The sequence below is a fragment of the Micromonospora sp. NPDC048040 genome (assembly GCF_055587185.1).
This window is the reverse complement of record NZ_JBVJGT010000013.1, coordinates 55376-161899: the sequence shown is the minus strand read 5'-3', so window position 1 is coordinate 161899 and position 106524 is coordinate 55376. Positions and strand designations below refer to the sequence as shown.

92 protein-coding genes, 1 tRNA gene and 2 pseudogenes are annotated in these 106524 nt (G+C 74.7%); 41 read left to right on the top strand and 54 right to left on the bottom strand.

The genetic code is table 11. The features are described 5' to 3' along the window. The 3 genes from ACZ6O2_RS16165 to lysS all read right to left on the bottom strand — a co-directional run. Positions 1-1367: Clp protease N-terminal domain-containing protein (locus ACZ6O2_RS16165; protein ID WP_466023362.1), on the bottom strand; the 1367-nt coding region annotated here is incomplete at its 3' end. A 460-nt stretch (positions 1368-1827) separates the two neighbouring features. Further along, positions 1828-2178 (bottom strand): histone-like nucleoid-structuring protein Lsr2, encoded by a 351-nt coding sequence (locus ACZ6O2_RS16160; RefSeq protein WP_342672168.1) that lies wholly within the window; start codon positions 2176-2178, stop codon positions 1828-1830. A 110-nt stretch (positions 2179-2288) separates the two neighbouring features. Beyond that, positions 2289-3797 carry a lysine--tRNA ligase gene (gene lysS / locus ACZ6O2_RS16155; protein ID WP_466023357.1) on the bottom strand — a complete coding sequence of 503 codons (1509 nt, stop codon included), beginning with the start codon at positions 3795-3797 and terminating at the stop codon, positions 2289-2291. A gap of 91 nt (positions 3798-3888) precedes the next feature. On the opposite strand from lysS, the gene ACZ6O2_RS16150 reads away from it, so the two are divergent. Beyond that, on the top strand, positions 3889-4629 hold the full coding sequence (locus tag ACZ6O2_RS16150; protein WP_466023356.1) for a class I SAM-dependent methyltransferase: 741 nt from the start codon (positions 3889-3891) through the stop codon (positions 4627-4629). 53 nt (positions 4630-4682) lie between these two features. Here the strand turns inward: ACZ6O2_RS16150 and ACZ6O2_RS16145 are convergent, their stop codons facing one another. The 7 genes from ACZ6O2_RS16145 to ACZ6O2_RS16115 form a co-directional block, all read right to left on the bottom strand. Then, complete coding sequence (locus tag ACZ6O2_RS16145) at positions 4683-5441, bottom strand: type III pantothenate kinase (protein WP_350709398.1); 759 nt, start codon at positions 5439-5441, stop codon at positions 4683-4685. A gap of 32 nt (positions 5442-5473) precedes the next feature. After that, positions 5474-6370 (bottom strand): carboxylating nicotinate-nucleotide diphosphorylase, encoded by an 897-nt coding sequence (gene nadC, locus ACZ6O2_RS16140; RefSeq protein ID WP_350709400.1) that lies wholly within the window; start codon positions 6368-6370, stop codon positions 5474-5476. Continuing rightward, positions 6367-8061: an L-aspartate oxidase gene (locus ACZ6O2_RS16135; RefSeq protein WP_466023355.1), complete on the bottom strand. Its 1695-nt coding sequence runs from the start codon at positions 8059-8061 to the stop codon at positions 6367-6369. The genes nadC and ACZ6O2_RS16135 overlap by 4 nt, the downstream gene beginning before the upstream one ends. 89 nt (positions 8062-8150) lie before the next feature. After that, complete coding sequence (locus ACZ6O2_RS16130; RefSeq protein WP_466023354.1) at positions 8151-9044, bottom strand: septum formation family protein; 894 nt, start codon at positions 9042-9044, stop codon at positions 8151-8153. A gap of 167 nt (positions 9045-9211) precedes the next feature. Continuing rightward, a complete protein-coding gene (gene panD, locus ACZ6O2_RS16125; RefSeq protein WP_466023353.1) occupies positions 9212-9634 on the bottom strand; it encodes an aspartate 1-decarboxylase in 423 nt (140 codons plus the stop codon). A 34-nt stretch (positions 9635-9668) separates the two neighbouring features. Continuing rightward, complete coding sequence (panC, locus tag ACZ6O2_RS16120) at positions 9669-10517, bottom strand: pantoate--beta-alanine ligase (protein ID WP_350709408.1); 849 nt, start codon at positions 10515-10517, stop codon at positions 9669-9671. 29 nt (positions 10518-10546) lie between these two features. Further along, the gene (locus tag ACZ6O2_RS16115) at positions 10547-11524 is read right to left on the bottom strand and encodes a Rossmann-like and DUF2520 domain-containing protein (RefSeq protein WP_466023352.1); all 978 of its coding nucleotides are present in this window, start codon (positions 11522-11524) and stop codon (positions 10547-10549) included. A gap of 153 nt (positions 11525-11677) precedes the next feature. Here ACZ6O2_RS16115 and ACZ6O2_RS16110 point away from each other — a divergent pair, with 153 nt between their 5' ends. The 3 genes from ACZ6O2_RS16110 to ACZ6O2_RS16100 are packed head-to-tail and all read left to right on the top strand — an operon-like array spanning position 11678 to position 14425. Next, on the top strand, positions 11678-11989 hold the full coding sequence (locus tag ACZ6O2_RS16110; RefSeq protein WP_466023351.1) for a hypothetical protein: 312 nt from the start codon (positions 11678-11680) through the stop codon (positions 11987-11989). A 4-nt stretch (positions 11990-11993) separates the two neighbouring features. Continuing rightward, positions 11994-13241: an SAM-dependent methyltransferase gene (locus ACZ6O2_RS16105; protein WP_466023350.1), complete on the top strand. Its 1248-nt coding sequence runs from the start codon at positions 11994-11996 to the stop codon at positions 13239-13241. Continuing rightward, a complete protein-coding gene (locus tag ACZ6O2_RS16100; protein ID WP_466023349.1) occupies positions 13238-14425 on the top strand; it encodes an NADH-quinone oxidoreductase subunit D in 1188 nt (395 codons plus the stop codon). Before ACZ6O2_RS16105 ends, ACZ6O2_RS16100 begins: the two co-directional genes overlap by 4 nt. A gap of 16 nt (positions 14426-14441) precedes the next feature. Here ACZ6O2_RS16100 and ACZ6O2_RS16095 read toward each other — a convergent pair whose 3' ends face one another. From ACZ6O2_RS16095 to ACZ6O2_RS16080, 4 genes are all read right to left on the bottom strand, one after another. Next, a complete protein-coding gene (locus ACZ6O2_RS16095; RefSeq protein WP_466023348.1) occupies positions 14442-16118 on the bottom strand; it encodes a hypothetical protein in 1677 nt (558 codons plus the stop codon). A gap of 114 nt (positions 16119-16232) precedes the next feature. Then, the gene (locus tag ACZ6O2_RS16090) at positions 16233-17237 is read right to left on the bottom strand and encodes a glycine betaine ABC transporter substrate-binding protein (protein WP_466023347.1); all 1005 of its coding nucleotides are present in this window, start codon (positions 17235-17237) and stop codon (positions 16233-16235) included. A gap of 349 nt (positions 17238-17586) precedes the next feature. Next, on the bottom strand, positions 17587-18309 hold the full coding sequence (locus ACZ6O2_RS16085; RefSeq protein WP_350709421.1) for an ABC transporter permease: 723 nt from the start codon (positions 18307-18309) through the stop codon (positions 17587-17589). A 55-nt stretch (positions 18310-18364) separates the two neighbouring features. Next, complete coding sequence (locus ACZ6O2_RS16080; protein ID WP_350709423.1) at positions 18365-19051, bottom strand: ABC transporter permease; 687 nt, start codon at positions 19049-19051, stop codon at positions 18365-18367. Positions 19052-19053: 2 nt separating this feature from the next. Between ACZ6O2_RS16080 and ACZ6O2_RS16075 the strand changes: the two genes are divergently transcribed. Continuing rightward, a complete protein-coding gene (locus ACZ6O2_RS16075; RefSeq protein WP_350709425.1) occupies positions 19054-20055 on the top strand; it encodes an ABC transporter ATP-binding protein in 1002 nt (333 codons plus the stop codon). 84 nt (positions 20056-20139) lie between these two features. On the opposite strand, the gene ACZ6O2_RS16070 is transcribed toward ACZ6O2_RS16075, so the two are convergent. The 7 genes from ACZ6O2_RS16070 to folP all read right to left on the bottom strand — a co-directional run bounded on the left by ACZ6O2_RS16070 (position 20140) and on the right by folP (position 24807). Further along, complete coding sequence (locus ACZ6O2_RS16070; RefSeq protein WP_350709426.1) at positions 20140-20637, bottom strand: hypothetical protein; 498 nt, start codon at positions 20635-20637, stop codon at positions 20140-20142. 60 nt (positions 20638-20697) lie between these two features. Then, positions 20698-21012: a hypothetical protein gene (locus ACZ6O2_RS16065; protein WP_466023346.1), complete on the bottom strand. Its 315-nt coding sequence runs from the start codon at positions 21010-21012 to the stop codon at positions 20698-20700. A gap of 96 nt (positions 21013-21108) precedes the next feature. Continuing rightward, positions 21109-22323, bottom strand: a complete 1215-nt coding sequence (locus ACZ6O2_RS16060; protein WP_466023345.1) for an ABC transporter permease — start codon at positions 22321-22323, stop codon at positions 21109-21111. A gap of 118 nt (positions 22324-22441) precedes the next feature. Next, positions 22442-22984 (bottom strand): DUF3180 domain-containing protein, encoded by a 543-nt coding sequence (locus ACZ6O2_RS16055; protein ID WP_350709431.1) that lies wholly within the window; start codon positions 22982-22984, stop codon positions 22442-22444. Positions 22985-23003: 19 nt separating this feature from the next. Then, positions 23004-23528, bottom strand: coding sequence for a 2-amino-4-hydroxy-6-hydroxymethyldihydropteridine diphosphokinase (gene folK / locus ACZ6O2_RS16050; RefSeq protein ID WP_350709433.1), 525 nt, complete (start codon positions 23526-23528; stop codon positions 23004-23006). Next, positions 23525-23890: a dihydroneopterin aldolase gene (folB, locus tag ACZ6O2_RS16045; protein WP_350709435.1), complete on the bottom strand. Its 366-nt coding sequence runs from the start codon at positions 23888-23890 to the stop codon at positions 23525-23527. Before folB ends, folK begins: the two co-directional genes overlap by 4 nt. Then, positions 23887-24807: a dihydropteroate synthase gene (gene folP, locus ACZ6O2_RS16040; protein WP_466023344.1), complete on the bottom strand. Its 921-nt coding sequence runs from the start codon at positions 24805-24807 to the stop codon at positions 23887-23889. The genes folB and folP overlap by 4 nt, the downstream gene beginning before the upstream one ends. A gap of 343 nt (positions 24808-25150) precedes the next feature. On the opposite strand from folP, the gene ACZ6O2_RS16035 reads away from it, so the two are divergent. Genes ACZ6O2_RS16035 through ACZ6O2_RS16005 form a run of 7 tightly spaced genes read left to right on the top strand, consistent with a single transcriptional unit; the run spans position 25151 to position 33570 of the window. Continuing rightward, the gene (locus tag ACZ6O2_RS16035; RefSeq protein WP_091101477.1) at positions 25151-25465 is read left to right on the top strand and encodes a hypothetical protein; all 315 of its coding nucleotides are present in this window, start codon (positions 25151-25153) and stop codon (positions 25463-25465) included. Between the two features lie 13 nt (positions 25466-25478). Beyond that, positions 25479-25841, top strand: a complete 363-nt coding sequence (locus tag ACZ6O2_RS16030; RefSeq protein ID WP_088976442.1) for a hypothetical protein — start codon at positions 25479-25481, stop codon at positions 25839-25841. Between the two features lie 49 nt (positions 25842-25890). Then, a complete protein-coding gene (locus ACZ6O2_RS16025; RefSeq protein WP_466023343.1) occupies positions 25891-29286 on the top strand; it encodes an ATP-binding protein in 3396 nt (1131 codons plus the stop codon). Between the two features lies 1 nt (position 29287). Beyond that, on the top strand, positions 29288-31234 hold the full coding sequence (locus tag ACZ6O2_RS16020) for an MFS transporter (RefSeq protein WP_466023342.1): 1947 nt from the start codon (positions 29288-29290) through the stop codon (positions 31232-31234). Then, positions 31231-31788 (top strand): hypothetical protein, encoded by a 558-nt coding sequence (locus tag ACZ6O2_RS16015; RefSeq protein WP_466023341.1) that lies wholly within the window; start codon positions 31231-31233, stop codon positions 31786-31788. Before ACZ6O2_RS16020 ends, ACZ6O2_RS16015 begins: the two co-directional genes overlap by 4 nt. Further along, a complete protein-coding gene (locus tag ACZ6O2_RS16010) occupies positions 31785-32954 on the top strand; it encodes a M23 family metallopeptidase (RefSeq protein WP_466023340.1) in 1170 nt (389 codons plus the stop codon). The genes ACZ6O2_RS16015 and ACZ6O2_RS16010 overlap by 4 nt, the downstream gene beginning before the upstream one ends. Before the next feature lie 13 nt (positions 32955-32967). Further along, positions 32968-33570 carry a hypothetical protein gene (locus ACZ6O2_RS16005; protein ID WP_466023339.1) on the top strand — a complete coding sequence of 201 codons (603 nt, stop codon included), beginning with the start codon at positions 32968-32970 and terminating at the stop codon, positions 33568-33570. Positions 33571-33574: 4 nt separating this feature from the next. On the opposite strand, the gene ACZ6O2_RS16000 is transcribed toward ACZ6O2_RS16005, so the two are convergent. After that, the gene (locus tag ACZ6O2_RS16000) at positions 33575-34138 is read right to left on the bottom strand and encodes a hypothetical protein (RefSeq protein WP_466023361.1); all 564 of its coding nucleotides are present in this window, start codon (positions 34136-34138) and stop codon (positions 33575-33577) included. Between the two features lie 195 nt (positions 34139-34333). On the opposite strand from ACZ6O2_RS16000, the gene ACZ6O2_RS15995 reads away from it, so the two are divergent. Beyond that, on the top strand, positions 34334-36892 hold the full coding sequence (locus ACZ6O2_RS15995) for an FtsK/SpoIIIE domain-containing protein (protein ID WP_466023338.1): 2559 nt from the start codon (positions 34334-34336) through the stop codon (positions 36890-36892). Further along, the gene (locus ACZ6O2_RS15990) at positions 36889-37650 is read left to right on the top strand and encodes a hypothetical protein (RefSeq protein WP_466023337.1); all 762 of its coding nucleotides are present in this window, start codon (positions 36889-36891) and stop codon (positions 37648-37650) included. Before ACZ6O2_RS15995 ends, ACZ6O2_RS15990 begins: the two co-directional genes overlap by 4 nt. 229 nt (positions 37651-37879) lie before the next feature. Here ACZ6O2_RS15990 and folE read toward each other — a convergent pair whose 3' ends face one another. From folE to ACZ6O2_RS15970, 4 genes are all read right to left on the bottom strand, one after another. Then, positions 37880-38539: a GTP cyclohydrolase I FolE gene (folE, locus tag ACZ6O2_RS15985; RefSeq protein WP_350709631.1), complete on the bottom strand. Its 660-nt coding sequence runs from the start codon at positions 38537-38539 to the stop codon at positions 37880-37882. Positions 38540-38577: 38 nt separating this feature from the next. Continuing rightward, a complete protein-coding gene (gene ftsH / locus ACZ6O2_RS15980) occupies positions 38578-40602 on the bottom strand; it encodes an ATP-dependent zinc metalloprotease FtsH (RefSeq protein ID WP_350709450.1) in 2025 nt (674 codons plus the stop codon). A gap of 429 nt (positions 40603-41031) precedes the next feature. Next, a complete protein-coding gene (gene hpt, locus ACZ6O2_RS15975) occupies positions 41032-41607 on the bottom strand; it encodes a hypoxanthine phosphoribosyltransferase (RefSeq protein WP_350686506.1) in 576 nt (191 codons plus the stop codon). Positions 41608-41707: 100 nt separating this feature from the next. After that, positions 41708-41845, bottom strand: a complete 138-nt coding sequence (locus tag ACZ6O2_RS15970) for a hypothetical protein (protein WP_466023336.1) — start codon at positions 41843-41845, stop codon at positions 41708-41710. Between the two features lie 150 nt (positions 41846-41995). Here ACZ6O2_RS15970 and ACZ6O2_RS15965 point away from each other — a divergent pair, with 150 nt between their 5' ends. Beyond that, entirely contained in the window at positions 41996-42955 is a 960-nt protein-coding gene (locus ACZ6O2_RS15965; RefSeq protein WP_466023335.1) for a GlxA family transcriptional regulator, read from the top strand. A gap of 69 nt (positions 42956-43024) precedes the next feature. Here the strand turns inward: ACZ6O2_RS15965 and ACZ6O2_RS15960 are convergent, their stop codons facing one another. The 4 genes from ACZ6O2_RS15960 to dacB form a co-directional block, all read right to left on the bottom strand. Then, positions 43025-44668 (bottom strand): gamma-glutamyltransferase family protein, encoded by a 1644-nt coding sequence (locus ACZ6O2_RS15960; RefSeq protein ID WP_466023334.1) that lies wholly within the window; start codon positions 44666-44668, stop codon positions 43025-43027. 94 nt (positions 44669-44762) lie between these two features. After that, the gene (gene tilS, locus ACZ6O2_RS15955; RefSeq protein WP_466023333.1) at positions 44763-45755 is read right to left on the bottom strand and encodes a tRNA lysidine(34) synthetase TilS; all 993 of its coding nucleotides are present in this window, start codon (positions 45753-45755) and stop codon (positions 44763-44765) included. Between the two features lie 9 nt (positions 45756-45764). Then, a complete protein-coding gene (locus ACZ6O2_RS15950) occupies positions 45765-46835 on the bottom strand; it encodes a zinc-dependent metalloprotease (RefSeq protein ID WP_350709459.1) in 1071 nt (356 codons plus the stop codon). 83 nt (positions 46836-46918) lie between these two features. Beyond that, entirely contained in the window at positions 46919-48346 is a 1428-nt protein-coding gene (gene dacB, locus ACZ6O2_RS15945; protein WP_466023360.1) for a D-alanyl-D-alanine carboxypeptidase/D-alanyl-D-alanine endopeptidase, read from the bottom strand. Between the two features lie 441 nt (positions 48347-48787). Between dacB and ACZ6O2_RS15940 the strand changes: the two genes are divergently transcribed. Further along, a complete protein-coding gene (locus ACZ6O2_RS15940; protein WP_091107853.1) occupies positions 48788-49294 on the top strand; it encodes an inorganic diphosphatase in 507 nt (168 codons plus the stop codon). Between the two features lie 37 nt (positions 49295-49331). Here the strand turns inward: ACZ6O2_RS15940 and eccD are convergent, their stop codons facing one another. Continuing rightward, positions 49332-50732: a type VII secretion integral membrane protein EccD gene (gene eccD, locus ACZ6O2_RS15935; RefSeq protein ID WP_466023332.1), complete on the bottom strand. Its 1401-nt coding sequence runs from the start codon at positions 50730-50732 to the stop codon at positions 49332-49334. Between the two features lie 101 nt (positions 50733-50833). Here eccD and eccCa point away from each other — a divergent pair, with 101 nt between their 5' ends. The 3 genes and pseudogenes from eccCa to ACZ6O2_RS15920 form a co-directional block, all read left to right on the top strand. Further along, complete coding sequence (gene eccCa / locus ACZ6O2_RS15930) at positions 50834-54793, top strand: type VII secretion protein EccCa (RefSeq protein ID WP_466023331.1); 3960 nt, start codon at positions 50834-50836, stop codon at positions 54791-54793. 88 nt (positions 54794-54881) lie between these two features. Then, positions 54882-56264: a type VII secretion-associated serine protease mycosin gene (gene mycP / locus ACZ6O2_RS15925; protein ID WP_466023330.1), complete on the top strand. Its 1383-nt coding sequence runs from the start codon at positions 54882-54884 to the stop codon at positions 56262-56264. Positions 56265-56402: 138 nt separating this feature from the next. Continuing rightward, positions 56403-57140, top strand: a pseudogene (locus tag ACZ6O2_RS15920) (phosphatase PAP2 family protein); the annotation flags it as partial. A gap of 226 nt (positions 57141-57366) precedes the next feature. Here the strand turns inward: ACZ6O2_RS15920 and ACZ6O2_RS15915 are convergent. The 6 genes from ACZ6O2_RS15915 to ACZ6O2_RS15890 form a co-directional block, all read right to left on the bottom strand. Then, the gene (locus ACZ6O2_RS15915; RefSeq protein WP_350709467.1) at positions 57367-58545 is read right to left on the bottom strand and encodes a MarP family serine protease; all 1179 of its coding nucleotides are present in this window, start codon (positions 58543-58545) and stop codon (positions 57367-57369) included. Positions 58546-58608: 63 nt separating this feature from the next. Continuing rightward, the gene (locus tag ACZ6O2_RS15910) at positions 58609-59301 is read right to left on the bottom strand and encodes an NUDIX hydrolase (protein WP_350709469.1); all 693 of its coding nucleotides are present in this window, start codon (positions 59299-59301) and stop codon (positions 58609-58611) included. A gap of 64 nt (positions 59302-59365) precedes the next feature. After that, a complete protein-coding gene (locus ACZ6O2_RS15905; protein ID WP_466023359.1) occupies positions 59366-59992 on the bottom strand; it encodes a TlpA family protein disulfide reductase in 627 nt (208 codons plus the stop codon). A gap of 106 nt (positions 59993-60098) precedes the next feature. Further along, entirely contained in the window at positions 60099-60887 is a 789-nt protein-coding gene (gene nth / locus ACZ6O2_RS15900; protein ID WP_350709471.1) for an endonuclease III, read from the bottom strand. A 61-nt stretch (positions 60888-60948) separates the two neighbouring features. Next, a complete protein-coding gene (locus tag ACZ6O2_RS15895; protein WP_350709473.1) occupies positions 60949-62103 on the bottom strand; it encodes a CapA family protein in 1155 nt (384 codons plus the stop codon). 56 nt (positions 62104-62159) lie between these two features. Further along, entirely contained in the window at positions 62160-62822 is a 663-nt protein-coding gene (locus ACZ6O2_RS15890) for an adenosylcobinamide amidohydrolase (protein WP_350709475.1), read from the bottom strand. 217 nt (positions 62823-63039) lie between these two features. Here ACZ6O2_RS15890 and ACZ6O2_RS15885 point away from each other — a divergent pair, with 217 nt between their 5' ends. The 9 genes and pseudogenes from ACZ6O2_RS15885 (at position 63040) to ACZ6O2_RS15845 (ending at position 74499) form a co-directional block, all read left to right on the top strand. Next, complete coding sequence (locus ACZ6O2_RS15885; RefSeq protein ID WP_089003062.1) at positions 63040-63717, top strand: Crp/Fnr family transcriptional regulator; 678 nt, start codon at positions 63040-63042, stop codon at positions 63715-63717. Positions 63718-63967: 250 nt separating this feature from the next. Further along, complete coding sequence (locus ACZ6O2_RS15880) at positions 63968-64711, top strand: metallophosphoesterase family protein (protein WP_466023329.1); 744 nt, start codon at positions 63968-63970, stop codon at positions 64709-64711. Positions 64712-65073: 362 nt separating this feature from the next. Then, positions 65074-65679: a TetR/AcrR family transcriptional regulator gene (locus ACZ6O2_RS15875; protein ID WP_466023328.1), complete on the top strand. Its 606-nt coding sequence runs from the start codon at positions 65074-65076 to the stop codon at positions 65677-65679. Between the two features lie 38 nt (positions 65680-65717). Then, positions 65718-66494, top strand: a pseudogene (locus ACZ6O2_RS15870) (TIGR03084 family metal-binding protein); the annotation flags it as partial. 128 nt (positions 66495-66622) lie between these two features. Then, a complete protein-coding gene (locus ACZ6O2_RS15865; protein ID WP_466023327.1) occupies positions 66623-68401 on the top strand; it encodes an acyclic terpene utilization AtuA family protein in 1779 nt (592 codons plus the stop codon). Then, the gene (locus ACZ6O2_RS15860) at positions 68398-69537 is read left to right on the top strand and encodes an acyl-CoA dehydrogenase family protein (protein WP_350709483.1); all 1140 of its coding nucleotides are present in this window, start codon (positions 68398-68400) and stop codon (positions 69535-69537) included. Before ACZ6O2_RS15865 ends, ACZ6O2_RS15860 begins: the two co-directional genes overlap by 4 nt. Positions 69538-69651: 114 nt before the next feature. Further along, positions 69652-71253, top strand: coding sequence for an acyl-CoA carboxylase subunit beta (locus ACZ6O2_RS15855; protein WP_466023326.1), 1602 nt, complete (start codon positions 69652-69654; stop codon positions 71251-71253). A 71-nt stretch (positions 71254-71324) separates the two neighbouring features. Continuing rightward, the gene (locus ACZ6O2_RS15850; RefSeq protein ID WP_466023325.1) at positions 71325-73292 is read left to right on the top strand and encodes an acetyl/propionyl/methylcrotonyl-CoA carboxylase subunit alpha; all 1968 of its coding nucleotides are present in this window, start codon (positions 71325-71327) and stop codon (positions 73290-73292) included. Positions 73293-73308: 16 nt separating this feature from the next. Then, positions 73309-74499: an acyl-CoA dehydrogenase family protein gene (locus ACZ6O2_RS15845; RefSeq protein ID WP_466023324.1), complete on the top strand. Its 1191-nt coding sequence runs from the start codon at positions 73309-73311 to the stop codon at positions 74497-74499. A 54-nt stretch (positions 74500-74553) separates the two neighbouring features. Here ACZ6O2_RS15845 and ACZ6O2_RS15840 read toward each other — a convergent pair whose 3' ends face one another. Both ACZ6O2_RS15840 and ACZ6O2_RS15835 read right to left on the bottom strand, forming a co-directional pair. Next, positions 74554-76362 (bottom strand): alpha/beta hydrolase, encoded by a 1809-nt coding sequence (locus ACZ6O2_RS15840; protein WP_466023323.1) that lies wholly within the window; start codon positions 76360-76362, stop codon positions 74554-74556. A gap of 231 nt (positions 76363-76593) precedes the next feature. Further along, the gene (locus ACZ6O2_RS15835; protein ID WP_466023322.1) at positions 76594-77031 is read right to left on the bottom strand and encodes a hypothetical protein; all 438 of its coding nucleotides are present in this window, start codon (positions 77029-77031) and stop codon (positions 76594-76596) included. Between the two features lie 99 nt (positions 77032-77130). On the opposite strand from ACZ6O2_RS15835, the gene ACZ6O2_RS15830 reads away from it, so the two are divergent. After that, on the top strand, positions 77131-77475 hold the full coding sequence (locus tag ACZ6O2_RS15830) for a hypothetical protein (RefSeq protein WP_350709495.1): 345 nt from the start codon (positions 77131-77133) through the stop codon (positions 77473-77475). On the opposite strand, the gene ACZ6O2_RS15825 is transcribed toward ACZ6O2_RS15830, so the two are convergent. From ACZ6O2_RS15825 to ACZ6O2_RS15795, 7 genes are all read right to left on the bottom strand, one after another. Then, complete coding sequence (locus tag ACZ6O2_RS15825) at positions 77452-78945, bottom strand: serine/threonine-protein kinase (RefSeq protein ID WP_350709497.1); 1494 nt, start codon at positions 78943-78945, stop codon at positions 77452-77454. The genes ACZ6O2_RS15830 and ACZ6O2_RS15825 overlap by 24 nt on opposite strands. A 32-nt stretch (positions 78946-78977) precedes the next feature. Then, positions 78978-79448, bottom strand: a complete 471-nt coding sequence (locus ACZ6O2_RS15820; RefSeq protein WP_466023321.1) for a hypothetical protein — start codon at positions 79446-79448, stop codon at positions 78978-78980. 138 nt (positions 79449-79586) lie between these two features. Beyond that, entirely contained in the window at positions 79587-83174 is a 3588-nt protein-coding gene (locus ACZ6O2_RS15815) for an adenylate/guanylate cyclase domain-containing protein (RefSeq protein ID WP_350709500.1), read from the bottom strand. Continuing rightward, positions 83171-83998, bottom strand: coding sequence for an MBL fold metallo-hydrolase (locus ACZ6O2_RS15810; protein ID WP_350709502.1), 828 nt, complete (start codon positions 83996-83998; stop codon positions 83171-83173). Before ACZ6O2_RS15810 ends, ACZ6O2_RS15815 begins: the two co-directional genes overlap by 4 nt. Positions 83999-84117: 119 nt before the next feature. Continuing rightward, positions 84118-84579: a RidA family protein gene (locus tag ACZ6O2_RS15805; RefSeq protein WP_350709504.1), complete on the bottom strand. Its 462-nt coding sequence runs from the start codon at positions 84577-84579 to the stop codon at positions 84118-84120. Positions 84580-84584: 5 nt separating this feature from the next. Beyond that, on the bottom strand, positions 84585-84740 hold the full coding sequence (locus ACZ6O2_RS15800) for a DUF4177 domain-containing protein (protein ID WP_013736319.1): 156 nt from the start codon (positions 84738-84740) through the stop codon (positions 84585-84587). 46 nt (positions 84741-84786) lie between these two features. After that, entirely contained in the window at positions 84787-85275 is a 489-nt protein-coding gene (locus tag ACZ6O2_RS15795; protein ID WP_350709637.1) for a hypothetical protein, read from the bottom strand. Positions 85276-85588: 313 nt separating this feature from the next. On the opposite strand from ACZ6O2_RS15795, the gene ACZ6O2_RS15790 reads away from it, so the two are divergent. Genes ACZ6O2_RS15790 through bagB form a run of 3 tightly spaced genes read left to right on the top strand, consistent with a single transcriptional unit; the run spans position 85589 to position 88476 of the window. Beyond that, complete coding sequence (locus tag ACZ6O2_RS15790; protein ID WP_466023320.1) at positions 85589-86266, top strand: Rv0361 family membrane protein; 678 nt, start codon at positions 85589-85591, stop codon at positions 86264-86266. Between the two features lie 26 nt (positions 86267-86292). After that, the gene (bagA, locus tag ACZ6O2_RS15785) at positions 86293-87270 is read left to right on the top strand and encodes an ATPase BagA (RefSeq protein ID WP_466023319.1); all 978 of its coding nucleotides are present in this window, start codon (positions 86293-86295) and stop codon (positions 87268-87270) included. 54 nt (positions 87271-87324) lie between these two features. Further along, complete coding sequence (gene bagB, locus ACZ6O2_RS15780) at positions 87325-88476, top strand: ArsA family ATPase (protein ID WP_350709510.1); 1152 nt, start codon at positions 87325-87327, stop codon at positions 88474-88476. A 6-nt stretch (positions 88477-88482) separates the two neighbouring features. On the opposite strand, the gene ACZ6O2_RS15775 is transcribed toward bagB, so the two are convergent. Then, the gene (locus ACZ6O2_RS15775; RefSeq protein WP_319460489.1) at positions 88483-88803 is read right to left on the bottom strand and encodes a WhiB family transcriptional regulator; all 321 of its coding nucleotides are present in this window, start codon (positions 88801-88803) and stop codon (positions 88483-88485) included. Between the two features lie 404 nt (positions 88804-89207). On the opposite strand from ACZ6O2_RS15775, the gene ACZ6O2_RS15770 reads away from it, so the two are divergent. Then, a complete protein-coding gene (locus tag ACZ6O2_RS15770; protein ID WP_466023318.1) occupies positions 89208-91634 on the top strand; it encodes a penicillin-binding protein in 2427 nt (808 codons plus the stop codon). 239 nt (positions 91635-91873) lie between these two features. On the opposite strand, the gene ACZ6O2_RS15765 is transcribed toward ACZ6O2_RS15770, so the two are convergent. Both ACZ6O2_RS15765 and ACZ6O2_RS15760 read right to left on the bottom strand, forming a co-directional pair. Continuing rightward, entirely contained in the window at positions 91874-92116 is a 243-nt protein-coding gene (locus ACZ6O2_RS15765; protein ID WP_466023317.1) for a peptidoglycan-binding domain-containing protein, read from the bottom strand. Positions 92117-92559: 443 nt separating this feature from the next. After that, positions 92560-93015, bottom strand: coding sequence for a GatB/YqeY domain-containing protein (locus ACZ6O2_RS15760; RefSeq protein ID WP_357696069.1), 456 nt, complete (start codon positions 93013-93015; stop codon positions 92560-92562). A 25-nt stretch (positions 93016-93040) separates the two neighbouring features. Here ACZ6O2_RS15760 and ACZ6O2_RS15755 point away from each other — a divergent pair, with 25 nt between their 5' ends. Together ACZ6O2_RS15755 and ACZ6O2_RS15750 are read left to right on the top strand one after the other, a co-directional pair. Further along, positions 93041-93934, top strand: a complete 894-nt coding sequence (locus ACZ6O2_RS15755; RefSeq protein WP_466023316.1) for a metallophosphoesterase — start codon at positions 93041-93043, stop codon at positions 93932-93934. Positions 93935-94097: 163 nt separating this feature from the next. Next, positions 94098-94174: transfer RNA gene (locus ACZ6O2_RS15750), tRNA-Pro, on the top strand. A 105-nt stretch (positions 94175-94279) separates the two neighbouring features. On the opposite strand, the gene ACZ6O2_RS15745 is transcribed toward ACZ6O2_RS15750, so the two are convergent. After that, complete coding sequence (locus ACZ6O2_RS15745) at positions 94280-94753, bottom strand: hypothetical protein (RefSeq protein WP_350709516.1); 474 nt, start codon at positions 94751-94753, stop codon at positions 94280-94282. A gap of 162 nt (positions 94754-94915) precedes the next feature. Here ACZ6O2_RS15745 and ACZ6O2_RS15740 point away from each other — a divergent pair, with 162 nt between their 5' ends. Then, positions 94916-96199: an MFS transporter gene (locus ACZ6O2_RS15740; protein ID WP_466023315.1), complete on the top strand. Its 1284-nt coding sequence runs from the start codon at positions 94916-94918 to the stop codon at positions 96197-96199. 70 nt (positions 96200-96269) lie between these two features. Here the strand turns inward: ACZ6O2_RS15740 and ACZ6O2_RS15735 are convergent, their stop codons facing one another. After that, positions 96270-97982 carry a bifunctional metallophosphatase/5'-nucleotidase gene (locus ACZ6O2_RS15735; RefSeq protein ID WP_466023314.1) on the bottom strand — a complete coding sequence of 571 codons (1713 nt, stop codon included), beginning with the start codon at positions 97980-97982 and terminating at the stop codon, positions 96270-96272. Positions 97983-98292: 310 nt separating this feature from the next. On the opposite strand from ACZ6O2_RS15735, the gene ACZ6O2_RS15730 reads away from it, so the two are divergent. Together ACZ6O2_RS15730 and ACZ6O2_RS15725 are read left to right on the top strand one after the other, a co-directional pair. Next, a complete protein-coding gene (locus ACZ6O2_RS15730; RefSeq protein ID WP_466023313.1) occupies positions 98293-99087 on the top strand; it encodes an alpha/beta fold hydrolase in 795 nt (264 codons plus the stop codon). Between the two features lie 90 nt (positions 99088-99177). After that, the gene (locus ACZ6O2_RS15725) at positions 99178-99807 is read left to right on the top strand and encodes a hypothetical protein (protein ID WP_466023312.1); all 630 of its coding nucleotides are present in this window, start codon (positions 99178-99180) and stop codon (positions 99805-99807) included. 83 nt (positions 99808-99890) lie between these two features. On the opposite strand, the gene ACZ6O2_RS15720 is transcribed toward ACZ6O2_RS15725, so the two are convergent. Next, positions 99891-100673: a phosphodiesterase gene (locus ACZ6O2_RS15720; RefSeq protein WP_350709528.1), complete on the bottom strand. Its 783-nt coding sequence runs from the start codon at positions 100671-100673 to the stop codon at positions 99891-99893. 217 nt (positions 100674-100890) lie between these two features. Here ACZ6O2_RS15720 and ACZ6O2_RS15715 point away from each other — a divergent pair, with 217 nt between their 5' ends. Then, positions 100891-102312, top strand: a complete 1422-nt coding sequence (locus ACZ6O2_RS15715) for a GGDEF domain-containing protein (RefSeq protein WP_350709530.1) — start codon at positions 100891-100893, stop codon at positions 102310-102312. 9 nt (positions 102313-102321) lie between these two features. On the opposite strand, the gene ACZ6O2_RS15710 is transcribed toward ACZ6O2_RS15715, so the two are convergent. Next, complete coding sequence (locus tag ACZ6O2_RS15710) at positions 102322-103383, bottom strand: aspartate-semialdehyde dehydrogenase (RefSeq protein WP_357456386.1); 1062 nt, start codon at positions 103381-103383, stop codon at positions 102322-102324. Positions 103384-103388: 5 nt separating this feature from the next. After that, entirely contained in the window at positions 103389-104654 is a 1266-nt protein-coding gene (locus ACZ6O2_RS15705; RefSeq protein WP_350709534.1) for an aspartate kinase, read from the bottom strand. 223 nt (positions 104655-104877) lie between these two features. On the opposite strand from ACZ6O2_RS15705, the gene ACZ6O2_RS15700 reads away from it, so the two are divergent. After that, positions 104878-105762 carry a hypothetical protein gene (locus ACZ6O2_RS15700; protein WP_466023311.1) on the top strand — a complete coding sequence of 295 codons (885 nt, stop codon included), beginning with the start codon at positions 104878-104880 and terminating at the stop codon, positions 105760-105762. An 85-nt stretch (positions 105763-105847) separates the two neighbouring features. Next, positions 105848-106399 carry a nitroreductase family protein gene (locus ACZ6O2_RS15695; protein WP_466023310.1) on the top strand — a complete coding sequence of 184 codons (552 nt, stop codon included), beginning with the start codon at positions 105848-105850 and terminating at the stop codon, positions 106397-106399. The last annotated feature ends 125 nt before the right edge of the window (positions 106400-106524 follow it).

Here is a 106524-nt window from a genome sequence, read left to right as displayed (position 1 = left end):
CCCAGCAGCTGCTTCTCCTTGTCGCGCAGCTGCGCGGCCCGCTCGAAGTCCTGCGCGTCGATCGCGGACTCCTTGTCGCGGCGCACCTGCGCGATGCGCTCGTCGAAGTCCCGCAGGTCCGGCGGCGCGGTCATCCGACGGATCCGCATCCGCGCACCCGCCTCGTCGATCAGGTCGATCGCCTTGTCCGGCAGGAACCGGTCAGAGATGTACCGGTCGGCCAGCGTCGCCGCCGCCACCAGAGCGGCGTCGGTGATCGAGACGCGGTGGTGCGCCTCGTAACGGTCCCGCAGACCCTTGAGGATCTCGATGGTGTGCGCCAGCGACGGCTCACCCACCTGGATCGGCTGGAAACGACGCTCCAACGCGGCGTCCTTCTCCAGATGCTTACGGTACTCGTCGAGGGTGGTCGCGCCGATCGTCTGCAGCTCACCACGCGCCAGCATCGGCTTCAGGATGCTCGCGGCGTCGATCGCGCCTTCCGCGGCGCCGGCGCCGACGAGGGTGTGGATCTCGTCGATGAACAGGATGATGTCGCCGCGCGTGCGGATCTCCTTGAGCACCTTCTTCAGGCGCTCCTCGAAGTCACCCCGGTAACGAGAACCAGCCACCAGAGCACCCAGGTCGAGGGTGTAGAGCTGCTTGTCCTTCAGCGTCTCCGGCACCTCACCCTTGATGATCTTCTGGGACAGACCCTCCACCACGGCGGTCTTACCGACGCCGGGCTCACCGATCAGAACCGGGTTGTTCTTCGTGCGGCGGGACAGCACCTGCATGACCCGCTCGATTTCCTTCTCCCGCCCGATCACCGGGTCCAGCTTGCCCTCACGGGCGGCCTGGGTCAGGTTCCGACCGAACTGGTCCAGCACGAGGCTGGTCGACGGCGCGGCCTCACCCGGCGCGGCGCCCGCCGCGGCCGGCTCCTTGCCCTGGTAACCCGAGAGAAGCTGGATCACCTGCTGACGGACCCGGTTCAGGTCCGCACCCAGCTTCACCAGGACCTGGGCGGCGACGCCCTCACCCTCACGGATCAGGCCCAGCAGGATGTGCTCCGTGCCGATGTAGTTGTGCCCGAGCTGCAGCGCCTCACGCAGCGACAGCTCCAACACCTTCTTGGCCCGCGGCGTGAACGGGATGTGCCCGCTCGGCGCCTGCTGGCCCTGGCCGATGATCTCCTCGACCTGCTGACGCACACCCTCCAGGGAGATACCAAGACTCTCCAGAGCCTTGGCAGCCACGCCCTCACCCTCATGGATCAGACCCAGCAGGATGTGCTCCGTACCGATGTAGTTGTGGTTGAGCATCCGGGCCTCTTCCTGGGCCAGGACGACAACCCGTCGCGCTCGGTCGGTGAACCGCTCGAACATGCCCTCGTGCTCCTCACGTGCCGTGCGCACTCGATCTTGATGGTCAAGAAGTCGTGGCGGGGCCGGTGCGCGGACGTCCGGGACGGGCGTCCGTGCCTACTTACTCTATCGCCGCAGACCGACTCCGCTGAGGTCGTGTGTCCCCGCCGGAGGCCGCGTACGCGTCGTTTTACTCAACCGTCCGCGCTCAGGGGGTGTTCCGCGACCCCCGCCTGTACGCGCAGAGCGAAATTCGGCCACCGCCCGGACCGCGTCCGCAGGCCGGTGCCGGCGCCGACGCGGCCCCGAACCCGGGCCGCCGGGGAGTCGTCCACAGGCTGTGGACAAATTCTCCACCGGCTGTGGACAACCTCCGTCGGGGCGGAATTCTTCCCGGCCCGGGCGCACCCGTGGGCGGATACGGCGACGCCGGCCCGGAGTCGTGCTCCGGCCCGGCGTCTGTCGCCCGTCGGCGGTCGGGTCAGTGACCGGCCTTGGAGTGGTACTCGTCGACGATCTCCTGCGGGATCCGGCCCCGGTCGGAGATGTCCTTGCCGGCCTTCTTGGCCCAGGCCCGGATCGCCTTGTTCTGCTCCCGGTCGGCGGTGGCGCCGCCCCGGCCGCGCGCGGCCCGGCCGCCCACGACGACACCGCCCCGGCCCACCTTGGTGCCGTGGGCGATGTAGGGAGCGAATACGTCACGCAATTTCTCGGCGTTCGAGCTCGACAGGTCGATCTCGTACTGAACGCCGTCGAGCGCGAACTTGACGGTCTCGTCAGCGTCCCCGCCGTCCAGGTCATCGACCAGCTTATGAATGATCTGCTTGGCCACGTCCCACATTCCTTTCGAGCAGGGTGCTCCTGCAAACTTGAGAGCACAATAACCCGTGCGACGCTTGTCGCGTCAATAGGATGCGGTAACGACCCGGTGCGAGTACGCGACTACTCCGGCCGCACCAGGGGGAAGAGGATGGTTTCCCGAATTCCCAGGCCCGTCAGCGCCATCAAGAGCCGGTCGATTCCCATTCCCATACCCCCGGCCGGCGGCATTCCGTACTCCATCGCCCGGAGGAAGTCCTCGTCCAGCCGCATCGCCTCGTCGTCGCCGCGGGCCGCGAGCTGCGCCTGGGCCAGCAGCCGCTCCCGCTGCACCACCGGGTCCACCAGCTCCGAGTACGCCGTCCCCAGCTCGAACCCGAGCACGTAGAGGTCCCACTTCTCGGCCAGTCCCGGCTCGCTGCGGTGCGCCCGGGTGAGCGGGCTGGTCTCCTCCGGGTAGTCGCGGACGAAGGTGGGTGCCTGGAGGCCGGGGACGACCAGTTCCTCGAACAGTTCCTCGGCGAGCTTGCCCGGCCCCCACTTCGGGTCGACCGCCAATCCGACCTTGTCGGCGTACTCGACGAGGCGGGCGTGCTCGGTGCGTACCGTGACCTCCTCGCCGAGCGCCTCGGAAAGCACCCCGAAGAGGGTCACCGAGCGCCACTCCCCGCCCAGATCGAACTCCCGGCCGTCGGCGTGGGTGACCACGGTCGAGCCGGCGACCGCGATCGCCGCCTGCTGCACGAGATTGCGGGTCAGCTCCGCCATCGTGTCGTAGTCGCCGTACGCCTGGTATGCCTCGAGCATCGCGAACTCCGGGGAGTGCGAGGAGTCGATGCCCTCATTACGGAAGTTGCGGTTGATCTCGAAGACCCGGTCGACGCCGCCGACGACGGCCCGCTTGAGAAACAGTTCCGGCGCGATTCGCAGATACAGATCGGTGCTCAGCGCATTGCTGTGGGTCACGAATGGCCGGGCCGCCGCGCCGCCGTGCAGCAACTGCAGCATCGGGGTCTCCACCTCGATGAAGTCCCGGTCGTGCAGCGAGTCGCGCAGGCTGCGGACGGTCGCGGCCCGGGTGCGTACCATCTGGCGCGCCTGCGGCCGGACGATCAGGTCGACGTAGCGCTGCCGGACCCGCGCCTCCTCGCTCAGCGGCTTGTGCGCCACCGGCAGCGGGCGCAACGCCTTCGCCGTGACCGCCCACTCGTCGGCCAACACGGACAGCTCGCCCCGGCGGCTGGTGATCACCTCGCCGGTCACCCCGACGTGGTCGCCGAGGTCGACGAGGCGCTTCCAGTCGTCCAGCCGCTCGGCGCCGACCCGGTCCAGCGAGAGCATCGCCTGCAACTCGGTGCCGTCGCCGTCCCTGAGGGTGGCGAAGCAGAGCTTGCCGGTGTTGCGTACGAAGATCACCCGGCCGGTGACCGAGGCACGGTCGCCGGTGGCGGTGTCGGTGGGCAGCTCGGCGTACCTCTCGCGGATCTCGGCCAGCGTGCTGGTCCGGGGGAATCCGACCGGGTACGGCTCGACGCCCTCGGCGAGCATCCGGTCCCGCTTCTCCCGGCGGACCTTCATCTGCTCGGGAAGGTCGTCGGCGGGATCGACTGGCACGGGAGTCTGCTCGGTCACGGCACGCTTCCTCAGAAGGAGATTTCGGGCGGGGTCAGGCCCCGAGCGTACTCAAGGCGCCAGGGAGGCGTTACGGGATAACCTGCCCGCCATGACCGACCCCACTCACGCCCTGTCGTTCGGTGCGGCGGCGGGCGAATACGACCGGTTCCGGCCCCGCTATCCCGACGAGGCGGTGCGCTGGGCGCTCGACGGGCTGGACGCGCCCGCCCGCGTCGTCGAGCTGGGCGCCGGGACCGGCATCCTCACCCGCGGGGTGCTCGCCCTCGGACACGAGGTGGTGCCCGTCGAGCCGGACCCCGGGATGCGGGCCCGCCTGGACGCCGTCACCCCGGGCACCACGGCCGTGGCGGGCAGCGCCGAGTCGGTGCCGCTGCCGGACGGCGCGGCCGACGTGGTGCTGGCGGGGCAGGCGTACCACTGGTTCGACCGGGAGCGGGCGCACGCCGAGATCGCCCGGCTGCTCCGGCCCGGCGGCGTTTTCGCGCCGATCTGGAACCTGCGGGACGAGCGGACCGGCTGGGTGGCGGAGCTGACGAAGATCGCCCGGATGGGCGGCAGCGCCGACGACCTGGCCAGCCGCGTCGGCGACTTCGGGCCGGCGTTCGCGCCGGCCGAGCAGGCCGTTTTCGCGCACCGCACCACGCTCACCCCGGACGAGCTGGTCGGCATGGTCCGGACCCGCTCGTACTACCTGACGGCCGACCCGGAACGGCGGCGGGACCTCGACCGGGAACTGCGCGACCTGCTGGACACCCACCCCGACCTGGCCGGGCGGGAGCGCTTCGACCTGCCGTACCGCGCGCTCGTCTGCCGCGCCCGGCGGCGCTGAGGCCGGCGGCGGCGCCCGGCCCCGGCGGCGGCCCGGGACCGGGGCCGGCGGGGTCAGACGTTGCGGTCGTAGACCATCCGCAGGCCGATCAGGGTGATCATCGGCTCGTGGTGGGTGATCGTGCGGCACTCGTTGATCACCAGGCCGGCGAGCCCGCCGGTGGCGATGACGGCCCGCACCTCGCCCAGCTCCTCGGTCATCCGCTCGACGATCCGGTCGACCTGACCGGCGAAGCCGAAGTAGAGGCCGGACTGGAGGCACTCGACGGTGTTCTTGCCGATCACCGAGCGGGGCCGGGTGGCCTCCACCTTGCGTAGCTGGGCGGCTCGGGCGGCGAGCGCGTCGAAGGAGATCTCGATGCCCGGCGCGAAGGCGCCGCCGAGGAACTCGCCCCGGTCGCTGATCACGTCGAAGTTGGTCGTGGTGCCGAAGTCCACCACGATCGACGGCCCGCCGTAGAGGGTGTACGCGGCCAGGGTGTTCACCACCCGGTCGGCGCCCACCTCCTTCGGGTTGTCGATGGCGAGCTGCACACCGGTGCGCACCCCGGGCTCGACGATCACGCTCGGCAGGTCGGCGTAGTAGCGGGACAGCATGGTGCGCAGCGAGCGCAGCGCGGCCGGCACGGTGGAGCAGGCCGCCACGCCGGTGATCTCGACGGCGTCCCCGGCGAGCAGGCCCCGGAACTTCAGGCCCAGCTCGTCCGCCGTCGACCGCGCATCGGTCTTGATCCGCCAGGAGTGCACCAGCTTGTCGCCGTCGAAGGTCGCCAGCACGGTGTTGGTGTTTCCGATGTCGATGCAGAGCAGCACGATCGCAGCCTAGACAACGGCCTGCCGCCGGTTCACTCGGTGCGCAGGTCCATGGCGATGTCGAGGATCGGCGAGGAGTGGGTCAGTGCCCCGACCGACAGGAAGTCGACGCCGGTCGCCGCGTAGCGCGCCGCGACGTCGAGGGTCAGCCCGCCGGTCGCCTCCAGCTCCGCCCGGTCCCCCACGGCGGCAACCACCTCGGTGAGCATCTCCGGGGTCATGTTGTCCAGCAGCAGGAATTCCGCTCCGGCCTCGACGGCCTCCACCGCCTCGGCGAGCGTGTCCACCTCGACCTGCACCGGCACGTCCGGGAAGGTCTCCCGGACCCGGCGGAAGGCCGCCGTGATGCCGCCCGCCGCCAGCTTGTGGTTGTCCTTGATCATGGCGACGTCGTGCAGGCCCATCCGCTTGTTCGTGCCGCCGCCGGCGCGGACCGCGTACTTCTCCAGGACACGCAGGCCCGGGGTGGTCTTGCGGGTGTCCAGCACCATCGCCTTGGTGCCGGCCAGCGCGTCCGCCCAGGCCCGGGTGTGGGTGGCCACCCCGGACATCCGGCAGAGCAGGTTCAGCGCCGTCCGCTCGGCGGTGAGCAGCAGCCGGGTCGGGCCGGTCACCGTGGCCAGCACGTCGCCGCGCGCCACCCGCGCGCCGTCGTGGGCCACCAGCGACACCTCGACCGTACGGCCGGCGCCGGTCACCTCGCCGACCAGCTCGAACACGGCCGCCGCCACGGCCAGCCCGGCCACCACGCCGTCGGCGCGGGCCACCAGGTCGGCCGTGTCGGTCTGCCCCGCGGGGATGGTAGCGACGCTCGTGACGTCGAGGAAGTCGGGCCCCAGGTCCTCGGCCAGCGCGTTCCCGACCACCCGCCGCACCTGCGCCGGGTCCAGGCCGGCGTCCCGCAACGCCCGCTCCGTCGACTCCGTCATCGAATCCCCTCCCACTGAGACGTCAACCGGCCCTGCGCCCCGACCGCGCCGACGAGGTGGCCGAGCCACCGCTCGTCGGCCGTCGGGAAGTCCTCCCGCCAGTGGCAGCCCCGGGTCTCCCGGCGGGCGTACGCGGCGGCGACCAGCGCCGACGCCACGGTGATCAGGTTCGTCGCCTCCCAGTCGGCCGTCCGCGGCCGGCCCCGGCCCCCGCCGAGCCCGGTCAGCGCGTCGGCGGTCCCCGCGAGGGTCTGCGCCGAGCGGAGCACGCCCGCGCCCCGGGTCATCGCCCGTTGCAGGGTCGGCGTCGCCTCGGCCGGCACCACCCAGCCCTCGCCGCCGACCCAGGCGCCGGTCGACGCCGGCTGGGCCTGCTCCGGCAGCCCGACGGCGACGTCCTCGGCGATCCGCCGGGAGAACACCAGCCCCTCCAGCAGGGAGTTGCTGGCCAGCCGGTTCGCGCCGTGCACGCCCGTGCAGGCGACCTCGCCGCAGGCGTACAGGCCGGGGATGGAGGTGCGGCCGCGCAGGTCGGTGCGGACGCCGCCGGAGGCGTAGTGGGCGGCCGGGGCCACCGGGATCAGGTCGGCCGCCGGGTCGACCCCGATGGCCAGGCAGGACGCGACGATGGTCGGGAAGCGCCGGGCCAGGAAGTCGCCGCCCAGGTGCCGGGCGTCGAGGAAGACGTGGTCCGCGCCGGTGGCCAGCAGCACCCGGTGGATGCCCTTGGCCACCACGTCCCGGGGCGCCAGCTCGGCCAGCTCGTGCTGCCCGACCATGAACCGCTTGCCGTCGCCGTCGACCAGGTGGGCGCCCTCGCCGCGCAGGGCCTCGGAGACGAGCGGCTGCTGGGCGTGCCCGGCGCCCGGCACGCCAGCGCCGGCCGGGGTGATCAGCGCGGTCGGATGGAACTGGACGAACTCCACGTCGGTGACCGCCGCGCCGGCGCGCATCGCCAGCGCCACCCCGTCCCCGGTCGACACGGCCGGGTTGGTGGTGGCCGCGTAGATCTGGCCCATCCCGCCGGTGGCCAGGACGACCGCCCGGGCCAGGATGGCGCCCACCCCGTCCTCGCTGCCCTCGCCGAGCACGTGCAGGGTGATGCCGCAGGCCGCGCCGAGCCCGCCCGGGCCGTCGCCGGGCGCGCGCAGCAGGTCCAGCACCAGGGCGTGCTCGACCAGCCGGATCCACGGGTCGCGGCGGACGGCGGCGTGCAGGGCCCGCTGGACCTCGGCCCCGGTGGCGTCGCCGCCGGCGTGCACGATCCGATCCGCCCGGTGCCCGCCCTCGCGGGTGAGCATCAGCGAGCCGTCCGGGTTGCGGTCGAACTCCGCCCCGATCCGCATCAGCTCGCGCAACCGGGTCGGGCCCTCCTCGACCAGCACCCGCACCGCCGCCGGGTCGCAGAGCCCGACGCCGGCGATCTCCGTGTCGGAGGCGTGCGCGGCCGGGGTGTCGTGCGGGTCGAGCACGGCGGCGATGCCGCCCTGCGCCCAGCGGGTCGAACCCTCGTCGATGTTGACCTTCGTGACCACGGTGACGTGCAGGCCCGCCTCCCGCAGGTGCAGCGCGGCGGTGAGCCCCGCCACCCCGGAGCCGACCACGATCACGTCGGTGGTCTCCACCCAGCCGGGCGCGGGGGCGGCCAGCAGTCGGGGCAGCGCCGGCAGGTCCACGGTCGGAAGGTCCATGCCCACAGTCAACCCGAAGGGCCCTCGCGGGGGGCGGCGGGGGCGGGACGAGTGGTTTGGACCATCGCGTCCGGTGGCCGGGAGGGTGCCTACCTCGTCCGGACCGGCAGGGCGGCCGGGCCCGCGCCCCTCAGGGAGCCGGTCACCGTACGGTCGTCGAGCCACAGGTAGCAGCGGACGCCGCGGTCGCCGACGCGCCAGCGCCCCGCCCCCGGCGGTCGCACCACCACCCCGCTGCGGAAGCGCAGGTCCGCGTCGTCGGGCACCCCCACGTAGCGGCCCAGCACAGAGCGGCAGCCGGCGTAGAGCGGGGCCCAGTCGGCGGGCCGGGTCGGGTACGGGCGGTCCGGCGCCCGCCACACCCCGACGAACTCGGCGTCGTGCCGGGTGGCGCAGTCGACGGGGAGCAGCGTCCGCACCGCCCCGCCGCCGGCCCGGGTCTGCTCGCAACCGAGCCGCAGCGGCGACGGCCCGCGCAGCGCGTCCCGCAGGCTGCCGGAGCGGGTGACCACCGTGGCGGCGGCCTCGACGGTGCTCACCTCGGTCAGGTCGCACCGGTACCAGCGGGAGCCGGCCGCCCAGCCGGGCCCGGACGGCAGGGCCACGGCCAGCCGGAGCCGCCCGGCCCGCCAGTCGTCGCCGACGTGCCCGGTGACGCGCGCGTCGCAGTCGGCGAACGCGCCCCGCAGCTCGGCCGAGCCGCCCGGTGGCGGGGTGGCCCGCTCGGCCGGGAAGGCGCCCACGTGCACGGTCTCGACCCGGTGCGGCGCGGCGCAGTCCACCGGCGCGTACGCCGCCAGGGTCACCACGTCGGTGAAGTCGGCGGCCTGGCAGACGCCGGCGGCCGGGGTGAACGGGCCGGGCGCGGGCAGGGCCGCCCAGTCGTCGGCCAGGTCACCGTCCAGCCCGGCGGAGCCGGCGCAGCCGACCAGGAGTACTACCGCGCTCACGGCGGCGAGCAGGGTGGTCATCGAACGGCGCATCGCGGCCTCCCCCAGCCACCGCGTCTCTTCGACGGGCACCCAGACTACCCACCGCCGCCCTCCGGTGACAGACCGCGCTCGCGCTCCCATTCACCCCGTACGCCGCGCACCCGCGGTCACCGCCCCGACAAACGGGACTTGTGGCGGCAGAAGGCGAGCGGGGCGGGTCAGACGGCGGCGTAGGGGTTGGGGACGGGGGCGCCGGCGGTGCCGGGGGCGGCGGTGGTGGGATCCGTGTTCAGCTCGACGATCCGGTTGTCGGCGTCGACGTGCACGACCCTCGGCCGAAAGGCCCGGGACTCGGCGTCGTCCATCTGCCCGTACGAGATGAGGATGACCAGGTCGCCCGGGTGCACCAGGTGGGCGGCGGCACCGTTGATGCCGATCACGCCGCTGCCCCGCTCGCCCGGGATCACGTACGTCTCCAACCGGGCCCCGTTGGTGATGTCCACGATCGCCACCTGCTCGCCCGGGAGCAGGTCGGCGGCGTCGAGCAGGTCCTCGTCGATGGTGACCGAACCGACGTAGTGCAGGTCGGCCTGGGTCACCGTGGCCCGGTGGATCTTCGACTTGAGCATGGTGCGCAGCATCGGGATGCCTTTCGGGAAGTGGTGGGGGCCGGATTCAGGAACGGGGGGCGAGCCGGATCGCCGCGTTGTCGATCAGCCGGGTGCCGCCGACCCAGGCGGCGACGAGCAGCCGTGCCGGACCGGACACCGGCCCCGGCTCCAGGTCCGGGTCGGTGAGCACCAGGTAGTCGAGCCGCGCGCCGGGCGTACCGGCGCCGAAGGCGGCGTGCGCGGCGGCGAGCACGGCCCCCGCGTCACCGCCCGCGTCGGCGGCCTCGGCACCGGCCCGCAGCGCCGCCGACAGGCTCAACGCGGTCTCCCGCTCGGCCGGGGAGAGGTAGCGGTTGCGGCTGGACAGGGCGAGCCCGTCGGGCTCCCGCACGGTGGGCACGCCGACCACCTCGACCGGCACGTCGAGATCCCGGGCCATCCGCCGCACCAGGGTGAGCTGCTGGTAGTCCTTCTCCCCGAAGAACGCCAGGTCGGGGCGGGTGAGCTGAAGCAGCTTCAACACCACCGTCAGCACCCCGTGGAAGAACCCGGGGCGGCTCTGCCCCTCCAGGTCCTCGCCGAGCGGACCCGGGTCGACCCGGACGCGGGGCTGGCCGTCCGGGTACATGTCCGCCACCGACGGGGCGAACACCACGTCGGCGCCCGCCCGCCGACAGATCTCCAGGTCGGCGTCGAGGGTGCGCGGGTAACGGTCGAAGTCCTCGTTCGGCCCGAACTGGAGCGGGTTGACGAAGATCGTGACGAGCACGTGGTCGGCCCGCTCCCGGGCCGCCCGCAGCAGCGTCTCGTGCCCGGAGTGCAGGGCGCCCATGGTCATCACGACGCCGACGGTGCCCTTGAGCCCGTCCCGCGCCGCAGCCAGCTCGGCGCGGGTGTGCACCAACTCCGTCACGCGGTCCCCTCCGTCCATCGTCGGCCCGTTCACGCGGCGACCTCCCGCCGGGTCCCGGCCAGCACGCCGAGCAGCGACTCCGCGTCGACCGGGCGGAGCCGGCCGGCGGCGATGGCCCGGTCGGCCGTACGCCGGGCCAGGGCCAGGTAGGGCGCGACCGACTCGGGTGCGGTGGCGGCGAGCCGGGCCAGGTGCCGCTCGACCGTGCCGGCGTCGCCCCGGGACACCGGCCCGGTCAGCGCGTCGTCGCCGAGGCGCAACGCGTTCTCCAGGGCGGCCCGCAGCAGCGGGGCGAGCACCTTCTCCGGCTGGGCCACCCCGGCGTCGCGCAGCCGGTCGGCCGCCTCGTTGACCAGGGTCACCAGGTGGTTGGCGCCGTGCGCCAGCGCCGCGTGGTAGAGCGGCCGGTCGGCCTCGCCGACCCACTCCGGCACGCCACCGAGGTCGGCGACCAGCCGGGCCGCCAGGGGGCGCAGCTCCGCCGGGGCCGTCACGCCGTACGAGATGCCGGCCAGCCGGGCGAGGTCGTCCGGCGTACCGGTGAAGGTCATGGCGGGGTGCAGGGCGAGCGGCCGGGCACCCGCCGCGGCGGCGGGGGCGAGCACGGCCAACCCGTGCGCGCCGGAGACGTGCGCCACGACCTGGCCGGGACGCAGCGCGCCGCTGTCGGCCAGGTCGGCGACGACCCCGGCGAGCGCGTCGTCCGGCACGGCGAGCAGCAGCAGGTCGGTGGCCGCGCGGGCCACGGCGGCGGCGGAGCGGCGGGGCACCCGGGGCAGCAGCAGCGCCAGCCGGGCCTGCGAGGCGCCGGAGCCGCCGGAGGCGGCGGCCACCCGGTGGCCGGCGGCGACGAGCGCGGCGCCCAGCGCCGCGCCGACCCGGCCGGCGCCGACGACGCCGACGGTGAGCGTGCGCGGGAAGGAGAGCGGGGCGCCGGATGTGGCGCCGCCCGACGGTACGGCGGCCGTAGGCGGGGTGGCCGCCTGCGGGCGCAGCGGTGCGCTCATGGCAACGATCCAGTCCTCGGAGGGGGTACCGGTCGATCGCAAGTATGCGCCGCCGCGACGGAGCCGAAACAGGGTCTGTGAAAACCTTCACCGGGCGGTGCGCGGGGGCGTTCCCGGCGGCGTGGGCGGCCGGCTGCGGCTACAGTGCCGCCTGTGACGGAGCGGGTCGTGGTGGACGAGGTCGGCATCCGGACGGAGGACGACCGGCACAGCTTCGGCTGGCCCTGGGCCGAGATCCAACACGTCTCGGTCGCCGCGCTGCCCCCCGCGGAGCACCGGTTCCTGTACTTCGAGGTCACCCATGTGTCGGGCGAGTTCATGGAGGTCGGCGAGACGGTCGACGGGTTCCGGGAGGCGGTGGCCGTCATCTCCGCCCGCGCCGGGCGGGCGGCCCCCGACCTCGACGCGCTCCGACCGTCCGACCCCGTGCTGGAGATCTGGTCGCCCCTGCGGGACGAGGGATGAGCTGATGCTGGTCCGCTGGCGGGACGCCATGGACCGGGCGCTCTACGGGCCGGGCGGGTTCTTCGTCGCCGGCTCCGGCCCGGCCGACCACTTCCGCACCAGTGTGCACGCGTCCCCCGCCTTCGCCGCCGCGCTGCTGCGGCTCGTCGAGCAGGTCGACGCCGCCCTCGGCCACCCCGCTGTCCTCTCCGTCGTCGACGTGGGAGCGGGTCGGGGTGAGTTGCTGCGCGCGCTCTCCGCCGCCCTGGGGGTTGCCGGGGAGCCCGCCCGCTCCGGGCGGTCAGGCTTGATCCCTCCGCGGGCGGGCTCCCCGGCAACCCCGACTCCCTCGGCCGCCGCCCGGCCCTCGCTCCCGTCCGGCCCGTCGCCCGCCGGTCCCGCCCCGTCCGCGCCGGTTGCGCTCGCTCGACGGGTACGCCTCACCGCCGTCGAGAAGGCGCCCCGACCGGCCGACCTGCCGGACGGGATCGACTGGCTGGACGAGATCCCCGACGGGATCACCGGGCTGCTGGTGGCCACCGAGTGGCTGGACAACGTGCCGCTCGACGTGGCGGTGCACACCGCCGACGGCTGGCGCTACCTGCTGGTCGACCCGGCCAGCGGAGCGGAGACCGTGGGTAACCCGGTAAACCCCGCCGACGCCGACTGGCTGGCCCGGTGGTGGCCGGCGCCGGGGGCCGGCGCGGACGGGATCGGCCCGACCGGGTCAGGGTTCCGGGCGGCCCGACCCGCGGAGGGCTCAAGCCTGACCGCCCGGAGCGGGTCGGGCCGCCCGGAACCCCCCACCGGCGTGCGAGCAGAGATCGGCCGGACCCGCGACGACGCCTGGGCCGAGGCGGTGGGAAAGCTCGACCGGGGGCTGGCGTTGGCCGTGGACTACGGGCACCTCAGGGACGACCGACCGGTCGACGGGAGCCTGACCGGGTACCGGGGCGGGCGGCAGGTGCCGCCGGTGCCCGACGGGACCAGCGACGTCACCGCACACGTCGCCGTCGACTCCGTCGCCTCCGCCGGTGGGCGGGTCGCCCGGTGCGCGTACGACCTGGTGTCGCAGCGGGCGGCGCTGCGGGCGCTCGGGGCCGACGGCGGGCGACCGGCGCTGAGCCTGGCCGCCAGCGACCCGGTCGCGTACGTGCGGGCGCTCGCCGCCGCCTCGGCCGTGGCGGAGCTGACCGACCCGGCCGGGCTGGGCGGGCACTGGTGGCTGCGGCAACCGGTCGGCGTCGACCCCGAGCGGTTCATGGCACGATGACGGACATGACCACGGACGCCGGCGACCTCCGCGAGCTGACCGTCGGCACCGGAGCGGGCCTGGTGGCGGGCACCGGCGGGGAGCAGCTCGGCACCGACATGGTGCTCAACATCGGGCCGCAGCACCCCTCCACGCACGGCGTGCTCCGGCTGAGGCTGGTGCTCGACGGCGAGCGCGTGGTGGCCTGCGAGCCGATCGTCGGCTACATGCACCGGGGCGCGGAGAAGCTCTTCGAGGTCCGCGACTACCGGCAGATCATCGTGCTGGCCAACCGGCACGACTGGCTCTCGGCCTTCTCCAACGAGCTGGGCGTGGTGCTCGCCGTGGAGCGGCTGATGGGCATGGAGGTGCCGGAACGGGCCACCTGGCTGCGGATGGCCCTCGCGGAGCTGAACCGGGTGCTCAACCACCTGATGTTCCTCGGCTCCTACCCGCTGGAGATCGGCGCGATCACGCCGATGTTCTACGCGTTCCGCGAGCGGGAGACGATCCAGGCCGTGATGGAGGAGGTCTCCGGCGGCCGGATCCACTACATGTTCAACCGGGTGGGCGGCCTCAAGGAGGAGGTGCCGTCCGGCTGGACCGGCCGGGCGCGGGCCGCCGTCGCGGAGGTCCGCGGACGCATGCCGGACCTGGACAACCTGATCCGGCGCAACGAGATCTTCCTGGCCCGCACGGTCGGCGTCGGCGTGCTCACCGCGGCGGACGCCGCCGCGTTCGGCGCGTCCGGGCCGGTCGCCCGGGCCTCCGGCCTCGACCTCGACCTGCGCCGCGACGAGCCCTACCTGGCCTACGACCAGCTGGACGTGCCGGTGGTGACGAAGACCGCCGGGGACTGCCACGCCCGCTTCGAGGTGCTGCTCGACCAGGTGTACGCCTCGCTCGACCTCGCCGAGCAGTGCCTGGACCGGGTGGACCGGCTCACCGGGCCGGTCAACACCCGGCTGCCGAAGGTGCTCAAGGCGCCGGAGGGGCACACCTACGCGTGGACCGAGAACCCGCTCGGCATCAACGGCTACTACCTGGTCTCCCGAGGCGAGAAGACGCCGTGGCGGCTCAAGCTGCGCACCGCTTCGTACGCGAACGTGCAGGCGCTGGCCACCCTGCTCCCCGGCTGCCTGGTGCCGGACCTGATCGCCATCCTCGGCTCGATGTTCTTCGTGGTCGGCGACATCGACAAGTGACCCGCGCGGCCGCCGGTCAGCGCCAGCGGTCGGCGGAACGCGAGCCGCCCGCGCGGGGGGCGTCGTCCTGCGGCGGGTAGCCGTAGCGCTCCTCCTGCCGTCGGCCGTACCGCTCCGGCTCGGGCTCCGGCTGACGGGCGCGGTGCGCCTCGGGCTGGTGCCCGCGCTGGCGGGGCGGGCGCCACTCCTCGGGCACCGGCACCCCGCCGGCCGGCAGCGCCGGCGCGTCCCCCGGCTCCGTCCAGCCGCCCCGCCATCCGTCGTCCGCCCGTTCCCGATGCGGCTCGTCCCGGCGGACCGTCGCCCAGCGGTCCGAGACCCGGTACTCGGTGCCGGTGGCGTCCGCGTGCACCTCGGCGCGCCGCTCCCCGACCCGCAGTTCCCGGCCCCGGTCGTCGTCCCGCACGGCCGCCCACCGGTCACCGGCGCGCAGCTCCGACCAGTACTCACCGCTCTCCGGCCCCGCCTCGTCGGGCTGGTGCGGCCGGCCCCGCCCCGGCTGCTCGGCCGGCACGGCCCAGGCCGCCGGCCCGCCCGTGCCGTCCCAGCCCCGGTCGTCCCAGTGCTGCCCGCGCTCCTGCCGCTGCCCGCGTTCGTCCCGTCGGCCCGGCCACTCGCGGTCGGTCCCCTGCCCGGACCACTCGCCCCCGTCGCGCGACCGCGACCGGTCGTCGTCCCGGCGCACGCCGGCCGTCGCCCACGACCGGTCGTCGTTCCGCCGGGAACGGTCGTCGTCGCGCCGGGACCGGTCCTCCGGGTCGCCGTGGCCGGCCCGGGGCCGGTCGTCCGACTCGCCGGACCACGGCCGCTCCTCCGGTGCCGGCGACCACCGTCCCGCGTACCCGCCGCCGTACCGGGTGCCCGGGTCGCCGGGCACGGACGCGCCACCGTCCACGATGGTGTGCCGGGTGGTGACGTGGACGGTCTCGGTGTGCCGCACCACCCCGAGCGGGCGCGCGGCGGGCTGGCTCTCGGGCTCCGCCGGCCGGGCCGCCCCGTACACCCCGGCCGCTCCGCCGGCGGGTCGGTCCCCGCCGTACACCCCGGCGGACCCGGTGGTGGCGGGCCGGTCACCGCCGTACCCGCCGGCCGAGCCCCCGGTGGGCCGGTCCCCGCCGTACGCCCCGGCCTGGGCCGCCGGCCGCTCGACGCGCGGGCCCGGCTGGGGCCGGCGGCCGGGCTCCTCGTCGTCCCGGTCGGCGCGTCCCCAGCGGGGCGCCGGATCGTCCTGGCCCGGTGCCCGCCCCCGGCCGGAGAACCCGTCGTCGGCGGATCCCGGGCCCCGGCCGGGATCCGCCTGGTCGTCGACTCCGGCCAGCGCGGCGCTGCTGGCGTCCAGCCGCCGGCGCAGCGCGGCGACCGCCTCCTGGGCCCGCTGGGCCTGGTCGAGCGCCTGGTTGCCGCGCTGGGCGGCCGCCACGATCTCCCCGCGCAGCTCGTGGCGGAGCTGCTCCATCTCGTCCAACAGCTCCTCGGTGCGGGCCGGGCCGGCGCCGTCGGCGCGCAACGCGATCGACAGGCCGATCAGGACCACGGCCAGGATGGCGAGCACGGCGGCGAACCGCAGCGGACCGTTGCCGTCGGCGACGAGCAGGATCAGCGCCGCCACCGGCGCCAGCGCGACGCCGATCCAGAAGAGCACGGTGAGCAGCGGTGGATTGCGCTTGTCGGCGGGGGCGACCGGGGCTGGCATGGGTCCGCAGCCTACCGAGAGTTCCCCCGGCTGGAAACGGCTGGAGAGGCCCGGCGGGACGGGACGGCGCAGCCGGTAGCCGGCGGCACGGGGCCGTCGGCTACCGGCCGGGGATCAGCTGGCGGCCAGCGCGCCGTCCGACGAGAAGACCAGGCCCACGCTGGCGGCGCCGGTCTTGAGGGCGTTCTTGGTCTGCGGGCCGCCCTGGTCCAGCGAGCTGAACGAGCCGGCCTTGAAGTCGTAGACCTGGACCAGCCCGGCCCCGCACTTCGGCCGCTGCGGGCACTCCGGCGGCCCGGCCAGCACCGTGGCCTGGCCCGAGCACTTCGCGGCCAGCTCCGAGAGCGTGCGGACGCCGTACTTGTCGGCGAAGGCCTTCGTCACGGCGAAGGCGTTCTGGTCCTGGGCGGCGGCGGGCGTGCCGAAGACGAGGCCCACCTTGTCGCCGGCGGCCTTCAGCGCGGCGACGGTCTTCGCCAGCTCGGGCGAGGACACCGGCTGGGCGTCCTTGCCGTTGGCCTTGGTGTTGAGGAACTCGGCCATGGTCGCCGCGTACTCCGGGACCACCTGGATCTCGCCCCGCTCCAGGGCCGGCTCGTAGAGCTCGCGGTTGCCGATCTGCTGCACCTTGGCCTCGTAGCCGGCGGCGGTCAGCGCGATCTTGTAGAGCTCGGCCAGGATCTCGTTCTCCGTGAAGTTGGCCGCGCCGACCACGATCTGACCGCCGGGCCCCTTGGCGATTCCCGTGGTGACGCCGTTGGCCGCGGCGAACTCCTCGGCCGCCTTCTGCGCCGTCTTGCGGTCCACGTCGACGGCCTTGTTGAGCTGGATCAGCTTCGGCGTGTCGAGCGCCGCCGAGACCTTGTCCAGCGCCGCGAGCAGCTGCGGGTTGGCCGCCTTGGCGTTGACCGCCGGGATGACGTTGTCGGTGTTCTGGAGCTTCTTGTCGTCGTCGAGGACGACGAGCTGGTCACCGGCGACCGGGGCGCAGCCGGCCCCGGAGGCCGCCTGCTCCGGGGCGTCCGTGCCGGAGGAGCCGGCGTCGCCGCATCCGGTCAGCAGCCCTGCCGCGGCGAGGGCTCCCACCGCACCGACCGCCAGTCGTGTACGTGCGCGCATCAGTGCCCGCCTTCCGTGTCCCGGCGCGACCCGTCCGGGCCGGCCGCGTGTCCGACGGGCGATCCCTCTCCGGCCGCCCGCTGTGTCCGCCGGGCGGCCCCCTGTCCGGCCGCCCGCGATTTTCCACCCAACATCTTCCACACGCGTCCGACAACCCGAGGAAAGCTTTGTCACCGGATCGTCACCCGTCGACGGTCACCGGGCAGCGGACATCGATAAGCGGTAGCGGGCATCGACGACCGGCAGCGCGGGTCGGTGAGCGGCAGCGGGCGTCGGTGACCGGCAGTGCCCGTCGGCGTGCGTCGGCGGGCACTCCCGGGTGCGGCGTCCGCCAGGGGCGGACCGGAGCTCAGCCGCCGGCCAGCGCGTCCGCCGCGCGGCGGCGGGCCCGGCGGCGGGTGGCCCGCAGCGGGCGCGGGGTGACCAGTCGCTCGACCAGGGCCAGCACCAGCTCGACCAGGACGGCGAGCCCGGCCACCAGCACGCCGCCGGCGAGGATCTGGCCGCCGCCGGCGGCGATGTCCAGCCCGAACCCGGCGCGGATGATCTGCCCGAGACCGCCGCCGTTGACGAAGGAGGCCAGCGCGGCGGTCGCCACCACCTGCACCGCCGCCGTGCGGAATCCGGCCGCCAGGTAGGGCACCGCCAACGGCAGCTCGACCCGGCGCAGCAACTGCCACCCCGAGAAGCCCATGCCGCGCGCCGCGTCCCGGGCCTCCGGATCGACCTGCCGCACCCCCGTGTACGCGTTGGCCAGCAGCGGCGGCACCGCGAAGACGGCCAGCGCGACCACCACCGACGGCTGGCCGAAGCCGAGGAAGGTCAGCGGCAGGATGGTGAGCAGGGCCAGCGTCGGCACGGCGAGGGTGACGTTCGACACCAGCACCACCAGGCCCCCGCCCCGACCCGTGTGCCCGAGCCAGAGCCCGATCGGCCAGGCGACCAGGCAACCCAGCGCCACCGCCGCCGCCGACATCGACAGGTGCTCGCCGAGCCGCTCCAGGATCCCGCCCGGATTGGTCCAGTTCAGCGGGTCGTTGAGCCAGACCAGCGCCGCCTCGACGGGGTTCATCGGGCCCGCCCTCCGTTCGCGACCGCGGGACTGCGCCGCGCGGCGTTCCGAGCGCTCACGCCGCCCTGCTCCGCAGCCAGGGGGTCAGCAGCCGGCCCACGCCGGCCAGGATCAGGTCGAGCACCAGGGCGAGCAGGACGCAGAGCAGCGTCCCCGTCATGATCTGCGCCTTGTAGAAGTTGTTCTGGAAGCCGGCGAAGATCAGCTGCCCGAGACCGCCACGCCCGATCACCACGCCCACGGTCACCAGGGCCACCGTGGAGACCGTGGCCAGCCGCAGGCCGGTGAGGATGCCCGGCAGGGCCAGCGGCAGCTCGACCCGGAACAGCCGGCCCCAGCGGCCGTACCCCATCCCCTCGGCCGCCTCACGCACCTCGGGAGGCACCTGGTTGAGCCCGGCGAGGGCGTTGCGGACGATCACCAGCAGCGCGTAGAGGACCACCACGCTCAGCGCCGTCACCGCGCCGATGCCCAGGTAGGGCGCGATGAACGCGAACAGCGCCAGCGACGGCACCGTGTAGAGCACCCCGGTGACGGCCAGCACCGGCCCGGCCAGCGAGCGGAACCAGTACGCGGCCACGGCCAGCGGCACGGCGACCAGGGCGGCGATCAACACCGCGCGCACCGTCAGCGAGGTGTGCTCCCGCACGGCGGCGAGGATCGTGTCAGAGTTGTCCCGCACGTACTGCCAGGAGAACCACGGGTTACCCGGGTCGGCCCGGTAGCTCAGGCGGAAGGACATGTGTGGACGTTACCCCGGCAACCACGGATCACGGCGGGCCGCGTGCGGCGTCCATCGCGCTGGAGGGCATCCACAAGCGCTACCCGGACGGCACCGAGGCCGTACGCGAGCTGAGCCTCGACATCGCCGCCGGGGAGCTGGTGGTGCTCATCGGACCGTCGGGCTGCGGCAAGTCGACGGTGCTGCGGATGGTCAACCGGCTGATCGAGCCGACCGGTGGCCGCATCCTGCTCGACGGTGAGGACGTCACCCGGGTGGACCCGGTCGGGCTGCGCCGCCGGATCGGCTACGTGATCCAGAACGTCGGGCTCTTCCCCCACCAGACGGTCAGCGCCAACGTCGCCACCGTGCCCCGGCTGCTCGGCTGGCCCCGCGAGCGCAGCCGCCGCCGGGTCGACGAGCTGCTGGAGCTGGTGGGGCTCGACCCGGCGACGTTCGGCCGCCGCTACCCGCACGAGCTCTCCGGCGGTCAGCGGCAGCGGGTCGGGGTGGCGAGGGCCCTCGCCGCCGACCCGGTGGTGCTGCTGATGGACGAGCCGTTCTCGGCCGTCGATCCGATCGCCCGGACCCGGTTGCAGGAGGAGTTCCTGCGGTTGCAGGCCGAGGTGCGCAAGACGATCGTGCTGGTCACCCACGACCTCGACGAGGCGGTCCGGCTGGGCGACCGGATCGCGGTGCTCTCCCAGGGCGGTCGCCTGGAGCAGTACGACACGCCGGCCGCCGTGCTCGGGGCGCCCGCCACGCCCTTCGTCCGCGAGTTCGTCGGCGCCGACCGGGGCATCCGCCGGCTGGCGGTCACCCCGCTGACCGGCGCGGCCGTCGAGCCGCTGCCGGCGACCGGGGTGGCCGAGCTGCCGACGGTGTCGCGGGGCGACTCGGCGTACGACGCGCTGGGGGCGCTGCTGACCTCGGCCGCGGACCGGGTGGTGGTGACCGACGAGGGGCGGCCGGTGGGCGTGCTCAGCCGGACGCGACTGCTCGAACTGGGCCGGCCCGACCGGTGACCGGGGCGGCCGCCCCGACGCCGGCCGGGAAGGCGGGCGGGCAGCGGGGCCGGGTCGGACGGCGGGGCATCGCGGGCCGGCGGGTCAGGCCCGGCCGCCGAGGCTGGCCGTGCCGATGATCCAGCCGGAGAGGAAGCCGTACGTCGCACCGGTGCCGGCCGACTGGATGGCGGTCAGCAGCGACGGATCGGGGCCGAGGAACGCGGCGAGCAGCGAGGCGAAGCCGCCGGCCAGGACGTAGGCGGCCCAGCCGGAGAAGAACTGGCTCGCCGACCCCTGCACCCGGGCCACCTGCGTGGCGGGCAGCAGGTAGAGGAAGACCACGGCGAGGATCACCAGCAGGACGGCCCGCAGGTTCGCGACGAGCAGGCCGCCGGAGGCATCGCCGCCGTCGAACCGCCAGGCCGGCCAGGCGAGCAGTTGCAGGAACCAGCCGCCGGCGGAGTTGGGGTCGGTGCCGGTGGCCCAGCCGACGTACGCCGGGCTGCCGCAGACCGCGACCAGCAGGAGCGCGGCGAGCGCGCCGGTGCCCGCCGCCGTCCCGTAGCGGCCGCCGGCCCGCGGCGGGTTGGTGAGCGCCATGATCGGATCAGTTCCCGGCGGACCTCGGGGAGCAAACCTGCCGGGGCCCGTCGGCCGCCGTCACTTCCGCGGGTGCGTCATCAGGTAGTCGATGAAGGCGGCCCGCAGCAGCGGCGCGGACTCCTCGTAGCCGTGCCCGGTCAGCTCCCGCCACAGCGCAGCGGCCTCGTCGATCGTCGGCCCCACCGAGTTGGGCGCGCCGTCCAGTACGGCGGCCTCGTCCGCGTTCGGCAGGTGCCGCAGCACCGACCAGAAGAAGCCCACGTCGCGGCGCTCCCGGGCGACCGCGAAGGCCCGCTCCCGCAGCTCCTCAGTGGACAGCGCGTCGAGCTCCTCGAACGACGGGCCGGCGGAGGTCGATGGTGTGTCGGTCATGCCGCCGAGCCTAACCGCCGAGATCACCGCCGGCAGGGTGGACGCGACACCGGCCGGCACCGCCGGCCCGCCCCGCGGCCGGTCAGGGGTGACCGCTCAGCGGTCGTCGCTCTCCCACCGGCGGGGCCCGCTCTCCCACCGCGGCACGCTCCAGGGGTCCGCCGGGCTCTCGGTGGACTGCGCCGGCAGGGCGGGCGGCCAGTCGCCGACCGGGTCGGGCCGGGGCGCCGCCCAACCCGTGCCGATCCGGCCGTCCCCGACCGGGACCGGTTCCGCCGCCGCGCCGACCGCCGGCCGCCCGTACGCCTCGACCAGGCGGGTGACCAGCAGCCCCACGCCGAGCGCCGCCGCGCCGACCGCCCAGCGGCTCACCGTCCAGCCCCGGGCCTGCGCGTACGCGACGAAGATCGCGACCAGGCACACCGCCAGCAGGGTGCCGAACACGCCGCCCCGCCGGCCGTAGGCACTGGTGCCGGCGAGCAGCGCCACGCCGACCGCCAGCACCGTCCAGTCCAGCCCGGCGTCGGGCGCGACCGGCCCGGTGGCGCGGGTGGCGGTGAGCATGCCGGCGAGGGCGGCCAGCACGGTCGAGCAGACGAGCGCGCCGGAGACGACCACCGCCGCCACCACGCCGCGGCGACGGGCCGGGTCGACGACCGGGCGGAAGCGGCCGACCAGCCGGCGGACCGCCCGCACCGCCCCCAACAAGCCGCCGAGCACGGCGACGGCCGCGAGCCCGGCGAAGAGGTGCAGCGCGCCACGCCCCGGGTCGTAGTCACCCTGCGGGAGGACCGGCGCGGAGCGCTGCTCGATGTACACGACGACCGCCGCCGCACCGGCGAGGCTGGCGGCCCAGCCGGGGACGTGCAGCACCACGACGGCCAGCGCCAGGGCGAGCCCGCCCAGCGCGGCGACCGTCAGGGCCGGCCCGGTGGCCGCCGTGACGCCCCGGTCGCCCTGCTCGGCCATGTGCAGCGCGGCGGCGACCGCCACCGGGCCCACCGCCAGGTTCACCGCGGCGGTACGCAGGCTCAGCCCGGCGGCCAGCGCCAGCAGCCCGAGCACGACCGCGTCCAGCAGCAGCGAGCGCAGCCCGGCGCCGCGCAGCGCGTCCGGGTTCTCCCGCCAGAGCAGGAACGTCCCGACGCCCAGCGCGACGAGGAGCAGCGACTCCCAGGCGACGTGGACCGCGAACCGGTCCCGGCCGGGTTCCCCGTGCGCGGGGTCGTCGAAGACGTTCTCCAGGACGGCGGCCGGGATGCCGGACGACGGCTCGGCGGACGCGTCGCGCCCCGGTTCGTCGTACCCCATAGCCGCCGCCTCCCACGTGGCCGCTCGTCCAGGTCCGACGCGCGGGCGGGCCGGGGCGGCCGTTGCTCTCCGGTCGCAGGCACGCTACCCGTGCGGGAGGCCGGGCGTAACCCCCGGATCAGCGCGGGCCGGGGCGGTTCTCCCGGTCGCCGGGCTCGCGGTCCTCGTCGTCCTCCTGCTCGGGGACGCGGCAAGCGCGCTCCAGCCAGAGCGCCGCCGCCACCAGGGCCAACCCCGCGAGCAGACCGGCGCCGGCGACCGGCCGGTCGTCCATCGCGGCGTCCGTGCGCTCGAGGAAGAGCCAGCCGGTCAGCCCGGCGTAGAAGCCGGCGAAGATCGCGCCGGCCAGCGAGGACGCCTTGGCCAGCACCACGAACCGGGCGACCAGCAGCGGGTTGACCGGGTCGCGGCCCGGCCGGCGCTCGATCCGCCCCCGGGTGTTGACCGCGGCGTACCCCTCCAGCACGGCGAGCGCGGCCAGGGTGACGACCGGCAGCCACGGCAGGTCGGGCAGGTAGTCGTAGTAGAGGGTGCTGATCAGCAGCCAGGCCACGGCGGCGGCGCCGAGGCCCGCCACCACCAGGGTGGAGATCCGGGTGGGGCCCATCCGGAACCGGTCCGGACCCGTCCCGCCCGGGCGTGGGGATCGCGCCTGCGTCATGCCGGCCGGCTCCACTGGGTCATGCCGTCGACTCTATCGCCAGATCCGGCCGGGGGCGCAGATCCAGGGCGTCGGCGGCGGCCGGGCCGGTGTTGAGCAGGTCCGTCAGCCAGCCGTGCCCGGGCAGCCGCCCGTACGGCTGGATGTCGATCCACGGCCGCAGCACGAACGCCCGCAGGTGCGCCCGGGGGTGCGGCAGGGTCAGCTCCGGGTCGTCGCTGACCACCGGCTCGTCGTCGGCCCAGACGGCGATGACGTCGACGTCCAGGGTGCGCGGCCCGAAGCGCCGCTGCGGGTCGCGGGTGCGGCCCGCGGCGCGCTCCGCCGCCCGGGCCCGCTCCAGCCAGTCGCGCGGCGTCGCGGCCGGGTCCTCGGCGAGCAGCACCGCGTTGAGGTACGCGGGCTGGTCCTGGTCCCCCCACGGTGGAGTCTCGTAGACGCCGGAGAGCAGGAGCACGTCGTCGCCGAACGCCGACACGGCGGAGCGCAGGTGCGCCAGCCGGTCGCCGAGGTTGCTGCCGAGGGAGAGGACGGCCCGGGTCACCGGTCGCGCCGCCGGGTCATGGTGACGGCCACGTCGGTGAAGGCGTGCGGGACGGGCGCCTCCGGCTTGTGCACGGTGACCGTGGCGACCTCGACCCTGGGGTCGGCCAGGCAGACGGTCAGCAGCCGGTCGGCGAGCGTCTCGATCAGGTTGACCGGCTCGCCGGTGACGACGGCGACCAGCCGCTCGGCCAGTTCGCCGTAGTGGACGGTGTCGCCCACCTCGTCGGAGCGCGCCGCCGGGGCCAGGTCCATCTCCAGGACGGCGTCGACGACGAAGTCCTGCCCCTGGGCGCGTTCGAAGTCGTACACCCCGTGCCGGCCGTGCGCCCGCAGGCCGGTCAGTTGGATGCGGTCGGTCATCGGTCTCCTCCGTGGTCGGCGGTGCCGCCCGCCCGGCCGGCGCCCGCGTGGGCCGCCCGGGCCGCGGCGGTGGTCGGGGGCGTCAGGCGGGGCGCGCCGGTGGCCCGCCAGACGGCGAGCGCGTCCGCGGTGGCGCGGACGTCGTGCACGCGGACGCCCCAGGCGCCGGCCGCCACCGCGAGCAGGCTGGTGGCGACGGTGGCCGCGTCCCGGCCGTCCGTCGGGCGGGGGGCGTCGTCGGGGCCGGCCAGCAGCCGACCCAGGTACGCCTTGCGGCTGGACGCGAAGAGCAGCGGGAAGCCCAGCTCCAGCAGCTCGGGCAGGCGGGCGCTCAGCTCCCAGTTGTGCGCGGCCGTCTTGGCGAAGCCGAGCCCCGGGTCGATCACGATGCGGTCGGCGGCGACGCCGGCCGCCAGCGCCTCGTCGACACGCCGGCCCAGCTCGGCGCGGACGTCGGCGACCACGTCGGTGTAGCGGGCCAGCTCGCCCATCTCGCGGGCGTGGCCGCGCCAGTGCATCAGCACCCAGGGGCAGCCGGCGTCCCGGACCACCCGGGCCATGTCGGGGTCGGCGAGGCCGCCGGAGACGTCGTTGACCACCGCCGCGCCGGCGGCGAGGGCGGCCTCGGCGACCCGCGCGCGGGTGGTGTCGATGCTGATCGGCACGCCGGCGGCGGCCAGCTCCCGGACGACCGGCAGCACCCGGGCCGTCTCGGTGTCGGCGTCGACCCGGTCGGAGCCGGGCCGGGTGGACTCCCCGCCCACGTCCACCAGGTGGGCGCCGTCGGCCCGCAGCCGCACGCCGTGTCCGACGGCGGCGTCGAGGTCGGCGTACCGTCCGCCGTCGGAGAAGGAGTCGGGCGTGACGTTGAGGACGCCCATCACCACCGGGGCCGAGGCCCGTACCAGATCGGTCACGACTAGACGGTACCGGTCGGCCGGAGCACCCCGGGCGGGCCGGGTCGAGGGCGGTGACATGCGCATTCGAACGGGTGTACGATCGGTCGCCCGGGTCGGATCGGGCAGACTCTTCGCGGCTTGTCGCATTGAGGGCCTGCCCGTACGCTTTGGAATTGCCCGGCATCGAGATGGCGAAGCCTGGAGGGAGGGCCGAAGCGGGAGAATCCGCCCAAAGCTCGCCACCCTCCGTGGCGGGCAAAGAACGCAGGGTCATCGACTCTGCGCCCAGTGAGCACCATTCCCGCCAGGCATGCCTACTGCACCACCGCGGCGCCGCCGGCCGCGACTTGGGGAGGTTCCAGTGATCGCCATCGAGCTGATGGAGACGGTGACGTCCGCCGCCGCCCACACGCTCTCCACCCTGGCGTCGACTCCACTCGCCGAGCCCGCGCCCAAGGGCATCGACACCGAGGGTGTCGTCACGTTCTTCGCCAGCAAGATCGCTCCGATCCTGCTGGCCGTGCTGGGCGTCATCTTCATCGGGCGGGCCAGCCGGGGCGAGATCTCCAAGGTGCTGACCAGCTCGGCCATCGCGATCGTCGGGCTCGCCTTCATCGCCGGAGCCGCCACACTCTTCTTCATCGGCGACTACCTGATCGACCTGATCTTCGAATAGGCGCGGGCACGACATGCGGCTGCGCACCGACGACGACATCTACCGGGCTCGCCTGGTCTACCTCGGGCCGCCCGGCTACACCCTTCCGGTCCACCTGCCCTACGCCCAGTACGGGCTGTTCATGCTGCTCGTCCCCCTCTACATGTTCATCCACTGGTTGTTCACGCTGCAGGTCGAACTCTTCCCGGCCTGGGAGATCGCGCTGGCCATCGTGACCACCTCGTTCATCTTCCGGTACGTCGACCCGGACCGGCCGGCGCGCATGGTGATCCGCACCGCGCTGACCGACTGGCGACGGACCCGGGAGCCGGCCGCCGAGCAGCGGGACCCCCGCCTGGTCGGCAGCCGGATCAGGATCCGGGAGGAGCTGGCATGACCGGGCGTACGTCGATCAGGCAGTCGCACGACGCGGGTGAGGCGGTCGCATGAGTCGCTCTTCCACGCCGGGCTCCCCGGCCGGGCGTCCGATCGCCCAGCACGGTAACCGTGCGCGGTCGTTCGACTACCCGGACGAGCCCGAGCGGGACGAGGTCGCCCTCGACCCGGCCCTCGTGACCACCCCCGGGCACGGCGGCGTCGGCGTCTTCCAGGCGCCCCGCCCGGTGCAGCGCCGGACGCCGCCGGTCGACCCGGGGCCACCGGCCGACAGCGCCGACATCGACTCGCCCTTCCTCGACCTGTTCGGGGGGACGCGCCCCGGCACGCGGCCGGCCACGCCGCCGCGGGTCAGCGGGCGGGAGCACGCGGCCATCCCGCAGCAGCCGGCCGCCGTCGAGCCGGCCCCGGCCGCCGCTCCGGCCCCGCCGCGCGCCGCCCGGCCGCCCGCCCGTTCCACCGGCACGGCCGACCGGGCGCCCGCGGTGGAACCGCCGCCGGCGGACGCCGACGACGAACCCCCGGCCGTCGCGTACGACCCACCCGCCGTCGCGTACGAGCAGCCGGCCGTCGCCTACGACCCACCCGCCGTCGCGTACGAGCCACCGGCGGTCGCGCACGAGCCGCCGGCCCGGGCGGTCCGGGTGCCGCACCAGCCCGGGGACCGGCTGCCGACGCTCCGCCCACCGGCGGACGACGCGGCGGCCGGCGTGACCCCGCCGCCCCCACCGGCGCCACTCGACCCGGTGCCCCCGGAGCGCCCGTCGCGGCGGGCCGGGGAGCGGCTGCCGGAGCGCACGGGGCGGGACGTGACGCCGCCGCGCCAGCGCTCCGCCGGCCGGCGCAACCAGCCCACCAAGCCGGTCCGCGTCAAGCCGCCGAAGATCAAGTTCGGCGACCGGGACCCAGCGGTCGAGCTGGCCATCACCGAGATCGCCGGCCACCTCACCTTCACCCCGAACACCGTCACCGCCTGGTACTGGCTGCCCGAGGTGCGCTGGGCGTTCCGGCCGGACGCGGAGCGGGAGGCGCTGCTCTCGGCGATCTCCGAGCAGTACGCCGGCCTGGCCGGCTTCCGGCTGCACCTGCGACGCACCACCCGGCCCTTCCCGGCCGACGAGTGGGCCCGCACCATCGACGCGCACACCCGGTCCCCGCTGCCCGACGTCCCGGGCACCGCCGGCTGGGCCGATCACCTGGTGGCCGCGCAGCGGCACCTGCTCTCGGTCAACCACGCCGAGGGGCAGACCTACCTCGGCGTCACCTTCGCCCGCCGCTCCCTCGGCGACTCGTTCACCGAACGCCTGCTGCGCACCTTCGGGCGCGGCGTGGCCGAGGGCGAGCGCCGCAAGCTCGGGCGCACCGTCGAGCAGTTCGACGAGGTGCTGGGCGCGTTCGGCATGCGCGGGCGACGGGTCACCGCGCAGGAGCTGGAATGGCTGCTCTACCGCTCCGTGGCGCTCTGCATGGCGCCCCCCGGCCGGCTCTCCCCGATCACCGACGGCCGGTGGGAACGCGGCGACCTGCTCGCCCTCACGGAGCAGGTGGAGCGCTACCGCACCCCGTACGGTTCCACCGTCAAGCTGGTCAACCGCATGACCGGCGAGGAGCGGCACGTCGCCGTGCTGGCGGTGGGCCGGATGGAACCGCTGGAGATCCCCGAGCGGCACGAGCCGTGGCTGCACTTCCACGAGCGGCTGCCCTGGCCGATGGAGCTCTCCACCCGGGTCGACATCCTCGGCTCCGGCGACTCCTTCCGTAACCTCGAGCACCGGCTCCGGATGATCCGCTCCCAGCAGCTCGACTACGCCGAACACGGCATCGACGCCCCGCCCGAGCTGGAGCGGCTGGCCAAGCGGGCCCTGGTGATCGGCGACGAGATGACGACCGGCCTGCCGGTCGACTCCGCCCGGGCGCACGGCTGGCACCGGATCGCCGTCGGCGGGCGGACCCGCGAGGAGTGCCTGGAGCGGGCCCGGCGGCTGATCCAGCTCTACTCCCGGGAGCTGCGCATCTCGCTGCAGCACCCGAAGAACCAGGACTGGCTGGCCCGCGAGTTCATCCCCGGCGAGCCGATCGCCAACACCGGCTACGTCCGGCGGATGCCGGTCAACCTGCTCGCCGCCGCCCTCCCGCAGGCCGCCTCCACGGTCGGCGACCGCCGCGGCGACCTGATCGGGCGGACGGCGGGCACCTGCCGCCGGCCCGTCTTCCTCGACCTGCACTTCCCGATGGAGGTGCGTGAACGCTCCGGCCTCGCCGTCTTCGTCGCCGAACCGGGCGGCGGCAAGTCCACCCTGCTCGGCGCCCTGGGCTACCTCGCGGCCCGGCGCGGCGTCCAGGTGACGCTGCTCGACCCGTCCGGCCCGCTGGCCCGGCTGTGCGCCATGCCCGAGCTGCGGCCGTACTCGCGGGTGCTGAACCTGACCGGCTCCGAGCACGGCACCCTGGCGCCGTACTCGCTGATCCCGACCCCGCTGCGCACCGAGTTCGGCAGCGGGGCGGCGGGCGACCGGGAGTTCGAGATCGCCGTCTCCAACGCCCGCGCCGAGCGGCGGATGCTCGTACAGGACATCTGCATGATGCTGGTGCCGCCGCAGGTGGCCCGCGAGGCGTCCACCGCCACCCTGTTCCGGCACGCCGTACGCCAGGTGCCGGCGGAGGAGACCTCCACCCTGGACGACGTGGTCGCCTGCCTCAGCCAGCTCGACGACGACGCCGGCAGGGAACTGGCCAACCTGCTGCTGGACACCGCCGAGATGCCGCTGGCCATGCTCTTCTTCGGCCGGCCGCCGGAGGGGCTGCTCGGCGCGGACGCGGCGCTCACCGTGATCACCATGGCCGGGCTGCGGCTGCCCGACCTGAAGATCGAGCGGGAGTACTGGTCGGCCGAGGAGGCGCTCGCCCTGCCGATGCTGCACACCGCGCACCGGCTGGCCGTACGCCGCTGTTACGGCGGGTCGATGTCGTCCCGCAAACTCGTCGGCCTGGACGAGGCGCACTTCATGGAGGGTTGGCGCTCCGGCCGCTCCTTCCTGGTCCGGCTCGCCCGCGACTCCCGCAAGTGGAACCTCGCCGCGCTGGTGGCCTCGCAGAACCCGCGCGACATCCTCGGCCTCGACGTGCAGAACCTGGTCTCGACCGTCTTCGTCGGTCGGATCGCCGAGGACGCGGAGATCGCCTCGGAAGCGTTGCGCCTGCTGCGGGTGCCGGTCGACGACGGCTACGAGGCCACCCTCGCCTCGCTCTCCACCGCGGACGCGACCTCCGCCACCCGGCTCGGCTTCCGCGAGTTCGTCATGCGGGACGTCGACGGTCGGGTGCAGAAGGTCCGGGTCGACGTCTCGTACGTCGACGGGCTGCTGGACCACCTCGACACCACTCCCGCCGCGATCGCCGCGGCCGCCGGGGTACTGCCGGCCGTCCTGCCGAACCTGGAGGCGTGACATGGCGGGGGCCCGGGCACGGCTGGCGGCGTTCCTTCTCGCACTTGGCGTACTCGCCGGGGCCACGATCGGCTGGCCGGCCCTCGGCGCCGCACCTGCCGTTGCCGCGCCGCCGACAGCCCAGGCAGCGGCGGCCGACCTCTGCACCACACCGGAGTGGCAGGCCGACTTCCGCGCCTGCGTCGCCAAGCTCAAGGAGGTCGCCGAGGACGACGTCAAGTGCCGGAACGCCCCGACCCCCGGCGCCCCGGACTCCGGGCTCGCCGGCTGGTTCGCCTCGCGTCCGGAGTCGGCCACGAAGCCGGGCCCGAAGGGCTTCTACAGCGACTACGGCTACGCCGGTTACAGCTACTCGACGTACGACGTCGACAGCGGCTGCGCGACTGCGGTGCTACACCCGGACTACAAGTTCACCAACACGGTGGCCAACGGCGAGTTCATGATGGCCACGGCGATCGTCGGCGCCTCGAACGCGCTCCGGGAGCGCGCCTGGGATCCGCGCTCGATGTGGGGCTGGGCGGACCCGCTGGTGGACCAGGCGACCAAGGCCGTCTACCAGAAGGTGTTCAGCGTCTTCGGCATCGTCACGCTCTGCGTGGTCGGTCTCTACCTGCTCTGGCGCTCCCGCCAGTCCGACATGAGCAACGCGATGACGACGGCGGGCTGGGCGCTGCTGGTGATGGTGGCGGTGACCGCCCTGGCCGCCTGGCCCGTCAAGTCAGCGAACATCGCCGACGGAACCCTCGTCACCACGCTGGGTGTGGTGCACGACGCTGTCGGTCCGGCTTCCAAGGACACCCCACCCAGCCAGTGCGACGACCCGAACCCCGAGGCGTGCAAGGACAACCGTCCGCCCGCTGTCCGGGCCAGTGACACGGCGACCGAGGCCATGCTCTACCGCAACTGGCTGCGGGGGGCGCTCGGCTCGGCCGACAGCGAGACCGCCAAGAAATACGGCCCGGCTCTGTACGACGCGAAGTCGCTCTCGTGGGAGGAGGCGGCGAAGCTCCGGTCGAATCCCGCCACCCGCGACGCCACCATCAAGGCGAAGCAGCAGCAGTGGGCCAGGGTGGCGCAGCAGATCGAGACCGAGGACCCGGAGGCGTACGAGTACCTCCAAGGGGTCCGGGACATGGACCGGATCGGGGCCGGCTTCATCGCGGTGCTCGCCGCCGTGCTCTTCGCGATGTTCGACCTGACCGCCTCGTTGCTGGTGCTGCTCGGCTTCCTGATCTTCCGCTGGGCGGTGATCGCCGCGCCGATTCTCGGCACGGTGGGTTTGCTGCGACCGGCCAGCGCCGGGCTGCGCCGGCTGGGAAACGCGGTGGTCGCCGCCGTCTTCAACATCGCGATCTTCGGCACCGGCGCCGCCATCTACCTCTTCGCGGTCGACCTGATCATGAGCACGCCGACGCTGCCGGGCTGGCTGCAGGTGGTGCTGGTCTGGCTCTGCGGTGTGGTGGGCTGGCTGCTCCTGCGCCCCTACCGCCGGATCACCCAGCTCGGCGGCAAGGACAGCAGCGAGGCGGTCAGTTCGGCCGGCTCCTGGCACCGGCGTTTCTTCCGGGACATGCGCACGGCCGCCCGGCTGGACGTCGCGGAGCCCGGCGGCACGGCCGAGCCGGCGATGGGCCGCCGTCGCGCCGCCGTGGCGGAGAAGAGCACCCTGCGGCCGGAGGCCCGCCGGGAGGACCCGTCGCACGCCCACACGGGTGGCGATCAGGAGCGGCAGCGGCCGGACGGCCGCGAGTCGGCCGCCGAGGCACCGGAAACCGCGGAGCGGGACACTCCCCGCCCGGTCGCGCCCCGGCCTCGTCGGCGCCAGCCAGCCGCCTGGACCGAGCCGGACGTGCCCGATGAGAACCCGTCATTCGTCATCTACCGTCCGGGCTCGGCCGAGCGTGAGCCGGCACGACCCGCGCCGCGGATCCGCTCCGAGGCGCGGTGAGTTCGGTGCGTCGGGCCATCGAATTCCTTGTCACCCGGGTGCTGCGGTCCCGGTTCGGCATCGCGCTCGCTCTCGCCGTGGTCGTGTTCGGGGTCATCGGGGCGGCCCGGCTGCTCTCCGGTCCCGGCGACCCGACGGACGGGCTCAGCAACCGTCCGAGCCGACCCATCACCACGGTCGCCCCGACCGCCGGTGACGACGGGGCGTTCTCGACGGGCGCTCCCCCGTCCCCGGTCACCCGCGCGGGTGAGCCCAGGCCGGAGGAGATCGCCGAGCGCTTCGTCGCGGCGTGGCTGGGCAAGCCGGGCGTCACGGCGGACCAGTGGCAGGAGGGGCTGCGTCCCCTGTCGACTCCGGCGCTGACCGAGAAACTGGCGGGCGCCGACCCGTCGGGGGTGCCGGCCGGGCAGGTCAACGGTGACGTCACGCTCCGGCCCCGGACCGAGAACTTCGTCGAGGTGCTGGTCCCGCTCGACGCGGGACGGCTCCGCCTCGAACTGGTGGCGCCCGACGGGCGGTGGCTGGTGGACGCGGTGGACTGGGAGCAGGAATGAGCGACGAGACCCGACCGCGCCGTCGACAGCCCCGGCTCGGGGCCCTGGCCGCCGCGCTGACCGCGACGTTCGCCCTGCTCTGCTGCACCGGCGGCGCCGGCGCCTTCTTCCTCACCGAACTCGGCGGTGACGCGGGTGACCGGATGATGTCGGCCAGCCTGGACTGCACGGAGGACTTCCGGGTCGACATCCAGGGCAGCATGCCCCGAATGTCCCAGTACGGCGAGGTCGAACTCCGCAACGCCGCTCGGATCATCAAGGTCGGGCAGGAGATGAAGGTGCCGCCGCGCGGCTGGGTCATCGCCGTGGCGACCGCCATGCAGGAGTCCCGGCTGCGCAACCTGGCGAACCCGACCGTCGGCGAATCCGAGAACCTGCCCAACGAGGGCATGGGGGCCGACCACGACTCTGTCGGCCTCTTCCAGCAGCGGGCCAGCTGGGGCAGCGTCGCCCAGCGGATGACGCCCGAGTACGCCGCCCGGAAGTTCTACGAGAAGCTGGTCAAGGTATCCGGCTGGGAGCGGATGCCGCTGACGCGGGCCGCCCAGGCAGTGCAGATCAGCGCCTTCCCGGACGCCTACGCCAAGCACGAGGAAGTCGCCTCGCAGATCGTCAACGCCCTGGCCGGTGGGGCGGCCCGGACCGTGCTCGTCGGCGGGAAGCAGGCATGTGACCGCGCCGCCGGCGGAGAGATCGCCGCCTCGGGCTGGACGGCGCCCATCCCGGGTGGCGTCGGGTCGGGCTTCCGCACGGCGAGCCGGCCCGGGCACAACGGAGTCGACATCGCCGCCCCGAAGGGCACCCTGATCCGGGTCGCCGCCACCGGCCGCGTCCTGGTCTCCCGTTGCGACCCGGACAATCGCGGGCGGCTCAGCTGCGACGCCGACGGTTGGCCGGACAAGGGCGGCTGCGGCTGGTTCGTCGACGTCCTGCACGCTGGCGGCCTCATCACCCGCTACTGCCACATGGTGAGCAAGCCCCGGGTCTCCGTCGGCCAGACCGTCCAGGCCGGCGAGGTCATCGGCGAGGTGGGCAGCAGCGGCAACTCCTCCGGCCCGCACCTGCACTTCGAGGTGCACGAGGACGGGGACCGCAGCAGCCGGGGCGCGATCGACCCGGTGCCGTTCATGCGCTCGCGGGGAGCGCCGCTCAAGGGCGCTGCGTGAGGCGCCAGCCGTCATGAACGAGCCGCTCCCCGATCCGTTCGCCGACCAGCCCGACTGGGCTCCCCGGCCGCCCCGGCCGATCGAGATCGTGCCGGCCACCGGGCGCGTCGAGCTGCGCGGGCACCGGGTCCTGGTCGGCCTGCCCGGGCTCGGCTGGCGCGGGGACCTGCGGGCCGACGAGCGGGTGGTGCAGGGCAGCCGGACCTACGTCCCGGTGATCCCCGAGCACGAGTGGTACCGGGCGGAGTCCGACCAGGTGGAGGTGTTCGCGCCGCTGGTCCCGGTGGAGCGGGTCTGGGTGGAGACGGTGGGGAGCCGGCGGCCGGACACGTCAGTGGACCGCGAGGCGGGCATCCGTCTCGTCTCCCTGGACGCCCCGGCGCACCGGGTGCCGACCCCGGTCTTCGAGGCGGACGCCGTCACCGGCCGCCGGGTCGTGCACGTCGTGGAGTCTGTCGAGCACCGGGACCTGCGGGCGGTCACCGAGACCTACTCGGGCGCCGACGGAGACATCTGCGTGCGGGTCACGCCTGAGGTGGAGTGGTACCGCTGGGCCTGGCGGGGCCAGTCACCGACCACACTGGAGGTCCCGGTCCACCTGCTCTGGATCGAGTGACGGCTCAGGCCGTTTTCCTGCCGGCACAAACCCGCCATCCTTCTTCGCCATCCTTCACGTCGAACACCCAGTCCTCTCGGCGACTGCTACGGGGCTGCCCGTTGGCGGAGCTGGAGATGGAGAGAGTTGTGGCGACCGATTCGCCCTCTCCGGTCTCGGTCCGCGTGAGAGGTCCCCAGCTGACTCGCACCACGACGCCGAAGTTGGCCTCGCGCTGCTCGATCTCCTTGCGCAGGCCGGACAACGTGCTCAGCCCGGTGTTTTCCTGGCAGGTGAAAAGCTCGGCGCGGGTGTCGTTGCGATCCACGAGGAACGCCCGCAGGTAGTTGTCCACCACCACGTCGGGCGCGCTGCGGTCGGGGGCAGCAGCGCGGTTGTAGAGGACGTATCCGGCGGCCACGCCGCCAAGGCAGAGCGCCGCGACGATGGTCGCGACGACCGTGAGCACAGTGCGCGCCCGTCGCCTCGGCCGCTCCGGTGCCGGGGCCGGCGACGGCGGCGCCAGGTGGTCGGAGGGGGGCCGTTGCGCCGGTACGCGGGAGACCTGGGAACCGGCGGGGGGCTGCACTGATTCCACCCTCTGAGGCTAGCGGCTGGGCGCCGGAGACCCAATGCCCCAGATGCAGCGGATCGTGACGGACCACTCCCCATTGGTGAGATCCACGACAACACCGGCGCAGCGCCGCCGCGCATCCCGGACGAGCCGCTCCGGCTGGGTTACCGTCTCTGCGCGGGGAGGGGTTGCCAACCTCGGACAGAGGGGGTGGACGCGGTGACCGGTCCGAAGGCACGGACGAACCGCGCCGCCGCACTGCACCGGCAGGCCGCCGCCACCGCGACCGCCGCCGCCGGAATCCTCGACGACACCCGTCCCGTTCCCGCCGACCAGCACCGCCAGTACGAGTTGGCCGACCGCCTCCGGTCCGCGGCGGCGGTGCTGGCCCCGGGCTGGGCGGGTGCTCCCCTGGAGGCGGTCGCCCCGACCGCGCCTGCCGGCGAGGGGCCGCCCGCTTTCGTCCGGGTCGGCACGGCGGCGCCGCTCGACGACGCGCGCTTCCCCGCGCTGGTGCCGCTGCTCGGCACGGCACATCTCGCCGTGGACACCGACGCCCGGGATCCCCGGGTGGCGGGGCTGCTCCGGGCCGTACTGCTGCGGCTGTTGGCGGCGACCCCAGCCGGGGCGCTGCTGGTCCGCGCGGTGGACGCGACGGGTGCGACCTTGGAGCCGTTCGCGGCGCTCGCCGACGCGGGCCTGCTGCCGCCCCCGGCGGTGGACGTGGCGGGCCTGCGGGCCGTGCTCACCGAGGCCGAGCAGTGGGTGGCCCCGGGGGCGAGCGGGCGTCGCCGGCACGACCGGACGCTGCTGCTGGTGATCGCGGCGCTGCCCGACCTGACGGGCCCCACCGACCTGGCCCGGGTGGAAGCGCTGGCCGAGCAGGGCCGCTCCGCAGGGCTGCACCTCGTGGTGGCCGGCTGGCCCCCGGCGGGCCCGTACGCCGATCGGGCCCCGCTGCCGCAGGCGACCACGCTGGAGATCCGCAACGCGTACGCGCTGCTGGGTGATCCGCCGGGCGGTTCGTTCGCGGGCCCCGGCGCGGAGCCTCCGGGCGGGTTGAACTCGCCGGTCTTCGTCGAGGCGGATCCGCCCAGCGACCTCGTCGACGCGGTGTGCCGCCGGTTGGCCGCGCAGGTGGAGGCGGGTTCCCGGCTGGCCCTGACGGACCTGCTGCCGCCGCCCGACGGGGAGTTGTGGACGGCGACCGCGACTGACGGGCTCGCGACGACCGTCGGCGACGCGGGTGGGCGGGTGGTGTCGCTCGGGTTCACCGAGCTGACCCCGCACTGGCTGGTCAGCGGCCGCTCCGGCGCGGGCCGATCCACCTTCCTCACCACGGCGCTGCTCGGTCTGGCCGCCCGGTACGGTCCCGAGGAGCTGGCCCTCTACCTGGTGGACCTCGCCGACGCCGAGTCCTTCGTGGAGTTCCTCCAGACCGAGCGGGACCGGTCGTGGATCCCGCAGGTCCGGGCCGCGGCGATGGCGGCCGACCGGGAGTACGTGCTGAGCCTGCTCGACGAGCTGACAGCGGAGGTGCGCCGCCGCGAGGAGGCCGGCAGCCGGGCGGGCGGGCAGCGCTTCGCCGAGCTGCGGCAGCACCGCGCGATGCCCCGGATCGTCTGCGTGCTGGACAATCTTCCGCTGCTCTTCGCCGAGCGGGACCGGCTGGCCGTGGACGCCGCCGCCCGGCTGGACGCGCTGGCCCGCACGGGGCGCGCGTACGGGGTGCACCTGGTGCTGGCCGGCGAGGGCGACCTGGGGTTGGGCTCGCGTACGGACCGCGACTCGGTGCTGGGGCAGTTCCCGGTGCGGGTGGCGCTGCCCGGCGGGGGCGCGGTGCTGGAGCCGACCAACGACTCGGCGGCGGGGCTGCCGGTGGGCAGCGCGGTGGTGAACACCGCGGGCGGGCTGGGCGGGCCCCGGGGCGCCATCCGGGGGCACGAGCGGATGGTCCGCTTCCCGGACCCGCAGGACCATCCCGACACGGTCGGGCAGCTGCGGCAGCGGCTCTGGTCGGCACGACCGGAGGGGTCCGCCCCGCCGGTGGTCTTCGCCGGTTACGCCCGCCCGCTGCTGCGCAACGATCCGCGGCACCGGGCCGCGCTGGCCGGGCGGGCGCCCGGCCCCGCCGCCCTGTTGGGCCGGGCCGTGGACGTGCCCCGGACCACGGTCGCGGTGCCGCTGGGGCCGGCCCCGGGGCGCAACCTGGCCGTCCTCGGCCCCGGCCCGGAGGCGGCCCGGCTGCTGGCCACGGCGGCGCGCAGCACCGCCGCCCACCACGCGCCGGGGACCGCCCGCTTCGTGCTCGCCGCGCCGGACGACGACTGCCGGCCGCTGGCCGACGCGCTGGCTGCCGAGCTGGCCGGTCGGCACCCGGTCGAGACGGTGGACGCCGGCGGCCTGCTCACCGCCGTGGACGCCGTCGAGCCGGCGTACCTGGTGGTCTTCGGCCTGGATGTGCCGTCGCCGGAGCAGTTGCCCCCGGAGCGGCTGCGCGCGCTGCTTCGGGAGGGCCCGCCCGCCGGGCGGCACCTGCTCGGCCGTTGGCGCACGGCGCCGTCCTTCGCGGCGCTGTTGGAGCCCGACGGCGAGGTCGAGAAGCTCGCCGCGGTGGCGGTGGTGGACCTGCCCGGCGCCCAGCTCGCGTCGGTCTTCGGCCGGCCGGTGGAGTGGCGACCCCGCCCGGGCCGGGCGGCGCTCTGGGACGGGCCGGGTGAGCAGGGCACGGTGCTGGTTCCCTTCGCGGAGCAGGGAGAGCCGACATGACCCGCAGCGGGGCGCGGAGCAGGCCGTCGCACGCCGTGCCGGGACGCCAGCGGGGCGCCGCCGGGCCACCGCCGGGTGGGCCCGACGCGGCGCCGTCGGGGGCCGTCGCGGGCGGCGACCCGGTGTCCGCCGCGTGGAGCGACTACCTCGCCGCCGCCCGGCAGCTCGACGGGGTACGCCGGGACGCGGCCACCGCTGCCGGTGAGCAGGCCCGGTCGGTGCAGGCTGCCCGCGAGGAGCTGACCGCCGTCCGCACCCGGCTCGCGGCGCAGGAGACCCGGCTGCGGGAGCGGGGCGTACCACCGATCTCGCTGGTCCCGACGCCGCCTGAGCTGACCGAGGCGGCCCGGTCGATGGCGGGTGGGCCGGCTGCGGTGCTGTCCGCGCTCCGCGCCGCCCGGGGCCGCGCGGACGCCGCGGACGCCGCGCTGGCCGCGCGCGGCCTGCCCCGCCTGGCCGCCTGGCCGGCGCGCCCGCGCAACCTGCTGCTGTACGCGCCGCTGGCCCTGCTGGTGCCGCTGCTCCAGGTGGCGCTGTTCGTGGCGACCGGTTCCGGGGCGGCGAGCGTGGCGGCGCTGCTCTGCGGGCTGCCGATGCCGGCGGTGGCGTTCGCGGCGGGCTGGCTCGGCGTCGGGCGGCTCTTCCCGGCCGGGGAGGGTGGCCGGGTGGACCGCACGGCCCGGCTCGGCGCGCTGGTGTGCCTGGTCCCGGCGGTGCTGGTCAGCGCGGGCCTGCTGCTCGCGATGCTGGCGGGCTGAGGGGGCCGGAAAGGCAGGATGCTGGCCGGCTGAGCGGAGCCGCCGCGCGCGACTCGGAACCCGACTCGCGATGCCGGTCGGCTGGGCGCGCGGAGTCGCCGCGCCGCGCCTCGGAAACGCGACTCTCGATGCTGACCGGTTGGGCGGGGCCGTCGCGTGACGTCCGGACACGCGAGCGGCCGGCCGACCCGGAGTGCGGGTCGACCGGCCGTTTTCGGGTCGGTCGCGGTCAGCGGGGGATGATCAGCGCCATCGCCTCGGCCCGCGACTTGGCGTCGTGCTGGAGCGTGCCCCGCACGGCCGAGGTGATGGTCTGGGCACCCGACTTCTGGATGCCGCGCATCGCCATGCACATGTGCTCGCACTCGAGCACCACCACCACGCCGCGCGGCGCGAGCTGCTCCATCAGCAGGTCGGCGATCTGCGAGGTGAGCCGCTCCTGGACCTGTGGCCGGCGGGCGAAGACCTCGACCAGCCGGGCCAGCTTGGACAGGCCGGTGATCCGGCCGTCCGGCCCCGGGATGTAGCCGATGTGGGCGCTGCCCCGGAACGGCAGCAGGTGGTGCTCGCACAGGCTCATCACGTCGATGTCCCGGACCAGCACCAGCTCCTGGTGGTTGGCCTCGAAGGTGGTGCTGAGCACCTGGGCCGGGTCGACCCGCAGGCCGGCGAAGAGCTCGGCGTACGCGCGGGCCACCCGGGCCGGCGTCTGCTGGAGCCCGTCGCGGTCCGGGTCCTCCCCGACGGCGATGAGGATCTCGCGGACCGCCTTCTCGATCCGCCCGAGGTCCACGGTGTCCTCGACGGGTCGGCCGGTGAGCTTGCCGCTGATCAGGCGCGCGGCCACGTAGTCGAGGTCGCCGTCGGGCTCGGTCGCGGAGACGGCCAGTCCCCGGTCGTCCCGGGAACTGGCCGTCGGGTCGGTGCTCAGTGCGTACCGTCCGAGTTGTTCGAGCTGGTCGAGGTGGTGCCGCCGACCGTCGCCTGGGCGCCGTCGGCCTGGGCCTGCACCTTGAGCGCCTCCTTCTCGGCCGGCGTGAGCACCGGCGGCTCGGTGGAGGGCTGGCGCTTGCCGAAGCCGTTGTACGGCGCCATCGGCGGCCGCTTGGCCACCCGGGCGCAGATCCGGGCCATGTCGGCGGTGGAGAGAGTCTCCTTCTCCATCAGCTCCAGCACGATGTTGTCCAGGACGTCCCGGTATTCCACCAGGATCTCCCAGGCCTCGTCGTGGGCCAGCTCGATCAGCGCCCGCATCTCGCCGTCGATCTCGGCGGCGACGGCGTCGGAGTAGTCCCGCTCGTGGCCCATGTTGCGGCCGAGGAACGGCTCGTCGCCGCTGGTGCCGTACTTGATCGCGCCGAGCTTGGAGCTCATGCCGTACTGCGTGATCATCGCGCGGGCCAGCTGGGTGGCCTTCTCGATGTCGTTGCCGGCGCCGGTGGTCGGCTCGTGGAAGACCAACTCCTCGGCGGCCCGGCCACCCAGCGCGTACGCCAGGGTGTCGACCATCTCGGCGCGGGTCTGGGTGTACTTGTCCTCGGTGGGGAGCACCAGGGTGTGGCCCAGCGACCGGCCGCGGGACAGGATCGTCACCTTGTGCACCGGCGCGGCGTGCGGCAGCGCCCAGGCGACCAGCGCGTGCCCACCCTCGTGGTACGCGGTGATCTTCTTCTCCTGGTCGCTCATCACCCGGGTCCGGCGCTGCGGACCGGCGATCACCCGGTCGATCGACTCCTCCAGGGAGTCGTTGGTGATCGCCCGCTGGTCCTTGCGGGCCGTGAGCAGCGCGGCCTCGTTGATGACGTTGGCCAGGTCGGCGCCGCTGAAGCCCGGGGTGCGCCGGGCCACCGAGTCGAGGTCGACGTCGGGGGTGAACGGCTTGCCCTTGGCGTGCACCCGCAGGATCGCCTTGCGGCCCTCCATGTCGGGGGCGTCCACCGGGATCTGCCGGTCGAAGCGGCCCGGGCGCAGCAGCGCCGGGTCGAGGATGTCCGGCCGGTTGGTGGCGGCGATCAGGATGACGCCGCCCTTGGTGTCGAAGCCGTCCATCTCGACGAGCAGCTGGTTGAGGGTCTGCTCGCGCTCGTCGTGGCCGCCGCCCATGCCGGCGCCGCGGTGCCGGCCGACGGCGTCGATCTCGTCGACGAAGACGATCGCCGGGGCGTTCGCCTTGGCCTGCTCGAAGAGGTCGCGGACCCGGCTCGCGCCGACACCGACGAACATCTCGACGAAGTCGGAGCCGGAGATCGAGTAGAACGGCACCCCGGCCTCGCCGGCGACGGCGCGGGCCAGCAGCGTCTTACCGGTGCCGGGCGGGCCGAAGAGCAGCACGCCCTTCGGGATCTTGGCGCCCAGGGCCTGGTACTTCGCCGGGTTCTGCAGGAAGTCCTTGATCTCGTGCAGCTCCTCGACGGCCTCCTCGGCGCCGGCCACGTCCGCGAACGTGGTCTTCGGCGTGTCCTTGGTGATCATCTTCGCCTTGGACTTGCCGAAGTTGAGCACCCGGGAGCCGCCGCCCTGCATCTGCGACATGAAGAAGAGCAGCAGGAGCACCAGCAGGGCGATCGGGAGCAGGTTGACCAGCAGGCTCACCCAGATGCTGTCGGACGACACCTTGGCGTCGGCCGGGCCGGTGACCCGGTTGTTGGCCTTGGCCTCGAGGACCTCGTTCCAGACCTCGTCGCCGACCTCGTAGGGGAACTGCGCCTCGATCCGGTCGGTGGTGGTGTCACCGAACTTGGCCTTGTCCTTCAGGTCGAGCTGGAGCGTCTGCTCCTTGTCCTGGAAGACGACCTTCTCGATGCCGCCCTTGTTGAGCTGGTCGAGCGCGATGGACGTGTCCACCCGGTGGTAGCTGGGACCAGCGGTGAACAGTTGACTGAGCACAACGGCGCCGAGGATGACCAGGATGATCCAGACCACCGGTCGGCGGAAGAAACGCGTACGTTCCATGCTGTTGTCGAGCGCTAAGGCGCCCGCATCCTCCTGATCGACGTCCTGTCCGTCTGATGGTGTCGCCGCCTGCGGCGGCGGCCGGAGCCGCCGTGCGGGCCGACTCGACCCCGAGGCGCGAAGTTTGCCGCGCCGCGGTCATTCGACGGTACACCGTGTGCGCGAGGAGTGAGCTTGCGAGCCCCGCAGTCGCGCACGAACGGAACATCGTGCGCGCGGAGCGAGTTCGCGAGCCCAGCAGCCTGCGCGTCGGGCGAACCGGGTCCAGCCGACGTGGCGGGAGCTCCGCGCCCGGCCGCCCGACCGCCCGGTCCAGCGGTTCGAGGGGTCGGGCGTGGAGGATGCCTCCACGCCACCGACCTATACCGTAGTCCGCCTGGCTGAGAGCCCGCTGAACGTCCGCTCGATGGACGCCGATGCGAGAGGGGCTCAGGCCCGGGCGTAGACCTCGGGCTTGAGTACGCCGACGTACGGCAGCTCGCGGTAGCGCTCGCCGAAGTCGAGGCCGTAGCCGACGACGAACTCGGTGGGGATGTCGAAGCCGACGTACTTCACCGGCACCGGCACCTTGACCGCGTCCGGCTTGCGGAACAGCGCGACGACCTCGACGCTGGCCGCCGAGCGGGACTCCAGGTAGCGCAGCAGCCAGGAGAGGGTCAGGCCGGAGTCGACGATGTCCTCGACGACGACCACGTGCCGGCCGGCGATGTCCCGGTCCAGGTCCTTGAGGATGCGGACCACGCCGGAGGAGGTGGTGCCCTGGCCGTAGGAGGAGATGGCCATGAAGTCCAGCTCGGCGGGCGGTCCGTTGCGGCCCAGCGCCCGGGCGAAGTCGGCCATGAACATCACCGCGCCCTTGAGCACGCAGACCAGCAGGAGCCCGTCATCGACGTCGGCGTAGTCCGCCGAGACCTGCTTGGCGAGTTCCGCGGTCTTCTCGCGGATCTGCGCCTCGGAGATGATCACGTGGTCGATGTCGGCGTCGTACCAGGAGCCGTCAGCCATGGCTCCTAGCCTGCCGTACGCCGGATGGCCTCCGTCGGCGGGGCCGCCCCTTTTGGAGCGGTCCCGCACGGGATGAATGACGCGAAGGCTACCAATCACCTCAGCAGGTACGCGACCGCCAGCGGCGGCCGTCGTCGGTCGGCTTCCAGTCGGCCGAGTCCCGGCTGTCGGCGGTGAGGCCGGCGGCCGAGGCCGCGGCGAGGAGGAGGAAGAAGAAGAGGAAGAGCAGGAACTCCATGGCGGCGCTCGCTTTCGCATGATTGCTGTCGGTTTCGCCGCCGGTGCGCACCGGACTGCACCCAGTCTGCGCCGAGCCCGACAGGCCGGACAGTGGCAGGAATGCCACGCGCCCTCGATTTCCTGCCACTCGTTCGGTTACCCTCGTCACATGCTCAGTTCGGTCGCCGTCCTCGCCCTGGACCGGGTCGCCGCGTTCGAGCTCGGCGTCCTCGCCGAGGTCTTCGGCACCGACCGCACCGCCGACGGGTTCCCCGGCTACCGGTTCCACGTGTGCAGCCCCGACGGCGGGCCGGTCCGCACCACGTCGGGCTTCCAGCTGACCCCGCACGCGGACCTCGGGCCGGTGGAGGACGCGGACCTGGTCGCCGTGCCGGCCCACGAGCACGGCTCCACGGTGCCGGCCCCGGTGCTCGACGCGCTGCGCCGGGCCGCCGACCGCGGGGCGTACGTGTTCAGCGTCTGCTCCGGAGCGTTCGTGCTGGGCGAGGCCGGCCTGCTCGACGGCCGGGAGTGCACCACCCACTGGCGGTACGTCGACGAGCTGCAACGCCGCCACCCGACGGCGAAGGTCCGGTGCAACTCGCTCTACGTGCAGGACGACCGCCTCATCACCAGCGCCGGCACGGCGGCCGGCATCGACGCCTGCCTGCACCTGGTCCGCCAGGAACACGGCTCGGCGACGGCCACCCGGTTGGCCCGCCGGATGGTGGTCCCCCCGCACCGCGACGGCGGGCAGTCCCAGTACGTCGAGGCCCCCATTCCGAGGACCCCCGAGGCGCCCACGCTGGAGCCGGTGCTGGAGTGGCTGATGGGGCACCTGGACCGGCCGGTGACCGTGGACGAGCTGGCCGCCCGGGCCGGGATGGCCCCGCGCACGTTCGCCCGGCGGTTCCGGGCCGAGACGGGCACCACGCCGCACGACTGGCTGACCAACCAGCGGGTGCTGCTGGCCCGCCGACTGCTGGAGGAGACCCGGCTCAGCGTGGAGGCGGTCGCCGACCGGGCCGGCTTCGGCGACGCGGCGGCGCTGCGGCACCACTTCACCCGCCGCGTCGGCGCCACGCCCCAGACCTACCGGGCCACCTTCCGCGACCGGGTCGGGGTCTGAGCCGCCCACTTCCCCGGTCCAGCCGCCGCCCGGCCCGCTCACCGGCCGCCGTCGGCTGACCGGACGCGGTCACCAGCCGCCCATCGCGCCGTCCACCCGGGATTCCGAGCCGGCGACGTAGCCGCCGTCCGGCAGCCGCCAGATCGCCTGCCCGTACCCGAAGACCGCCGGGTCGTCGGCGACGGCGATCTCGTGGCCACGGACCCGCAGTTCGGCGACCGCCGCCCGGCCCTCGGCGGTGCCGACCAGCTCCGGCTCGACCAGCACCGACCGCCCGGCGTGCCAGTACCAGCGCGGCGCGTCGAGCGCCGCCTGCGGGTCGAGCCCGCCGTCGAGGGTCGCCGACACGAGCTGCACGTGCCCCTGCGGCTGCATGTGGCCGCCCATCACCCCGAACGGCCCCACCGGCCGCCCGTCCCGGGTCAGGAAGCCCGGGATGATCGTGTGGAACGGCCGCTTCCCCGGCCCCACCGCATTCGGGTGCGCGGGGTCCAGGCGGAACCCGAGCCCCCGGTTCTGCAGGGCGAAGCCGTGCCCAGGCAGCACCACGTGCGAGCCGAAGGCCAGGTAGGTCGACTGGATCAGGCTGACCATCATGCCGCCGGCGTCGGCGGCGCAGAGGTAGACGGTGCCGCCGCGCTCCGGCTCGCCCGCGGTCGGCTCCCCGGCCCGCTCGGTGATCAGCGCCCGGCGGGACGCCGCGTAACCGGGCGAGAGCAGCGCCCGCGTCGGCACGGGCACCCGCTCCGGGTCGGCGACGTGGGCGTGCGCGTCGGCGAAGCCGAGCTTCACCGCCTCGACCTGCCGGTGCAGCCGCTCGGCGAGGGGCAGCGCGGCGAGGTCCGCCCCGTCCAGGATGTGCAACGCCAGCAGCGCGGCCAGACCCTGCCCGTTCGGCGGCAGCTCCCAGACCTCGTGCCCCCGATACCGGGCGGCCACCGGGGCCACCCAGGTCGACCGGTGCCGGGCCAGGTCGTCACCGGTGAGGAGACCTCCGGTGCGGGCCGCGTGGGCGTCGAGCGCCTCGGCGATGCCGCCGGAGTAGAAGTCCTCCGCCCCGGTGGCGGCGATCCGCCGCAGGGTCTCCGCCGCGTCGGGGTTGCGCCAGCGCTCGCCGGGCCGGGGCGCCCGGCCGCCGGGCGCAAACACCCGGCCGAACTCGGCGTACTCCGGCCCGGTCAGGCCGGCGTGCGCGGCGAGCGCGCGGGACCAGGTCGCCGCCACGCCCGTGGAGACCGGGTAGCCGTGCTCGGCGTAGCCGATGGCGTCGGCGAAGAGCTCGGCGAAGGGCAACGAGCCGAACCGGTCGTGCAGGTCCCGCCAGCCCGCTGGCGCGCCGGGCACGGTCACCGGCAGCCAGCCCCGGGCGGGCATCGCCGGCCCCGCCGACTGGGCGCCGCCGAGCGCCTCGACCGGGGCCGCGCCACGCCCGCCGGTCGCGGCGAGCACCAGCTCGTGGGTCAGCGCCGCCGGGGAGCGGCCGGAGGCGTTGAGGCCGTGCAGCCGCTCACCGTCCCAGACGATCGCGAAGAGGTCGCCGCCGATGTCGTTGGACGGGGGCTGCACCACGGTGAGGGTGATCGCGGTGGCCAGCGCGGCGTCGACGGCGTTGCCGCCGCGCCGCAGCACCGCCAGGCCGGCCGCCGCGGCCAGCGGCTGGCTCGTCGCCACCGCGCCGTGCGGCGCGAAGAGCGGCTGTCTGGGGTACGCCATGCGCCATGTCTACCGCCTCCCGGCGGCTCCCGCGCCCCCGCGAACGGCGTCGACGCCCGCCACGTCCCCTCCCGCCCCGCGGTGACAGACCCCGTCAGCGGGGGACGGCGGGGGTGAGCCGGCCGTCGCGGCGGACCACCCGCAGCCCGCCCGGCAGGTACGCCGCCCCCTGCCCCCGCCAGCCGGTGACCAGCGTGTCCAGCGCGGTCACGTGCCGGTACGACAGGGCGGCGGGCGGGGCGCCCAGCTCCCGGGCCCAGGCGTGCAGCACCCGGCCGCGCACTGCCGGCGAGAGGGCGGCCAGGGCGCCCACCGAGAGCCCTCCGTCGGGGTGGCGGACGTCGGCCAGCGCGGCGGCGGCCAGCTCGTCGAGGACGGCGTTGTCCGCCGCCACCAGCCGGGCCGTCCGGGCCAGGTTGTCCAGCACCCCCGGCCCGAGCGCGCGGACCAGGGCGGGCAGCACGTCGGCCCGCACCCGGGCGCGGGCGTACGAGGGGTCGGCGTTGTGCGGGTCCTCCCACGGGCTCAGCCCGAGCACCGCGCACGCCTTGCGGGTCTGTTCCCGGCCGACCTCCAGCAGCGGGCGCAGCAGGGGCACCCCGTCGAGGTCCCGCCGGGCGGGCATCCCGGCCAGGCCGCGCGGGCCAGCGCCGCGGGCGAGCGCGAGCAGCACCGTCTCCGCCTGGTCGTCGCGGGTGTGCCCGGTGAGCAGCGCCGCCGCCCCGTACCGGCCGGCCACCTCGGCGAGCGCCCGGTAGCGGGCCTCGCGGGCGGCCGCCTCGGGCCCGCCCGGTCGCCCGGCGACGTCGACCCGCACCGACTCGACCGGCGCCAGGCCGATCTCGCGGGCCCACGCCGCCACCGCCGCGGCCCGCTGCGCCGAGCCCTCCTGGAGGCCGTGGTCGACCGTCACCAGGCCGGCGGCGCGACCCAGCCGGGGCGCCACGAACGCGGTCGCGGCGGCCAGCGCGAGCGAATCCGCCCCGCCCGAGCAGGCGACCAGCACCGGGCCCCCGGGCGGCAGGTCGGCCAGCGCGCGGCGGACCGCCACCCGGATCGCCGCCACCGGCGGGGCGAGCGCGGCCACGGCGTACGGTCAGCCCGTGGCCTGGACCGGGCCGACCGGCCCGTGTACCCGGGCCACCCAGGCGTCCGGGTCGCCGAGTTCCTCCAGCCGGGGCAGGGTGAGCGGCGAACCGAAGATCTTGTTGAAGCCGTCCATGCCGACCCGGTCGACCACCCCGTGCACGAACTTGCGGCCCTCGGCGTACTGGCGCATCTTGACCTCCACGCCGAGCAGCCGGCGGATGGCCTTCTCCAGCGGGTTGCCGGCCTCCCGGCGCCGGTTGAAGCCCGCCCGGATCCGCTCGACGCTCGGGATCACCTCCGGACCGACGCCGTCCATGACGAACTCGGCGTGCCCCTCCAGCAGGGTCATCAGCGCGGTGAGCCGGTCCAGCACGGCCCGCTGCGCCGGGGTCTGCACGATGTCCAGCACGCTGGTGCGGCTCTCCGGGTCCTTCACCGCGTCGGCAAGGGTGGCCACGCCCCGGCGCAGCCGCTCCAGCAGGTGCTCCCCGCCGCTCGACGACGCGTCCACGAAGGCCTGCACCTCACTGAGGAAGTACGCCCGCATCCAGGGCACGGCGGTGAACTGGGTCCGGTGGGTCACCTCGTGCAGGCAGACCCAGAGCCGGAAGTCGCGGGGGTCGGCCTCCAGCTTCCGCTCCACCTCGACGATGTTCGGCGCGACCAGCAGCAACTGCCCCGGGTCGGCGGAGAAGACCTCGTACTGGCCGAGGACCCGGCCGGAGAGGTACGCCAGCACGGTGCCGGCCTGCACGCCGGTCAGCCGGGAACCGATCGCCTCGGTCAGCGGGCCCGGCTGCTTGTCCTTCGTGAGCCGGCCGACCAGCGGCGTGATCACCTCGCGCAGCCCGGCGATGTTGGCGGCCGCCCAGTCCCGGCGGTCCACCACCCGCACCGGTGGGTGCGCCACCTGCGAGCGCAGGCCCGTGTAGTCCGCGACGTGCCCCGCCGCCTCGTCGGTCAACCGCCGCAGGTCGCCGACCACGTCGGTGGCCTCGGCGTACGACACCCGGGGGCCCGACTTGCCCAGTGCCCCCGCGGTCGCGGCGGCCAGATCCCAGTCCACGAACTGCGCCATGCACCCACCGTACCCGCGCCGGGACACCCCGGCCCGGGCTCGCGTCGGCGTGATCGCCGCCGGCCGCGCCCCGCCCTGTCCGGTCAGCGGCAGCCGCAGCCGGCCAGGGCGGCGCCGATCCGGTCCAGCGCCACCCGGGCGGCCTCCTGGCCGTCGGGCGGCACCGCGTCGGTGAGCACCGCGAAGGTGAGCAGCCGCCCGTCGGCGGTGCTGACCACGCCGGCGATCGCGTGCACCTTGGTCAGGGTGCCGGTCTTGGCCCGGACCACCCCGGCGCCGGCCTTCGTCGCCGCCGTGCCGTACCGGTCGGCGAGGGTGCCCGACCAGTCGGCCACGGGCAGGCCGCCGAAGATCGCGGCCAGTTCGGGGCGGCTGCCGTCGCCGGCGAGCGTGATCAGGTCGGTGAGCAGCGAGGGGCTGATCCGGTTGCTGCGCGACAGCCCGCTGCCGTCGGCGAGGGACAGCTCGTCGGCCGGCAGGCCCAGCTCCCCCGCCACCGCGTCCATCGCCGCACCGGCGCCCTCGAAGGAGGCGGGCTCGTTGCGGGCCAGCGCGACCTGGCGGGCCAGTGCCTCGGCGATGATGTTGTCGCTGTCGCTGATCATGATGTCGACCAGCCGGACCATCGGCAGCGACTCCACCTTGCCCAGCTCGGCGCCGGGCCCGGGCGTGCCGGTCGCGGCGCCGCCGTCCGCCGCGGGTGCGGTGCCGCGCTTCACCGTGTCGGCCGGCACGCCGAGCAGCCGGGCGAAGGCCCGGCCGGCCGCGAGGTCGGGCTGCGCCACCCGCTCGGCCCAGTGGTTGCCGGCCGCGTCGTCCTTCTTGGCGCGCGGCACGTCGCCGCGGGCGCCGTCGGTCATCAGCGCGGTGATCGCGCCGCCGTAGCCGCCGGTGGGGATGTCCTCGTCCCATCCCGGCTCGTAAACGGGGCCGGAGTAGAGCGACGAGTCGACCGTCACCTTCGTCGGCTCCGTGCCACCGAGCGCCGTGCGTACCTGGCCGGCGAGGTCGTCGAGGCGCGCCGCCCCGGGATAGAAACCCTTCTTGTCGACCGCCAGCGTGGGGTCGCCGCCGCCGACGAGCACCACCTCACCGGGGTTCGGGCCGGCGACCGCCCGGGTCGGGATGCGGTACGCGGGGCCGCGGGCGGCGAGCACCGTCACCCCGGTCACCAGCTTGGTCACCGAGGCAGGCACGGTGCCGTCGTCCTCGCCCCGGCCGAAGAGCGGCTGGCCGGTGGCCACGTCGGCCACCGAGACGTTGACCCGGTCGCCGAGCGCGGACACGTCCACCAGCGGGGCGAGTGCGGCGCGTACCCCCTCGGGGGTGGGCAGCGGGGCGTTCGCGTCCGCGCCGGACAGCACCGCCCCGGGCGCCGGCTCCGCCGCCTGCGTGGCCCTCCGGTCGGCCGGCTCGTCGCCCAGCCAGTCGGCGACGGGGCCCGGCCGGACCACGGCGATCCCGACGGCGGCGAGCACGAGCACGAGCACCGCGGCCAGGGCGACGGGCAGGCCCCGGCGGCGTGCCGGGCCGGGCGTCGGGGGAGCGGCCGGAGGAGGGGCGACCGGCTCGGGAGGCCCGCCGGCGGGGCGGGTCGCGGCGGCGGCCCAGAGGTCGGTCGGCCCGGGCCGGGGCGGCCGGCCGTACGCAGCCGGGCCGGCGTCGCCGGGCGACCCGGGCGTGCGGGGAAGGTGGGCGTCGGGCACCGGGAACCGCCCGGTGGCCCCGCCGGAAGCAGATCGACCGGTCCCCCGTCCAGCACCGCCCTCCGGGCGGTAGTGTGAATCTTCCCTCCCCACGACCCCCTCCTCCCCCCGCGAAATCTGCTTGGGTGACACTACTTCGGTCCGAACACTATGCGGCGGCCGGAGCCGGCGGGTGGGCATTCACCCGACGGGAGCGGCGTGCCGCTGGTTTCCGTTAGCCAGCGTGGGCAACGAGGGAGCGTGCAGATGGATTTCGACGTGACGGTTGAGATCCCGAAGGGTCACCGCAACAAGTACGAGGTCGACCACGCGACCGGCCGGATCCGGCTGGACCGCACGCTCTTCACCTCCACGCAGTACCCGGCGGACTACGGCTTCATCGAGGGCACCCTGGGCGAGGACGGCGACCCGCTGGACGCGCTCGTGCTGGTGCCCGAGCCCACCTTCCCGGGCTGCCTGATCCGGTGCCGCACCATCGGCATGTTCCGGATGACGGACGAGAAGGGCGGCGACGACAAGGTCCTCTGCGTCCCCTACGAGGACCCGCGCCAGGAGCACCTGCGGGACATCCACCACCTCGGCGAGTTCGACCGGCTGGAGATCCAGCACTTCTTCGAGGTCTACAAGGACCTCGAGCCGGGCAAGTCGGTCGAGGGCGCCACCTGGGTCGGCCGGCAGGAGGCCGAGGCGGAGATCGCGGCGTCGTACCGGCGCGCCAAGGAGGCCGAGGAGCGCGGCGAGTCCACGCACTGACCCGGCACGCGAAGACGTCGACGGGCCCGGGGGCCGCTCAGCCGAGCAGCCCCCGGGCCCGTTCGTACAGGTCGAGCACCGCGCAGGCCACCGGCACCACGGAGACCACCAGGGCGGTGTCGGTCAGGTCGGCGACCCGACCGACGTACGGGGAGACCGGGCGGCGGGCGTACGTGGTGCCGGCGGCCACCGCCAGCAGGGCCAGCGCCAGCCCGCCGACGACCAGCGCGAGCCGACCGGCCGGACCGGAACGCTCGGCGAGGACGGCGCCCAGCACGGCGTACCCGGCGAGGCCGGCGACCACGGTCGGCACCCGGTGGCGCAGCGCCACGAAGAGCCGGGAGCGGAGCAGCAGCACGGTCGCGGCGACCGCCACCAGCAGCCGGCCGGCCAGCCCGCCGGAGAGGCCGAGGACCAGCGCGGCGGCCACCGCCAGCACGGCGTGCCCGAGCAGCATGCCGGTGAGCATCTCCTCGGTGCGGGCGACCGCCGCGTAGACCCGGTCCCGGTCGGGCAGGTCCCGGGCCCGGTCGGCGTCGCCCGGCTCGCCGGTCGGCAGGGTGATCGGGGGCAGCGGCACCTTGCCGAGCCGGATGGCCAGCAGCGGGACCGCCCCCACGGCGAAGACCAGCACGCAGAGCAGGACCGCCGCCGTCCCGGCCGGGCTGAGCAGCAGGCCGCCGAGCGCCGCCAGCGCGCCGGCGGACCCCGCGGTGGCGCCGGCCACGAAGACCCGGAGCCGGGTGGCGATGCCGACCAGCCCGAGCACCGACACCAGCAACAGCGCCACCGAGCCGGCCAGCAGCTCGGGCGCCCCGAGCCAGCGCAGGCCGGCGACCGGCCCGACCGGGTCGCCGGAGCTGACCGCCAGGGCGCCCGCGAGGGCCGCGTACGGCAGGGCGTAGCCGCCGAGGGTCGCGCCGGTCGAGGCGTCCCCGTGGGCGCGGGACGCCACCACCCCGGCGAGGGTGAGCAGCAGCGCCACCACGGCGGCGGCCGGCCAGCCGGCCCGGTGTCCGGGCCCGCCGGCCGCCAGGGCGAGCAGCCCGACGGCCAGCGGCACGGCCGCCCCGGCCAGGGCGGCGGCCCGGGTGGCGGCGGGCGACCACGCGCCGCCGCGCCGCCGGGCCCCGTCGGCGATCGCCTCGACCACGTCGTCGTACTCCAGCTCGGGCCACTGCGCGTGGGCCGGCACGAGGTGCAGCACCTCCCCGTCGCGGACGCCCTGCGGCAGCAGCGCCTGCGCGGTGGCCAGCACCGCGCCGTCGGTGCGCCGCAGCACCCAGCCGCCGTGCCGCTCGCCGTCGTCGGCGAGGCCCTCGCCGGCGTGCCGCAGCACCTCGGGCAGCAGCTCGGCCAGGGGCACCTGCTCGGGCAGGGCGACGTCGACCCGCCGCTGGGGGGCGCTGATGGTGACCCGGGCCAACCCGATTGTCATCGACCGGTCTCCATATCGAACGGGGTTGGTGGCTGCGCGGACGACAGGACTTTACCTACCATGTGTCGGGCTCGGGTCACCGAGCGCTGTCAGGAGGTCGAGTGTCCACCGTCGTCATCAAGCGGCCACCCCGACGTCCGGCGCCGGAGATCCCGGTCGGCGAGCTGCCGGTGGACGCGCCGCCGGAGATCCCCGCCGTCGCCGGCGGGCGCTGGCAGCAGCTGCTGATGGTGCTGCCGATGCTCGGCGGCACGGTGGCGATGGCGATGATGTTCGGTCGCGGCGGCGGGGCGTACTCGTACGTGGTCGGGGCCATGTTCGGGCTCTCCTCGCTGGCCATGCTGGTGACCTCGTGGGGCAGCGCCTCGGGCACCCCGAAGAAGTCGGAGATGATGGCCGCCCGGCGGGACTACCTGCGGCACCTGACCGCGCTGCGCCGCCGGGTCCGGCACACCGCCGGGCAGCAGCGCGCCGGGCTCTACTACCGGCACCCAGATCCCGGCCGGCTCTGGTCGACCGTCGACAGCCACCGGGTCTGGGAACGGCGCCCCGCCGACCCGGACTTCGCGGTGGTCCGGGTCGCCGTCGGCCCGCAGACCCTCGCGACCCCGCTGGTCCCGCCGGTCACCCGCCCGCTCGAGGAGCTGGAGCCGATGACGGCGGGCGCGCTGCGCCGGTTCCTGGACGCGTACTCCGTGGTGCCCGACCTGCCGGTGGCACTCTCGCTGCGCAGCTTCGCCCGGGTCTTCGTCCGGGACGCCACCGGCGGTCCGGGCGACGGGTCGGCCGGCCAGGCGCTGGCCCGGGCGATGCTCGCCCAGCTCGCGGTCTTCCACGCCCCGGACGAGCTGCTCGTCGCGGTCTGCGCCGGGCCGGAGCGGCGGGCCGCCTGGGAGTGGGTCAAGTGGCTGCCGCACGCCCACCACCCCACCCGCACCGATGCCCTCGGCCCGGTGCGGCTGGTCACCAGCGCGGCGGCCGAGCTGGAACGGCTGCTCGACGAGGTGCTGGCCAGCCGGTCCCGGTTCAGCCCGGCCGGGCCCGCCACCGACGGCCCGCACGTGGTGGTGGTGCTCGACGGGGGCGACCTGACCGGCGCCACCGACCTGACCGGGGACGGCGGCATCGACGCGGTGACGGTGATCGACCTGGACACCCCGCCGCCGCGCCTGCTGGACCGGTTCGCGCTGCTGCTGGAGCTGCGCCACGGCCGGCTGCACTCCCACTCCGCCGAGGGGCACGCCGAGGTGGGCACGGCGGACCGGCTCGACCCGGTCGACGCCGAGGCGATCGCCCGACGGCTGGCCCCGCTGCGGCTGGCCACCGCCGTACGCGGCCCGGACGCCCCGCCGGGCGCCGAGCCGGGCCTGCCCGAGCTGCTCGGTCTCGGCGACCCGGCGGGCTTCACCGCCGAGCAGGGCTGGGCGCCCCGCTCCGCCCGGGAGCGGCTGCGGGTGCCGATCGGGGTGGGCACCGACGGCGGCGCCATCGAGCTGGACCTCAAGGAGTCGGCGCAGGACGGGATGGGGCCGCACGGCCTGCTGATCGGGGCGACCGGCTCCGGCAAGTCGGAGCTGCTGCGCACGCTGGTGCTCGGGTTGGCCGCCACGCACAGCTCGGAGCAGCTCAACTTCGTGCTGATCGACTTCAAGGGCGGCGCCACGTTCGCCTCCTTCGACCGGCTCCCGCACACCGCCGCGGTGATCACCAACCTGGCCGACGCGCTCCCGCTGGTCGACCGGATGGTCGACGCGATCAACGGCGAGCTGGTCCGCCGCCAGGAGCTGCTGCGCCGGGCCGGCAACTTCGCCAGCCTGCGCGACTACGAACGCGCCCGCGCCGCCGGCACCCCGCTCGCCCCGTTGCCGTCGCTGCTGCTGATCTGCGACGAGTTCTCCGAGCTGCTCTCGGCCAAGCCCGACTTCATCGACCTCTTCGTGCAGATCGGCCGGCTGGGCCGGTCGCTCGGCGTCCACCTGCTGCTGGCCTCGCAGCGGCTGGAGGAGGGGCGGCTGCGCGGGCTGGACACCCACCTGTCGTACCGGATCGGGCTGCGGACCTTCTCCGCGCTGGAGTCCCGGACGGTGCTCGGCGTGCCGGACGCGCACGAGCTGCCCCGCTCCCCCGGGCACGGCTACCTGCGCTTCGGCACCGAGCCGCTGGTGCGGTTCAAGGCCGCGTACGTCTCCGGGGTGCTCCGCCGACGCGACGCGGCACCGGGCGCGGGCGGCGCGGGAGCCCCGCGCCTGCTCGCCTTCTCCACGCACCTCGTGCCGAAGCCGGAGCCGGTCGGGCCGCCCGCGCTGACCGCCTCGGCCGACGAGGGCGACACCGGGAGCCTGCTGGAGCTGATGGTCGACCGGCTGGCCGGCCAGGGCCCGCCCGCGCACCAGGTCTGGCTGCCCCCGCTCGGGCGGGCGCCGGCGCTGGACGAGCTGCTCGGGCCGGTCGCCGCCGACCCGGCGCGCGGGCTCGCCTTCGGCAACCCGGAGCTGCACGGCGCGTTGCAGGTGCCGGTGGCGGTGGTCGACAAGCCCTTCGAGCAGCGCCGCGACCTGCTCTGGTTGTCGCTGGAGGGCGCCGCCGGGCACGTCGCGGTCGTCGGCGGGCCGCAGAGCGGCAAGTCGACGGCGCTGCGCACGCTGATCTGCGCGCTGGCGCTCACCCACACCCCGGCCGAGGTGCAGGTCTACTGCCTCGACTTCGGCGGCGGCGGGCTGGCCGCGCTGCGCGACCTGCCGCACGTCGGGGGCGTCACCGGCCGCGCCGACCCGACGGCCGTCCGGCGTACGGTCGGCGAGATCGCCACCCTGCTGGTCGACCGGGAACGCCGCTTCGCCGAGCTGGGCGTGGAGTCGATGGCCGCCTGGCGACAGCGGCGGGCCGCGGCGGCCGGCACCGGCCAGCCGGGCGCCGACCCGTTCGGCGACGTGTTCCTGGTGGTGGACGGCTGGGCCACCCTGCGCGGCGAGTACGACGACCTGGAGCCGCTCGTCACCGACCTGGCCACCCGCGGCCTGTCGTACGGGGTGCACGTGGTGGCGACGGCGGTGCGCTGGCTGGACTTCCGGCCGGCGATCCGGGACCTCTTCGGTTCCCGGCTGGAGCTGCGCCTCGGCGACCCGTCCGACTCGCTGGTGGCCCGCCGGGCGGCGACGAACGTACCGGAGAAGACCCCCGGCCGGGGCGTCACCGCGGAGAGCCTGCACTTCCTCACCGCGCTGCCGCTGCTGGCCGCCTCCGGCGGGGACACCACCGATCTCGTCAAGCAGGTCGCCGGGAACTGGACGGGGCCGGCCGCGCCCCCGGTGCGGCTGCTGCCGCCGGTGCTCCCGTACGCCGAGCTGGACCTGACCTCGACCACCGGCCTGCGCATCCCGGTCGGGATCGCCGAGGCGGACCTGCGCCCGGTGGTGCTGGACTTCGCCACCGAGCCGCACTTCGTGGTCTTCGGCGACGCCGAGTGCGGCAAGTCGTCGTTCCTGCGCGCGCTGGCCACCTCGATCATCACCCGGTTCACCCCCGAGCAGGCCCGGGTGATCCTGGTCGACTACCGGCGCAGCCTGTCGGACCTCACCGAGGCCCCACACCTGATCGGGTACGGCTCCGCCGCGGCGCACACCACCGAGCTGATCGACTCGGCCGCCGGCTACATGCACGGCCGGGCTCCCGGGCCGGAGGTCACCCCCGCGCAACTGCGGGAGCGGTCGTGGTGGTCCGGGCCGGAGCTGTTCGTGCTCGTGGACGACTACGACCTCGTCGCCGGCGGGCCGGCCAACCCGCTGCGCGCGCTGGAGGAGCACCTGCCGCACGCCCGGGACGTCGGGCTGCACCTGGTGCTCGTCCGGCGCTCCGGCGGCGCCGGCCGGGCCCAGTACGAGCCGATCGTGCAGCGCCTCCGCGAGCTGTCCACGGCCGGGCTGGTGATGGCGGGCAGCCCGGACGAGGGGGCGCTGGTCGGCCCGGTCCGGCCCGGTCCGCTGCCCCCGGGACGCGGCCGGCTCGTCACCCGGCGCGAGGGCGTACGGCTGGTCCAGCTGGCGTATCTGCCGTCGCCGTGACGGGTGTCCCCGGATCGCCCCGCAAGGCCGCGGGGAACCGGTAATCTCCGATCGTCATGTTTGCGTCTGGGATGAACGGCTTGAGGATGTGACCACGGTGCGGCACAGCTGTCCGCCGGCGGGCCGGCGGATCGCCGGACGCGCGTTGCTCGGGGTGGCGGCCGCCGTCGCCTCGGTCGCCGGGCCGGTCACCCCGGCCGACGCCGCCCCCCGACCGGTCGCCGCCGCCCGGCCGGCCGCCGCCGTCCCGGTGCCGCTCGCGCCCACCGACAGCCAGAGCCGCCCCGACCAGATCCGCGACGAGCAGTGGCAGCTCGACGCGTTGCAGGCGAAGGCGGCCTGGCGCAGCTCGACCGGGCGCGGGGTCACCGTCGCGGTGATCGACTCCGGGGTGGACGCCTCCCACCCCGACCTGGCCGGTCAGGTGCTGCCCGGCCTCGACCTGGTCGACCCCGGGGGCTCCGCCGACGAGCCCGACCCGGTCGGCCACGGCACGACCGTGGCCGGGCTGATCGCCGGGCGGAACGACGACAAGCGCGGCGCGGTCGGCCTCGCGCCGGAAGCCCGGATCCTTCCGGTCCGTGTCCTCGACGCCGAGAACCGCTACGACGACGCGATGATCGTCGCCAAGGGTGTGCGCTGGGCCGTGGACAACGGCGCCCAGGTGATCAACCTGTCCCTCGGCGGCAGCGGCGACAGCGCCGCCCTGGCCGCCGCGATCGACTACGCCTTCGCCCGGGACGTGGTGGTGATCGCCTGCACCGGCAACGTGGCCGCCTCATCCAGCTCAGAGGTCTGGTACCCGGCCCGGGAGCCCGGCGTGATCGCGGTCGCCGGGCTGGACCGCGACAGCGACGACCTCTGGTCCGGGTCGATCACCGGGCAGGCCACGGTGCTCGCCGCCCCGGCCACCGGCCTGGTCGGGGCCCGCCCCGGCGGCTACTGGCGCGTGCAGGGCACGAGCTTCGCGGCGCCGCTGGTCGCCGCCACCGCCGCGCTGGTGCGGGCCCGCTACCCGCGGCTGTCCGCCGGCGACGTGGTGAACCGGCTGCTGACCACCGCCCGCGACATCGGCCCGACCGGTCGGGACGACCAGTTCGGATACGGCCTGGTCGACCCGGTCGCCGCGCTGGACGCCGAGGTGACCCCGGTGGGCCGCAACCCGCTCGACGACCAGTCCTCGCCCGGCGTGGTCGGGTTCGGTCCCGCGCCCGGCTCGGCGCAGGCCGACGTCTCCGGGGCCGGCAGCGACCAGCTCGGCTTCACGGTGCCGCGCGGGCAGACCCGCTGGGCGGCGCAGCCGGCGGGCACCCACGAGGAGGCCACGCCGGAGCGGCTCTGGACCGGGGCCGCCCTCTTCGTCGCCCTGCTCACCGGGGCCGCGCTGATGGTGCGCCGGTTCCGCCAGTGGACCCCGCTGGCCGCCCCGCGTCGCCCGGCCCGGGTGGAGCGCCGCCCGCCCGCGAGCTGAGCCGGCGGGCGAGTTGGCAGTTCGGGCCGGCGGGTTGGGGCGGCGGCCGGGCCGACCCGACCAGCACCCGCACGGCGAGGGCGATCCGACTGCCCGGTCCGCGTCTGACCGGCCCGTGTCCCGGGTAGAACAGATGCCATGAGCACGTCGGGCCCGCGTACCCTCGCCGCGCCGCCGCGACCCTCGTGGCGCAGCCGCCGCCTGCACCCGGACCACTCCCGCGGCCTGCGGCTCACCCTCGCCGTCGGGGCCGCGTTCCTGGTGGTGGTGCCGTTCACGCTGCTGGCGCTCCTGGTCCTGGGAGACTGGCCCCCGCTACGCCGGCTGGACACGGCGGTGACCGACGCGCTGGCCGGCTACGCCGCCGACCACCCGGCGTGGGTACGCCTGATGTCCCTCTGGACCGACGTGTTCGCCCCGATGCCGCTGCGTGTCGGCGCACTGGTCCTGGTCCTCTGGCTGGTGGGGCGGGGGGCCCGGCAACTGGCGGTCTGGGTCGCCGTCACGATGACGGTGGGCGGCCTGCTCAGCCCACTGCTCAAGCTGCTCTTCGGCCGGTCGCGGCCCGACCTGCCCGACCCGGTGGCCCAGGCGCCCGGCCTGGCCTTCCCGTCGGGGCACGCGCTCAACGCCGCCCTGGCCGCCGGGGTGCTGCTGGTGGTGTTCCTCCCGCACGCCGGGCCGGTCGCCCGCCGGCTGGTGGTCGCGGCCGCGCTGCTGCTCGCCCTGGTGACCGGCTTCAGCCGGGTCGCCCTCGGCGTGCACTGGACCAGCGACGTGCTGGCCGGCTGGCTCCTCGGCGTGGCCGTGGTCGCCGCGACCGCCGCCGCCCTCACCGTCTGGCGGGCCACCCCGCCCGGCCGCCCGGCCCGACGCGGGCAGCGCCCGCCGGACGCGGACGGCCCGGGCCGGCCGGCAGAGCCCGGCCCATCGGGTGCCGACCGCCGGGAACGGCCGTCAGGACATGGGCCGGCGCGCGCCGGGCGCCCGGGACCGCCGTCGGAACCCGGGCCGGCGGGCGGTGTGGCACCGCGCTGACGGGTCTCCGCGCCGACGCCGACCGGGATGCCTCCCGTCGCCCCCGCGACCCGGCGGGCAGCGGTCAGGTGCACTCGCCGGTGCCGACGGCGCGGGTGCGCTCGGCACCGGCCAGGGCGACCGGGCGGGCCTCGGCCGCGGTCACCGCGAACCCGGTGTTCGGGTCGTCGGCCGCCGCCGCGAAGATCACCCCGAGGACCAGCCCGTTCGACGAGACCAGCGGGCCGCCGGAGTTGCCGCTCTGCACGAGCGCCCGGATCGTGTATATCTCCCGGGTCACGTTGCCGGCGGAGTAGATGTCCGGCCCGGTGATCCGGTCGACGTCCCGGACCCGCGCCGACTGGGCGTTGTACGGCCCGTCGAGCGGGAAGCCCAGCACGATGGCGTCCGCGCCGCTACCCGCGTTGCCGGCGGCGAAGCGCATCGAGGGGCCGGGCAGCCCGGGCACGTGCAGCACGGCCAGGTCCCGATCGGGGTCGTAGACGACCACCTTGCTGTCGTACCGGTCGCCGTTCAGCTCGACGACCGTGGAGCGGGTGCCGGCGACGACGTGCGCGTTGGTCATCACCCGGTCGTCCGCGTAGACGAAGCCGGAGCCCTCGATGCGGCGCGAGCAGCTCGGGGCGGAGCCGAGCACCTTGACGACCGACCGCTGGCTGTTGACCACCACCTGCGAGCCGGCGAGCGCCGGGTCGGGCGGGGACACCTGCCGGGCGCGGGTGGGCGCCAGGTCGCCGAAGACGTCGGGGAAGCCGTTGGTGTCGACGGTGTCCCGCAGCGCGGTGGAGAGCTGCTGCGCCTGGTCCGGCAGGACCCGGTCCACCACGGTGAGCAGCGCGCTGTTGCGGACCGAGGAGGCCAGCCAGGGCAGTGACGACGAGCCCAGCGGCACCGCGACGAGCCAGGCGACCAGCAGCACGGCGAAGAGCGAGACGAACGCCCCGCCGACGTCGTCGGCCCGCCTGCCCACGTCGCTGGTGATCACCTTGCGCAGGTGGGAACCGACCCAGCCGGCGAGCGCCTGGCCGACCACCGCCAGCCCGAAGACCGCCACCAGGGAGATCAGCACGCGGGTGCCGCTGTCGACGAACTGCTGCGCCAGCAGCGGCCCGACCTGGAGACCCACCAGCGCGCCCAGGAAGAAGCCGCTGAACGACAGCACCCCGATGACGAAGCCCTGGCGGTATCCGCTGATCGCGAACACGAGCATGAGCAGCAGCAGTACGAGATCCACGGCGGACACGCGTCAAGCGTACGGGCACCCGGCCCGCGAAATTACCATCGCGTGCGGAAGGTGACCGTCCGTTCAGCGCACCGGAGTCTCGTCCACCGCGTCCGTACCGGCCGAGGGCGCCGGGGTGGCCCCGGTCGGCGGCAGGTCGACGACCCGGTCGCGCGGCCACGGGCGGGCCCAGCCGCCCATCTCCAGCAGGGCGGCCAGGACCCCGGCGGTGAAGCCCCAGACGAGCATCCCGCGCGCCGAGAACGCCGGGCCGATCCAGCCGCTCGGGTGGCGTACGCGCATCCGGTTCTCCGGGTCGACCAGCTCGCTGACCGGCAGCCGGGCCACGTGCGCCACCTCGGCCGGCTCCCGGGGGTGCACCGGGTGCGGGGCGTGCCACCAGGCGAGCACAGGGGTGACCACGAAGTCGCTGACCGGGATCCAGAGCTTCGGCAGCTCGGCCAGGACGGTGACGCTGGCCGGGTCGAGGCCGACCTCCTCGTTGGCCTCGCGCAGCGCGGTCGCCAGGGCGTCCGCGTCCTCCGGGTCGGCCGCGCCGCCGGGGAAGGCCGGCTGGCCGGCGTGGTTGCGCAGGGTGGCCGCCCGCTGGAGGATCAGCACGTCCGGGCCGGCGCCGGGCTCCTCGCCGAGCAGCACCAGCACGGCGCTCTCCCGCCCGCCGGTCTCCGGGGTGGCCAGCCTGGTGAAGTCCTCGCTGCGCGCACTGCCGAGCCGGGCGAGCAGCGGGTCGAGCCAGCCCGGCGGCTGTCGGCTCACGCCGTCACCTCCGCGCCCCACCGCGCCCACCGGCGGCGCCCGCCCGCACCTGCGCGCCCGCGGCTCACGCCGGCACCGTCAGGCCGAGGTGCTGCCGGACCAGTTCCGCCAGGCGGGCGTCGTCGAGCGTGCCGGAGGAGTCGACGTGCCGGACGTTGCCCTGCCCGTCGACGAAGACGGTCAGGGGGATGGCCTTGCGCCTCAACTCCTGCTTCAGCCGCTCGCCCCGGTCGACCAGCACCGGGAAACGGATCCCGAAGTCCTCGCCGATGGCCTGGGCACCCTCGCGACTGTCCCCGCTGTTCACCCCGATCACCCGGAGCTGGCCGGCGGCCCGGTCGCTGAGCCGCTGGAAGGCGGGCAGTTCGTCGCGGCAGGGCGGGCACCAGGAGGCCCAGACGTTGACCACGGCCGGGCCGCGCAGCTCCCGGAGGGCGACCGGCGCGCCGCCGGTGAAGCAGTCCAGGGTCAGGTCGGGCAGCGCCTGCCCCGCACCCCCGGACGCCGACGCCGGGGCGCCGGACGCGGGCGGGGTGCCGAGCGCCGTGCAGTCCTGGAACGGCGACGGCCGGTTCGCGGCGGCCTCCTGGCGGCCGGTCGGGGCGCTCTCCTCCTCGGTGCCGTTGCCGGCGGTGCACCCGCCCACGGCCAGCAGCACGGGCACGAGCAGGGCAACGAGTCGGCGGTTCACCGTGGTTCGCGCCTGCGGGGCTCGCAACACCGGCTCACTCCTCGCGCTCATCGGTTCACCGTGGTTCGCGACTGCGGGGCTCGCAACACCGGCTCACTCCTCGCGCTCACGGTGCCTCCGCCACGACGGCCTGGACGGGCACCAGCTCCGGGTCGACCCCCGCGGCCACCGCCAGGTCCCGGGCGCGGGGGCCCTTGAGCAGCCGCGCGGCCGCCGCCGGCTCGGTCGGCCCGGTGCCGTACGACGGGCAGAGCTTCGCCAGCGTGCACGCGCCGCAGGCCGGCTTGCGGGCGTGGCAGACCCGCCGGCCGTGGAAGATCACCCGGTGCGACAGCATGGTCCAGTCCCGCCGGGGGAAGAGCGCCCCGATCGCGTGCTCGATCTTCACCGGGTCGGTCTCGGCGGTCAGCCGCCAGCGCTGCACCAGCCGCCCGAAGTGGGTGTCGACGGTGATCCCGGGCACACCGAAGGCGTTGCCGAGGATGACGTTGGCGGTCTTGCGGCCGACGCCGGGCAGCGTCACCAGGTCGACGAGCTTGCCGGGGACCCGGCCGTCGTACCGCTCGACGAGGGCCTGGCCGAGCTTGATCAGGGAGTCGGTCTTGTTGCGGTAGAAGCCGGTGGGCCGGATCAGCTCCTCCATCTCCGTCCGGTCCGCCCCGGCGTAGTCGGCGGCGGTCGGGTAGCGGGCGAAGAGCTTCGGGGTGACCTCGTTGACCTTCTTGTCCGTGCACTGCGCGGAGAGGATCGTCGCGACGGCCAGCTCCAGGGGGCTGGAGTGGTCGAGTTCACAGTGCGCGTCGGGGTGGGTCTCGGTCAGCGCCCGGCCGATCCGCCGGGCGCGGCGCGTACGCCCGAGGTCGGTCTCGGTGAAGCCGGAGGAGCTGGTGGTCACGCCGGCCAGCCTACGTCGCCGGTGTGACCGGACGCCGGGGCCACGCGCCCGCGCCGCCCGGTCAGCCGCCCTGCGGCGGGCTGATCGCCCCGGAGTCGTCGAACCGGGCGCCGGTCTCCGGGAAGTCGCTGCGGGTGAGCTGCTTCACGAGGCCCAGGCCGCGGTCGTCGCCGTCCATCGTCGGCTTGCCGGCGGAGTTCATGTACGTCGAGACGAACGAGCCCCCGGCCCAGCTGCCGTCCGGCTTCAGCGACACCTTGAGCACCCCGCCCCAGCCGAGCCGGCCGGTGTTGCTCAGCGAGTTGCCCCCGCCGGCGAAGTTGCCCAGGCTGTACGCGATCAGCCGGCCCTTGTAGAACTCCATGCCGCGCAGCACGTGCGGGCCGTGCCCGACGATCAGGTCCGCCCCCGCGTCGATCATCGCCTTGGAGAACTTGACGGGGTCGCCCCGGTTCTCGCCGAGGAACATCTCGGTGCCCGGCCGCACCCGGGTCTTGTCGGCCCCCTCGCCGCCCATGTGCACCTGCACCACGACCACGTCGGCCTGACCGGCCGCCTTGGCGATCACCTGCTTCGCCTCGGCGATGTCGACGAGGCTGTTGGACCAGACGTACGACGAGAAGCCGGCGACCGCGACCTTGACCCCCTTGACGTCGACCACGGTGATCTGGTCGGGCGCCCCGGTGTGCGCGAGGTCGTACTTCTCCAGCGCCTTCTGGGTGTTCTCGTAGCCCTTCGGGCCGTAGTCGTAGCCGTGGTTGTTGGCCTGGTTGAGCAGGTCGAAGCCGGCGTCGCGCAGGTGCGCCGCGTAGTCCGGCGGGGCACGGAACTGGAAGCAGCGGGTCGAGTTCGGGCCGCACTTGCCGGTGCCGGTGTCGACGGTGAGCGGCTCCTCCAGGTTGCCCATCACCAGGTCGGCGGCGAGCGCCTTCTCGACCGAGTCGAAGAAGCCCTTGCCACCGTTGGCGGGCAGCCGGTTCGGCGCGTTGCCCATGATGATGTCGCCGGTCGCGGAGAGAGAGATCGCCTGCTCTGCGGGCTTCGCGGGCTGGCTGGACCGGACCGGGGCGCCGGTGCCGCCGGCACCCGCGCCGGGCTGCCAGACGGGGTCGCCCCCGGACCCGGGCTGGCCGCAGCCGGCGGCGAGCAGGACGGCGAGCAGCGCGCCCAGGGCGAGTGCGACGCGGCGGGGCGGAGGGGAGGCGGCAGCGTACATCGAGCGCGACCCTATCGGGTATGCAACGCCGGGACGAGACCCGATCGGACGGATGTTCAGCCAGTCGGCCGATCGGACCACGGGACCACGGTGCCCGCCCCACCGGCCGTCACGGCGGCGTACACGGCCCGGGCCAGCGGGGCTCCCCAGGTGGAGCGCGGTCCGCCGTACGCCGACTCCGGGCCGTCGAGCGGGCAGAGCACGGTGACGGCGTCGGTGGGGGTGCCGGTGCCCGGCACGCCCAGCTCCGCGATCGCCTGCGCCTTCGCCTCGGTGGCGGTCGCCACCGCGTTGACCAGGGCAGCGTCGCCGAGCCGGGCCGGGACGTACACCACGATGTTGACCGTGCCGACCCGCTGGCCGGGCGCCGCCGGGGCGGGCTCGGCCGCCCAGACCGGGGTGCCCAGGCCGACGGTGGCCCAGACCCGCACCCCGGTGTCCGTGCGGGCGACCACCTCGGCGACGTCCACCCCGGTCAGCAGGCCCACCCCGGGCCCGTCGAGGTCGAGCCCGCCGGCCAGTGCGGCCAGGTGGTCGGCCGGGTCGTCCCGGTCGTACGACATGGGTACGGTCGCGTTGACGACCCAGCGCCGGACGCCGATCCCGCCGCCCAGCGGCGCGGAACTCACCGCGCGCAGCGGGCGGTCGGCGCGCCAGACCAGCAGCGGGACGTCCCGACCGTCCTCCCGACGGGCGGTCAGCACGGGTTCGCTCAGCACGCGGTGACCCTACGACCCGGCGCCCGCCGGCCCGCCGGCGCCCGGGACGGGCGCGCGATCTTACTGCTTGATCACGTCGGGCGGGTTACGCCCAACGATCAAGATTCCAGGGGTGCACCTCGGATTCCAGCTCACGTGCGCCTAGACTGGCCACGCGCGAGGGATCAGCGGACGGCGGACCCGGCCGACGGACGGCACGCGCAGGTGGAGGTGCGCGATGGACGAGGTACTGGCCCGCAGCGGGATCTTCCAGGGCGTCGACCCGGAGGCTGCCGAGGCGCTCGCCAAGGAGATGGAGACGCTCGAGGTCCGCAAGGGCGAGATCGTCTTCAACGAGGGCGAGCCCGGCGACAGTCTCTACATCCTGCTGTCCGGCAAGATCAAGGTGGGTCGCCGGGCGGCCGACGGCCGGCAGAACCTGATCGCCGTGATGGGCCCGTCGGACATGGTGGGCGAGCTGTCGCTCTTCGACCCCGGCCCGCGTACGGCGACGGCCACCGCGGTCACCGACACCCGGCTGGTGCGGCTGCGCAAGCAGGCCCTGCGCCCGTGGCTGAACAACCGGCCGGAGATCGCCGAGCAGCTGCTCCGGGTGCTCGCCCGCCGGCTGCGGCGGACGAACGACTCGTTGGCCGACCTGATCTTCACCGACGTGCCCGGTCGCGTCGCCAAGAACCTGCTCCAGATGGCCGGCCGCTTCGGCACCCGCGACGGCGGCGTGCTCCGGGTGACCCACGACCTCACCCAGGAGGAGATCGCCCAGCTCGTCGGCGCCTCCCGGGAGACCGTCAACAAGGCGCTGGCCGACTTCGCCTCGCGCGGGTGGCTGCGCCTGGACGGCAAGAGCATCATCATCCTCGACCCGGAGCGCCTGGCCCGCCGCGCCCGCGTCTGACGCCGCCACGGCCGGGGTCCACCCCGGCCGCCTCGGCAACACCGGTCCGGACCGCACGCCCGCGGCCGGGCCGGTTCGCGTTCGGGCCCCGCAGCCACCGGAACCCCGACTGTTGTCTGCCCGACTGCCCGACTGCCGGTCTGTCGGCCTGCCGGTCTTCCGGTCTTCCGGTCTTCCGGTCTTCCGGTCTGCCGGTCTGCCGGGGGCAGAATCGCTGGACTCCGGCCGGGTCGGTGGGCATGGTGGAGCGATGCTGGACCGCGTCGCCGTCCTCTCCGACATCCACGGGGTGCTGCCCGCGCTGGAGGCCGTGCTGGCCGAGCCGGACGTCGCCGCCGCCGACCTGATCGTGCTCACCGGCGACATCGCCGCCGGACCGCAGCCGGTCGAGGTGCTCGACCTGCTCGCCGGCCTCGGCGACCGGGTCTGCTGGGTGCGCGGCAACGCCGACCGCGAACTGGTCGAGGCGCGCGCGGGCCGCAAGTCGCCGATCGACGTCTCGAACTGGGCGGCCGAGCAGCTCCGCGCCGACCACCTCGCCCGGCTGGCGGCGTTGCCGCTGACGGTGACCCTGGAGGTCGCCGGCCTGGGTCCGGTGCTCTTCTGCCACGCCACGCCCCGCGACGACGAGGAGGTCGTGCTCGTCGACTCCCGGATGGATCGCTGGGCGGAGGTGCTCGCCGGGGTGCCGGCCGAGGTGGGGACGGTGGTCTGCGGACACACCCACATGCCGTTCACCCGGCTGGCCGACCGGCGGCTGATCGTCAACCCGGGCAGCATCGGGATGCCCTACGGCGGCCCCGGCGCCTTCTGGGCGCTGCTCGGGCCCGGGGTGCACCTGCGCCGCACCCGTTTCGACGTCGACGCCGCCTGCGCCCGGGTGGCCGCCGAGTCGGGCTTCCCCGACGCCGCCGAGTGGGCGGACGAGTACCTGCGCTCCCGACACAGCGACGCCGACGCGCTCGCGGTGTTCGCCCCCCGCGACGGCCGCTGAGCCGCCAGCCCCGCAGCCTGCGGCCCTGCCTGTCGCCCTGCGGCCCTGTCGCCCTACGGTCCTGCGGCCCTGCCTGCCTGCCTGTGGCCCTGGTCCCTCGACGCCGGGCCCGCTCCGGCGAACCGTGCCCCATCCATCGGGGCAGCTCGACAGCGTGCGAAAGGGGTCGCCTCGGCCGGCTCCGGCATCCTCGGACGACCGCGTGATCGGTCCCGTCGAAGGCCCACCCCCGACACGTCCGGATGGCCGGTCCCGCCGACGTCGGCCAGCCGGCCAGGACCGGGCCAGGTGACGCTCGACAGCCGGCCGACCCGGAAAAAGTCAGTCTTGACTGTTTGTTTCGGTGGCGGCACGCTGTCCCCGTGCCCACCACATCGACCCGCGTCCCTCAACAGGAGCGCAGCCGCGCCACCCAGGCCCGGCTGCTGGAGGCGACCGTCGAGTGCCTGGTGGAGCACGGCTGGGCCGGCACCACCACCACCGTCGTCGCGGCCCGCGCCGGCGTCTCGCGCGGCGCCCAGCTCCACCACTACCCCACCAAGGCCGCGCTGGTCACCGCCGCCGTCGCGCACCTCACCGAACGCCGGGCCGAGGAGCTGCGCAGCGAAGCCGAGGCGCTGCCGCCCGGCCCGCAGCGCCTCGACCGGGTGATCGACCTGCTCGGCGCGGCCTTCACCGGCCCGCTCTTCGTCGCCGCCCTCGAACTGTGGGTCGCCGCGCGCACCGACCGGGAGCTGCGCGAGGCCCTGCTGCCGCTGGAGGCCCGGGTGGGCCGCGAGATGCACCGACTCACCGTCGCGCTGCTCGACGTGGACGAGCGCCGCCCGGGCGTACGGGAGGCGGTGCAGGCGACCCTGGACCTGCTCCGCGGGCTGGGCGTGGCCAACCTGCTCAGCGACGACTCGTCCCGCCGCACCGTCCTGCTGCACACCTGGAAGCGCCAGCTCGCCGCCCTGCTCACGCCCTGACCGCCGCCCTGATCGGGCCGTCCCGCACCGGAGGCACCATGGTCGACCCGAAGGACCTGCTCGCGGATCTGGCCGACGAGGCCGAGCAGCTGGACGGCCTGGTGGACGGCCTGTCACCGGGCGACTGGGCGCGGCCCACCCCGGCGGCCGGCTGGAGCATCGGGCACCAGATCGCCCACCTCGCCTGGACCGACCAGGTGGCGCTGCTCGCCGCCACCGACCCGGAGGCGTTCATCGCGTCCGTGGCCGCCGCTCCCGACCCGGCGCGGCTCGTCGATGCCGGCGCGGAGGATTTCCTCGCCCCGCAGACCGAACTGCTGCCCCGCTGGCGTGCCGGCCGGGCCGCGCTCGCCGCCGCGCTGGCCGTGGTGCCGGAGGGCGGGAAGCTGCCCTGGTTCGGCACCCGGATGTCGCCCGCCTCGATGGCCACCGCCCGGATCATGGAGACGTGGGCGCACGGTGCGGACGTGGCGGACGCGCTCGGCGTCGTCCGCCCCGCCACGGCCCGGCTGCGGCACGTCGCGTACCTCGGCTTCCGCACCCTCGGCCACAGCTTCGCCGCCCATGGTCGGCCGGTGCCGGCGGCGCCGGTGCGGGTCGAGCTGGCCGCGCCCGACGGCGACACCTGGACGTACGGGCCGGCCGGGGCCGCCGACCGGGTCACCGGCCCGGCGCTCGACTTCTGCCTGCTGGTCACCCAGCGGCGGCACCGCGCCGACCTGGCCCTGGCGGCGACCGGCCCGGTCGCCGACGAGTGGCTGGACGTCGCGCAGGCCTTCGCCGGCCCACCCGGCCCCGGCCGCCCGCCAGAGGCCGCCGGAGCCGGCGCGACCGGAACGCCGGCCGGCACCGGCGCGGGAGTGGCCGGCACCAGCGCGGCGGCCCGCACCGGCGCCGGGGTGGCGGCGGGCGGGGCCGATGCGGGCGCGGGCCAGGTACCGGCATGAGCGGCGTGCTGCGCGTCGGCAACGCCTCCGGCTTCTACGGGGACCGGTTCAGCGCGTGGCGGGAGATGCTCGACGGCGGCGAACTCGACGTGCTGACCGGCGACTACCTGGCCGAGCTGACCATGCTGATCCTCGGCCGGGACCGGCTGCGCGACCCGTCCCTCGGCTACGCGAAGACCTTCCTCCGCCAGCTCGAGGGGTGCCTCGGCACCGCCCTGGATCGGGGCGTGCGGATCGTCACCAACGCGGGCGGGCTGAACCCGGCCGGCCTGGCCGCCGCGATCGGATCGCTCGCCGACCGGCTCGGTCTGACCGTGCGCGTCGGCCACGTCGAGGGCGACGCCCTCCCGCGCCCGGACGCGCTGACGGCCAACGCCTACCTCGGGGCGTACGGCATCGCCGCCTGCCTGGACGGCGGAGCCGACGTGGTGGTCACGGGCCGGGTCACCGACGCGTCCCTGGTGGTCGGGCCGGCCATCGCCCGGTTCGGCTGGGGGCGCGACGACCTGGACGCGCTGGCCGGGGCGACCGTCGCCGGCCACCTCGTCGAGTGCGGGGCGCAGGTGACCGGGGGGAACTTCAGCTTCTTCACCGAGTTGCCCGACGGCGGGCACCGCCCCGGCTTCCCGATCGCGGAGCTGCACCCGGACGGCTCCTGCGTGATCACCAAGCACCCCGGCACCGGCGGCGCGGTCACCGTGGAGACCGTCACCGCCCAACTGCTGTACGAGGTCGGCGGGCCGGCCTACCTCGGGCCGGACGTGGTGGCCCGGCTCGACACGGTCGAGCTGAGCGCCGCCGGGCCGGACCGGGTGCGGGTGAGCGGCGTCCGGGGCGCCCCGCCGCCGGACACCCTCAAAGTGGGCGTCACCAACCTCGGCGGCGTCCGCAACTCGATGACCTTCGTCCTCTGCGGGCTCGACATCCCCGCGAAGGCGGCCCTGGTCCGGGGCCAGGTCGAGGAGGCGGTCGGCACGGAGGGGCTGGAGTTCACCCTGGCCCGCACCGACCACTCCGACGCCACCGACACCGAGGCGGCAAGCGCGCTGCTGCACGTACACCTGCGGGACGGCGACCGGGCGCGGGCCGGGCGGGCCTTCTCGGCGGCCGCGGTGGAGCTGGCCCTGGCCTCCTATCCGGGCTGCACGCTGACCACGCTGCCCGGCGACGCGGCGCCCTACGGGGTCTTCACCGCCGACACCGTGCCGCAGGACGCGGTGCCGCACGTCGCGGTGCTGCCCACCGGGGAGCGGCTGCCCGTCCCGCCGCCGCCCCGCACCGCCGGCGCGCCCGACAGGCCGGCGTCCGCCGCCGACCCGCCCCCGCCCGTGTCGGCCGAGCCGGCAGCGGCCGGTGACCGACGCGGGGCCGCCCCGGGGCGGCCCGCCGCGCCGGCCGGCCGACCGACCCGGCGCGCGCCGCTCGGTGAGCTGGTCGGGGCCCGCTCCGGCGACAAGGGCGGCGACGCCAACCTCGGCGTCTGGGCCCGCACCGACGCGACGTGGTCGTGGCTGCGCGGCTGGCTCACCGAGGCCCGCCTGCGCGAACTGCTGCCGGAGACCGCCCCGCTGGCCGTGGAGCGGTACGAGCTGCCGAACCTGCGGGCGGTCAACTTCGTCGTCCGGGGGCTGCTCGGGCAGGGGGTGGCCGCCTCCACCCGCTTCGACCCGCAGGCCAAGGCGCTCGGCGAGCTGCTCCGCTCCCGGGTCGTCGACCTGCCGGCGGACCTCGCGCCCGGGGCGGCCGGCACGACCACCACCCGGGAGGAGCCGTGACCATCGTCGACACCCCGGAACGGCGGCAGCTCCGGGAGCTGACCCGGGCCTTCGTCACGCGGGAGGTGCTGCCGCACCTCGACGACTGGGAGCGGGCCGGCGAGGTGCCCCGCTCGCTGCACGAGACGGCCGCGAAGATCGGCCTGCTCGGCGTCGGTTTCCCGGAGGCGGTCGGCGGCAGCGGCGGCGACCTGCTCGACTCGATCATCGTCACCGAGGAGGTGATCCGCTCCGGCGGCTCGTCCGGGCTGGTCGCCGCGCTGTTCACCCACGGCATCGCGCTGCCGCACATGGTGGCCTCCGGTGACGGCGAGCTGATCGACCGGTACGTCCGGCCGACGCTGGCCGGGACGATGATCGGCGCGCTGGCGATCACCGAGCCGGACGGCGGCTCGGACGTGGCGGCCGTCCGCACCTGCGCACGGCGGGACGGCGACCACTACGTGGTCAACGGGTCGAAGACCTACATCACCAGCGGGGTCCGCTCCGACTTCGTCACCACCGCCGTCTGCACCGACTTCCCCGGATCCGGCTCGCTCAGCCTGCTCGTGATCGAGAAGGGCACCCCGGGCTTCACCGTGGGCCGGCGGCTGGAGAAGCTGGGCTGGCACTGCTCGGACACGGCCGAGCTGTCCTTCGTGGACGTGCGGGTGCCGGTCACCAACCGGATCGGCCCCGAGGACACCGCCTTCCTGGCGATCATGCAGAACTTCGCCAGCGAGCGGCTGTCGCTGGCGACCCAGGCGTACGCGACCGCGCAGCGCTGCGTCGAGCTGGCCGCCCGCTGGTGCCGGGACCGGTCCACGTTCGGCCGTCCCCTGGCGAGCCGGCAGCTCGTCCGGCACCGGCTGGCCGAGATGCACACCCGCAGCGAGGCGGCGCGGGCGTACGTGCACCAGGTGGCGGCGCGGGTGGCGGCCGGCGAGCCGGTGGTGACCGAGGTGGCGATGGCGAAGAACGTCGCCGTGGCGGCCTGCGCCGAGGTGGTCGACCAGGCGCTCCAACTGCACGGCGGCTACGGCTACCTGCGCGACGCCGAGGTGGAGCGGCACTACCGGGACTCGCGGATCCTCGGCATCGGCGGCGGCACCACCGAGATCATGAACGAGATCATCGCGAAGGGCATGGGCCTGTGAGTGCGAGGAGTGAGCCGGGTCTGCGAGCCCCGCAGCCACGAACGAAGGATGCTCCGTGAGTGCGAGGAGTGAGCCGGGTTCGCGAGCCCCGCAGCCACGAACGAAGGATGCTCCGTGACGACGCTGCGGAGCGCGATCGACCCGTCCTCGCCCGGCCACCGGGCCAACCGCGAGGCCCTGCTGGAGCGCCTCGCCGAACTGGAGGCCGCCCTCGACCAGGCCCGGGCCGGCGGCGGGGAGAAGTACGTGACCCGCCACCACCGGCGGGGCAAGCTGCTGCCCCGGGAACGGGTCGAGCTGCTGCTCGACCGGGACAGCCCGTTCCTGGAGCTGTCCCCGGTGGCGGCGTACGGCACCGACTTCCCCGTCGGGGCGAGCGTGGTGACCGGCATCGGGGTGGTCGAGGGCGTCGAGTGCCTCGTCGTCGCGAACGACCCGACGGTACGCGGCGGCGCGGTGAACCCGTGGTCCCTCGCGAAGACCCGCCGGGCCGGCGAGATCGCCCTGGCCAACCGGCTGCCGATGGTGAACCTGGTCGAGTCGGCCGGCGCCGACCTGCCCACCCAGGCGGAGATCTTCATCCCGGGCGGCCGGGTGTTCCGCGACCTGACCCGGCTCTCGGCGGCGAGGATCCCCACGGTCAGCGTGGTCTTCGGCAACGCGACCGCCGGGGGCGCGTACGTGCCGGGGATGTCCGACCACGTGGTCATGATCCGGGACCGGTCGCAGGTCTACCTGGCCGGGCCGCCGCTGGTGAAGATGGCCACCGGCGAGGTCACCGACGACGAGTCCCTCGGCGGGGCGGCCATGCACGCCAGCACGTCCGGCCTGGCCGACTTCCTCGCCGCCGACGAGCGGGACGGCCTCCGGCTGGCCCGGCAGTGCGTACGCCGGTTGAACTGGCGCAAGCAGGGGCCACCGCCGCGCGACCCGTTCCCCCGGCCGCCCAGGTACGACCCGGAGGAGCTGCTCGGCATCGCCAGCGCCGACCTGAAGGTGCCGTTCGACCCGCGCGAGGTGCTGGCCCGGGTGCTCGACGGCAGCGAGTTCGACGAGTTCAAGCCGGCCTACGGCACCGCCCTGGTGACCGGCTGGGGCGAGCTGCACGGCTACCCCGTCGGGGTGCTGGCCAACGCCCGGGGCGTGCTGTTCAGCGAGGAGGCGCAGAAGGCGGCGCAGTTCATCCAGCTCGCCAACGCCGCCGACACCCCGCTGGTCTTCCTCCAGAACACCACCGGCTACATGGTGGGCACCGAGTACGAGCAGCGCGGCATCATCAAGCACGGTGCGCTCATGATCAACGCGGTGTCGAACTCGACCGTGCCGCACCTGACGGTCAACCTCGGCGCCTCCTACGGGGCCGGCAACTACGGCATGTGCGGCCGGGCGTACGAGCCACGGTTCCTGTTCACCTGGCCGAACGCCAGGTCGGCGGTGATGGGGCCGGCGCAGCTCGCCGGCGTGCTGTCCATCGTGGCCCGGCAGGCCGCCGCCGCCCGCGGGCGCGACTACGACGAGGACTCCGACGCCGCGATGCGGATGATGGTCGAGCAGCAGATCGAGTCCCAGTCCGGCGCGCTCTTCCTCTCCGGGCGGCTCTACGACGACGGGGTGATCGACCCCCGGGACACCCGTACCGTCCTCGGGCTCTGCCTGTCGGCGATCCACAACGCCCCGGTGCGGGGCGCCGACGGCTTCGGCGTCTTCCGGATGTGATCTCCCGTGACCGCGAGGAACGCAACGGAGCGGAGTCCCGCAGCCGCGAACGAAAGGCAGGCACCGCGCGAATGATCACCCGACTCCTCGTGGCCAACCGGGGCGAGATCGTCCGCCGGGTCTTCGCCACGTGCCGGGCGCTCGGCATCGGGACGGTGGCCGTGCACTCCGACGCCGACGCCGACGCGCCGTTCGTCGCCGAGGCCGACCACGCCGTCCGGCTGCCCGGGAACATGCCCGCCGAGACGTACCTGCGGATCGACCTGGTCCTCGACGCGGCCCGCCGGGCCGGCGCGGACGCGGTCCACCCCGGCTACGGCTTCCTCGCCGAGAACGCCGAGTTCGCCACGGCGGTCACCGACGCGGGGCTGACCTGGGTGGGCCCGCCGGCCAAGGCGATCGCCGCGATGGGCGACAAGGTGGCGGCGAAGGCGCTGCTCGCCGAGGCGGGCGTGCCGATGCTCCCCACCTGGACCGACGCCGACGAGATCACGGACTTCCCGGTGCTGGTGAAGGCGGCGGCCGGCGGCGGCGGGCGCGGGATGCGCGTCGTCCGCGACGCCGCCGACCTGGCCGAGGCGGTCGCCTCCGCGCGCCGCGAGGCGGCGGCGGCGTTCGGCGACGGCACGGTCTTCGTCGAGCGGTACGTCGAGCGGGGCCGGCACGTCGAGGTGCAGATCTTCGGCGACGCGCACGGTACGATCGTCGCCCTCGGCGAGCGGGAGTGCTCGATCCAGCGCCGGCACCAGAAGATCGTCGAGGAGGCCCCGGCGGTCGTCCCGGCGGACCTGCGCCGGCGGCTGCACGAGGCGGCGTTCGCGGCCGGCCGGGCGGTCGACTACGTCGGCGCGGGCACGGTGGAGTTCCTGCTCGCCCCGACCGGGGAGTTCTTCTTCCTGGAGATGAACACCCGACTCCAGGTCGAACACCCCGTCACCGAGGCGGTCACCGGGCTGGACCTGGTGCGCCTGCAACTGCTCGTCGCCGAGGGCGGGCCGCTGCCGCTGGCGGCGACGCCGCCGACCCGCGGCCACGCGATCGAGGTACGCCTCTGTGCCGAGGACCCGACGCAGGGCTGGCGGCCGGCGACCGGCACCCTGCACCGGATCGCGGTGCCCGGGGTGTCCGCCGAGTTCGGCCCGCTGCCCGGCCCGGGCCTGCGGCTCGACTCCGGCGTGGTCGACGGCTCGCCGGTCGGCGTCCACTACGACTCGATGCTGGCCAAGCTGGTCGCCTGGGGGCAGACCCGGGCCGAGGCGACCCGGGCGCTGGCGGGCGCACTGGCCCGCGCCGAACTGCACGGCGTCACCACCAACCGGGACCTGCTGGTCCGGGTGCTGCGCAGCGACGACTTCCAGGCCGCCGAGCTCGACACCGGCTTCCTCGACCGGCACCCCGAGGTCCTCGCCCCGCTGCTGCCGGCCGACCGGCTGCCGCTCGCGGCGCTGGCCGCCGCCCTCACGGGTGCCGCCGGCCGCCGCGCCGCCGCGCCGACGCTGGCCGGGCTCCCCTCCGGCTGGCGGAACGTGCCGGCGTTTCCCCAGGTCGCCCGCTTCTCCGGCCCCGGCGGTGGCGAGATCGAGGTCCGTTACCGGCTGGACCGCACCGGCGCGCTCGCCGAGTGGTCCACGGATCCCGCGATCGACCACCCGGTCAGCCTGGTCGAGGCCGCCCCCGACCGGGTGGTGCTCGACGTCGACGGGGTGCGGCGGGCCTACCGCGTACGCCGGGCCGGGTCGGCGGTCTTCGTGGACGGCCCGGACGGGGCGGCGGGCCTGGCCGAGCTGCCGCGCTTCCCGGAGCCCACCGCGGAGCTGGCGGCCGGGTCGCTGGTCGCGCCGCTGCCCGGCGCGGTGACCCGGGTGCACGTCGAGGTCGGCCAGCGGGTGGCGGCCGGCGACCTGCTGCTGACCCTGGAAGCGATGAAGCTCGAACATCCCGTGCTCGCCCCGACCGGCGGTGTGGTCGCCGAGCTGCCGGTGCCCGCCGGCGGGCAGGTCGACACGGGCACCGTGCTGGCCGTGGTCGACCCCGAGTGATCCTGGAGGCCCCGCGATGAACTTCGACCTCACCCCCGAGCAGGACCAGCTCCGCGACGCGGTCCGCGCGCTGGGCCGGCGGTACGGCCACGACTACTTCGTCACCCGGGCCAAGGCCGGCCAGCACACCACCGAGCTGTGGGACGAGGCCGGCCGGCTGGGCTACCTGGGGGTCAACGTCCCCACCGAGTACGGCGGCGGCGGGGGCGGGATCACCGAGCTGGCCATCGTCTGCGAGGAGCTGGCGGCGGCCGGCTGCCCGCTGCTGCTGCTCGTGGTCTCCCCCGCCATCGCCGCCACGGTGATCGCCAGGCACGGCACCGAGGAGCAGCGCAAGCGCTACCTGCCCGGCTTCGCCGACGGCTCGCTGAAGGTGGTCTTCGCCATCACCGAGCCGGAGGCCGGGTCGAACTTCCACCGGCTGGGCACGGTGGCCCGCCGCGACGGCGACGACTGGCTGGTCTCCGGCCGCAAGTGCTACATCTCCGGCGTCGACGAGGCGTCGTACGTGCTGGTGGTGGCGCGGGTCGCTGTCGAAGACGGCCACGCCGGCGCGGGGGACGCGGCTCCGCAGAAACTGAAGCCGGCGCTGTTCATGGTGCCGACCGACGCGCCGGGGCTGACCCGGTCCAAGCTGGACATGGAGATCGTGTCCCCGGAGAACCAGTTCCTGCTCTACCTCGACGACGTGCGGGTGCCCGCCGACGCGCTGGTCGGCGAGTCCCTGGACGCCGGCCTGCCGGCGTTGTTCGCCGGGCTCAACCCGGAGCGGATCACGGTCGCCGCGATGGGCGTCGGCACCGGCCGGTACGCCATCGAGCGGGCCTCGGAGTACACCGCCGCCCGCAAGGTCTGGGGCGGCCGGAGCATCGGCTCGCACCAGGGCGTCGCGCACCCGTTGGCGCACGCGGCCGTGCAGGTCGAGCTGGCCCGGCTGATGATCCACAAGGCGGCCACCCTCTACGACGCCGGCCGGGACCTGGAGGCCGGGGTGGCCGGCAACATGGCCAAGTACGCGGCCGGGGAGGCGGCGGCGCTGGCCGTCGACACCGCCGTCCAGGTGCACGGCGGGGCCGGCATGACCACCGAGTACGGGGTGGCGACGCTGCTCGGCGCGGTACGGGCCGGCCGGATCGCCCCGGTCAGCCGGGAGATGATCCTCAACTTCGTCGCCCAACACGTCCTCGGCCAGGACAAGTCGTACTGACGGCGGGGCCGGGGTACGGCGGGCGCGCCCGATCGCCCGCCGTACCCCGGGTCCTCAGCGGATGGTCAGCGAACCGACCGCCGGCAGCGGCGCGACCACCGGCGGGAGCCGCTTCGGCTCGCCCCGGCCCGGCGCGCCCTCGGCCGCGAGGGCGCTCTTCGACGACTCCGCCCGCCGCGTCGCCCCCGGGTTCCCGGGCAGCTCGGCGAACGGCTGGACGTCGCCCTTGCAGACCGTGCCCTTCGCCGGCAGCGTGCCCCGGACCAGGTAGGCGTCCACCGCGCCGGTCACGCAGGCCGAGGTCCCGTACGCGGTGTGCCCCCAGCTGTCGCTGCTCAGCAGGCGGCTGTTCGGCAACAGCCTGGCCGCGCCGACCGCGCCCCGGTAGTTGGTCGACGGGTCCCAGTAGTTGCCGACCACCAGCACCGGCGCGGCGGTGCGCCGGTTGAACGGGCCCGGGTAGGCGTCCTCGTCCCGCACCGTCCACGTCTTCCGGGCGCAGGGCGAGCTGCCCCAGGTCCACAGCCGGCCGAAGTACGGATCCCGCTTGTCGGCCTTCGCCGCCAGCGCCGGGAAGGAGGCGGCGTCCGCCGGGTGGTAGGCGTCGGTGCAGTCCACCCCGAGGAACGTCTCCAGCCCGTTGTCGTACGGGAAGTCGTACCGGCGGGCCTGCTCGCGGGCCGTGGCGGCGCGCCGGACCACGTCGGCGCGCGCCTGCTGGCGGGCGGTCGCGCCCGACGCCGGGTCGGTGAGCACCAGCAACTCGGCGGTGAGGCCGACGACCTGGTCGTAGCCGGCGGGGCTGTAGAGCGCGCCCAGGGTGGCGGAGACGAAGTCGGCGTAGCTGACGCGGACGAGGCCCAGCTCGGGATCCTCGATCACCAGCGGCTTGGCCCGCAGCCGCTGCGCCACCAGCTCGAACGACGCGAGGGGGTCGCCCTGGGCCAGCGGGCAGACCTCGGCACCGGCCCTGTCGCAGCGCACCAGGATCTCCCGCAGCGCCTTGTACGCGCCCTGCGCGCTGCGCAGCCGGTCCTCCTGGGACAGCGTGCGCGCCCTGCCCCGGCCGACCCAGGCGTCCGCGTCGAGCACCCCGTCGATGGCCAGGGCACGGACCCGGTCCGGGAACATGTTGGCGTAGTACTGGCCGAGCGCGCTGCCGTAGCTGAAGCCGAGGTAGGTCAGCTTCGGGTCGCCGACGGCACGGCGCAGCACGTCCATGTCCCGGGCGACCTCGGCGGTCGACATCGCGCCGGTGAGCGGCCGGCCCGTGCTGGAGCAGCCCTTCCCGACCGCCTTCGACGACGCGACGTACGCCTTCTCCTCGGCCTTCGTCCACGGGAACGCCACGTTGAGCCCGGCGTACGCCCGGGTCTGCTCCTTGACCGACGGGAAGCACCTGACCTGCTCGCTCGCGCCGACGCCGCGCGGGTCCACGCCGATGATGTCGAACCGGTCGAGCACCTCGTCACCGAGGAAGTACGGCGCGGCGAGCGCGACGTCGGTGCCGGAGCCGCCGGGGCCGCCCGGGTTCAGGAAGAGGCTGCCGATCCTGCGCTGCTGGTCGCGGGCCTTCACCCGCAGCACGGCGATCTCGGTCGTCGGGCCGTTCGGCCTGTCGTAGTCCAACGGGAGCTGGACGGTGGCGCACTCGGCGTAGTCGTAGCAGGCGTACCAGTCGAGATCGGGCGTGGGCACCCGGTCGACCCGGCGTGCCTCCTCCGGGCTGGTCCGGTCGGACGTGGCCGGGCGGCCCCAGCCGGTCGGGGACGGTGCGGCGGCGGCAGCGGGCGCGACCGCCGATCCGGCGAGGATGACGCCGGCGATACCGGCGGCGGCGAGGGACCGGGTTCGTCGTGGCATGTGGACCCTTCCGGTGGACGACAGGACGGGTCGGGGCGAGGCCCGACCCTTCGCACTCTAGGGATCGCGGGCAATGAATGCCGCCCGACGTGGGGCCGCATATCCGACAATCCGTCGGCCCGGTGTAACGAGTTCCCGACGACCGACGCTGTTCTCGCCCGACCCGGCGGACGGCCACAACTCCCACGGGTGGGCCCGGCCGCACCCGGCCCGGCCGCCCGGCAGGTCCGGCTAGTCGAGGCCGGCCATCCAGGCGGGCGTGGACGCGTCCGGCTCGCCCGGCACGTGGTCGTCCACCACCCGCCAGCCGTCGGGCCCCTCGCGGAGCAGCAGGAAGCCGACGACCTCGCTGGACGGGGCTCCCACGCCGTAGACGTCGCCGCCGTCCACAGTGGCCATCTTGATCGCACAGACCGCGTCCGGGTCGGGTTCCGCCTGCGCGCACTGCCCCACGTAGCGGGCCCCGGAGGCGGCCGAGAGGTAGCGGGCCACCGCCTGGTCCACGGTGGCGGAGCCACCGCCGCCCGGGGACGACGACGCCCCGGGCGCGGTGGCGCTCCCGACGGTCGGCGTCGGCGCGGTTGCCGGCTCGGATGGACGGTCGGACCCGCAGGCGGCCAGCACGCCCGACACCAGCACGGCGGCGACGATCCGACAGAACCGGGACACCGGCGCTCCTCTCTCCTGGTAAAGACCTGCACCGGAGATCATCGCACCGGCGGTGGCGCCTCCGGTTGACAGCGGCTCCCTAGTGGACATGCTGGACCGGTGAGGTTTCCCAGGCCCGACGCGCGGACGAAGGCGGTCGTCGCGGCGCTGGCGGCGGTCTCGCTGCTGGCGACGCTGGTCGTGCGCGGCCGTCAGGATCTCCTCGGAGTGGTCCTGGCGCTGCTCTGCGTCCTGATGGTGATGATCGCGGCGGTGTCGGTGGCGGCGGCGCGTGAGGAGGGCGGGCGGCGACCGGCGGTCACGCCGACCGTCCCGGGGCAGCCGGCGGGCGGCCTGTACGGCATCGACGCCGACACGCTGGAGACGCTGGACGGCCGGGAGGCGATCCGCGCGATGCGGGAGCGCCACCGGGGGCGCGGCTCAGCGACCGGTGAGGGTGGGTGACGCGAGCGCGTCCAGCCCGCGTCCGGCCAGGCAGCGGTACGTCCGGTCGGCGTCGACCGCCGGGGGCAGCACCTCCAGGTTCCAGCCGTCGGCGTGGCCCATCCCGCTGGTGAGCCGGAAGGTGGTCTCGTTGCAGACCCGGCGCACCGCCGGGGCCTCGCTGACCCGGGTGTGGTCCGCGCCGACCAGGGTGTCGGGGAGCCTGCCCTCGGCGTAGCTCTCCCAGGTGTGGTCGCCGTCGCAGGGCACCCGGGCCGCCCTGGCCCGCGCGCCGCGCACCTCCATCGGCCCGAAGCACTCCAGCTCGTCGGCGCAGCCCGCCCCGTCGGGCAACCCGGTGGCCGCGGCGCAGGCGGGCAGCACTCCGCTCGTCGCGGCCACGTCGGCCGTCGGGGACGGGACCGGGGTGGACGCCGGGCCGGCGAGCCAGGCGCCGGCGCTGGCCGAGGCGGCCAGCGCGACCATCCCGGCGCCGCCGAGGAACCAGCGCCGCCGGCGCCGCCGGTCGGAGGTGGGCACCGTCGGGTGCATGTCCTCCACCGGCGGCCGGGGCGCGGGGCGGGTCGTGCGGCCGGCGGCGTACGGACCGGAGGCGGCGGGACCGCCGCCCACCGGGGAGCCCGACGCCGGTGCGCCGCCGGCCGGGTCGAGCGGCAGGCCGACCAGCAGGTCACGCAGCTCGACGGCCGACGGGCGCTCCCCCGGGTCGTTGGACATGCCGACCCGGAGCACGTCGATCAGCTCGTCCGGCACACCGGGCAGGCCGGGAACCGGCTGGTGGAACATCTCCAGCACCGTCACCAGGCTGGGATTGCGCTCGGACTGCCAGCGCGGCGGGCGGCCGTGCATGACCGCGTAGAGGGTCGCGCAGAGGGCGTAGACGTCGACGGCGGGAGACGGCGGCGCGTGGTTGAACATCTCCGGCGGCGCGTACGCCGGGGTGAGCACCTCCAGGGCGACCGAGGCGTCACGCATCTCGGCCACCACGGCCAGCCCGAAGTCGGCCAGCACCGCCGAGTTGAAGTGCGAGTAGAGGATGTTCGCCGGCTTGACGTCGCGGTGCAGCACGCCGGCCGCGTGCGAGTGGGCGACCGCGTCGGCGATCTTGACGCCGAGGTCGCGGGCCTCGGCCGGCCCGAGCGGCGACGTCCGCATCCGCTCCGCGTACGAGCCGTCGCAGAGTTCCATGATCAGGTAGGGGTGCTGGTCGACCGTGACCCCGACGTCGAAGAGGTCCACCACGTGCGGGTGGGACGACATCCGCCCGGCGGCCCGCGCCTCGCGCAGGAACCGGGCCTGGTCCCGTTCGCTGTCCAGGGTGCGATTCTCCACTTTGACCGCGACCTCGCGCCCCACCGAGATCTGGGTCGCCTTGTAGATGGTCGCGTAGCCTCCCCGGGCGAAGACCCTCAAATCAGTCAGACCGGGCACGATGGGCAACGGCAGGGCGCCGGGCGGGGTCGCGGTCACAGTTCTAGAAAATACCCAACCGGACGGGCCGCTCAGTGCACCGCGTCGGGGGCCGGGGCGGCACCAGCGGAAAGACGGCTCCCACCCCCGCCGGCCGCCGGGCCCGCGCGCCGTGCGTCCCACCAGAGCCCGGCGGCGGTCGCCACCGCGCCGAGGCCCTCCCAGGCGGCCACTCCGAAGAACCGGCCGGGCGCGATTTCCGTCAGCACCGCGATGGCGAACACGGTGAACGTGACCAGCCGGAACACGACCGTGAAGCGGTAGAACGGGCGCCACTCGGTCGCGGTGGCGAGCAGGTAGTAGACCCCCATGTTGAACGAGGCCATCGAGGACGCCAGGAGGAAGGTGCCGGTGTGGTCGCCGACCGCGCGGGTCGCCGGCACCTCGAAGCCGAGCAGGCGCAGCAGCGTCTCGGGCCAGAGCAGCCCGACCACGCCCATGAGCAGGGCCAGCACGCCGAAGACCGCGATCGTCCATCCCGCGGCCGAACGCGGCAACCTCATCCCGGCCCCTCCCAGACCCGGCGCGGTCGACACTGGACCGCCCCTCCGGCCTGACACGCTATCGGCCACCCCCGACATGCCACATCACCGGAACCGCCAGACCTGCCCGGGCCAGGGCCCCGCCGAGCCGGCCAGGGGTCAGCCGGCGGCGAGGCGGGCGCGGAGGGCGTCGGCGGCGGCGCGCTCGCTGCGCTGCTCGGTCCCGTACGCCAGGCGCACCGCCTCCTCGGCGGCGGCCAGCGCCTCCACCGGCCGGCCGCACGCGGCCAGCGCCTCGGCGAGCACCATCGCGCCGACCACCTGGCTGCGCACGTCCTCCGCCGGGGCGGCGACCGCCCGCCGGGCCCAGTCCAGCGCCTGCTCGCGCTGGCCGTGGGCGAGCAGCGCGGCGGCGTACCGGGCCATCGTCTGGCGGCGGGAGAAGAGCAGCGAGGGCACGGTCGCGGCGACGGTGGCGACCGGGGCGAGCAGCCCGACCGCGGTGGCGGAGTCGCCCGCGGCCAGCCGGGCGGTGGCCAGCAGCACCCGGGGCGCCACCTGGGCGGGCGCCTGCGGGTTGTGCGGCTCGACGGCGGTCAACACCGAGCGGGCGGCGCGTTCGGCCGTGTCGTAGTCGCCCATGTCCAGCGCCACGAACCCCCGCAGCGTGCCGGCCATGCCGGTGAGCAGCGGGTGCGACGTCCGATGGGCGTACCGCAGCGCGTCGGTGAGCAGGTCGGCGGCGTGTTCCGGCTCGCCCAGCCCGCGCGCCACCACCCCCCGGACGACCAGCGCGAAGCCCTGCCCCCAGTCGTCGGAGGCGGCGGCGAACTCCCGGTACGCGCGGCGGGCACCCCGGTCCGCCTCGCCCAGCTCGCCCAGCTCGGCGGTGGCGTACGCCTCCACCGCCCGCAGCGTGCCCACCGCCCACGCCTCGCCGACCCGCTCGCCGAACGGCAGGAAGACCCGCGCCATCCGGCACGCCTCCCGCAGCCGGCCCGCCAGCAGCCGGGCGAACGCGGTGGTGCCCCGCAGCCACGCCTGCCCGTACGGGTCCTTCAGCTCGGCGAAGAGCCGGGCGGCCCGGCCGAGCACCGCGTCGGTCCCGGCGAAGTCGCCCCGGGTGGTGGTGACCCAGGCCAGGTTCTGCAACGACCACGCCTGCCCCCGGCGGTCCTGCGCCTGGAGGCTCACCTGGTACGAGGCGGCGAGCCGGCTGCTCGCCTGCCCCAGCCGCCCGGCGATGAAGTCGGCCATGCCGAGGCGGCGCATCGCCGAGGCGCGCAGGGTCGGCAGACCGCCGTCGGTGGCCACCTGCAACGCCTCCTGCCAGCAGGCCGCCGACCGCGCCTGGTCGCCCATGGTCTGGTGGGCCTGCCCGGCGAGCAGCAGCGCGCTGGCCCGGACGCCCGACTCGTCGCCGGCGTTGGCCGCGATCTTCTCGGCGGAGGCGAGCGCGTCGGCGGGCCGGCCGATCTGGAGCAGCGCCCGGGCGTGCACCACCCGGTCGGCCGCCGGCACCCCGTCGCGGGCCAGCTCGGCGGCGCGTTCGGCGTACTCCACGGCGAGCGCGGGCTCGCCCGCCTGCAGCGACCGGCGGGCGGCCCCGCCGAGCGCGGCGACGCCCAGCGGGACGACGGTCCGCGCCGGGGCGTCCGGCCGCAGCCCGACCGCGTCGGCCAGCGCGGCGGCCCGCTCCACGTGCTGGGCCACGAAGACGTCCCGGGCCGCCCCGGTGAAGCCGCCCGGCGCGCCCGCCCCGGCCGGCGGTTCGGTCGCGGCCCAGCGGGCCAGCGCCGCGTGCCGCTCGGCCAGCTCGGCCTTGCTCACCCCGGCGTACGCGGCCTCCCGCATCAGCGGGGTGGCGAAGGCGTACCCGGTGCGGGTGCGGTGCAGCATCCGGCGTTGCAGCAGCTCCTCGACGGCCCGCTCCAGCTCGACGGCGACCACCGCCGCCGGGCGGCCGTCCCGGCCGGCGCGCTGCTCGCGCAGCGCCTCCAGGGCCCCGCCCGGCACGGTGTCGCCGACCACGGCCGCGTCCCGCAGCACCGAGCGGGCGTCGACGGGCAGCGCGTCGATACGCGCGGCGAGCACCGCGGCCAGGTCGCGGGAGAGCAGGCGGCTGCCGAGCGAGCCGGGCGCCAGCCGCCAGGCCCCCGGGCTCGGGGCGTTCCGGTCGGCGACGGCGGTCAGTGCGCCCCGCTCCATCAGCAGGGTGACCAGCTCGGCCAGGTAGAACGGGTTGCCCTGGGCGGTGGCGAGCAGTCGGTCGGTGTCGGCCTGCGGCAGCTTCCCCCCACCGAGATAGCTGGTGAGCAGCCGGGCCGCGTCGGCGCCGCGCAGCGGCGGCAGCGCGTGCACCTCGGCCTCCGACATCCGGGTCAGCGCCCCGGCGGTGCGCACCAGCTCGGGTCGGCCGAGCAGCAGCACCAGCACCGGGCCGGTGAGCCGGGACAGGGCGACCCCGAGCGCTCCGATGGTCTCCGCGGTCGCGTCGTGCAGGTCGTCGACGACGACCACCAGGGGCGCCTCCGCGGCGAGGGCGCTGAGCAGGTCCGCGACCGCGTTCGGCACGGCGTCGGCGTCGGCGGGCTGCTGGGCGGTGGTCCACTCGCCCTGGTCGGCCGGGCCGCCGGGCAGTTCGGCGTAGCCGAGCAGGGCCAGCAACTGGTCGGTGGCGACCGGGGCCGGGTCGCCACCCGCGCGGCCGAGCCGCTGGTTGAGCCGGCGCAGCCGCTCCTCGACGGCCGGGCGGGTCAGCGCGGTGGCGGCGTCGTTGGGCAGGCCGACCGCCGCCCGGACCAGGTCGGCCAGGGGCGCGAGCCGGCGCCGCTCGCCGAACGCGGCGCAGCGCACCGACAGCACCCGGGCGCCGGTGTGCGCGGCGTACCGGCCGGCGCCCACGTCGTAGCCGGCGGCGAGGCGTTCCACCTCGGCGGCGAACCGGGACTTGCCGAGCCCGGCCTCGGCGGTCATCAGGAGCACCCGGGGCTCGCCGCGGTCGATCACCTCGGCCAGCCGGCCGGCGACCCTTCCGATCTCGGTCTCCCGGCCGACGAACGGGGCCTCGTCACCGAGGCCGGACCGGGTGCCCGGCGCGTCCAGGAGGCCGAGCAGCTCGTACGCCTCGACCGGCTCGCGCTTGCCCTTGAGGCGCAGCGGGCGCAGCGCGCGCCAGGAGGCGACGTGCCGGGTGGCGGCGGAGGTGCGGGCCCCGGCGTAGACCGCGCCGACGGCGGCGGCGTCGGCCAGCCGGGCGGCGGTGTTCACGGTGTCGCCGATGACCGTGTACTCGATCGCGGCCTGGATGCCGGCGATCACGTCGCCGGTGTTCAGGCCGACCCGCAGACCGAGCGGCGCGCCGCCGCCCCGCTCGTCGTCGAGCACCCGGCGGACCGCCCGCTGCATGGACAGCGCGGCGCGGACCGCCCGCTCGGCGTCGTCCTCGTGCGCCACCGGCGCGCCGAAGACCGCCATGATCCCGTCGCCGGTGAGCTTGTCGACGTGCCCGCCGAAGGTCTTGACCGCGCCGGCCAGGGCGGCGAGCACCCGGTCGGTGACCGCGCCGACCCGTTCCGGATCGAGGTCCTCGGACCAGGAGGTGAAGTCCGACAGGTCGCCGAAGAGCACGGTGACCACGCGGCGCTCGGTCGCCGGCAGCGTCGCGGCGGCCGGCAGGGCGGCCCCGCAGTTGTGGCAGAACCGGGCGCCGGGGACGGCTACGGTTCCGCACACCGGGCAGGTCACGCTTGCTCCAACCCCGCGGTGCCCGCGCCGGATTCCCGCCCGAGGTGTTCCAGTTGGGCCCGCACCGACCACTCGGCCGCCCACCACAGCGACCGGTCGACGTCCGCGTAGACCTTCGCGACCACCTCCGCGGCGGTGGTGGCCCCCTCGGCGACCGCCGCCCGGACCTGGTCGAGCCGGGCCCGGCGGTGGGCGAGGTAGAACTCCGCGGCGGCGGCGCAGTCGGCCAGTGCCGGGCCGTGCCCCGGCAGCGCCGGGATCCCCCGGTACGTCGAGAGCAGCTCCAGGCTGGCCAGGTAGTCCCCGAGGTGCCCGTCGGGGTGGGCGACCACGGTGGTGCCCCGGCCCAGGATGGTGTCGCCGGTGAGCACGACCCGCTCGTCGCCGTGCGCGACGACGAAGCAGACCGAGTCGCCGGTGTGGCCGGGGGTCGGCACGAGCCGGATGTCCAGGCCGGGGCCGCCGAGGCTGTCGCCGGGCGTGGTCAGCGGCTCCCCGCCGAGGGTGTGCGCCGGGTCGGCCGCGCGCACGGGCACCCCGTCGAGCAGGTCGCGCAGGCGGGGCGAGCCCTCGGTGTGGTCCGGGTGGCCGTGGGTGATCAGCACCAGCCCGATCGGCCCCCGCGCGACGATCGCGGCCAGGTGCTCCTCGTCGGCCGGGCCCGGATCGACGACGACGGCGTGCTCCTGGCCGGGGGCGCGTAGCAGCCAGGTGTTGGTGCCGTCGAGCGTCATCGGCCCCGGGTTCGGGGCACGCAGCAGCGTCACCCAACCCGGCAGCTGGTCGGCGAGCGCCGCTGCCGGCGCGGTGAAGTGCCCGGTCATGGCTGCGATCGTACGGCCCCCGCCGCCACTCCCCGCGATCTTGCAGTTTCCGCCTGGGATACGTCCCGCTTCACGGCTTTTGCCGGGCGGTCAGTGCAAGATCGCGGGGTGGGCGCGGGTCAGGCGACCTCGACGATGACCTCGACCTCGACGGGGGCGTCGAGGGGAAGCTCGGCGACGCCGACGGCGGCGCGGGCGTGGCGGCCGGCCTCACCGAAGACCGCGCCGAACAGGTCGGAGGCGCCGTTGATCACGCCGGGCACGGCGGTGAAGCCGGGGGCGGCGGCGACGAAGCCGGTCACCTTGACGACCTTGACGACCTTCTCCAGGCCGACCAGCGAGTCGATCGCGGCCAGCGCGTTGAGCGCGCACCGCTCGGCCAGGTCCTTCGCCTGCTCGGCGGAGACGCCGGCGCCGACCTTGCCGGTGGCGAGCAGCTTCCCCTCGACCATCGGCAGCTGCCCGGAGACGTAGACGTGCTGCCCGGACTGCACGGCCGGCACGTAGCTGGCCACGGGCGGGACCACCTCGGGCAGCGTGTGCCCGAGCTCGGCGAGCTTCGCGTGGGGACCGTTGGTCATGCCGCTCACGCCTTCGGCCGCTTGAGGTACGCGACGAGCTGCTCCGGGTTCGGGCCGGGAACCACGGAGACGAGTTCCCACCCGTCCTCACCCCAGTTGTCGAGGATCTGCTTGGTCGCGTGGACCAGCAGCGGGACCGTGGCGTATTCCCACTTCTGCATCGGTGGAGGGCTCCCTCGGATGGAGTACGACTCTTCGACGCACAGCCTACGGTCCGGCGGCCGGCCGGGGCGCGGGACGCTGCTCCGGGGCGGTGGGCACTTCCCCGCAGGGGCCACTGTGCTCGTACGGCTGCGGGCAGCGCGACCGGTCCGGCAGCAGCAGGTCGCAGAAGACCCGGTGCCGGTTGTTCTGGTCGTCCGCGGTGGACACGGTCGTCTCGCCCGCGTCCAGTTCCAGCAGGAAGCTCAGCGACGTGGCGACGGTGCCGGCCAGCGCGGTGGCCGCCGCCAGGTCGGCGACCCGGATCGGCAGGTGGATGACGTACCCGGGCTCCTCCTCGTCCCGGCCGCGCGCGCCGGGGCGGCCAGCCGTGCGCATCACCTCTCCGGGCTGGGCGAACCGCCGGTACGACCGCTCGTTGATCGGCAGGCCGCCGGCCACGCCCTCGGTCTCGCCGGCGGAACCGGCCCCGGTCCGCCACGCCCGGTCACCCGCCGGGAACTGTGCTCGGGGGATGTTGTCCACGTCGCGCATGCCTTGCCTCCGGACGTCGTACCTGGTCACGTCATCGCCTTGCGGGCCCGGGCCCCGGTGCCCGACCCTTCCCCCGCGCCGGTGAGAACGTAGGACCGGAGGAAGAGTCCCGCCAACAGGACGCGCACGCCCGGTCACGCCGAGTCACATATGCGACACAACCCTGGTCAGGGACGAGGCCCCACCTGCCGCCCCGCGAAACCGGCCGAGCGACCGCTACCCTTCCGGTCGGACGGGCGCTCGCCGGCTCGCCGCCAGCTCGATCACGCTCGTCGCCGGGGCAGGCGACGACGTCGCACCCCGGGGGGAAGAGATGACCCAACCACCCAGCGGCGGCCCCACCGGATCGCCGGCCGGCCAGCCGGACGTCCCGGCCGCTCCCGGCGCCGCCGTGCCGCCCGCGCCGGCAGCGGCCCCGGACCCGTCGGCCCCGCCGCCCCCGGCCGGCTACCCGCCGTACCAGCCGCCCGCGCCGGCAGCGGCCCCGGACCCGTCGATCCCGCCGCCCCCGGCCGGCTACCCGCCGTACCAGCCGCCCGCCGCACCGAAGAAGAAGCGCGGCGTGCTGATCGCCGCCATCGCCCTGGCGGTGATCCTGCTGCTCTGCGCCGGCGGCGGCGTCGTCACCTTCCTGACGCTGCGCAACGCCGAGAGCGGCGAGGGCGCCAAGGAGCCGACGGTCGCCGTGGACCAGTTCCTCACCGCCGTCTACAAGGACCGCGACGCGGGCAGGGCGGCCGCCCTGGTCTGCTCCTCGTCGCGGGACGAGGAGAAGATCGCCGCCAAGGTCGCCGAGGTCGAGAAGTACGTCGCGGCCCACCAGAACCCCCGGTTCCGGTGGAGCAGCCCGAAGGTGGACGACCAGACCGGCGACAGCGCCACGGTCACCACCAAGGTCACCATGACCACCGCCGACGAGAAGGTCGCCGACCAGGACCTGCGGTTCACCGTGGTGAAGAGGACGGGTTGGTGGGTCTGCGAGGTCGCCTGAGCCCGGCCGCTGGATAGGCTCGACGGGTGCGAGCAGCAGAGCGGCCGGCCGATCCGGCCGGCACCCAGTGGCCGGCCCGCCTCCACGTCGTGACCGGCAAGGGCGGCACCGGCAAGACCAGCGTCGCGGCCGCCCTGGCCCTGGCCCTGGCCGCGGGTGGGCGGCGCACGCTGCTGGTGGAGGTCGAGGGGCGGCAGGGCATCGCCCAGCTCTTCGGCACCGACCCGCTGCCCTACGAGGAGCGGCACCTGACCGACGCGCCGGCCGGCGGCGAGGTGCGGGCCCTGGCGGTGGACGCCGAGGAGGCCCTCCTCGAGTACCTGGACATGTTCTACAAGCTCGGCGCGGCAGGCCGGGCGCTGCGCAAGCTCGGGGCGATCGACTTCGCCACCACCATCGCCCCGGGCCTGCGGGACGTCCTGCTCACCGGCAAGGTGAAGGAGGCGACCACCCGCACGGTCGACCAGCGGCGCGCGTACGACGCGGTGGTGCTGGACGCCCCGCCGACCGGGCGGATCGGCCGCTTCCTGAACGTCACCGCCGAGACGGCCCGGCTGGCCAAGGTCGGCCCGATCAAGACCCAGAGCGAGGGGGTCGCGGCGCTGCTGCGTTCCCCGATCACCGCCGTGCACGTGGTGACCCTGCTGGAGGAGATGCCGGTCCAGGAGACGGTCGACGCGATCGCCGAGCTGACCTCGTTCGGCTTCCCGGTGGGGCGGGTGATCGTCAACGGCACCCGGCCGCCGCTGCCCGCGGGTCGCGCGGTGGGCCCGGCCGAGCTGGAGCGGGGGCTGCGCGCCGCCGGGCTGCCGGCGGACCGGGACACCGTCGCCGGGCTCGCCGTGGAGGCACGCGACCAGGCGATCCGCCGCGAGCTGGAGGATTCGCTGCGGGCCGACCTGGTGGAGCTGGGGCTGCCGCTGACCGAGCTGCCGCTGCTGCCCGACGGGGTGGACCGCATCGGGCTGGACCGGCTGGCCGAGGCCCTGCTCCGGGCGGATTGACTCACACCTGCCACCGGCACGGGCACGGCGACCGACCCGGCCCGATACGCTCGATTGGTGCCTTCCGAAGACGCGGCGCCGCAGCTGGATGTCGACCAGATCCTCGCCGATCCCGGCGTGCGGATCGTGGTCTGCTGCGGGGCGGGCGGGGTGGGGAAGACGACCACGGCCGCCGCGCTCGCGCTGCGGGCCGCGGAGCAGCACGGCCGGCGGACGGTGGTGCTCACCATCGACCCGGCCCGCCGGCTGGCCCAGTCGCTCGGGCTGACCGAACTGGACAACACCCCCCGCCAGGTCAAGGGGATCGACGTCGAGGCCAGCGGCGGCGAGCTGCACGCCATGATGCTGGACATGAAGCGCACCTTCGACGACGTGGTGCTCCAGCACACCGATCAGGCGAAGGCGGCGGAGATCTTCGCCAACCCCTTCTACCAGGCGATGAGTTCGACCTTCGCCGGCACCCAGGAATACATGGCGATGGAGAAGCTGGGCCAGTTGCACGCCCGGGGCGAGTGGGATCTGATCGTGGTGGACACCCCGCCGTCCCGCTCGGCGCTGGATTTCCTGGACGCCCCGGCCCGGCTGTCCCGCTTCCTCGACGGGCGGATGCTGCGGCTGCTGCTCGCCCCGGCGCGCACCGGCGGGCGGAGCATGTTCAGCCTGGTGACCGCCTCGTTCGGGATGTTCTCCAAGGTCGTGCAGAAGGTGCTCGGCGCCCAGTTGCTGACCGACCTCTCCGGCTTCGTCGCCGCGCTCGACTCGATGTTCGGCGGGTTCCGGCAGCGCGCCGAGCAGACGTACCGCATCCTCCAGGCGCGGGAGACGGCGTTCCTACTGGTCGCGGCGCCCGAGCCGGACGCGGTCCGGGAGGCCGCCTACTTCGCGGGCCGGCTGCGCGAGGAGCGGATGCCGCTGGCGGGCCTGGTGCTCAACCGGGTGCACCGGCCGGCCGTGCCCGGCCTCGGCGCGGCGGAGAGCATGGCCGCCGCGGAGCGCCTGGCCGACCTGGGTGGGCACGAAGGCACCGTCGACGTGCTGCGGGCCCACGCGGCCCTGGCCCAGCAGGCGGTACGCGAGCGGCAGGTGGCGGCCCGGTTCACGGAGGCGTTCCCGGCGGTGCCGGCGGTGTCCGTGACGGCGCAGCCCGCCGACGTGCACGACGTCGACGGGCTGCGGACGATCGGCGCGGCGATCAGCCGGCCGTGACGGCGTTCAGCCGGCGGCGGTGACGAGGATCTTGTCCTTGCCGGCCTTGTCCTTGGCGTTCTTCTTCATCGCGGCCTCGAACATCTTGCGCCAGCTCGTCACCTGGGGGTGACGGCGCAGCAGCGCGCGGCGTTCGCGCTCGGTCATGCCACCCCACACGCCGAACTCGATCCGGTTGTCCAGCGCGTCGGCCAGGCACTCGTACCGGACTGGGCAGCTCCGGCAGATCCGCTTGGCCACGTTCTGTTCGGCGCCCTGTACGAACAACGCGTCCGGGTCCCCGTTCTGACACGCCGCCAGCGACGGCCAGTCAGTGATCATGCCCATGTGTACTCGTCCCCCCTTGCAGTACCTACCGACCCCGTCGCGGACCAGCCGGCAATTCCCCCCGGTCGCCCGGCGCGCCTTCCCCAAGGCCGCACGGACGACATGTGGCTCGGTCGCCGCCCCCATCATGCTCTGTAGTCGCCTGATTACGCAACGTTGTCGGCTAAATCCATCATTCCGGACACTCCCGGCTTCCCGGGCTTCGCGACCGCCGGTTACCCCGCCGGAGTCCGTGAAAACGCTGCGGGCCCCCTCGGGAAGGAGGGAGACTCGACGCCGGATTCACGCAACCACGCACCGGGGGTCGTGCGTTTAGCACAACGAGGTCGGCGCGCGCAGGAAATGGGGAAAGAAGCCCCGGCGCCCCTCGTTCCCTACTCGCGTACCCTGTCGAGGTGACCTGGATGCGGAAACGTGACCACAATGTGCTGACCAACGCCGCATCGCTACTCATATGTGGCCTGCTGGCCGGCGTGGTGGTCGCGGCGGCGGCCTTCCCCGCGGTGGCGATGTCCGGCCTGGCCGCCAAGGCCGGCGCCGAGACCTTCGGCGCGTTGCCCAAGGAGCTGACCGTGGCCCGCGCGCCGCAGATCAGCTACCTGTACGCCGCCGACGGCAAGACCCCGCTGGCGACCATGTACGACGAGAACCGTCGGGACGTGAAGCTGGCCGACATCGCGCCCATCATGCAGAAGGCGATCATCGCCGCCGAGGACCACGACTTCTACAAGCACAACGGCGTGGACCTCAACGGCATCGCCCGGGCCTTCGTCAACAACCAGTCCGGCGCGTCCAGCCAGCAGGGCGCCTCGACGCTGACCATGCAGTACGTCCGCCTGGCCATCGCCTACTCGGCGACCCACCCGGCCGACGTGGTCGCGGCCACCGAGGACACCAGCGCCCGCAAGCTGCGCGAGATGCGCTACGCCATCCAGATCGACAAGGAGCTCTCCAAGGACGAGATCCTGGAGCGCTACCTGAACATCGCCGCCTTCGGCAACGGCGCGTACGGCATCTACGCCGCCAGCCAGGTCTACTTCAACAAGCCGCCGAGCAAGCTCAAGATCGAGGAAGCCGCCATGCTCGCCGGCATGGTGAAGGCGCCGAGCACCAACGACCCGACCACCAAGAGCGGCTACAAGGCGGCGGTCGAGCGGCGTGACTACGTCATCCAGAACATGGTCGAGATCGGCGCCATCACCCAGCAGGAGGCGGACGCGGCGAAGGCCGTCCAGCTCAAGGTCACCGGCAAGCGGGCGCCCAACGGCTGCGTCTCGACCAACGAGAAGGGCTGGGGCTTCTTCTGCGACTACTTCTACCGCTGGTGGATGCAGCAGGAGACCTTCGGCTCGACCTCGTACGACCGGGAGCGGCGGCTCAAGAGCGGCGGCTACACCGTCGTCACCACGCTCGACCCGCAGGCCCAGCGGGGCGCCGACAAGGCCGTCCGCAAGGCCAAGTCGGAGAAGAGCAAGGAAGCCGCCATGGTGGCGGTGGTCGAGCCCGGCACCGGCCGGGTCCGGGCGCTGGCGGTCAACCGCACCTTCAAGCTCGACGACCCGAAGAAGCCGGCGAACAAGCCGCACAGCGACCCGAAGCAGAAAAAGAAGGGCAAGCTCGGCAACTACCCGAACACGGTGAACCCGCTGCTCACCGGCGGCGACGGCATCACGGGCTACCAGGCCGGCTCGACCTTCAAGATCTTCACCATCGTGGCCGCGCTGGAGAAGGGCATCCCGCTCGGCTACACGATCAACGCTCCGCAGCAGTTCAAGTCGGAATACATCATCGACAGCAGCAGCCCGGCGGCGTGCCCCGGCACCCACTTCTACTGCCCGACCAACTCCGGCAAGAAGGCCGGCGGCGTGCAGAACATGTGGAGCGCCTTCGCGCAGTCGATCAACACGTACTTCGTACCGTTGCAGCAGCAGGTCGGCGCGGAGAACGTGGTCGACGTGGCCAAGCGGCTCGGCATCCAGTTCCGGCAGAGCGAGGACGCGAAGTTCGCCGGCACCAAGGACGCCGCGCACCAGTGGGGCGCCTTCACGCTCGGCGTCTCGCAGACCACTCCGCTGGAGCTGGCCAACGCCTACGCCACCCTCGCCGCGGACGGCAAGTACTGCGAGCCGATCCCGGTGCAGGAGATCAAGGACCCGGAGGGCAAGAAGCTCGACATCGCCAACCCGCGCTGCGAGAAGCGGGTCAGCACCGAGGTGGCCCGCGCCGCCGTGGACGCGGCCCGCTGCCCGGTCGGCGACAACTCCTCCACCAGCAGGTGCGGCGGCAGCCGTACGGCCGCCGAGGTCAAGGGCATCGTCGACGCGCCGGTGGCCGGCAAGTCCGGCACCACCGACTCGGAGAAGACCGCCTCGCTGGTCGCGATGACCAAGCAGTACGCGGTGGCCGGCATCATGGCCGACCCGGACTGGCCGCAGACCAACGTCAAGATGAAGCACAAGCAGCGCGACGGCATCAACCCGCCGGTCTACGAGACGCTGCGCGACGCCATGAAGGGCAAGAAGCGGATCAACTTCGAGCCCCCGGGCCAGAAGATTTCCGAGGGCGACCAGCGCCGGATCCCGGACGTGAAGTGCCTGGACGTGGAACAGGCGAAGTCCCGCATCGAGGCGGAGGGCTTCGACGCGGTCGTCTCCGACATCAAGGTCCCGTCGAGCTGCGCCCCGGGCAAGGCGGCGGGCACCAGCCCCGACGGCCGGACCATCAAGGGCGGCGTGGTGACCATCCAGATCAGCGCCGGCGGCGGCACCGCCCCGGGCAGCGGCACCAAGCCGACCAACCCGGGCCGTCCGCCGGGCCGCAACGGCGGCTGAGCCGCCCGGATCGACGGAAGCGGGCGGGCACCCCACGCGGGGGTGCCCGCCCGTTTCGCGTACGCGGTAAATTGTTCGTCGAACTGGATCAAAAGCACTCGGTGCACTTGGTGTCGTTACTCTTGACAGTCATGAATGGCCGCGAATTTCGGATCAAATGACGGCGAGAGCACAAGGAGGAGCATCCCTTGCGGGACACCCTCCTTACGTGCCTCTGAGACCCGCATGGCGGTAAACGACTAGACGACGGTGATCGGGTAGCCCGCTTCGTCGCAGTAACCGTCTAGGTACCACCTGAGTGCGTCACGCGTCTGCGGACCGTACACGCCGTCCGCCGTGATGCCCTCCGCCTGTTGCGCGGCGATCAGCGCCGACTTGGTTGCCGGGCCGAAGTCTTGGTCGAGGGCGATGTTCTTGCCGTAGCAGTACTTGAGGCTGCGCTGAAGCAGCAGGACAGCACTGCTGTTGGCCCCCTGCGCCATGCCACAACTGGTACTCGATGCCGTGCTGCCAGTGGAAGGCAGTGCCACCGGGCTCGAACTCCACAAGTTGTCGCTCGCCACCCGCACCGTCCGGCTACACGTCGCTTGGACGATGATGTCAGCCGACGCCGCCGACGGGGCGACGAACACTGCCCCCAGAGTGCCGACAACCACAAGGCCTGCGGCAAATCCCCGCTTCATTAATAAGCCCTTCCTCGATGCAATTAGGCAACGGGGAATTGAAGTGCTAGCCGACCTGGTTGCACCCCCGTTGCGCACTCGGCCAACAGGAAGACTTTCTCATGGAACTCAATGCAACGCAATAGACATCTAACGATACTCAGCGTCACGAAGAGGGCCGACGAAAACCGCCACCCACCAATCGCCAGCAGAATTCTCGCAGGTCGCCGATTACCGCTTCAGCCCCGCACCGTAACCCATCGTCACAAGCCGAGCTGCCGGCGTACCTCCGCGGCCACCCGGCCGCCCTCGGCCCGGCCGGCCACCGCGGCCTGGGCCGCCTTCATGGCCGGGCCCATCTGCGCCTTGCCGGTGAAGCCACCCGCGGCGAGCGCCCCCGCGACCAGCTCGGTCAGCTCGGCCTCGGAGAGCTGCTTCGGCAGGTAGCGCTCCAGCACCTCGCCCTCGGCGGTCTCCTTCGTGGCCTGCTCGGTGCGGCCGGCGTCGGCGAAGGCGGTCGCGGCCTCCCGGCGCTTCTTCGCCTCCTTGGTCAGCACCGCGAGCACCTCGTCGTCGGTGAGCTCGCGCTTGGCCTTGCCGGCGACCTCGGCGGTGCCGACGGCGGCGAGCGCCATCCGCAGGGTGGAGGTGGTCAGCTCGTCGCGCGCCTTGAGAGCGGCGCGCATGTCGGCGGTCAGACGGTCCTTCAGCGTGCTCATGGACGGTGAAACTACCCTGAACGCCATGCGAAAGCGCACACTATTCCGGCTTGCGACCGGGACCGTCGCGTTGGGCGCGGCGACCCTGGCGTACGCGTCGCTCGTCGAGCGCAACATGTTCACCCTGCGGCGGTACGACGTGCCGGTGCTGCCGGCCGACGCCGAGCCGCTGCGCGTCCTGCACCTGTCCGACCTGCACATGATGCCCGACCAGGGGCGCAAGCAGCGCTGGGTGGCGTCGCTGGCCGCGCTCGACCCCGACCTGGTCGTGGTCACCGGGGACAACATGGCGCACCCCGGCGCCGTGCCCGGCGTGCTGCGCGCCCTCCAGCCGCTCCTCGACTACCCGGGAGCATTCGTCTTCGGCTCCAACGACTACACCGGGCCGGTCTGGAAGAACCCGTTCACCTACTTCCTGCCCGACCGCGAGTACACCGAGGGCGCGGAGCTGCCGCACGAGGAGCTGCGCGACGTCCTCACCGGAGCCGGCTGGGCGAACCTGAACAACGCCCGCACCACCGTCAAGGCCGGCGGCCGGGCGGTCGAGCTGCTCGGGGTCGACGACCCGCACATCGAGCGGGACGACTACGACTCCGTCGCCGGGCCGGTGTCGCCCGCGGCCGACCTGTCGATCGCGCTGACCCACTCCCCCGAGCCGGCCGTGCTCGACCGGATGGCCGCCGACGGCTTCGGGCTGCTGCTCGCCGGGCACACCCACGGCGGCCAGGTCTGCGTGCCGGGCGTCGGGGCGCTGGTCACCAACTGCGGCCTGCCCCGCTCCATGGCGCGCGGCCTGCACCGCTGGCCCGGGTCCGACTCCTGGCTGCACGTCTCCGCCGGCCTCGGCACCCACCCGACCGCGCCGGTCCGGTTCGCCTGCCCGCCGGAGGCGAGCGTGCTCACCCTGATCCCCCGCTGACCCGTACGCCGGCAGGCCGGGCCGGCTCCCCGGCCTGCCGGGACAGTGCCGCCGATCGCGCTGTCGAGCTGCCCCGTCCATGGGACCGGGCGGGCCGCCCGGACCACCGGGGGTACCGAGTTTGACCACCGGAGCGGGTGGGCTACTATTTGTCGGCACGCCTCGGGGTGTGGCGCAGCTTGGTAGCGCGCTTCGTTCGGGACGAAGAGGTCGTCGGTTCGAATCCGGCCACCCCGACCAGAGGTCAGAGGGCATGTCCGCTCAGCGGACATGCCCTCTGGTGCATTCGGCGACAGTGCCCCGATCCGGCTCGGGCGATCGCGCCTCGGCGGCACTCGGGCGCGCTCAGTCCTGGCGTTCGGTGCGCGCGATCTCGGCGAACGCGGCGGTCAGGTAGCCGTCGAGCGGCCGGCCGGTCACGGCGAGCAGGTCGGCCACGAGCAACGGCGCGTGCCGCGCCACGGCCGGCGGGTCGGGCGGGGACTCGTCGCCATCCGGGTCGTAGACGCCGAGGGCGCCCGCCAGCAGGACGAGCACCACGTGCGGGTCGACGTCGGGCCGCCACGGCGCCGCGCCCCGTACGCAGCGTTCGAGCACCTGCCGGACGTCGTCGCCGTCCAGTCCGTCCGGGTGGCCCTCCTCCAGCAGCAGCCGGACCACCGCGCCGAGGACCAGGCCGGACCGTTCGGCCGCGGCGAGCCGGGCCACCGAGACGTCGTACGCATCGGGGTCGCGTTCGCGCGCGGCGGCGACCGCGGCGGCCGCGGCGGTGGCGATCTCGCGGGCCGGTGCGGGCAGGTGTCGCCAGGTCGTGGTCATCCCGGCCAGCATCGCAGACGGGCCCGACAGCGAGCCGGCCCCGGCACCACGGCGCGGGCCGGTCGGCGCGAACGTGTCCTTGGTCACCGGGCAGCGTCGGGCCGCGCGGGGCGGGTCGTAAACGGCTCGCCTGTCGTCGTACCCGGCGCACAGAATCGCGGCATGCTCAGTCGTGCCCTGCCCCGCCGTCCGGAAGCCCGGCGGATCCTCGTCGGCACCCTGCTGTCGGCGGTCGGGCGCGGCCTCACCCTGCCGTTCCTGTTCATCTACCTGACCGACGTCCGCGGCCTCACCGACGCCCGCGCCGGCCTGGTGATCGGCTGGTACGGCGCCGTCACCCTGGCCCTGTCGCCGCTCGGCGGCACGCTCATCGACCGCTTCGGCGCGCGCCGGATCGTCGTACCGTGCCTGCTCGTCGAGGCGGCCGGCACCGGCTCGCTGGCGCTGGTCGACTCGACCGCCTCGGCCTTCGTGGTGATCACGCTGATCGCGATCGGCAGCTCGGCCATCTGGTCCGGGCAGAACACCATCCTCGCCTCGCTCACCGACGACGACGAGCGGCAGCGGGTCTACGGCCTGAACTTCGCCCTGCTCAACCTCGGCATCGGCATCGGCGGTCTGGTCTCCGGCGCGATCGTCGACACCGCCCGCCCGGTCACCTTCCAGGCGATCTACGTGCTCGACGCGATCAGCTACCTGATGCCCGCGCTGATCCTGCTGAGCCTGCCCCGGGTGGGCCACCGGCTCGCCGCCGGGCCGGCCGGGGACCGTCCGTCGGCCGGCGGCTACCTCACCGTGCTGCGGGACCGGCCGTTCCGCCGGCTGGTCGTCTTCGGCCTGGTCCTGACCACCTGCGGGTACGCGCAGATCGAGGTGGGCTTCGCCGCGTACGCCGTGCGCGTGGTGGAGGTGACGCCGCGCGTGGTGGCCTGGGCGTTGGCCGGCAACACGGTGATGATCGTGCTCGCCCAGCTGTTGGTCATCCGCCGGATGGAGGGGCGCAGCCGGACGGGCGGGCTGGCCGTGGTGGGCGCGGTCTTCGCGACCGCCTGGCTGGTCCTCGGCGCCGCCGGCCAGGTCGGTCCGGGCAACGCGCTGGTCGCCGCCCTGGGCGTGGTGGCCTGCTCGGCCATCTTCGGCTTCGGCGAGACGCTGTTGTCGCCGGTGATGCCCGCGCTGACCAACGCGCTCGCCACGGACGAGCTGCGCGGGCGTTACAACGCCATGAGTTCGATGATCTTCGGCATCAGCGGGGTGATCGGCCCGGTGACGGCGGGTCCCCTGATCGGGGCGGCCGACGGCCGGATCTGGGTCGCGGTGGTGGTCGGCGGCTGCCTGGTGGCCTCGCTGCTCGCGCTCTCCCTGCGCCCGCTGCTCACGGCGGTCCAGGACGGCCGCGTGCCGGCTGCCGCGCCGGCCGCCGAGCCGGCCCCCGCCCACGTCTGACCGCCACGGGGCGCAGCGGAGACGGGCCCCGGAGCAGGTGCTCCGGGGCCCGTCGGGTGCGCACGTCGCCTCAGGCGGCGGGGACCTCCGCAGTGGTGCGGATGCGGTCCAGGGCCGGCGCCGAGACCGGGGACTGCGCGGTCAGGTACGCCACGAAGGCGTCCAGGTCGATCATCCCGGTGGCCGCGTTCTTGCCGCCGGTGAGGACGCTGAAGCCGTCGCCGCCGCCGGAGAGGAAGTTGTTCACCGTGACCCGGTAGGTGGCACCGGCGTCGACCGCCACGCCACCGAAGCTGAGGCTGCCCCGGACCACCCGGGTGCCCGCGCACGGGTCCGCCACGGTGCCGGTGGTGCCGGCCGGGTCGACGACGTACCGGACGGTCGACGACGGGTAGAGCGTCCGGCCCGTGACGAACTGCTGCTCCAGCATGCAGTAGAGCTGCGCGCCGGTGAGGTCGAGCGTCACGAGGTTGTTGCCGAACGGCTGCACCGTGAAGGCCTCCTCGTAGGTGACCGGGCCGGCGTCGAGGTCGGCGCGTACACCACCGGGGTTCATGAAGGCGGCGACCGCGCCCTGCTCGTCGTCGGTGGCGGCGAGCTGCGCGTCGGCGATCACGTTGCCCATCGGGGACTCGCCCAGGGTCGTACCGAAGAGGGTCTCCTGGGTCTTCTTGATCGCCGTGGTGGTCTGGCCGACCTCGCGGCCGGCCACCGGGCCGAGCACGGTCTTGTAGCGGTTGATCAGGTCGGTCTGCGCCGGGTCCCTGTCGACGTCCCGGTTGACCACCACGTTCTCGGCCCTGGCGGTGATGACGTCACCGGTGCGCCGGTCGATGGAGAGGTCGATGTCGGTGACCAGGCGGCCGAAGGAGCTGGCGCTGGTGACCAGCTTGCCGGCGATGTCGCAGTTGTACGCCTGGTGGGTGTGGCCGCTGACGACGACGTCGATCGACGGGTCCATCCGGTTGGCGATGTCCACGATGGGGCCGGAGATGCCCTTGCAGTCGTTGATGCCGCCGGTGGCGTCCTGGGTGCCGCCCTCGTGCAGCAGCACGACGATGGTCTCGACGCCCTTGGCACGCAGCTCGCGGGCGTACCGGTTGGCGGTCTGCGCCTCGTCGGCGAAGGTCAGGCCGGCGACGCCCTGCGGGCTGACGATCTGCGGGGTGCCCTCCAGCGTCATGCCGATGAAGCCGACCTTGACGCCCTGCACCTTGTGGATGGCGTACGGGGCGAGCAGCGGCTGGCCGGTGGCGGTCCTGAACGCGTTGGCCGACAGGTACTGGAAGCCGGCGCCCTCGTACGGGGTGCCGTCGGCGCAGCCGTCGACGGGGTGGCAGCCGCCGTTCTGGATGCGCAGCAGCTCGTCGGCGCCCTCGTCGAACTCGTGGTTGCCGACGCTGGCGTAGTCGAGCCCGGCCAGCGACAGCGCCTCGATGGTCGGCTCGTCGTGGAACGCGGCGGAGAGCAGCGGGGAGGCGCCGATCAGGTCGCCGGCCGCCACGGTGATGGTGTTCTGCTCCTTGGCGGCGCGCTTGCGCAGCTCGGCGAGCTGGGTGGCGAGGTATTCGGCCCCGCCTGCGGGCTGCCCGGCGATGGTGCCGTTGGTGGTGCCGGTCGGCGGTTCGAGGTTGCCGTGGAAGTCGTTGAGGGCGAGCAGCTTGACGGCGACCGGCTTCGGACCGGCGTCCGCCTGGTCGGGGGTGGTCGTGACCGCGCCGAACGCGGTCACGGCGAGCGCGGTCAGGCCGATGGCGGCCCGACGCATCCCGGGGATGGACATGGAACTCCTCGTGAGAAGCCGGCGCGGGCGCCCGGGCGATGGTGACGCCGGTCGGGCCCGCGCGGTCGGCGGGGTTCGGTCGCGGTGGCGGCGGTGGGGGACCGCCGCCGCGTCGGGGACAGCCTCTCATCGCCGGCCGCCGCCGGTCGACCGGGGCGGGCCCCGCAGACCTGGGGATACGTCTCCGATCGGGGAACGTCTGGACGGGCGTTTCCGACATGCCCGGCCGGCGATGGCCGGTCGTCGCGGTTGTCGGTGGGCTGGTCTAGAAAGGACCGGACGGACGGCGTACGACGGGAAGGATGATCGGATGAGCGGGGGCCTGGTGGTGGAGACGGTGCGGTCGGCCGACGGCACCCGGATCGCGTACGAGCGCGCGGGCGACGGGCCACCGATCATCCTGGTCGGCGGCGCCTTCAACGACCGGTCGACCACCCGGGCGGTGGCCGGGGCGCTCGCGCCGGACTTCACCGTCGTCGGCTACGACCGGCGCGGCCGGGGCGACAGCGGCGACACCGCGCCCTACGCGGTCGACCGGGAGATCGAGGACATCGCGGCGCTGGTCGCCGCGGTCGGCGGCACGGCGCACCTCTACGGCGTCTCGTCCGGCGCGATCCTCGCCGCGCTCGCGACGGCGCACGGGCTGCCGGTCGGCGGGCTCGCCCTGTTCGAGCCGCCGTTCCAGGTCGGCCCGCAGACCGGCCCCCGGCCGGACGTCTCGGCCCGGACGGCCGAGCTGATCGCCGCCGGCGACCGGGCCGGCGCGGTCGAGGCGTTCATGCTCCACGCGGTGGGCCTGCCCGCCGAGGCGGTGGCCGGGATGCGCGGCGAGCCGGTGTGGCCCCACCTGGAGTCGCTGGCGCACACCCTCCCGTACGACACGCTGATCAGCGCCGGCGGCGTGCCGCCGGTCGACCGCCTGGCCACGATCACCGTCCCGACCGTGGTGGTGGACAGCACGGGCAGCCCGCAGTGGTTGCGCGACGGCGCCCGCGCGGCGGCCGAGGCGATCCCGGGTGCCCGCCAGGTCAGCCTCGACGGCGGCTACCACGAGGTGCCGGCCGAGGCGCTCGCCCCGGTGCTGCGCGACGTCCTCCTCCGCTGACGCCGATCCGCCTCACCGACGGCAGCGGCATGCCGGGCACTATTGACGGCCGCTGATACACCGGAGTGCGTGAGCGCCGGAGGAGGCAGGGTGTCGGAGGAGCAGAAGAACCGGGCCCTCGAGGCGGCCCTGGCGGACGCGGCGGCGATCCGGACGACGATCGAGCGCAAGGCCAACCACAACCAGGCGCTCGTCGGGGCGAACCTGACCGCGGTCGCGGCCGTCGCCGGCTTCGTCCTCTCGGAGAAGGCAGACCTCCGGATGTTCCTGCTCCTGCCGGTGCTCAGCACCGCCCTGGGGCTGAGCGTCGTCTCCCAGTACCGGGACATCCGCATCGCCGGTCGGTACCTCGAGCAGGTGTTGCGCCCCGCCATCGCGCGCTACACCGACGAGCCCAGCCTCTTCGGCTGGGAGGCCTTCTACTGGCGACGCAAGCACGACGGGCACGTGGCGCAGGCGCTCGCCATGGGGGTGATCTTCCCGGGGGTGTCCACCCTCGCCCTGGCGGTCACGCTCCCCGGCATCCGCACGACCGCCGACAAGCTGGCCTGGGCCGTCGGGGCGGCCATGCTCCTGCTGCTGCTCGGCGCCTGGTCCAACCGTCTCCACGAGATGGTCCGCTCCCGTTGGGCCCGGTTCCGCCGCGCCGCGCCCCGCCAGGCGCCCGACGAGCCGGCCCGGTCCGGCGACGACGGCACCCGCACGCCGACGGCGGCCTGACCAGCCCCGAGGGTCCCGGTCCTCCCAGTTGTCCGGCCCGAGGAAACGGTGCGCCGGTCACTGCCGCCGCCACCGTGCGGAGGTCAGAATCCGCAGGTCTTGCCGGCGGCGTGGCTGACCTGCACCAGGTGGGTGACGCAGCCACCCCTGGCGACCTGGTGCAGCAGGAAGCCGGTCGGCTCGGTGACCCAGCCGATCTGCTCGTCGGCGCTCATGGTGAGCGAGCACTGCCGCCAGGTGCTCGGCGCGGTGGTGAGCACCGTGCCGGCGAAGGTCACCGTGACCGGGCGGTGGACGTGCCCGGCGACCACCCGGGCGACGTGCGGGTGCCGGGCGATCACCTCGGCCAGCGCGTCCCCGTCGGTCAGCCGGATGTCGTCGGCGACGGGGATGCCGACCGGCGCCGGCGGGTGGTGCAGGCAGACCACGGCCGGCACCTCCGGCCGGCCGGCCAGCACCCCGTCCAGCCAGCCGAGCTGGTCCTCGCCGAGGCACCCGGCGCCGTCGCCGGCCGGCATCAGCGAATCCAGCACCACGATCGTCGCCTCCGGGTGGTCGACGTGGTAGTAGGCCGAGAAACCGCCACCGAGCCACGGCGTGCCGCCGAAGGTGTCGAGGAGCGACTCCCGGTCGTCGTGGTTGCCGGCGACCAGGTGCACCGGCAGCGGGAACCGGCCGATGATCTCGCGCAGCGCGGCGTACTCGTCGGGGCGGCCGTGGTCGACGAGGTCGCCGGTGATGACCACGCACTCCGGCCGGGGGTTCAGCGCCAGCACCCGGCCGAGGGCACGGTGCAGGCCGACGGCCGGTTCGGCGGCGAGCACGCCGGTGGTCACGTGCGGATCACTGAGCTGGGCGATGAGCATTCGTGCCTCCACTCGACCGGGACCCTCACGCTATCGCCGCGAGCCCCGCCGCGCGGCCCGCCCGAACCCACAGGCCGTGTCCACAGCCTGTGGATAGCACATGTGTACGAAGGCTGGGGAGGATCTTGCTCCCGGACGGTACGACGCCTCGCTGAGTACCCTTGGTGCGGGCCCGCCCGCCGGCCCACACCCCTCCCAACCTGGAACGACGTGCCCCGTGGATCACGAGCGAGTCATCCGTGACGTGACGGTCCGCCTCCCCATGGCGTCGACCGCCCTGGAGGCGTGCCAGTGGACCGTCACCGCGCTCGCCCGGCACGCGCCGGCCACCATCTCCGTCCTGCTCCAGGTGCACGACCGGCTCCGCTGCGTCGCGGCGACCGGCTCCTGGCAGGTCTTCTCGACCGTGCCGCCGAAGACCGGGATCGTCGGGCGGGTGTACGCCTCCGGCGAGACCGCCGTCGTGCCGGACGTCGCCGACGACCCCGACTACATCCCGGTACGCCCCGACGTCACCGCCGAGGTCTGCGTACCGGTGCTGGACCCGGCGGGGCGGCCGATCGGCGTGCTGGACCTCCAATGGCGCGGGCCGGCCGACCTGGCCCGGTGGGGGGAGACCGCCGAGCGGCTGGCCGCCCGGCTCGGTGCCCGGATCGTGGCGCTCGGCGGGCCGCCCGCGGAGAGCCGCAGCGAGAAGCTGCTCCGGCACGCCACCGCGCTGACCTCCGCGTCGACGGAGTGGGACCTGTTCGCCGCCGCGATCGCCGCGGCCCGGGACGTCTCCACCCTCTCCGCCGCCGTGCTGGTGCTCGCCGGGCCGGAGGGGCCCCGGCTGGGCGCGCCCACGGCCACCCCCGGCGAGTTCGAGTCCCGGATCCGGGCGGAGCTGACCGAGGCGGGCCCCGCCGCGCTGGGCCGGATGATCAGCCGCGCCCACCACCACGGAGTGGGGTACACGCTCGGCGAGGCGGGACACCCGCCGGTCCCCGACCACCGGCCGCTGTCCCGGGCCGGGGTGCGCACCCTGGTCGCGGTGCCGGTCGGCCCACCCGGCGACGGCGGGGTGCTGCTGGTCGCCGACGAGCGGCTGCTGCGCCCCGACCCGACCACCGTCAACCTGCTGGAGCTGCTCGCCGGCCAGGCATGGAGCTGCCTGGACCGGCTGCGTACCGTCGCCCGGCTGCGCGAGCAGGCCAACTCCGACCCGCTGACCGGGCTGCGCCACACCGGCCCGTTCGGCCGACGCATCGCCGTGGCCACCCCCGGTCGTACGGCCCTGCTGGCGATCGACGTGGACGGCTTCAAGAGCGTCAACGACACGTACGGCCACCAGGCCGGCGACCGGGTGCTGGTCCGGCTGGCCCGGGCCCTGGAGGGGGCGCTGCGGCACGGCGACGAGCTGTACCGGATCGGCGGCGACGAGTTCGTGGCGGTGATCGAGGTGAACCGCCCCGACGAGGCCGTCCGGATCGCCGAGCGCCTCACCGAGGCGGCGCGGCAGATCGGCCGCACGATCAGCGTGGGGGTGGCCCTGCCCCGCCCCGGCGAGTCCCCCGAACTCACCCTGCGCCGCGCCGACCAGGCGCTCTACGCGGTGAAGCGGCACGGCCGCGACGGCGTCCGCCTGGCCGCCGCCTGACCGCACCCGTCAGCGGGGGGTCAGTTCCTTGGCGAGGAGTTCGGCGATCTGGGCGGTGTTGAGGGCCGCGCCCTTGCGCAGGTTGTCGCCGGTGACGAAGAAGTCGAGGGCGCGCGGGTCGTCGACGGCGCGGCGGATCCGGCCCACCCAGGACGGGTCGGTGCCGACCGCGTCGATGGGCATCGGGAACTCGCCGTCGCCCGGGTCGTCGACCAGGATCACCCCGGGGGCGTTGCGCAGCACCTCACGGGCGCCCTCGGCGTCCACCTCGGTGGCGAAGACCGCGTGCACCGCGACGGAGTGGCCGGTCACCACCGGCACCCGTACGCAGGTGGCCGAGACCTTGAGGTCGGGCAGCCCGAGGATCTTGCGCGACTCGTTGCGCAGCTTCATCTCCTCGGACGACCAGCCCGCCTCGGCCAGCGAGCCCGCCCAGGGCACCACGTTGAGCGCCAGCGGCGCCGGGAACGGGCCCAGCTCGTCGCCGACCGCCTGGCGTACGTCGCCGGGGCGGGAGCCGAGGGCCCGGTCACCGGCGATCTTGGTGAGCTGGGTGTGCAGGGTGTCCACGCCGGCCTGACCGGCGCCGGAGACCGCCTGGTAGGAGGCGAGCACCAGCTCGCGCAGCCCGTACTCGCGGTGCAGCGGGGCGACCGCGACGATCATCGCGAGGGTGGTGCAGTTGGCGTTGGCGATGATCCCCTTCGGCCGGTTGCGCACCTGCTCGGGGTTGATCTCCGGCACCACCAGCGGGACGTCGCGGTCCATCCGGAAGGCGCCGGAGTTGTCCACCGCGACGGCGCCCCGGCCCACCGCGACGGGGGCCCACCGCGCGGAGACGTCGTCCGGCACGTCGAACATCGCCACGTCGACGCCGTCGAACGCCTCCGGGGTCAGCGCCTGGACGGTCAGCTCCTCGCCCCGGCAGCGCACCCGCCGCCCGGCCGAGCGCTCGGAGGCGAGCAGCCGGATCTCTCCCCAGACGTTCTTCCGCCCGGTGAGCAGCTCGCACATCACGGTGCCGACGGCACCGGTCGCTCCGACCACGGCCAGGGTGGGCAGCGACGACACGGGGGCTACCGTCCCGTCCCCGCGTAGACGACGGCCTCGGTGTCGCCGCCGAGGTCGAACGCCTCGTGGATGGCGCGCACAGCGGCGTCCAGGTCGGTGTCGCGGCAGACCACGGAGACCCGGATCTCCGAGGTGGAGATCATCTCGATGTTCACGCCGGCCGCGCCCAGGGCGGCGAAGAAGCCGGCCGCGACGCCGGGGTGCGAGCGCATGCCCGCCCCGATCAGCGACACCTTGCCGACGTGGTCGTCGTAGAGCAGGCCCCTGAACTTGACCGACTCCTGGATCTTGCTGAGCGCGGCCATGGCCGTCGGGCCGTCGGTCTTGGGCAGGGTGAAGGAGATGTCCGTGCGCCCGGTGCCCTCGGTGGAGACGTTCTGCACGATCATGTCGATGTTGATCTCGGCACCGGCCACGGTGTCGAAGATCCGCGCGGCGGCGCCCGGCTCGTCGGGCACCCCCACGATCGTGATCTTGGCTTCGCTGCGGTCGTGGGCGACCCCGGTGATCAGTGCTTGCTCCACAGGAAGGTCCTCCATCGATCCGGTGACCATCGTGCCGGTGTTGGTCGAGTATGACGAACGGACGTGGATCGGCAAGCCCGCCCGGCGGGCGTACTCCACGCTGCGCAGGTGCAGGACCTTGGCGCCGCAGGCGGCCAGCTCCAGCATCTCCTCGTAGGTGATCTGCTTGATGTGCCGCGCGTCGGGGACGATCCGCGGGTCGGCGCTGAAGACGCCGTCGACGTCGGTGTAGATCTCGCAGACGTCCGCGTGCAGGGCGGCGGCCAGCGCCACCGCGGTGGTGTCGGAACCGCCCCGGCCCAGCGTCGTGACGTCCTTGGTGTCCTGGGAGACGCCCTGGAAGCCGGCCACGATCACCACCGCGCCCTCGTCGAGCGCGCCCTTGAGCCGGCCCGGCGTGACGTCGATGATCCGCGCCCGGCCGTGCACCGACGTGGTGATCACGCCGGCCTGCGAACCGGTGAACGAGCGGGCCTCGTACCCCAGGTTGTGGATGGCCATGGCGAGCAGCGCCATGGAGATCCGCTCCCCGGCGGTGAGCAGCATGTCCAGCTCGCGGCCCGGCGGCAGCGGGCTGACCTGGTTGGCCAGGTCGAGCAGCTCGTCGGTGGTGTCCCCCATGGCGGAGACCACCACCACGACGTCGTCGCCGGCCTTGCGCGCGGCGACGATGCGCTCGGCCACGCGCTTGATCCGCTCGGCGTTGGCGACGGAGGACCCGCCGTACTTCTGCACCACGAGTGCCACGACGGTGCGCTCCCTCCCAGCGACGACCCTGAGCGTGCCGACGCCGCCGGTCGGGGCCGGCGGCGCGTGTCAGACGCCTTCAGGGTATCGGTCGACCGGCTCGGTCGGGTCAGGTGATCCCACGATCCGGCCCGGCCGACGCGGGGGGCGTGGCGCGCGACACGCCGGGCGGACGGGGCGGCAGGGGTCCCCGCGCGCCGTTCCCGGGCCGCAGAATGACCCGGTGCACGCCCACCTGAGTCCGGCCGGCCCCCACGGGCGCGACCGTCAGTCCGCCCGGGTCGGGAAGGCCGCGGCCGAGGAGGTCCGCGCCCCCGCCGCCGGCCTCCGCACGGCGGCGCGGCCGGCCCGACGCCTCGCCGGCCCGCTCGCGCTCGCCCTGCCGGCGCTCCTCGTCGCCTGCACCGCCGACGAGCCGGTCACGCCACCGCCCGCCACGTCGACGCCCGTCCCGGTGGGGATGGACGCGGCGCGCGACGCGCTGGCCGCGCTGGCCGCGGCGGCGCAGGACCGGCATATGGTCGCCGGCTACACGCTGCGCAGCCCGGACGCCCCGGACCGCACGATCATGGTGACCAGCGCGAACGACGGCACCTGGCGGGTCGACGTCCCGGGCGGCGCGCTCGGCGGCACCGCGGACGTCTCGCTCGCCGCCACCGCCGACGGGCTGTTCCAGTGCGCCCTGCCGTCCGCCGCCCGGCCCGAGCCGGCGAGCTGCGTACGCCTCGGCGACCGGGACGACGCGGTGCCCCGCCGGCTGGACCCACGGGTGCAGCACCCGTTCACCGACTGGCTGGACGTGCTGACCGACCGGCGCGCCCCGCTCGCCGTGTCACCCGCCCAGCCCCTGCCCGGGGCGTCGGGTGCGTGCTACTCGGTGGAGACCACCTCGGCCTCGATCAACGCCCCGCTGGACGTGGGCATCTACTGCTACGGCCCCGACGGCACGCCCACCGCGGTGCGCACGGCGTTCGGCACGCTCACCCTGGCCGGGCCGCCCGGGCCGGCCCCGGCGACCGTGCAGCTCGCCGGTCCCGTGGTGGACGGCGAGCCGCTCGGTACGGCGGCGCCGGAGCCGGCCGACAGCCCGAGCGCGGGAACGCTCTGACCCGGCCGCACGTTACGGGTGCTTTTCGCCACATTTGGACATACCTCCCTTAGTTGCCGAAACGGCCGTACGGGACACTCGTCGCATGGTCGACCTCACCCCGCTGCTCGCGTTCCGCTGGAGCCCCCGGTCCTTCGACCCGACGGCGGAGCTGGCCGCCGACCACGCGTCGACGCTGATCGAGGCGGCCCGCTGGGCGCCGTCGGCCGGCAACGTCCAGCCGTGGCGGTTCGTCCTCGGGCACCGCGACGACGAGACGTTCAAGCGGATCCTGGTGAACCTGCCGGAGCCGGACCAGCGGTGGGCCCAGCGCGCCTCCGCCCTGCTGCTGGGCACCCACCTGACCGGGGCCGCCGGGCACCTCTACGACCTGGGTCAGGCCATCGCCCACCTCACCGTGCAGGCCACGGCGCTCGGGCTGCACGTGCGCCAACTGCGCGGCCTGGACCGCGCCGGCCTGGCCGCCGACCTCGACCTGCCCGCCGGCGTACGGCCGCACGTGGTGGTGGCCGTCGGGCGGCTCGGCGACCCGCTCAGCCTGCCCGCCGACCTGCTCGGGTCGGAGACCGGCCTGCGCCGCCGCCTCCCCCTGACCGAGATCGTGCTGACCAGCGGGAATGCGAAGTGCGTCTCATAGTCCGGACCGTCCTTCCCGCGACTCGTCCCACCACGTAGGGTTACCTGGTCATGTGGCGGGCGTACCTCCTCCTTGGTCGCCGCGACGAGGCCTGAAGGCCGGCACCTCGTCGCGGAGTCGAACCG

Bases quoted from the DNA above. Each gene is read 5' to 3' on its own strand.
- ACZ6O2_RS16150 (WP_466023356.1), top strand. From the start codon at position 3,889: ATGACCGACCCCACTCACGCCCTGTCGTTCGGTGCGGCGGCGGGCGAA.
- nadC (WP_350709400.1), bottom strand. From the start codon at position 6,370: ATGACGGAGTCGACGGAGCGGGCGTTGCGGGACGCCGGCCTGGACCCG.
- ACZ6O2_RS16135 (WP_466023355.1), bottom strand. From the start codon at position 8,061: ATGGACCTTCCGACCGTGGACCTGCCGGCGCTGCCCCGACTGCTGGCC.
- ACZ6O2_RS16130 (WP_466023354.1), bottom strand. From the start codon at position 9,044: ATGCGCCGTTCGATGACCACCCTGCTCGCCGCCGTGAGCGCGGTAGTA.
- panD (WP_466023353.1), bottom strand. From the start codon at position 9,634: ATGCTGCGCACCATGCTCAAGTCGAAGATCCACCGGGCCACGGTGACC.
- ACZ6O2_RS16115 (WP_466023352.1), bottom strand. From the start codon at position 11,524: ATGAGCGCACCGCTGCGCCCGCAGGCGGCCACCCCGCCTACGGCCGCC.
- ACZ6O2_RS16105 (WP_466023350.1), top strand. From the start codon at position 11,994: ATGCTGGTCCGCTGGCGGGACGCCATGGACCGGGCGCTCTACGGGCCG.
- ACZ6O2_RS16100 (WP_466023349.1), top strand. From the start codon at position 13,238: ATGACGGACATGACCACGGACGCCGGCGACCTCCGCGAGCTGACCGTC.
- ACZ6O2_RS16095 (WP_466023348.1), bottom strand. From the start codon at position 16,118: ATGCCAGCCCCGGTCGCCCCCGCCGACAAGCGCAATCCACCGCTGCTC.
- ACZ6O2_RS16090 (WP_466023347.1), bottom strand. From the start codon at position 17,237: ATGCGCGCACGTACACGACTGGCGGTCGGTGCGGTGGGAGCCCTCGCC.
- ACZ6O2_RS16085 (WP_350709421.1), bottom strand. From the start codon at position 18,309: ATGAACCCCGTCGAGGCGGCGCTGGTCTGGCTCAACGACCCGCTGAAC.
- ACZ6O2_RS16080 (WP_350709423.1), bottom strand. From the start codon at position 19,051: ATGTCCTTCCGCCTGAGCTACCGGGCCGACCCGGGTAACCCGTGGTTC.
- ACZ6O2_RS16070 (WP_350709426.1), bottom strand. From the start codon at position 20,637: ATGGCGCTCACCAACCCGCCGCGGGCCGGCGGCCGCTACGGGACGGCG.
- ACZ6O2_RS16065 (WP_466023346.1), bottom strand. From the start codon at position 21,012: ATGACCGACACACCATCGACCTCCGCCGGCCCGTCGTTCGAGGAGCTC.
- ACZ6O2_RS16060 (WP_466023345.1), bottom strand. From the start codon at position 22,323: ATGGGGTACGACGAACCGGGGCGCGACGCGTCCGCCGAGCCGTCGTCC.
- ACZ6O2_RS16055 (WP_350709431.1), bottom strand. From the start codon at position 22,984: ATGACGCAGGCGCGATCCCCACGCCCGGGCGGGACGGGTCCGGACCGG.
- folB (WP_350709435.1), bottom strand. From the start codon at position 23,890: ATGACCGACCGCATCCAACTGACCGGCCTGCGGGCGCACGGCCGGCAC.
- ACZ6O2_RS16030 (WP_088976442.1), top strand. From the start codon at position 25,479: ATGCGGCTGCGCACCGACGACGACATCTACCGGGCTCGCCTGGTCTAC.
- ACZ6O2_RS16025 (WP_466023343.1), top strand. From the start codon at position 25,891: ATGAGTCGCTCTTCCACGCCGGGCTCCCCGGCCGGGCGTCCGATCGCC.
- ACZ6O2_RS16020 (WP_466023342.1), top strand. From the start codon at position 29,288: ATGGCGGGGGCCCGGGCACGGCTGGCGGCGTTCCTTCTCGCACTTGGC.
- ACZ6O2_RS16010 (WP_466023340.1), top strand. From the start codon at position 31,785: ATGAGCGACGAGACCCGACCGCGCCGTCGACAGCCCCGGCTCGGGGCC.
- ACZ6O2_RS16005 (WP_466023339.1), top strand. From the start codon at position 32,968: ATGAACGAGCCGCTCCCCGATCCGTTCGCCGACCAGCCCGACTGGGCT.
- ACZ6O2_RS15990 (WP_466023337.1), top strand. From the start codon at position 36,889: ATGACCCGCAGCGGGGCGCGGAGCAGGCCGTCGCACGCCGTGCCGGGA.
- ftsH (WP_350709450.1), bottom strand. From the start codon at position 40,602: ATGGAACGTACGCGTTTCTTCCGCCGACCGGTGGTCTGGATCATCCTG.
- hpt (WP_350686506.1), bottom strand. From the start codon at position 41,607: ATGGCTGACGGCTCCTGGTACGACGCCGACATCGACCACGTGATCATC.
- ACZ6O2_RS15970 (WP_466023336.1), bottom strand. From the start codon at position 41,845: ATGGAGTTCCTGCTCTTCCTCTTCTTCTTCCTCCTCCTCGCCGCGGCC.
- ACZ6O2_RS15965 (WP_466023335.1), top strand. From the start codon at position 41,996: ATGCTCAGTTCGGTCGCCGTCCTCGCCCTGGACCGGGTCGCCGCGTTC.
- ACZ6O2_RS15960 (WP_466023334.1), bottom strand. From the start codon at position 44,668: ATGGCGTACCCCAGACAGCCGCTCTTCGCGCCGCACGGCGCGGTGGCG.
- ACZ6O2_RS15950 (WP_350709459.1), bottom strand. From the start codon at position 46,835: ATGGCGCAGTTCGTGGACTGGGATCTGGCCGCCGCGACCGCGGGGGCA.
- ACZ6O2_RS15940 (WP_091107853.1), top strand. From the start codon at position 48,788: ATGGATTTCGACGTGACGGTTGAGATCCCGAAGGGTCACCGCAACAAG.
- eccD (WP_466023332.1), bottom strand. From the start codon at position 50,732: ATGACAATCGGGTTGGCCCGGGTCACCATCAGCGCCCCCCAGCGGCGG.
- ACZ6O2_RS15895 (WP_350709473.1), bottom strand. From the start codon at position 62,103: ATGTACGCTGCCGCCTCCCCTCCGCCCCGCCGCGTCGCACTCGCCCTG.
- ACZ6O2_RS15885 (WP_089003062.1), top strand. From the start codon at position 63,040: ATGGACGAGGTACTGGCCCGCAGCGGGATCTTCCAGGGCGTCGACCCG.
- ACZ6O2_RS15880 (WP_466023329.1), top strand. From the start codon at position 63,968: ATGCTGGACCGCGTCGCCGTCCTCTCCGACATCCACGGGGTGCTGCCC.
- ACZ6O2_RS15865 (WP_466023327.1), top strand. From the start codon at position 66,623: ATGAGCGGCGTGCTGCGCGTCGGCAACGCCTCCGGCTTCTACGGGGAC.
- ACZ6O2_RS15850 (WP_466023325.1), top strand. From the start codon at position 71,325: ATGATCACCCGACTCCTCGTGGCCAACCGGGGCGAGATCGTCCGCCGG.
- ACZ6O2_RS15845 (WP_466023324.1), top strand. From the start codon at position 73,309: ATGAACTTCGACCTCACCCCCGAGCAGGACCAGCTCCGCGACGCGGTC.
- ACZ6O2_RS15840 (WP_466023323.1), bottom strand. From the start codon at position 76,362: ATGCCACGACGAACCCGGTCCCTCGCCGCCGCCGGTATCGCCGGCGTC.
- ACZ6O2_RS15820 (WP_466023321.1), bottom strand. From the start codon at position 79,448: ATGAGGTTGCCGCGTTCGGCCGCGGGATGGACGATCGCGGTCTTCGGC.
- ACZ6O2_RS15810 (WP_350709502.1), bottom strand. From the start codon at position 83,998: ATGACCGGGCACTTCACCGCGCCGGCAGCGGCGCTCGCCGACCAGCTG.
- ACZ6O2_RS15805 (WP_350709504.1), bottom strand. From the start codon at position 84,579: ATGACCAACGGTCCCCACGCGAAGCTCGCCGAGCTCGGGCACACGCTG.
- ACZ6O2_RS15800 (WP_013736319.1), bottom strand. From the start codon at position 84,740: ATGCAGAAGTGGGAATACGCCACGGTCCCGCTGCTGGTCCACGCGACC.
- ACZ6O2_RS15795 (WP_350709637.1), bottom strand. From the start codon at position 85,275: ATGCGCGACGTGGACAACATCCCCCGAGCACAGTTCCCGGCGGGTGAC.
- ACZ6O2_RS15790 (WP_466023320.1), top strand. From the start codon at position 85,589: ATGACCCAACCACCCAGCGGCGGCCCCACCGGATCGCCGGCCGGCCAG.
- ACZ6O2_RS15775 (WP_319460489.1), bottom strand. From the start codon at position 88,803: ATGGGCATGATCACTGACTGGCCGTCGCTGGCGGCGTGTCAGAACGGG.
- ACZ6O2_RS15770 (WP_466023318.1), top strand. From the start codon at position 89,208: ATGCGGAAACGTGACCACAATGTGCTGACCAACGCCGCATCGCTACTC.
- ACZ6O2_RS15765 (WP_466023317.1), bottom strand. From the start codon at position 92,116: ATGGCGCAGGGGGCCAACAGCAGTGCTGTCCTGCTGCTTCAGCGCAGC.
- ACZ6O2_RS15760 (WP_357696069.1), bottom strand. From the start codon at position 93,015: ATGAGCACGCTGAAGGACCGTCTGACCGCCGACATGCGCGCCGCTCTC.
- ACZ6O2_RS15755 (WP_466023316.1), top strand. From the start codon at position 93,041: ATGCGAAAGCGCACACTATTCCGGCTTGCGACCGGGACCGTCGCGTTG.
- ACZ6O2_RS15745 (WP_350709516.1), bottom strand. From the start codon at position 94,753: ATGACCACGACCTGGCGACACCTGCCCGCACCGGCCCGCGAGATCGCC.
- ACZ6O2_RS15740 (WP_466023315.1), top strand. From the start codon at position 94,916: ATGCTCAGTCGTGCCCTGCCCCGCCGTCCGGAAGCCCGGCGGATCCTC.
- ACZ6O2_RS15735 (WP_466023314.1), bottom strand. From the start codon at position 97,982: ATGTCCATCCCCGGGATGCGTCGGGCCGCCATCGGCCTGACCGCGCTC.
- ACZ6O2_RS15730 (WP_466023313.1), top strand. From the start codon at position 98,293: ATGAGCGGGGGCCTGGTGGTGGAGACGGTGCGGTCGGCCGACGGCACC.
- ACZ6O2_RS15720 (WP_350709528.1), bottom strand. From the start codon at position 100,673: ATGCTCATCGCCCAGCTCAGTGATCCGCACGTGACCACCGGCGTGCTC.
- ACZ6O2_RS15695 (WP_466023310.1), top strand. From the start codon at position 105,848: ATGGTCGACCTCACCCCGCTGCTCGCGTTCCGCTGGAGCCCCCGGTCC.